Source organism: Massilia sp. W12 (genome assembly GCF_037300705.1).
Classification (GTDB): Bacteria; Pseudomonadota; Gammaproteobacteria; order Burkholderiales; family Burkholderiaceae_D; genus JACPVY01.
Window position 1 is genome coordinate 3,398,834 of the sequence record NZ_CP147776.1, and the last position, 115,343, is coordinate 3,514,176.

Annotated in this window: 96 protein-coding genes and 2 CRISPR repeat arrays (2 of these 98 running past the window's edge); of the genes, 54 read left to right on the forward strand and 42 right to left on the reverse strand. The window is 58.0% G+C overall.

What is annotated here, in order from left to right:
* Positions 1 to 549: the beginning of a glycine C-acetyltransferase gene (kbl, locus tag V8J88_RS13580; RefSeq protein ID WP_338844670.1), read on the reverse strand. It extends 672 nt beyond the left edge of the window; the window shows 549 of its 1,221 coding nt (coding positions 1–549); it begins with the start codon at positions 547 to 549; its stop codon lies off the left edge, out of view.
* Between the two features lie 293 nt (positions 550 to 842).
* Between kbl and V8J88_RS13585 the strand changes: the two genes are divergently transcribed.
* Both V8J88_RS13585 and V8J88_RS13590 read left to right on the forward strand, forming a co-directional pair.
* Positions 843 to 1,412 carry an XRE family transcriptional regulator gene (locus V8J88_RS13585; protein WP_338844671.1) on the forward strand — a complete coding sequence of 190 codons (570 nt, stop codon included), beginning with the start codon at positions 843 to 845 and terminating at the stop codon, positions 1,410 to 1,412.
* A gap of 81 nt (positions 1,413 to 1,493) precedes the next feature.
* Positions 1,494 to 3,125, forward strand: a complete 1,632-nt coding sequence (locus tag V8J88_RS13590; protein WP_338844672.1) for an NAD(P)/FAD-dependent oxidoreductase — start codon at positions 1,494 to 1,496, stop codon at positions 3,123 to 3,125.
* A gap of 20 nt (positions 3,126 to 3,145) precedes the next feature.
* On the opposite strand, the gene V8J88_RS13595 is transcribed toward V8J88_RS13590, so the two are convergent.
* From V8J88_RS13595 to V8J88_RS13605, 3 genes are read right to left on the reverse strand one after another with little or no spacing between them, the layout of a single operon-like run.
* Positions 3,146 to 3,574 carry a response regulator gene (locus V8J88_RS13595; RefSeq protein WP_338844673.1) on the reverse strand — a complete coding sequence of 143 codons (429 nt, stop codon included), beginning with the start codon at positions 3,572 to 3,574 and terminating at the stop codon, positions 3,146 to 3,148.
* A 1-nt stretch (position 3,575) separates the two neighbouring features.
* Positions 3,576 to 4,373 (reverse strand): 5'-3' exonuclease H3TH domain-containing protein, encoded by a 798-nt coding sequence (locus V8J88_RS13600; protein WP_338844674.1) that lies wholly within the window; start codon positions 4,371 to 4,373, stop codon positions 3,576 to 3,578.
* Positions 4,374 to 4,379: 6 nt separating this feature from the next.
* Complete coding sequence (locus V8J88_RS13605; protein WP_338844675.1) at positions 4,380 to 4,889, reverse strand: pilin; 510 nt, start codon at positions 4,887 to 4,889, stop codon at positions 4,380 to 4,382.
* A gap of 135 nt (positions 4,890 to 5,024) precedes the next feature.
* On the opposite strand from V8J88_RS13605, the gene yidD reads away from it, so the two are divergent.
* Both yidD and V8J88_RS13615 read left to right on the forward strand, forming a co-directional pair.
* Positions 5,025 to 5,486, forward strand: coding sequence for a membrane protein insertion efficiency factor YidD (gene yidD / locus V8J88_RS13610; protein WP_338844676.1), 462 nt, complete (start codon positions 5,025 to 5,027; stop codon positions 5,484 to 5,486).
* 75 nt (positions 5,487 to 5,561) lie between these two features.
* The gene (locus tag V8J88_RS13615) at positions 5,562 to 6,377 is read left to right on the forward strand and encodes a hypothetical protein (protein WP_338844677.1); all 816 of its coding nucleotides are present in this window, start codon (positions 5,562 to 5,564) and stop codon (positions 6,375 to 6,377) included.
* On the opposite strand, the gene V8J88_RS13620 is transcribed toward V8J88_RS13615, so the two are convergent.
* Together V8J88_RS13620 and V8J88_RS13625 are read right to left on the reverse strand one after the other, a co-directional pair.
* Entirely contained in the window at positions 6,378 to 8,498 is a 2,121-nt protein-coding gene (locus V8J88_RS13620; RefSeq protein WP_338844678.1) for an acetyl-CoA hydrolase/transferase C-terminal domain-containing protein, read from the reverse strand.
* Positions 8,495 to 8,737, reverse strand: a complete 243-nt coding sequence (locus tag V8J88_RS13625; RefSeq protein ID WP_338844679.1) for a hypothetical protein — start codon at positions 8,735 to 8,737, stop codon at positions 8,495 to 8,497. Before V8J88_RS13625 ends, V8J88_RS13620 begins: the two co-directional genes overlap by 4 nt.
* On the opposite strand from V8J88_RS13625, the gene V8J88_RS13630 reads away from it, so the two are divergent.
* From V8J88_RS13630 to V8J88_RS13650, 5 genes are all read left to right on the forward strand, one after another.
* Positions 8,736 to 9,716 (forward strand): GIY-YIG nuclease family protein, encoded by a 981-nt coding sequence (locus V8J88_RS13630; RefSeq protein ID WP_338844680.1) that lies wholly within the window; start codon positions 8,736 to 8,738, stop codon positions 9,714 to 9,716. The two genes, V8J88_RS13625 and V8J88_RS13630, sit on opposite strands and share 2 nt — an antisense overlap.
* Positions 9,694 to 11,235, forward strand: coding sequence for a HAMP domain-containing sensor histidine kinase (locus V8J88_RS13635; protein WP_338844681.1), 1,542 nt, complete (start codon positions 9,694 to 9,696; stop codon positions 11,233 to 11,235). The genes V8J88_RS13630 and V8J88_RS13635 overlap by 23 nt, the downstream gene beginning before the upstream one ends.
* 206 nt (positions 11,236 to 11,441) lie before the next feature.
* Complete coding sequence (locus V8J88_RS13640) at positions 11,442 to 11,780, forward strand: hypothetical protein (RefSeq protein WP_338844682.1); 339 nt, start codon at positions 11,442 to 11,444, stop codon at positions 11,778 to 11,780.
* 47 nt (positions 11,781 to 11,827) lie between these two features.
* A complete protein-coding gene (locus V8J88_RS13645) occupies positions 11,828 to 12,742 on the forward strand; it encodes an EamA family transporter (protein ID WP_338844683.1) in 915 nt (304 codons plus the stop codon).
* Positions 12,743 to 12,765: 23 nt separating this feature from the next.
* Positions 12,766 to 13,248: a GNAT family N-acetyltransferase gene (locus V8J88_RS13650; protein ID WP_338844685.1), complete on the forward strand. Its 483-nt coding sequence runs from the start codon at positions 12,766 to 12,768 to the stop codon at positions 13,246 to 13,248.
* 14 nt (positions 13,249 to 13,262) lie between these two features.
* Here V8J88_RS13650 and V8J88_RS13655 read toward each other — a convergent pair whose 3' ends face one another.
* Both V8J88_RS13655 and V8J88_RS13660 read right to left on the reverse strand, forming a co-directional pair.
* The gene (locus V8J88_RS13655) at positions 13,263 to 13,427 is read right to left on the reverse strand and encodes a hypothetical protein (protein WP_338844686.1); all 165 of its coding nucleotides are present in this window, start codon (positions 13,425 to 13,427) and stop codon (positions 13,263 to 13,265) included.
* 234 nt (positions 13,428 to 13,661) lie between these two features.
* A complete protein-coding gene (locus V8J88_RS13660; protein ID WP_338849989.1) occupies positions 13,662 to 13,919 on the reverse strand; it encodes a hypothetical protein in 258 nt (85 codons plus the stop codon).
* Here V8J88_RS13660 and folD point away from each other — a divergent pair.
* The 6 genes from folD to V8J88_RS13690 all read left to right on the forward strand — a co-directional run bounded on the left by folD (position 13,824) and on the right by V8J88_RS13690 (position 19,928).
* On the forward strand, positions 13,824 to 14,684 hold the full coding sequence (gene folD, locus V8J88_RS13665) for a bifunctional methylenetetrahydrofolate dehydrogenase/methenyltetrahydrofolate cyclohydrolase FolD (protein WP_338844687.1): 861 nt from the start codon (positions 13,824 to 13,826) through the stop codon (positions 14,682 to 14,684). The genes V8J88_RS13660 and folD overlap by 96 nt on opposite strands.
* Positions 14,685 to 14,722: 38 nt before the next feature.
* A complete protein-coding gene (locus V8J88_RS13670) occupies positions 14,723 to 16,807 on the forward strand; it encodes a M3 family metallopeptidase (RefSeq protein ID WP_338844688.1) in 2,085 nt (694 codons plus the stop codon).
* Between the two features lie 14 nt (positions 16,808 to 16,821).
* Positions 16,822 to 17,448 carry a glutaredoxin family protein gene (locus tag V8J88_RS13675; RefSeq protein WP_338844689.1) on the forward strand — a complete coding sequence of 209 codons (627 nt, stop codon included), beginning with the start codon at positions 16,822 to 16,824 and terminating at the stop codon, positions 17,446 to 17,448.
* 2 nt (positions 17,449 to 17,450) lie between these two features.
* The gene (locus V8J88_RS13680) at positions 17,451 to 17,885 is read left to right on the forward strand and encodes a DNA polymerase III subunit chi (RefSeq protein WP_338844690.1); all 435 of its coding nucleotides are present in this window, start codon (positions 17,451 to 17,453) and stop codon (positions 17,883 to 17,885) included.
* 21 nt (positions 17,886 to 17,906) lie between these two features.
* Entirely contained in the window at positions 17,907 to 18,449 is a 543-nt protein-coding gene (locus V8J88_RS13685; protein WP_338844691.1) for a hypothetical protein, read from the forward strand.
* Positions 18,450 to 18,620: 171 nt separating this feature from the next.
* A complete protein-coding gene (locus tag V8J88_RS13690; RefSeq protein WP_338844692.1) occupies positions 18,621 to 19,928 on the forward strand; it encodes a D-amino acid dehydrogenase in 1,308 nt (435 codons plus the stop codon).
* Here V8J88_RS13690 and V8J88_RS13695 read toward each other — a convergent pair.
* Positions 19,917 to 20,405, reverse strand: a complete 489-nt coding sequence (locus V8J88_RS13695; protein WP_338844693.1) for a hypothetical protein — start codon at positions 20,403 to 20,405, stop codon at positions 19,917 to 19,919. The genes V8J88_RS13690 and V8J88_RS13695 overlap by 12 nt on opposite strands.
* Before the next feature lie 180 nt (positions 20,406 to 20,585).
* Between V8J88_RS13695 and V8J88_RS13700 the strand changes: the two genes are divergently transcribed.
* Positions 20,586 to 20,951, forward strand: a complete 366-nt coding sequence (locus tag V8J88_RS13700) for a hypothetical protein (protein ID WP_338844694.1) — start codon at positions 20,586 to 20,588, stop codon at positions 20,949 to 20,951.
* On the opposite strand, the gene V8J88_RS13705 is transcribed toward V8J88_RS13700, so the two are convergent.
* Positions 20,952 to 21,830, reverse strand: a complete 879-nt coding sequence (locus V8J88_RS13705; protein WP_338844695.1) for an alpha/beta hydrolase — start codon at positions 21,828 to 21,830, stop codon at positions 20,952 to 20,954.
* A 127-nt stretch (positions 21,831 to 21,957) separates the two neighbouring features.
* Here V8J88_RS13705 and V8J88_RS13710 point away from each other — a divergent pair, with 127 nt between their 5' ends.
* Positions 21,958 to 22,494, forward strand: a complete 537-nt coding sequence (locus V8J88_RS13710; RefSeq protein ID WP_338844696.1) for a gamma carbonic anhydrase family protein — start codon at positions 21,958 to 21,960, stop codon at positions 22,492 to 22,494.
* Between the two features lie 2 nt (positions 22,495 to 22,496).
* Positions 22,497 to 23,459, forward strand: a complete 963-nt coding sequence (locus tag V8J88_RS13715; protein WP_338844697.1) for an Hsp33 family molecular chaperone HslO — start codon at positions 22,497 to 22,499, stop codon at positions 23,457 to 23,459.
* Between the two features lie 365 nt (positions 23,460 to 23,824).
* Here the strand turns inward: V8J88_RS13715 and ftsB are convergent, their stop codons facing one another.
* The 4 genes from ftsB to V8J88_RS13735 are packed head-to-tail and all read right to left on the reverse strand — an operon-like array spanning position 23,825 to position 28,062.
* Positions 23,825 to 24,190: a cell division protein FtsB gene (gene ftsB / locus V8J88_RS13720; protein ID WP_338844698.1), complete on the reverse strand. Its 366-nt coding sequence runs from the start codon at positions 24,188 to 24,190 to the stop codon at positions 23,825 to 23,827.
* A 36-nt stretch (positions 24,191 to 24,226) separates the two neighbouring features.
* A complete protein-coding gene (gene eno, locus V8J88_RS13725; RefSeq protein WP_338844699.1) occupies positions 24,227 to 25,510 on the reverse strand; it encodes a phosphopyruvate hydratase in 1,284 nt (427 codons plus the stop codon).
* A 48-nt stretch (positions 25,511 to 25,558) separates the two neighbouring features.
* Entirely contained in the window at positions 25,559 to 26,413 is an 855-nt protein-coding gene (kdsA, locus tag V8J88_RS13730; RefSeq protein ID WP_338844700.1) for a 3-deoxy-8-phosphooctulonate synthase, read from the reverse strand.
* Entirely contained in the window at positions 26,410 to 28,062 is a 1,653-nt protein-coding gene (locus V8J88_RS13735; protein WP_338844701.1) for a CTP synthase, read from the reverse strand. Before V8J88_RS13735 ends, kdsA begins: the two co-directional genes overlap by 4 nt.
* Positions 28,063 to 28,223: 161 nt before the next feature.
* Between V8J88_RS13735 and V8J88_RS13740 the strand changes: the two genes are divergently transcribed.
* The 4 genes from V8J88_RS13740 to V8J88_RS13755 all read left to right on the forward strand — a co-directional run bounded on the left by V8J88_RS13740 (position 28,224) and on the right by V8J88_RS13755 (position 31,129).
* Positions 28,224 to 28,646 (forward strand): GtrA family protein, encoded by a 423-nt coding sequence (locus tag V8J88_RS13740; protein ID WP_338844702.1) that lies wholly within the window; start codon positions 28,224 to 28,226, stop codon positions 28,644 to 28,646.
* Between the two features lie 99 nt (positions 28,647 to 28,745).
* A complete protein-coding gene (locus tag V8J88_RS13745; protein ID WP_338844703.1) occupies positions 28,746 to 29,276 on the forward strand; it encodes an FKBP-type peptidyl-prolyl cis-trans isomerase in 531 nt (176 codons plus the stop codon).
* A 24-nt stretch (positions 29,277 to 29,300) separates the two neighbouring features.
* A complete protein-coding gene (gene cysK / locus V8J88_RS13750; protein ID WP_338844704.1) occupies positions 29,301 to 30,233 on the forward strand; it encodes a cysteine synthase A in 933 nt (310 codons plus the stop codon).
* Between the two features lie 161 nt (positions 30,234 to 30,394).
* Complete coding sequence (locus V8J88_RS13755) at positions 30,395 to 31,129, forward strand: DJ-1/PfpI family protein (RefSeq protein WP_338844705.1); 735 nt, start codon at positions 30,395 to 30,397, stop codon at positions 31,127 to 31,129.
* Between the two features lie 412 nt (positions 31,130 to 31,541).
* Here V8J88_RS13755 and V8J88_RS13760 read toward each other — a convergent pair whose 3' ends face one another.
* Positions 31,542 to 31,916: a hypothetical protein gene (locus tag V8J88_RS13760; RefSeq protein ID WP_338844706.1), complete on the reverse strand. Its 375-nt coding sequence runs from the start codon at positions 31,914 to 31,916 to the stop codon at positions 31,542 to 31,544.
* 13 nt (positions 31,917 to 31,929) lie between these two features.
* Here V8J88_RS13760 and V8J88_RS13765 point away from each other — a divergent pair, with 13 nt between their 5' ends.
* The 7 genes from V8J88_RS13765 to V8J88_RS13795 all read left to right on the forward strand — a co-directional run bounded on the left by V8J88_RS13765 (position 31,930) and on the right by V8J88_RS13795 (position 39,118).
* Entirely contained in the window at positions 31,930 to 32,079 is a 150-nt protein-coding gene (locus V8J88_RS13765) for a hypothetical protein (RefSeq protein WP_338844707.1), read from the forward strand.
* A 67-nt stretch (positions 32,080 to 32,146) separates the two neighbouring features.
* Complete coding sequence (locus V8J88_RS13770; RefSeq protein WP_338844708.1) at positions 32,147 to 33,448, forward strand: hypothetical protein; 1,302 nt, start codon at positions 32,147 to 32,149, stop codon at positions 33,446 to 33,448.
* Complete coding sequence (locus V8J88_RS13775) at positions 33,445 to 34,596, forward strand: hypothetical protein (protein ID WP_338844709.1); 1,152 nt, start codon at positions 33,445 to 33,447, stop codon at positions 34,594 to 34,596. Before V8J88_RS13770 ends, V8J88_RS13775 begins: the two co-directional genes overlap by 4 nt.
* On the forward strand, positions 34,583 to 36,433 hold the full coding sequence (locus tag V8J88_RS13780) for an ABC transporter ATP-binding protein (RefSeq protein WP_338844710.1): 1,851 nt from the start codon (positions 34,583 to 34,585) through the stop codon (positions 36,431 to 36,433). The genes V8J88_RS13775 and V8J88_RS13780 overlap by 14 nt, the downstream gene beginning before the upstream one ends.
* A gap of 73 nt (positions 36,434 to 36,506) precedes the next feature.
* The gene (locus V8J88_RS13785; protein ID WP_338844711.1) at positions 36,507 to 37,160 is read left to right on the forward strand and encodes a cupin domain-containing protein; all 654 of its coding nucleotides are present in this window, start codon (positions 36,507 to 36,509) and stop codon (positions 37,158 to 37,160) included.
* Positions 37,157 to 38,434 (forward strand): arginase family protein, encoded by a 1,278-nt coding sequence (locus V8J88_RS13790; protein WP_338844712.1) that lies wholly within the window; start codon positions 37,157 to 37,159, stop codon positions 38,432 to 38,434. The genes V8J88_RS13785 and V8J88_RS13790 overlap by 4 nt, the downstream gene beginning before the upstream one ends.
* 12 nt (positions 38,435 to 38,446) lie before the next feature.
* Positions 38,447 to 39,118, forward strand: a complete 672-nt coding sequence (locus V8J88_RS13795) for a 2OG-Fe(II) oxygenase (RefSeq protein WP_338844713.1) — start codon at positions 38,447 to 38,449, stop codon at positions 39,116 to 39,118.
* An 11-nt stretch (positions 39,119 to 39,129) separates the two neighbouring features.
* Here V8J88_RS13795 and V8J88_RS13800 read toward each other — a convergent pair whose 3' ends face one another.
* The 3 genes from V8J88_RS13800 to V8J88_RS13810 all read right to left on the reverse strand — a co-directional run bounded on the left by V8J88_RS13800 (position 39,130) and on the right by V8J88_RS13810 (position 41,366).
* Positions 39,130 to 40,212 carry a cation diffusion facilitator family transporter gene (locus V8J88_RS13800; RefSeq protein WP_338844714.1) on the reverse strand — a complete coding sequence of 361 codons (1,083 nt, stop codon included), beginning with the start codon at positions 40,210 to 40,212 and terminating at the stop codon, positions 39,130 to 39,132.
* Positions 40,209 to 40,577, reverse strand: coding sequence for a metalloregulator ArsR/SmtB family transcription factor (locus V8J88_RS13805; protein WP_338844715.1), 369 nt, complete (start codon positions 40,575 to 40,577; stop codon positions 40,209 to 40,211). Before V8J88_RS13805 ends, V8J88_RS13800 begins: the two co-directional genes overlap by 4 nt.
* A gap of 75 nt (positions 40,578 to 40,652) precedes the next feature.
* The gene (locus tag V8J88_RS13810) at positions 40,653 to 41,366 is read right to left on the reverse strand and encodes a helix-turn-helix domain-containing protein (RefSeq protein WP_338844716.1); all 714 of its coding nucleotides are present in this window, start codon (positions 41,364 to 41,366) and stop codon (positions 40,653 to 40,655) included.
* Positions 41,367 to 41,856: 490 nt separating this feature from the next.
* On the opposite strand from V8J88_RS13810, the gene V8J88_RS13815 reads away from it, so the two are divergent.
* The gene (locus V8J88_RS13815; protein ID WP_338844717.1) at positions 41,857 to 42,792 is read left to right on the forward strand and encodes a triacylglycerol lipase; all 936 of its coding nucleotides are present in this window, start codon (positions 41,857 to 41,859) and stop codon (positions 42,790 to 42,792) included.
* A gap of 106 nt (positions 42,793 to 42,898) precedes the next feature.
* The gene (locus V8J88_RS13820; RefSeq protein WP_338844718.1) at positions 42,899 to 43,474 is read left to right on the forward strand and encodes a phasin family protein; all 576 of its coding nucleotides are present in this window, start codon (positions 42,899 to 42,901) and stop codon (positions 43,472 to 43,474) included.
* Between the two features lie 2 nt (positions 43,475 to 43,476).
* Here the strand turns inward: V8J88_RS13820 and V8J88_RS13825 are convergent, their stop codons facing one another.
* From V8J88_RS13825 to V8J88_RS13835, 3 genes are read right to left on the reverse strand one after another with little or no spacing between them, the layout of a single operon-like run.
* Positions 43,477 to 44,013, reverse strand: coding sequence for a TIGR00730 family Rossman fold protein (locus V8J88_RS13825; protein WP_338844719.1), 537 nt, complete (start codon positions 44,011 to 44,013; stop codon positions 43,477 to 43,479).
* Positions 44,013 to 44,786: a hypothetical protein gene (locus tag V8J88_RS13830; protein WP_338844720.1), complete on the reverse strand. Its 774-nt coding sequence runs from the start codon at positions 44,784 to 44,786 to the stop codon at positions 44,013 to 44,015. The genes V8J88_RS13825 and V8J88_RS13830 overlap by 1 nt, the downstream gene beginning before the upstream one ends.
* 9 nt (positions 44,787 to 44,795) lie before the next feature.
* Complete coding sequence (locus V8J88_RS13835) at positions 44,796 to 45,461, reverse strand: TetR/AcrR family transcriptional regulator (protein ID WP_338844721.1); 666 nt, start codon at positions 45,459 to 45,461, stop codon at positions 44,796 to 44,798.
* 527 nt (positions 45,462 to 45,988) lie between these two features.
* Between V8J88_RS13835 and V8J88_RS13840 the strand changes: the two genes are divergently transcribed.
* Complete coding sequence (locus tag V8J88_RS13840) at positions 45,989 to 47,257, forward strand: alkaline phosphatase PhoX (protein ID WP_338844722.1); 1,269 nt, start codon at positions 45,989 to 45,991, stop codon at positions 47,255 to 47,257.
* Positions 47,258 to 47,273: 16 nt separating this feature from the next.
* Here the strand turns inward: V8J88_RS13840 and V8J88_RS13845 are convergent, their stop codons facing one another.
* The 3 genes from V8J88_RS13845 to V8J88_RS13855 all read right to left on the reverse strand — a co-directional run bounded on the left by V8J88_RS13845 (position 47,274) and on the right by V8J88_RS13855 (position 49,846).
* A complete protein-coding gene (locus V8J88_RS13845; protein ID WP_338844723.1) occupies positions 47,274 to 47,747 on the reverse strand; it encodes a hypothetical protein in 474 nt (157 codons plus the stop codon).
* Between the two features lie 130 nt (positions 47,748 to 47,877).
* Positions 47,878 to 49,134, reverse strand: a complete 1,257-nt coding sequence (locus V8J88_RS13850) for a patatin-like phospholipase family protein (protein WP_338844724.1) — start codon at positions 49,132 to 49,134, stop codon at positions 47,878 to 47,880.
* A gap of 79 nt (positions 49,135 to 49,213) precedes the next feature.
* On the reverse strand, positions 49,214 to 49,846 hold the full coding sequence (locus V8J88_RS13855) for a phasin family protein (RefSeq protein WP_338844725.1): 633 nt from the start codon (positions 49,844 to 49,846) through the stop codon (positions 49,214 to 49,216).
* Positions 49,847 to 50,287: 441 nt separating this feature from the next.
* Between V8J88_RS13855 and V8J88_RS13860 the strand changes: the two genes are divergently transcribed.
* On the forward strand, positions 50,288 to 52,273 hold the full coding sequence (locus V8J88_RS13860) for an SDR family oxidoreductase (RefSeq protein WP_338844726.1): 1,986 nt from the start codon (positions 50,288 to 50,290) through the stop codon (positions 52,271 to 52,273).
* 147 nt (positions 52,274 to 52,420) lie between these two features.
* A complete protein-coding gene (locus V8J88_RS13865; RefSeq protein WP_338844727.1) occupies positions 52,421 to 54,697 on the forward strand; it encodes a TonB-dependent receptor in 2,277 nt (758 codons plus the stop codon).
* Positions 54,698 to 54,778: 81 nt separating this feature from the next.
* Here the strand turns inward: V8J88_RS13865 and V8J88_RS13870 are convergent, their stop codons facing one another.
* Together V8J88_RS13870 and V8J88_RS13875 are read right to left on the reverse strand one after the other, a co-directional pair.
* Positions 54,779 to 55,918, reverse strand: coding sequence for a hypothetical protein (locus V8J88_RS13870; RefSeq protein WP_338844728.1), 1,140 nt, complete (start codon positions 55,916 to 55,918; stop codon positions 54,779 to 54,781).
* Positions 55,919 to 56,223: 305 nt separating this feature from the next.
* The gene (locus V8J88_RS13875; RefSeq protein WP_338844729.1) at positions 56,224 to 57,582 is read right to left on the reverse strand and encodes an IS4 family transposase; all 1,359 of its coding nucleotides are present in this window, start codon (positions 57,580 to 57,582) and stop codon (positions 56,224 to 56,226) included.
* Positions 57,583 to 58,297: 715 nt separating this feature from the next.
* Positions 58,298 to 59,326: a CRISPR direct-repeat array (repeat unit 37 nt; unit sequence GTTTCAATCCTCGCCCGAGCCGAAGCCCGGGCGCTGC).
* A 513-nt stretch (positions 59,327 to 59,839) separates the two neighbouring features.
* On the opposite strand from V8J88_RS13875, the gene V8J88_RS13880 reads away from it, so the two are divergent.
* The 13 genes from V8J88_RS13880 to V8J88_RS13940 all read left to right on the forward strand — a co-directional run bounded on the left by V8J88_RS13880 (position 59,840) and on the right by V8J88_RS13940 (position 83,807).
* Entirely contained in the window at positions 59,840 to 62,116 is a 2,277-nt protein-coding gene (locus V8J88_RS13880) for a CRISPR-associated endonuclease Cas3'' (RefSeq protein WP_338844730.1), read from the forward strand.
* Between the two features lie 39 nt (positions 62,117 to 62,155).
* Positions 62,156 to 62,839, forward strand: a complete 684-nt coding sequence (gene cas5c / locus V8J88_RS13885) for a type I-C CRISPR-associated protein Cas5c (protein WP_338844731.1) — start codon at positions 62,156 to 62,158, stop codon at positions 62,837 to 62,839.
* Positions 62,836 to 64,644, forward strand: a complete 1,809-nt coding sequence (cas8c, locus tag V8J88_RS13890) for a type I-C CRISPR-associated protein Cas8c/Csd1 (protein ID WP_338844732.1) — start codon at positions 62,836 to 62,838, stop codon at positions 64,642 to 64,644. The genes cas5c and cas8c overlap by 4 nt, the downstream gene beginning before the upstream one ends.
* Positions 64,645 to 64,705: 61 nt before the next feature.
* Positions 64,706 to 65,602: a type I-C CRISPR-associated protein Cas7/Csd2 gene (gene cas7c, locus V8J88_RS13895; RefSeq protein ID WP_338844733.1), complete on the forward strand. Its 897-nt coding sequence runs from the start codon at positions 64,706 to 64,708 to the stop codon at positions 65,600 to 65,602.
* A gap of 12 nt (positions 65,603 to 65,614) precedes the next feature.
* Complete coding sequence (cas4, locus tag V8J88_RS13900) at positions 65,615 to 66,274, forward strand: CRISPR-associated protein Cas4 (protein WP_338844734.1); 660 nt, start codon at positions 65,615 to 65,617, stop codon at positions 66,272 to 66,274.
* Positions 66,275 to 66,276: 2 nt separating this feature from the next.
* Positions 66,277 to 67,311 (forward strand): type I-C CRISPR-associated endonuclease Cas1c, encoded by a 1,035-nt coding sequence (gene cas1c, locus V8J88_RS13905; protein WP_338844735.1) that lies wholly within the window; start codon positions 66,277 to 66,279, stop codon positions 67,309 to 67,311.
* Between the two features lie 4 nt (positions 67,312 to 67,315).
* The gene (gene cas2 / locus V8J88_RS13910) at positions 67,316 to 67,606 is read left to right on the forward strand and encodes a CRISPR-associated endonuclease Cas2 (RefSeq protein ID WP_338844737.1); all 291 of its coding nucleotides are present in this window, start codon (positions 67,316 to 67,318) and stop codon (positions 67,604 to 67,606) included.
* A 205-nt stretch (positions 67,607 to 67,811) separates the two neighbouring features.
* Positions 67,812 to 72,196: a CRISPR direct-repeat array (repeat unit 37 nt; unit sequence GCAGCGCCCGGGCTTCGGCTCGGGCGAGGATTGAAAC).
* 158 nt (positions 72,197 to 72,354) lie between these two features.
* Complete coding sequence (locus V8J88_RS13915; RefSeq protein WP_338844738.1) at positions 72,355 to 73,767, forward strand: FAD-linked oxidase C-terminal domain-containing protein; 1,413 nt, start codon at positions 72,355 to 72,357, stop codon at positions 73,765 to 73,767.
* 135 nt (positions 73,768 to 73,902) lie between these two features.
* Positions 73,903 to 74,382, forward strand: coding sequence for a cache domain-containing protein (locus tag V8J88_RS13920; protein ID WP_338844740.1), 480 nt, complete (start codon positions 73,903 to 73,905; stop codon positions 74,380 to 74,382).
* Between the two features lie 288 nt (positions 74,383 to 74,670).
* Positions 74,671 to 75,534 carry a hypothetical protein gene (locus V8J88_RS13925; RefSeq protein ID WP_338844742.1) on the forward strand — a complete coding sequence of 288 codons (864 nt, stop codon included), beginning with the start codon at positions 74,671 to 74,673 and terminating at the stop codon, positions 75,532 to 75,534.
* A gap of 108 nt (positions 75,535 to 75,642) precedes the next feature.
* Entirely contained in the window at positions 75,643 to 79,410 is a 3,768-nt protein-coding gene (locus V8J88_RS13930) for a CHASE domain-containing protein (protein ID WP_338844743.1), read from the forward strand.
* A 99-nt stretch (positions 79,411 to 79,509) separates the two neighbouring features.
* The gene (locus tag V8J88_RS13935) at positions 79,510 to 80,730 is read left to right on the forward strand and encodes an efflux RND transporter periplasmic adaptor subunit (protein WP_338844744.1); all 1,221 of its coding nucleotides are present in this window, start codon (positions 79,510 to 79,512) and stop codon (positions 80,728 to 80,730) included.
* Positions 80,727 to 83,807, forward strand: a complete 3,081-nt coding sequence (locus V8J88_RS13940; protein WP_338844745.1) for an efflux RND transporter permease subunit — start codon at positions 80,727 to 80,729, stop codon at positions 83,805 to 83,807. The genes V8J88_RS13935 and V8J88_RS13940 overlap by 4 nt, the downstream gene beginning before the upstream one ends.
* Before the next feature lie 134 nt (positions 83,808 to 83,941).
* Here V8J88_RS13940 and V8J88_RS13945 read toward each other — a convergent pair whose 3' ends face one another.
* Genes V8J88_RS13945 through mdcA form a run of 8 tightly spaced genes read right to left on the reverse strand, consistent with a single transcriptional unit; the run spans position 83,942 to position 90,517 of the window.
* Positions 83,942 to 84,412 carry an OsmC family protein gene (locus V8J88_RS13945; RefSeq protein WP_338844746.1) on the reverse strand — a complete coding sequence of 157 codons (471 nt, stop codon included), beginning with the start codon at positions 84,410 to 84,412 and terminating at the stop codon, positions 83,942 to 83,944.
* A 12-nt stretch (positions 84,413 to 84,424) separates the two neighbouring features.
* On the reverse strand, positions 84,425 to 85,363 hold the full coding sequence (locus tag V8J88_RS13950; RefSeq protein WP_338844747.1) for an acyltransferase domain-containing protein: 939 nt from the start codon (positions 85,361 to 85,363) through the stop codon (positions 84,425 to 84,427).
* Complete coding sequence (gene mdcB / locus V8J88_RS13955) at positions 85,360 to 86,253, reverse strand: triphosphoribosyl-dephospho-CoA synthase MdcB (RefSeq protein WP_338844748.1); 894 nt, start codon at positions 86,251 to 86,253, stop codon at positions 85,360 to 85,362. Before mdcB ends, V8J88_RS13950 begins: the two co-directional genes overlap by 4 nt.
* Positions 86,241 to 86,918, reverse strand: coding sequence for a malonate decarboxylase holo-[acyl-carrier-protein] synthase (mdcG, locus tag V8J88_RS13960; protein WP_338844749.1), 678 nt, complete (start codon positions 86,916 to 86,918; stop codon positions 86,241 to 86,243). The genes mdcB and mdcG overlap by 13 nt, the downstream gene beginning before the upstream one ends.
* Complete coding sequence (mdcE, locus tag V8J88_RS13965; RefSeq protein ID WP_338844750.1) at positions 86,902 to 87,645, reverse strand: biotin-independent malonate decarboxylase subunit gamma; 744 nt, start codon at positions 87,643 to 87,645, stop codon at positions 86,902 to 86,904. The genes mdcG and mdcE overlap by 17 nt, the downstream gene beginning before the upstream one ends.
* Complete coding sequence (locus V8J88_RS13970) at positions 87,642 to 88,547, reverse strand: biotin-independent malonate decarboxylase subunit beta (RefSeq protein WP_338844751.1); 906 nt, start codon at positions 88,545 to 88,547, stop codon at positions 87,642 to 87,644. The genes mdcE and V8J88_RS13970 overlap by 4 nt, the downstream gene beginning before the upstream one ends.
* On the reverse strand, positions 88,544 to 88,855 hold the full coding sequence (mdcC, locus tag V8J88_RS13975; RefSeq protein ID WP_338844752.1) for a malonate decarboxylase acyl carrier protein: 312 nt from the start codon (positions 88,853 to 88,855) through the stop codon (positions 88,544 to 88,546). The genes V8J88_RS13970 and mdcC overlap by 4 nt, the downstream gene beginning before the upstream one ends.
* A gap of 15 nt (positions 88,856 to 88,870) precedes the next feature.
* Positions 88,871 to 90,517 carry a malonate decarboxylase subunit alpha gene (gene mdcA, locus V8J88_RS13980; protein WP_338844753.1) on the reverse strand — a complete coding sequence of 549 codons (1,647 nt, stop codon included), beginning with the start codon at positions 90,515 to 90,517 and terminating at the stop codon, positions 88,871 to 88,873.
* A 316-nt stretch (positions 90,518 to 90,833) separates the two neighbouring features.
* Here mdcA and V8J88_RS13985 point away from each other — a divergent pair, with 316 nt between their 5' ends.
* Positions 90,834 to 94,208, forward strand: coding sequence for a metallophosphoesterase (locus V8J88_RS13985; RefSeq protein WP_338844754.1), 3,375 nt, complete (start codon positions 90,834 to 90,836; stop codon positions 94,206 to 94,208).
* Positions 94,209 to 94,595: 387 nt separating this feature from the next.
* On the opposite strand, the gene V8J88_RS13990 is transcribed toward V8J88_RS13985, so the two are convergent.
* Entirely contained in the window at positions 94,596 to 94,757 is a 162-nt protein-coding gene (locus V8J88_RS13990; RefSeq protein ID WP_338844755.1) for a hypothetical protein, read from the reverse strand.
* 209 nt (positions 94,758 to 94,966) lie between these two features.
* Between V8J88_RS13990 and V8J88_RS13995 the strand changes: the two genes are divergently transcribed.
* Positions 94,967 to 97,063 (forward strand): TonB-dependent receptor, encoded by a 2,097-nt coding sequence (locus tag V8J88_RS13995; protein WP_338844756.1) that lies wholly within the window; start codon positions 94,967 to 94,969, stop codon positions 97,061 to 97,063.
* 264 nt (positions 97,064 to 97,327) lie between these two features.
* Here the strand turns inward: V8J88_RS13995 and V8J88_RS14000 are convergent, their stop codons facing one another.
* Positions 97,328 to 98,320 carry a TerC family protein gene (locus tag V8J88_RS14000; protein WP_338844757.1) on the reverse strand — a complete coding sequence of 331 codons (993 nt, stop codon included), beginning with the start codon at positions 98,318 to 98,320 and terminating at the stop codon, positions 97,328 to 97,330.
* 97 nt (positions 98,321 to 98,417) lie between these two features.
* Between V8J88_RS14000 and V8J88_RS14005 the strand changes: the two genes are divergently transcribed.
* Complete coding sequence (locus V8J88_RS14005) at positions 98,418 to 99,329, forward strand: LysR family transcriptional regulator (RefSeq protein WP_338844758.1); 912 nt, start codon at positions 98,418 to 98,420, stop codon at positions 99,327 to 99,329.
* Between the two features lie 27 nt (positions 99,330 to 99,356).
* Positions 99,357 to 99,641 carry a hypothetical protein gene (locus tag V8J88_RS14010; protein WP_338844759.1) on the forward strand — a complete coding sequence of 95 codons (285 nt, stop codon included), beginning with the start codon at positions 99,357 to 99,359 and terminating at the stop codon, positions 99,639 to 99,641.
* A gap of 22 nt (positions 99,642 to 99,663) precedes the next feature.
* Here V8J88_RS14010 and V8J88_RS14015 read toward each other — a convergent pair whose 3' ends face one another.
* Complete coding sequence (locus tag V8J88_RS14015; protein WP_338844760.1) at positions 99,664 to 100,890, reverse strand: Xaa-Pro peptidase family protein; 1,227 nt, start codon at positions 100,888 to 100,890, stop codon at positions 99,664 to 99,666.
* Positions 100,891 to 100,904: 14 nt separating this feature from the next.
* Positions 100,905 to 103,205, reverse strand: a complete 2,301-nt coding sequence (locus V8J88_RS14020) for a prolyl oligopeptidase family serine peptidase (RefSeq protein ID WP_338844761.1) — start codon at positions 103,203 to 103,205, stop codon at positions 100,905 to 100,907.
* Positions 103,206 to 103,557: 352 nt separating this feature from the next.
* Here V8J88_RS14020 and V8J88_RS14025 point away from each other — a divergent pair, with 352 nt between their 5' ends.
* On the forward strand, positions 103,558 to 104,370 hold the full coding sequence (locus V8J88_RS14025) for a mechanosensitive ion channel family protein (RefSeq protein WP_338844762.1): 813 nt from the start codon (positions 103,558 to 103,560) through the stop codon (positions 104,368 to 104,370).
* 5 nt (positions 104,371 to 104,375) lie between these two features.
* Here the strand turns inward: V8J88_RS14025 and V8J88_RS14030 are convergent, their stop codons facing one another.
* From V8J88_RS14030 to aroC, 3 genes are read right to left on the reverse strand one after another with little or no spacing between them, the layout of a single operon-like run.
* Positions 104,376 to 105,287 (reverse strand): M48 family metallopeptidase, encoded by a 912-nt coding sequence (locus V8J88_RS14030; protein WP_338844763.1) that lies wholly within the window; start codon positions 105,285 to 105,287, stop codon positions 104,376 to 104,378.
* Positions 105,288 to 105,297: 10 nt separating this feature from the next.
* Positions 105,298 to 106,476 carry an MFS transporter gene (locus V8J88_RS14035; protein WP_338844764.1) on the reverse strand — a complete coding sequence of 393 codons (1,179 nt, stop codon included), beginning with the start codon at positions 106,474 to 106,476 and terminating at the stop codon, positions 105,298 to 105,300.
* A 25-nt stretch (positions 106,477 to 106,501) separates the two neighbouring features.
* A complete protein-coding gene (gene aroC, locus V8J88_RS14040; protein ID WP_338849886.1) occupies positions 106,502 to 107,608 on the reverse strand; it encodes a chorismate synthase in 1,107 nt (368 codons plus the stop codon).
* Between the two features lie 344 nt (positions 107,609 to 107,952).
* On the opposite strand from aroC, the gene V8J88_RS14045 reads away from it, so the two are divergent.
* A complete protein-coding gene (locus V8J88_RS14045; RefSeq protein WP_338844765.1) occupies positions 107,953 to 110,229 on the forward strand; it encodes an EAL domain-containing protein in 2,277 nt (758 codons plus the stop codon).
* A gap of 120 nt (positions 110,230 to 110,349) precedes the next feature.
* Complete coding sequence (locus V8J88_RS14050) at positions 110,350 to 113,610, forward strand: PAS domain S-box protein (RefSeq protein ID WP_338844766.1); 3,261 nt, start codon at positions 110,350 to 110,352, stop codon at positions 113,608 to 113,610.
* Between the two features lie 391 nt (positions 113,611 to 114,001).
* On the opposite strand, the gene V8J88_RS14055 is transcribed toward V8J88_RS14050, so the two are convergent.
* Positions 114,002 to 115,343: the 3' portion of a methyl-accepting chemotaxis protein gene (locus V8J88_RS14055; RefSeq protein WP_338844767.1), read on the reverse strand. It continues 1,067 nt past the right edge of the window; the window shows 1,342 of its 2,409 coding nt (coding positions 1,068–2,409); the start codon falls outside the window, past its right edge — the gene reads right to left on this strand; it ends in the stop codon at positions 114,002 to 114,004.

Consider the following 115,343-nt stretch of genomic DNA (forward strand, 5'->3'; position numbering starts at 1 on the left):
GACGATGATTTTGTTGCGTTTGCCGGCGGCGGCTTGCAATTGCACTTCCAGGTCAGCCATATTGTTGTGCTGATAACGGAAACGCTCGGCTTTGCACAGGCGCACGCCATCGATGATGGAGGCATGGTTCAAGGCGTCGGAGATGATGGCGTCGTTTTCATCGAACAGCGGTTCAAACACGCCGCCATTGGCGTCAAACGCGGCGGCGTACAAAATGCAGTCTTCCGTGCCGAGGAATTTGGCCAGCGCCGCTTCGAGTTGTTTGTGAATGGTTTGGGTGCCGCAAATAAAGCGCACCGAAGACAGGCCGTAGCCGTATTGATCCAGCGCTTTGGCGGCGGCTTGCGCGACCCAGGCTTCACCGGCCAGGCCAAGATAATTATTGGCGCACATATTGACCAGTTTGCGGCCATCTTCTGACAGGACTTCAGCGCCCTGGCGGGTCGCCAGCACACGCTCGGGTTTAAACAAACCCTGTTCGCGCAGGCCTTCCAGGCCTTGTTGCAAACCTGCATAGAAGTTTTGTCGCGAATCATTCACTGCATTCATGTTTTCCTCCGGCTGAACTCTCAATTTAAATGGTGAAAAATGCGATTGCCACCGTTTTCCATACTGTTTTTTGGCGGCAAAGTGCGTTAGACCGCAATACTATATGCGAAGCGGGCGTCATTGTCTCTTGACTTTGTATTTCCCGTTTTACCCCTGCGCTTGCAAGGCTGTCTGCCGCACTGCACAATTCCACCAATTTTGCGCATTTTCATTATTTTGCACGCAAGTTCAATATAATGAATTCTATATGCTTCTGTTAAACTATGCAAGCACCATCAAACACGGGGATGAAGATGAAAAGCAATGAGAATGCGCCGCCGGAAGTCGGTTTGGCGCTGCAAAGGCTGCGTCAGGCGCGCGGTTTGACGCTGGAAGATTTATCGCGCATTGCCGGGGTTTCCAAGTCCATGCTGTCGCAAATCGAGCGGGAAAAAGCCAATCCGACGATTGCCATCACCTGGCGCCTGGCGAATGCGCTGGGGGTGGGGATTGGCGAGTTGTTGAGCGCGCCCAGCACGCCGGAAGAACATATCCGTCTGCTTGAAGCGCATGAAACCCCTACCCTGCCCGGCAGCCATGCCGGCTACAATCTGCGCATTTTGGGGCCGATGGAGTTGGCGGGCCGCTTTGAGTGGTATGAGTTGCAATTGGCGCCAAAAGGGGAATTGCTGTCTTCCGCGCACGATCCCGGCACGCAGGAACACCTGACGGTGTTGAGCGGCAGTCTGGAAGTGGAAGCCGGCGGCAGCAGCAAAAAATTGAAAACCGGGGCCAGCGCGCGTTACAGCGCAGACGTGGCGCATGCGATCCGCAATCCCGGCAAGACCGAGGCGCGCGCCCTGTTGGTGGTGGTGCACCGATAGACAGGGTTGGTGAATTGCCGGCTTTTTCCAAATCCGGCAGGCTGCTACAATATCGGGTTTGCCTTTTCATAAAGAGCTGCCATGTTACGCATCACAGAATTAAAACTGCCACTGGACCACGCGCCGCAAGAGTTGGAATTGGCCGTCGCCGCGCGCTTACAAGTGGCCGCCCACGCCATTCGCCGCATTGATGTCTTCAGGCGCGGCTATGATGCGCGCAAGCGCAGTCAGATTTTTTTAATCTACACCCTGGATCTGGAAGTCGATGATGAAGCCGCCGTGCTGGCGCGCTTTGCCAATGATCCGCATATTATTCCCAGCCCGGATGTGGGCTACCATTTTGTTTCGGACGCCAGCAAGATGGCGCCAGGCTGGCAACGTCCGCTGGTGATCGGCATGGGGCCGTGCGGGCTGTTTGCCGCGCTGGTGTTAGCGCAGATGGGCTTGCGCCCTATCGTGTTTGAGCGCGGCAAGCAAGTGCGTGAGCGCACCCAGGATACCTGGGGCTTGTGGCGCAAGCGCAAACTGGATCCGACTTCCAATGTGCAATTCGGCGAAGGCGGGGCCGGCACGTTTTCGGATGGCAAGTTGTACAGCCAGATCAAAGATCCCAAGCATTACGGACGCAAGGTTTTGACTGAATTCGTCAAGGCCGGCGCGCCGGAAGAGATTTTATATGTCAGCAAGCCGCATATCGGCACCTTCCGTCTGGTTAAGATGGTGCAGGAAATGCGCGCCGAAATCTTGCGTCTGGGCGGCGAGATCCGTTTTGAAACCCAGGTCACACGATTGCTGCTGGAAGACGCCGGCGATGGCCGTCAGCAATTATGCGGGGTGGAATTAAACACTGGCGAGCAAATCGCCAGCCGCCATCTGGTGTTGGCCCCGGGCCACAGCGCGCGCGATACTTTCCAGATGCTGTATGAACAAGGCGTGTATATGGAGGCCAAGCCGTTTTCGGTCGGTTTTCGTATTGAGCATCCGCAATCCCTGATCGACCGCGCGCGTTTTGGCAAATTCGCCGGCCATCCGATTCTGGGCGCAGCTGACTATAAACTGGTGCATCACTGTAAAAACGGGCGTTCGGTGTACAGCTTTTGCATGTGCCCGGGCGGTACAGTGGTGGCCGCCACCTCGGAAGAAGGACGGGTGGTGACGAATGGCATGAGCCAATATTCGCGCAATGAGCGCAACGCGAATGCCGCGATTGTGGTCGGCATCACGCCGGAAGAAGATTATCCGGGCCATGTGCTGGCCGGAATTGATTTGCAGCGTGAATTGGAGTCGCGCGCCTTTGTGCTGGGCGGCGGCAATTATGATGCGCCGGGTCAGCTGGCAGGCGATTTTGTCGCTGGCCGCGCCTCGACCGAATTCGGGGCCGTGCAACCGTCTTACAAGCCGGGCGTGAAATTGGTGGATTTAAGCAGTGTCTTGCCGGCCTATGCAATTGAGGCGATCCGCGAAGCGCTGCCCGCGTTTGAAAAACAGGTGCCGGGCTATTTTATGCATGACGCCGTGCTGACCGGAGTCGAAACGCGCACCTCGTCGCCGGTGCGCATCAAGCGCGATGACCACAGCTTGCAAAGTTTGAATACGCGCGGCCTGTTTCCTGCCGGGGAAGGCGCTGGCTACGCCGGCGGCATTTTATCCGCCGGGGTGGATGGCATCAGAGTGGCGGAGGCGCTCGCGCTGGCGATGCAGGCGCAGCGATAAGCCCTGGCGCAGACCGGCGCTTAACCGGTCTGCCCTTCTTCCTGCACCGTCTTGGCGGCGGCTGCGGCCTGCTGTTTTTTAATGAACGCCAGCACCGCATTCTTGATCGTGGCCGCCACTTTGACTGAATTGAAGGGCTTGATAATCACCGCCTGCACGCCGCGCTGCAGCGCGTCTTGCAAGGTGTCGCGCTTTAATTCATTGGACATCATGAACACCAGCGTCTTTGGCAAGGCACGCCGGACTTCCGCCATGAAATCCATGCCCTCTTCATACACCACGGACATATCCACGCAAATAATTTGCGGCTTGTGCTTTTGCGCCAGCGCCAGCGCCTGGCGCCCCTGACTGGCGTGCGCCACCACTTCATAACTTTCATTGAGCAAAATCGCGTTGAGCAAATCGCGCGAAATTGCGCTGGGGTCAATGATCATCGCTTTCAAACCCATATCACTCTCCATAGCCGGGGACGGTTGCGCCGTGCGCGAACTGCGCCAGTCGCAACTGGTTCCAGGTCAAGCCCAGCACCAGATCCGTTTTGAGTTGCATCAATCGGCATGATAATTCCAATTCGGCGCGCGCGCGGCGCAATGCCTGTCCGGTGGCGTCAGGCAAAATGCCGGCCCCGTTCAACACGCCGTCGATATCGCCATATGCTTGCAATAAGCGGGCGGCGGTTTTCGCGCCGATTTTCGGCACGCCCGGCACCCCTTCGCCGCTGTCGCCGACCAAGGCCAGCCAGGCTGGAACCTGCTCCGGACGCACACCCCATTTTTGTTCGACCCAGGCGGCGTCGCGCATCTGCTGGCCGAAATGATCCCATACCAGGGCGCCGCTGGCAATCAAGCTGTGCAAGATGCGCTGATTGGTGGCCAGCACGGCTTCGCCGCGCGCGCTGCCCAGCCAGCGCGTGACCACGGTGGCGGCCAGATCCATCACTTCAGCGTCGTCCTGGCGGCAATACATCAAGCCTTCATCCTGCAACATCAAGAGTAATTCCGGCAGCGCGCTGTGCATCTCAGGGGCCAGGGTGTGGCGGCCATACGCAGGATGGATTTGCGCGCGCCAGCCGCCCGCCGCGCCGTCAAACAGCACCAGGGCATGACTGGGGTTGTGCGCGTGCAGGATTTTGCGAAAGGATTGCAGGCAGTGGCGCAGCACAGTATGGCTGCGCCCCGGCCCGTCTTCGGAGGAGGCTTCCCATACCCGGCGCACAATCGCCGGGCCATCAATGACCAACAACTTCATGCGTATTTACGTCCCTTTTGACTTGGGTTGGCAAATCAAAGGTAAAAATCCCGCTTCCACATTGGTGTTGTCCGTGCCGTGCACCGTCATATTCGCCGGCGCTTCGGCTTTGCCGCAAACCCAGGTGACAGGCACTTGCGGCGTATCCGGCACCACCGCCGCGCGCAATGTGAGTTTTTTGCCCTTGATCGCGCCGCCGGCGCGATTGCCAAAGGTGATCGTCACCGCGCCATTCGAGACCTCGACCGCGCTGACAAAATTATTCACGATTTTATCTGCTGCCGGCGCGCCGGCGCTTTCGTTATCTGACGGCAGCTGCCCCTTGGTGGCCCAATGCACCGCGACCCGCTGTTTGGCCACTTCGGATAGCACCATGGCCTCATCCACTTGCTGACGAAGAATGCGTGCATGGTATGATGGCAAAGCCATTGCCCCCAGGATGGCAATCACGGCAATCACCGCCATCAGTTCGATCAGGGTAAACCCGGCTCTGCTGTTATTGAATGAAGTAGGCATATTCTCCGCCGATTCCGGTTGAACTTTCAGCTAGGATAGACGAAAGCGGCGCATATGGTAAATGATTTCAAGTGTTTGCTCCCGTCTGCGTCCCTGTTTTCGGATCAGCCGGACGGGACGATAAATGGAAGAAATATGAAACGGCTCTTATTGATGGCAATCAAGCTGTACCAGGCATATATTTCGCCGCGCAAAGGCTTCCGTTGCGCCTGTCACGCCTGGCAGGCGCAGCGCCCGAGCTGCTCCAACTTTGGCTACCGCGTGATTGCGCGCTATGGCGCTTTGCGCGGTCTGGCCTTGCTGCGCCTGCGCCTGCAGGACTGCAGCCGGATTTACCGCACGCATTTCCTGCCTGCGGCGCCGCGCCCGCGCTTGCATCCGCAAGCCGGTCTGGTGGATTGTGATTGCGGCGGCGCGGATTGCACGCCCGGCGACAAATCTTCCTGCGCCTGCGATTGCTTGAGCAGCGTGGGGGACTGTTTCGATTTCCGGCGCGACAAAAAACGGCAAAAGCACGGCACGATAGACTTCACCCCGCCCCCGGTGGACAAGCGCAAGCGCAAAGCGGCAGGCAAAGCAGAGCCGGGCAAGGAATAAAGTCCAGGCAATAAAGTTTCAAGTTTTGCCAGAATGCGCCGTAATCAGGGCAAACAGCCCTTTGTGGAGCGCATCATGTCAGTTTCCGCCTTAGCCAATCTGCCTGCCGCCATCCCCGGCGCATATGCAGGCGCACTGCCCGCCGCACGCAACGCGGCGCCCCCGGCGCCGGCGGGCAATGCCGACAGCGCATCTGCCGGCGGCGTGCGGATTTCTCCGCAAGCCTTGCAAAAACTCAAAGATGACGCCAATGGCGCGCTGGATCAATCCGGCGCCATGCTGCAAGACTTGACGCGGCAAGCTTTAAGCAGTCTTGGCATCGCCTCCAAAGCCGAGGCCATGGGCGCCAGAATTGAATTCGATTCCCTCAAATTCCAGAGTAAAACCACCAGCAGTGCGAGCTTTGCCCGCTTTGGCGCAGCGCCTGAGGCGCCACCGCCGCCGCCCAACCGCTTTGCGCGCACCCCGCCGCAAAACGGAATCGCCGCTTTTTCTGTGCAGCAATCGCAGGAAACCCAGATCAGCGGGGCTGGCCGCATCATCCTGGCGGACGGGCGCGAATTCGCTTTTGAATCGACGCTGGAAGTCTCCAGCAGCTTCGCCGCCAGCGGCGTGCTGGCGCAAGAGCAGGCTGAGGGGCTGGCGTTTGACGCCGAGTCGCCGCTGTTTAAAGTGCTGCACGATATGCTGGACAAACTCGCACAAGGCCAGCCCGGCGCCAAAGCGGCGGATGCGCCGCGCGGGGTGGCGGTGGGCGAGCCTGACCCGGGCCGGCGCAATCCGCCGCTGTTTGATTTCCAGCCCGGCTTGCAACAGCTGCAGCAAGGCGCGCAGCGTCTGGCGCAATTACTGGAAGATTTCCAGGCGCCGACGCTGCAAGCCCAGGCTTGATCAACTCAAATTGCCGACAAACAGGCGGCGCAATAAGCGCTGCTTGAGGCTGTCCATTTCCTCCATTTGCATACGCTCCAGATAGCGTTCGACATGCTCATGCTCTTCCACAAAGCTGGCCACAAAGGTATGCAGCAAGTCGAGCGGATGGCCGACCGAGGCTTTGAGTTTTTTCAGCGCTTTGACGATTTGAATTTCATCTTCGCTGAAATCTGTGCCAAAGGGGAAGTCCGGCAATAGCGCGCGATGGCGGCTTAAGCGCGCGGCCAAATCCTGCGGGGTATTGCGGCGCCAGGCGGCTGGCGGCTGGAAATCGTGCGCCAGCTTGCCATGGCGCTTGGCGGCGTCCAGCAATTCATCCTGAAACCTGGCGTCGCTCACGGCCAGCAAGGCGCGCACGCATTCGCCATCGGTCTTGCTGCGCAAATCGGCAATCCCGTATTCCGTGATGACAATATCGCGCAAATGGCGCGGAATCGAGGTCTGCCCGACTGACCAGACGATGTTTGACCACACCTGATCGGCGCGTGCATGGGTGGCGCGCAACATCAAGATCGAGCGCGCATCGGGTAAGGCATCGGCCATCGCGACAAAATTGTATTGCCCGCCCACGCCGGACACCACACGCCCGGAATCGAGCGAATCCGAGGCCGCCGCGCCCAGCAGCGACACCATCATGGTGGTGTTGATAAAGCGCGCTTTGCAGCGTTGCATGCGCGCCAAGCTTTCATGCCCGCTCAGGCTGTTGATAAAACTGATGCGGCGCATGCTGACTTTGGCCTTGAGTTCGGGCGGCAGCAAATGCAAGCTGCTGTAAAAGTCGCGCGGGCCGATGAAAAAGCCGCCATGCATAAAAACCCCGCCCTGCAAGCGCTCGCCTTGCCAGGCTTGCAGCGCCTGCCAGTCTGGCGCGTCTGCGCTGCCAAGCGCCTGGCCGCCGGCCGACAATTGCCCGTCTTGCAAACGCACTTGCGGGGCCAGAATGCCCCAGCGTTGCAACCAATCCAGCGTGGCTTGATCCAGCCCCTGGCCCAGCACGCCCGCATGGCGCAGGCGTTGCAGACTATCCGCCGCCAGCTCGACTTGCAGCACGCCTTGTTGCAGCAGGCTGTGCAAACGCTCATCCGCAAACACTTCGCGCTTGATCACGCCATGCCGGATCAGATGCATAAAGCCATTCACAAACATTTCCGAACAGCCGTACAAGCCTTGCGTAAATTCGCCCTGCTCCGGCCCGGCGGCGCCCAAGTCCTGCATCAGGGTGCGGTATGCTGAATTGTTATGCTGGCGCATGATCAGGCTGTGCGCAATCGCGTCGCCCAGCGAGCCGATGCCGATCTGCAGCGTCCCGCCATCCGCCACCAGGCTGCTGGCGTATAAGCCGATGGCGTAGTCCTGCAGGCTGACTTTCATATTCGGCGGCGCAAATAAATCATGAGTGCTGGCGGCATCTTCCAAAATATAGTCAAAGCATGCTGGCGCGACTTGCGCCTCGCCGGTCATGAATGGCAGTTTGCGGTTGATTGCGGCCACCGTCAGCACACGCCGCCCCTGCGCGGCTAACTGCGGCAGGCGCGCCAAAATATCCAGCGTGGTGTCGGGATTGCTGGAGAGCGACAATTCCATATCCGCGCCCTCGCCTTGCGCGCCGACCGCCTGCGCCAGCACATTCACGCCCAGGGCCAGCATATCGCGCGCGGCATTGGTGTAGTTGCTGCAAATGAAATCTTGCTGCGCCACATCGTTTTCCAGGTAATCGCCGGTTTTCAGGAAAAATTCAATCACCCGCACATTCTGCGGCAGCGCGCCGGCGCGGCGCGCCTTGACATATTCCAGATCGGGATAGTCGCCAAACACGCGCTCGACAAAGGGATCAATAAAACGCCGCTCCAGCTCGCTGGCTCCATGCGGTTTTTCCAGCGACAATGCAGTCAGGATGGTCAAGGACAGTGCGGAATCAGCGGCCACCCGCCGGTACAGCGCATTCACCAGAGGATTGGGTTTGCCGATGCCCAGCGGAATGCCCAATACGATATGCGGGCCGGCTTCTTGCAACAGCTTTTCCACCAGCGCCTGGCAGTCCTGGAAGGTGTTGCCGGGGCGTGCTGTGATATGACTCATCTTTTTCCTCTTTGATTTTGCATGACGCGCTGTGCGCCGCTCAGCCGGCAGACAGCCTGAATGGCAAGAATTTGCACAATCAGACATCCGGCCCTTATTTTCTTCGGTAAAATCAAACATGCTTTCGCCTGTTTCCGGACAATTCTAGCAAGCAAGTGCGGGCGCATAAGGCAGAATAGATAGAAAGGCGGATAGGGATAAGCCGTGAGAATGAGGACCATTTCCAGAAGCACTTTCATGCTCGATGTCCTGGCGTCAGAGGAATTGCCGGCGCCGGCAAGCACTGACAAACTGCCGCCCGCCCCTGCGCTGCAGGCCTGCGCACGCGCAGCGCCGGCGCAAACCGGGGTCTATCTGTTCCGCGACGCGGCGGCGCGCCCGCTTTACATCGGCAAAAGCGTGAATCTGCGCAGCCGCATCCAAGCCCATTTACGCAATCCTGACGAAGCGCGCATGCTGCATGCAGCGCAGGATGTGGTGTGGCAATTGTGCGCTGGCGAAACCGCCGCCCTGTTGCTGGAGGCGGATTTGATCAAGCGCTGGCAACCTGAACACAATATTTTGCTGCGCAGCGCGCGCAGTTTATGCAGCCTGCAACTGGATCAGGATGGCGCCAGACTGGTCAGCGCACGCGAATATGATTTCGCCAGCAGCCCGGATTTGTACGGTTTGTTTTCCGGCAAAACCCGCGCCTTCGCCGCGCTGCGCGAATTGCTGGAAGCGCATGCTTTATGCCCGCAGTTGTGCGGGCTGGAGCCAAGAATTCATGGCCGGCCCTGTTTTTCGCATCAGATCGGGCGCTGTCGCGGGGCCTGCGCCGGAGTTGAGAGCAGCGCTGAACATCAGGCCAGGCTGCGCGCCGCGCTGCACGATATGCGCCTGCTGGTGTGGCCGTTTGAGGGGCCGATTTTGATCAGCGAAGGCGATGCCGCCTGGCGTCAGCATCAAGTGGTGGATAAATGGTGCTGGCTGGGCTGGATTGATGAGGGCGCACGCCCGGCGCCGCCGCTGGCGCAATGCCTGGAACACAAAAAAAGCCGGCGGGCGGGTTTTGACGCCGATATTTACCGGATTCTGCTCAAGCCCCTGCTAAGCGGAAAGCTGGATATCCGCGCCGCGCCGCCAGACTGGCGCACACAGTTGGCGCACCCTGCGCCGGCTGCCGCCGCGCCCCGTCCGCGCAAGGAGAAAGCGCATGAAGCCAGCCGGGCAGGATAAACCAGTCAAGCCGGCTTTCCTGCCGCTCAGCGTCAAGCTGGTGGCTTGGGTGTTTATTTTCTCCTCGCTGTTTACGGTGCTCATGACCTTGATCTTGATCGGCATGCGCTACACCGAAGAACGCGACCATGCGCGCGCGCAACTCGAATTCGCAATCAACAGCTACAGCAAAAGCCTGGCCAACAGCTTGTGGGAAATGGATATGGTCAGCACAGAGCTGCAAATCGAGGCGCTGTCGCGCTTTCCGCTGGTCGGCCACCTGGTCTTGACCACCGGGGTCGGGCCGCAGTTTCATTACCGCGACGGCAAACCCGATCCTTCGCCACCGCCGGACGCGGATAAAGGCGGGCAGTTTTTCCGTGAAAACCTGGCCAGCCCGGCTGACTCTTCGCGCGTGGTGGGGCAGCTATGGCTGTTTGTCGATGAGCAGGCGCTGCTCAAACGTATGGGGGCGGACGCCTTGCGCATCCTGGTGCTGGAGGCAATCAAGGGCGCGCTGCTGGGGCTGCTGGTGATCTGGCTGGTGTCGCGCCTGATCACGCGCCACCTTGAACAAATGGCGCATGACACCGCCGCGCTGCATCCGGATACCCTGGGGCAACCGATCCAGATCACCCGCCGCCATCATGCGCGCCGCGATGAACTGGACATGTTGTGCGATGCGTTTAATAAATTGCACCATGATCTGGTGCATTACCATCGCCGCCGCCAACTCGAAGCGCGCATGCGCGGTCAGGAAAAGCTGGCCGCCTTGAGCGCGCTGGTGGCGGGGGTGGCGCATGAAATGAACACCCCGCTTGGCAACAGCCTGATCATGGCCAGCGCCCTGCATGACAAAACCCGTGAATTATTGGACAAGGTGGAGCAAAAGAAACTGCGCCAAAGCGAATTGCAGCATTATTTGCACGAAGCGCGCGACGGCGCCGATTTACTCTTGGGCAGCCTGTCAAAAGCCGCCGACATGGTGCAAAGCTTCAAACAAGTGGCGATAGACCGCAGCACTGCTTATTGCGAAAATTTTGAGCTGGCGCAAGTCTGCCGCGAACTGGCCGCCACCATGGCCGCGCAGATCCGGCAGAACAAGCATCAAATCATTCTCGATGTGCCAGCCGGCATTATGCTCAACAGCTACCCCCTGCCCTTGTCCCAGGTTCTGGCAGCCCTGATTGAAAACGCCCTGGTGCATGCTTATGCGCCCGGCGTGTGCGGCGTGATGCAGATCCAGGCCAGCGCGCGTCCGGATGGCGTGACGATTATTTTTGCTGACGATGGCAAGGGAATCGCCCCTGAACACATTGAACGCGTGTTTGATCCCTTCTTCACCACCCGCATGGGGCAAGGCCGGAATGGATTAGGCTTGCATATTTGTTATAATATTGTCACTTCGTTATTACGCGGACAAATCCGGGTTGAGAGCAGCCCCGGTCAAGGCGCACGTTTCATTCTCGATCTGCCGCTTGACTGGCGCCAGACTGGCGAACAAGATACGGCTGAAGCCCCCAATACCGAACTTCCATGAAGTTTTTCATAATAAAACAAAAGAAAATCATTCCTCACGGGATTATTGTTATCTTTGCATTTCAAGTTTTTCAAGACCAATCCGCAACAAATGCTGGGAAAACATCAATTTATTACGAAGATTGATGCATTCATGTCCAGTGAATGTGTAACAATATGCAAGCAGCATACATCCGGAAAATCATTACCCCAACAAAAAATATCACAATGCCAATAATTGACACCTTTCGCACCCTCGCGGGCATCAGAAAAGAACGCCGCTTACCCCCTCCCGGCGAACGTCCGCAAACCGGCAGCAATATCGCCCTTGGCAATCTGCGCATGCAACTCAAACTCCCGATCACGCCAGAACAATGGCGCTGGTTGGTCAGCATGGGCTGGCGCAAAGTCGATTTACGCACTGACCGCCGGCAATATCAGAAAGTGGATGAACAATTGGCGCTGCGGCTCTTAATGCTCGACGATGAAGCCGAGCGCGAACAACTGCATGCCCGCATCATCCAGCTGCAAGCAAAAAGCCCGGCCCCGCGCCGCAATGCCAGTTAAGCCCGGCAGGGAGCGGATTTACCCGGCAGAAAAGGTATACTGACAGAATGTCCTCTTCCATCATTCTGTTCGTCCTGTCGTCCCTGATCTGGGGTTCGACCTTCTGGGCCATTACCTTGCAACTCGGGCATGTCGCGCCCACGGTTTCGGTTGCCTGGCGCTTCATGTTGGCGGCTGCCACCTTGTTTGCTTTCTGCGCCTTGCGCCGGCAAAAACTTTGGCTGCCCTGGGCCACGCAGCGCTGGATCATGGCGCAAGGCGGCATGTCCTTCGGGCTGTCCTATGTCTGCACCTATCTGTCTGAGCAATATCTGGTCTCAGCCCTGGTGTCGGTCTTGTTTTCGCTGATGGTGATCTGGAATCCGCTGGGTGAGAAGCTGGCTTTTGGACGTCCGCTGCCGCGCAGCATCTGGTACGGCGCGGCGCTCTCGATGCCGGGCATCCTGATGCTGTTTGCGCAGCCGCTGACGGAAACCTGGCGCAATTTGCAAGCCGGCGCGCTGATGCAGCAATCCACATTCTGGCTTGGTCTGGGTTTGGCTTTGCTGGCCACATTCGCCAGCACCGCCGGCAATATTCTGGTGGTGCAGGTGCGCAAACATCATGCGGATGTGTTTCTGACCACGGCCTGGGGCATGGCCTGGGGCAGTCTGATGGTGGCGGCCTACAGCGTGCTCAATGGCGACAGCTGGACTTTGCCATCTTCCCCGACTTACTGGGCTTCGCTGATCTACTTGTCACTGTTTGGCTCGGTGATCGCGTTTTCCGCGTATTTCATCTTGATCCACCGCTGGGGCGGGCATAAAGCGGTGTATGTGGGTGTCATCACGCCTATCATTTCGGTATTATTGTCGATGCGCTTCGAGCATTTCCAACCCGGCTGGATTGAGCTTGCCGGCATGTTGCTGTGCCTGGCCGGAGTGGTTTTAGTGCTGCGCGCAGAAAATAAGGCCGCCGCATAACACACAACACATCAGGAAATATCATGACTGCAGAATTTCAGATCCGCGCCGCCACCCCGCAGGATATTCCGGCGATTTTAGGCATGATCCGCGAATTGGCGGAGTTTGAACAGTTATCGCATCTGGTCAAAGCCGATGAAGCCGGCTTGCATGACGCCCTGTTTGGCGAGCGCCCGGTATGTGAGGCCCTGGTCGGCATAGCGGAAAAAGAAACCGCCGCCTTTGCCCTCTACTATCACAATTTTTCCACCTTTGTCGGCAAGCGCGGCTTGTATCTGGAAGATCTGTATGTGAAGCCGGCTTTTCGCAGCTTCGGGCTGGGCCGGGATTTGCTGGTGGAATTGGCGCGCATTGCTGTGGCGCGCGGCTGTGGCCGTTTTGACTGGTCAGTGCTGGACTGGAATCAAAACGCAATCGACTTCTATCAGGGCTTAGGAGCGCAAGTGCTGCCCGACTGGCGCATCTGCCGCCTGACCGGCGCTGAACTGGAACATCTGGCGCGCTGACAGCGCAGCCCTGTTTAACGCAAGCTCAGCAAACCCCAACCCAGTTCGCGCCGCATGCGTTGCTCCACACTTTCACGCACTTCCGTCCAAGGCTGCGGCGCCGCCTGATGCGCCCGGCCCGGCTCTGCTTGCGCCTCATTGAGCGCCCTGCTCTGCGTTTGCTTCTGCTGCTGTTCCATGATGCCCTCCCGCTGGCAACGTCCTGCTGCTGCCTGCTATAGCGTCAGTTTTTCGCAAGGATTGAGTTTCCACAAGGAAAACTTACAAATGCTGGCAAAAAAAAGCCCGCGCGGCGGTGTGCGGCGCGGGCATAACCCAATGTAATCTGGGAGGAGGGAACAAACAATGAAAACGTGTTCACTATACCGAGCACCGGGAGTGTTCCATGTCAAAATTACAAATCCTTACCCGCGTCACGAATTCACGCTAAAAAACAACATCTTGCGCAAAGCAGCAACAAATTGCCCCAAATTAAGCGGGAACTTCTTTACGCCGGCGGCGTCCTTGCGATCTGTGCGCCGTGCCAATGCGGCGAACGATTTATAATGCTGGATTTTCAGCCTGCGAGTTTTGCCATGCCCGCCCAATTGATCAACGGAACCCAGCTCTCCCAACAACTGCGCGCCGATTGCGCGCGCCGCGCCGCTGCGCTCACCGCGCAAGGCATGCAACCAGGTCTTGCCGTGATTCTGGTCGGCGAAGATCCCGCCAGCCATGTGTATGTGCGCAATAAAGTCAAAGCCTGCGGCGAAGCCGGCATTCATTCCGTGCTGGAAAAATATGAGGCGGATATGAGCGAGGCAGCCTTGCTGGCGCGCATCGCTGAACTCAACGCCGATCCTGCCATCCACGGCATTCTGGTGCAAATGCCGCTGCCCAAACATATTGATCCGCATAAAGTGATTGAGGCGATTGCGGTGGCCAAGGATGTGGACGGTTATTCCGTGTTGAGCGCGGGTGAAACCATGACCGGACTGCCCGGTTTTCGCCCCTGCACCCCGTTTGGCTGCATGAAAATGATTGAAAGCACCGGCGTCGATCTGCGCGGCAAGCACGCAGTGGTGATTGGGCGCAGCAATACCGTCGGCAAGCCGATGGCGCTGCTGCTCTTGCAAGCCAACGCCACCGTCACCATCTGCCACAGCGGCACGCCGGATCTGGCTTATCACACGCGCCAGGCTGATATCGTGGTGGCGGCGGTAGGCCGGCGCAACACCCTGACGGCGGACATGGTCAAGCCGGGCGCGATGGTGATTGACGTTGGCATTAATCGCGATGAAGAAGGCAAGCTGTGCGGCGATGTCGATTTCGCCGGCGTGCAGCAAGTGGCCGGCTATATCTCGCCGGTGCCGGGCGGCGTGGGGCCGATGACCATCGCCATGTTGCTGGAAAACACCCTGCTCTCGGCAGAACGCGCTTTCGCCAAACGTGCTTAAAACATCCCTGACCTGATATTGACGAACCTGAAACAGATATGGATTTGACTGACAACCCTTTGCTGCAAACCGGCCCCGCAGTGCATTATCAGGCCATCAACCCTGAACACATCACACCGGCCCTTGAACATCTGCTGCAGCAATGCCGCACCTGTGTCGAGCATATCAGCTCTTCAGCATGCGGCTATGGCTGGGATGAGGTGGCGGCGCCTTTGAGTCTCTGCACTGAAGCGCTGTCGCGCGCCTGGGGCGTGGTGAATCATTTGCAAACCGTGGTCAACACCCCGGAATTACGCGCCGCCTTCAATGAAAACCAGCCCAAAGTCACCTCCTTCTACAGTGACCTGGGGCAAAATCTGGCGCTGTACGGCAAATACAAAGCGCTCGCCGCCAGCAGCGAATTCGCCAGTCTGAGCCCGGCGCGGCAACGCATTGTCGAGCGCCAGTTGCGTGACTTCCGCTTGGGCGGGGCCGAGCTGGATGATGCGCACAAGCCGCGCTTTGCCGCCATCCAGGAAGAAATGGCCGCCCTCTCCACCCGCTTCTCGGAAAATGTGCTCGACGCCACCAATGATTTCACGCACCACGAAAGCAGCGAAGAGGCAGTGACGGGGCTGCCGCCGGACGCCCTGCTGGCGGCGCGCAGCGCGGCCCAGGCCAAGGGTTTGAATGGCTATCTGTTCTCACTGCACCAGCCGTCCCTGATTCCGGTGCTGCAATATTGCGCCAACCGCAATTTGCGCGAGTTGATGTACCGCGCCAATTGCACGCGCGCCTCAGACCAGGCGCAAGTGTTTTCCAATAACGCCGGCTGGGACAATACCGCCAATATTCTGCAGCTGTTGCGCTTGCGCCATGAAGAAGCGCAGATGCTGGGTTACGCCAGCTACGCAGAATTGTCGCTGGCGCCGAAAATGGCGCAAAGCCCGCAGCAGGTGATTGATTTCCTGCTCGATATGGCGCGCCGCGCCCGCCCTTATGCAGAACGCGACTTTGCCCAATTGCGCGCCTTTGCCGCCGCTGAACTCGGGATCAGCGATTTGCAAGCCTGGGATCTGGCTTATGCGTCAGAAAAAATGCGCGAGAAAAATTACGCGTTCTCGGCGCAGGAAGTAAAGCAATATTTTCCGCTGGATAAAGTGCTGCAGGGCCTGTTTGGCGCATTGCGCGAACTGTTTGATGTCCAGATTGAAGCCGCCAGCGCACCGGTATGGCATCCGGATGTGCAATTTTTCCGCATCACGCGCGGTCAGCAGCTGCTGGGCGAATTCTGGCTCGACCTGTACGCCCGCGCGCACAAACGCGCCGGGGCCTGGATGGACAACCCGCGCAGCCGGCGCCGCCTGCATGATGGCGTGCAAACTCCGCAGGCATATCTGGTGTGCAACTTCACCCCGCCGCTGGAAGAAAACGGGGTGCGCCAGATGGTGTATTTAAACCATTCGGAAATGATCACCCTGTTCCATGAATTCGGCCATGGCATACACCATCTGCTCACGCAGGTGGATGAGCTGGAATTAGCCGGCATCAATGGGGTTGAATGGGATGCGGTCGAACTGCCTTCGCAAATGATGGAAAACTTTTGCTGGCGCTGGGAAGTATTGCAGGAAATGAGCGAACACCAGCACAGCAAAGCCCAGCTGCCGCGCGCCCTCTACGACAAAATGCTGGCGGCGAAAAACTTCCAATCCGGCTTGGCCACTTTGCGCCAGGTTGAATTCGCGCTGATCGATATGCGTTTGCACCATGGCTTCGAGCCGCATGACGGCGCCGCCCTGCAAAACCTGATTGATCGGGTGCGCCAGGAAGTCGCTGTGCTCATCCCTCCCGCCTGGAATCGTTTTTGCCACGCCTTTGCACATATCTTTGCGGGCGGCTATGCAGCCGGCTACTATAGCTACAAATGGGCGGAAGTCCTGTCTGCTGACGCGTTTGCCGCTTTTGAGGAAGAATGCGGCGAAGGCGGCAATGTCTTGCAAACCAAGGCCGGCCTGCGCTTTTTGCAGGAAGTGCTGGCGGTCGGTTCAAGTCGCGATGCGCTGGATTCCTTCATCGCCTTCCGTGGCCGCGCCCCCAGCATTGAGGCACTGTTGCGCCATGGCGGCATGAGTTCGCCACTTTAAACACCGGAGTAAGTATGAAATCGATCGCCCGCCTGTGTCTGCCCCTGGCAATCCTGCTGTGCGCCGTTCCGGCTGCCGCCCAAATGTATAAATGGGTCGGACCGGATGGCAAAGTGCATTACTCTGACACCCCGCCGCCCAAAGATGCGGCCAAGTCGGTGGAGCGCAAAACGGTCAGCGGCGGCAACCCGGAAGCCAATTTGCCGTATGAGCTGGCGCAGGTGGTGCGCAATCAACCGGTCACCCTGTACAGCGCCAGCGATTGCGCGCCGTGTGAAGCGGCGCGCAGCCAGCTCAAGCAACGCGGTGTGCCATTTGTGGAAAAAACCATTAACACGGCAGAAGATCAGCAAAAATTCCGCAGCATTGCACCAACTCTGGAATTACCGCTGATCATGGTCGGGCGCACCCGTCTGAAAGGGTTTGAAAGCGGCCAGCTGAATGAAAGTCTGAGCGCTGCCGGCTATCCGGAAAAGAGCATCCTGCCGCGCAACTACCAGTTCCGCGCAGCAGAAGCGCTGGCGCCCAAGCAAGCAGCCAAAGAAACCGCCGCCGCAAGCCCCAGTCCGACGCCGACGCCAACGCCGGTGGAAGTCATCCGCGCGCCCAACGACAATACCCCGCCCGGCTTCCAATTCTGACCATGCCGACCCGGATCGACTTTCACAGCAACGTGCCGGACAAGCTGCAATACTGCTGCCGTCTGGTGCGCAAAGCGCGCGCGCGTCCTGATACGCCGCGCATTTTGCTGTTAAACAGCGACGCCGGGCAATTGGCGCGTCTGGATGAAGCCTTGTGGACTTTTTCCGATCTCGATTTTCTGCCGCATGTGACGGTTGAACATCCGCTCGCGCCGCACACCCCGATTCTGCTGAGCACGCGGGAAATCGACCCGCCGCAAGGCGAGCCGCTGCTGCTGATCAATCTCACCACGCGGCTGGTGCAAGACCCTGCGCGCTTTGTCCGCATCATTGAAATCGTACCGGCAGATGAGCACGAACTGCTGCTTGGCCGCCAGCGTTATCGCGATTACAACGGCATGGGGGCGCAACTGAGCCACCACGTCGCCACGCCCTGAATCTGAGCGCCCCCCCTGAACATGAACAGTCATACGCCACCATTTGACGCCTCGATTCCGGTCTTGACCGAAATCATTCCCATCGCCCCTGCGAACGCACCGGCTGGCGCGCCGCCCGCGCCCGCGCCGGCCCCTGCAGTCACACACGCGGCGCAGGCCGCCAGCCCGACCATGCCGCCCGCCAAAGCGCCGCTTGCGCCGGCGCAACGCATCGCCGATCCCATCACACGCCTGCAGGAAGGGGCTGATGAACTCAAGGTCAGCGCCGGCGCAGTGCAAAATCTGACCCTGCAATCCCTGGAAAGCCAAGCGGCGCACAGCTTGAGCGCCCAAGACCTGGAACAACTCGAACACCGCCTGGCGGAAAAAGTCTTAAAACAGCTGCAAGGCCGGATTGAATTCGTGCTTGAGCAAAGAGTGCGCGACAGTCTGGCTGATGTGCTGCAACTGGCTTTAATCGGCTTGACAAATGAATTACGCCAGGGTTTGCAGCAGACTTTAGAGGAAGTGATCGCGCGCGCGGTGACGCAAGAAATTTCCCGTCTGAAAGCTTTGAAAAAATAAAGGAAATGGCAAAAAACTTTCAAAAAACAAAGCCATTTGCAATGATGCTTTGAAAAATAAAAATCCAGACCACTCCTTTGTTTCCCCAAGGCGGAAATCAACGCCTACAATTTCCCTATAGCAAGCACACATCGCGGGCTGAGCGCCGCAGCAACGCACGAAAGGGATTATATGAAAGTCATCGTACTGGGAGCAGGCATCATCGGCACAGCATCCGCCTGGTATTTGCGGCAAGCCGGACATGATGTGCAAGTGATTGAGCGCGCCGCCGGCCCGGCCTTGGAAACCAGCTTTGCCAACGGCGGACAAATCTCGGTGTCGCATGCAGAACCCTGGGCCACGCCGAGCGCCCCGCTGAAAGTCTTGAAGTGGCTGGGCCAGGAAGACGCGCCCTTGCTGTATCGCTTCCGCCCTGAAATTTTGCAATGGAAATGGGCCTTGTCCTTCCTGCGCGAATGCACGCCGGCGCGCACCGCCGCCAACATCCGCCAAATCGTCGCAATCGCCGAATACAGCCGCCAGGCCTTGATCGCACTGCGCCAGGAAATCGGGATTGATTATCAGCATCTGTCACGCGGCATCCTGCACTTTTACACCGATGCCAAAGAATATGAAAACTCGCTGCCGATGGCGGCGCTGATGCGCGACCTGGGCTGCCCGCGCGAGAATATCAGCGCGGAGGAAGTGGTGCGGCTGGAGCCGGCGCTGGCCGGGATCCGCAGCAAAATTGTGGGCGGCGATTTCACCGCCACCGATGAGTCCGGCGATGTGTATCTGTTCACCTCAGCGCTGGCGCAAAAAGCTGCGCAAAAAGGCGTGGACTTCCGCTACCAGACCAGCATTACCCGCCTGCTGGTGGAAGGCAGCGGCGCGGCCGCCAAAGTGACGGGGGTGGAAGTGATCGACGCCGCCGGGCGGCACCAGGTCTTGCGCGCCGACGCCTTTGTGGTGGCGCTGGGCAGTTTTTCGCAAAGCCTGCTGGCCCCGCACGGTATTTCATTAATGATTTACCCCGGCAAAGGCTATTCCGCCACCTACCCTGTGATCAATCCGGAGGCTGCGCCAACGGTCTCGCTGACAGATGACGGCTATAAAATCGTGATTTCGCGCTTCGGCGACCGCCTGCGCGTAGCCGGCACCTGCGAATTGAACGGCTATTCGCGCGAACTCAACAACACCCGCTGCGAGGCGCTGACACGACGCACGCGCGAACTCTTTCCAACCGCCTGCGACTATGACAGTCCGGTGTACTGGACCGGTCTGCGCCCGCTCACGCCATCCAATGTGCCATATATCGGCAAGAGCAAAATCAGCAATCTGTTCTTGAACACCGGGCATGGCACCTTGGGCTGGACCATGGGCTGCGGCTCAGGCAAGGCGATTGCCGAGATTGTCAGCCAGCGCGCGCCGGAAGTTGATTTCGCATTTTACGGCATGCCGCCGCGCGCCAAAGCCGCACTGGCGGTGTCAGCGGCGTGATTTCTTTTTCGGCGCAGCCATCTGCGCCTCCACCTCTTTGAAGCATTCGTTCATGGCGACTTTGAGCAAAGGCGTATGCGCTTCGCCCATTTCAAAGGATTTGAGCACATCATCTTCCCACTGCTGGAGGCTGATTTTGCTCTCTTTCTGATCTAAACACCCGCAAAGCGGTTTCTTATATTCAGGCGCCAAAGGCGGCATGGGAATTCTTCCATCGCAAATTGCGCGCATGCCGGTCCGCATTACCGGCGCCATGCATTCTGCCACCGCGCGCAGAATGCGCGGCGTCATATCCTGCTCCCCCTCTTGCGGTGTAAGCGCATCGAATTTTGCCGTCGTACACTCACATTGCGCTTTCCTGAGTTCTTCCTGGTAAAATTCCTTGACAGGATTGTTACTTAAACTCTCGCACTTCGTCTTCAGATTATTCCTCGCCCGCTCCAATTCAGGCGGAACCGGACTTTGCGCCGCCGCCATCAGGCAAAAAGCTGACAAACAAGCGCTGCTGATGATTTTCTTCATAATATGCACTCTTAGTGAGAATCAGATCATTGTATGCGCAATGCCAGACATCAGTACGGGGCAGCGTAAAATAATCCGCTGGCCGCGCCTTGCGGCAGACCTTACCTTGGCCGCGATAACTCAGGAGAAAACAGCATGCAAAACCCCGCCTTCACCGTAAAATGCTTCGGCGCTTACGCCATGGCCACCGGCTTGATTCTGTTATTCGTCCCCAATCTGCTGCTCGGCTTATTCGGCATCGCCACGACGCAGGAAATCTGGGTGCATGTATTGGGCGTGATTGCCTTTATTTTGGGGTTTTACTATTGGGCTTGCGCCAGCGCGGGAGTGCATGCTTTTTTCCGCGCCAGCGTTGTGGGGCGCACCTTGTTTTTTGTGATGTGCGGCCTGCTGATCACCTTCTGGCAGGCCCCGTGGCAATTGATTTTATTTGGCGCGGTCGATTTGGCGGGCGCCCTGTGGACCGCCCGGGCATTGCGGCGGCAAGAAGCCCGCAGCTGATCAGCGCGGCATAAAATCTTCCAGCAACTGCGCCAGCAATTCCGGTTGATCATGGTGCAGCATATGGCCGGCGTCCGGCAGGACATGGCGTTGCACCTGCTGCAAATGGCCGATGCGGCGCTCGATTTCCGTGCGGAAAGCCGGCTCCGGCCCGAACCATTTCGAGACATCCGTCTGCGCCCCTTCAATCCATAAAACCGGGGCGCTGATCTGACGCCAGGCCGCCATGATCTGCTCCACCTGATATAGCAGCGGCCCATTGCGCTTATGCGCCACATCGCCCAGAATCTGCCACTTGCCATCACGACCCTGGCGCGCCCAATGTTGCGCCAAAAACGCGGCACGCGCATCAGATAAGCGTGGATTATTCTTTTGCAAACGCTTTTGCACCTGCTGCAAATCATCATAGGGACGCATCGAGAGGTCCAGCTTGATTTCATCCAGCCAATGACGCATCCTGCGCGGCGCCTGCGCCGGGTCGGTGGCCGGTAAGCCAAACCCTTCCAGATTTGCCAGCGCAGCCACCCGCTCCGGCTTGACGCCGGCATACAACATCGCCACATTGCCGCCCATGCTGTGCCCCACCAGGCGGACTGCCTCCGCAGGCTGATAATGATCAAAGATCGCATCCAGATCCGCCAGATAATCGGCGAACCAATAGGTATCGGAAGCGCTGTTCTCGGTCAGCCCGAAACCGCGCCAGTCCGGCGCGATGCAATGCCATTCTTGCTGCAGCGCATCAATCATAAACTGGAATGATGCGCTGACATCCATCCAGCCATGCAACAGAAACAAGCGGGGCGCCTGCGGGTCTCCCCACTGCCTGATGTGATAACGCAAACCACGGATTTGCAAAAATTCTGAACGGGATGCTTGCATGGCGCTTCTCCATAAAATAGAACGACCGTTCGCATAGTATATGCGAGCTTGGCCTAAGCTGCAGGCGTTCTCATTGCGTCGTTCTGCACAAGGTACAATACCGTTTTTGTACGCGAGAGGAATGCACATGCCTGTATATGAATTGGGCGCACGCCAGCCGGAAATCGCCGCCGACGCCTGGGTCGCCGATAACGCCACCATCATCGGCAAGGTTAAGCTGGGTGCGCAAAGCTCGGTCTGGTTTGGCGCCACGCTGCGCGGCGACAATGAATGGATAGAGATTGGCGCCGGCAGCAATGTGCAGGAAAACACGGTGATGCACACCGACCCCGGTTATCCGCTCACGATCGGCGCGCGCGTCACCATCGGACATCAAGCGATGCTGCATGGCTGCACGGTAGGCGCAGGCAGCCTGATCGGAATTCAAGCGGTGGTCTTGAATGGCGCGGTGATCGGCCAAAACTGCCTGGTCGGGGCCGGCGCCCTGGTGACTGAGGGTAAGCAATTCCCGGATAACAGCCTGATCATCGGCAGTCCGGCGCGCGTGGCGCGCACGCTGACCGAAGAAGAAATCGTCACCATGCACAAGGCGGCGGATATTTACATTCAACGGGCGGTGGAATACGCCAGCCAATTGCAGCCCGTAACAGCAGAAAAGAAATAAAGATGGATAAGGAAAGTATGCTGCAAGCGGTGGCCAGCCACGACAGCTTGCAAAGATTCATGTTTGACGACTTGGCGGTGCGCGGCAGCGTGGCCGCCTTGAGTGAAAGCTGGCGCCAATCGCAGGGCGAGCACAATTATCCGACGGTGGTGCAAAGCCTGCTGGGCGAATTATTGGCGGCGGCCTGTTTGCTGTCAGCTTCGCTGAAATTTGACGGCAGCATTATTTTGCAAATTCACGGCGATGGCCCGGTCAAGCTCTTGGTGGCGGAATGTGAAAGCGGGCAACAGGTGCGCGCCACCGCCACCCTGGCCCCGGATGCCGGCGCCCTGGCCGCCGACGCCAGCTTTCAAAGCCTGGTCAACCGTGAAGGACGCGGCCGCTTTATGTTGACCTTGGCCGGCAAAAATCAGCAACAACCGTATAAAGGCATTGTGCCGCTGGATGGCGACAATATCGCACAAGCCTTGCAGCACTATATGCTGCGCTCGGAGCAAGTCGATACGGAATTGATGTTGGCGGCGAACGGCGAATATGCGCGCGGCCTGTTGCTGCAAAAAATGCCCTCGCACGGCGGCGTGATGAGTCCGGAGCAAGCGGCGGAAGTGGCCGAGCGGCAAAGCCAGGGCTGGCTGCAATTGCAAGCGCTGTGCAACACCGTGAAAAGTGCAGAAATGCTGGCGGTGGATGTGGGGGTGTTATTGCACCGCTTATTCTGGGAACAGGATATGCGCTTATTTGACGCCCAGGAACTGCGCTTTTTCTGCCCCTGCTCGCGCGAGAAAGTGGGCAATATGCTGAAAATGATGGGGCGCGATGAAATCGAATCCGCCTTGGCCGATGTCGGCAAGCTGGAAGTCGCCTGCCAATTCTGTGGCCGCAATTATCTGTTTGATGCGGTGGATTGCGCGCAGTTGTTTATTGGCGACGGCGGCAGCGGAGAGGCGCAGGGAACCAGGCATTAAAACCTGCCGTGAGAGGCTGCAGAATGAAACCGGTCAGCCGCGCAGTTTGTGTGCCGCAAATACGCTCAATGCGATGCGCGACTGAAATCACTCCCGCAAACAGCGCCGGCGCCGCAGCCAACACAATGTGCTCCGACAAGCCCGGCAGGAACGGTATCACGGACACCCGCAACAAGACCTCCAGCTTTTCGGGAGCCGTTCGCCCTGAGCCTGTCGAAGGGCATGGTTGCGAAAGGAAAATCCGTGCTTCGACAAGCTCAGCACGAACGGCAAAAAACAATGTGCTCCGACAAGCCCCGCAGGAACAGTATCACGGACACCCGCAACAAGACCCCCAGCTTTTCGGGGGTGGCGTTCGCCCTGACTTAGTGGCGCAGCCGCGCTGCAATTGGCGCTGCGGTGGCTTTGTGTTGTGCTGCCGGCGCATCCGGTGAACGGGGAATGCGGCTCGGTTCATCGCCGCCATCCACCACTTGCACAAAAACTTCGTCGTCTTTGATCATACCCAGCTCAAAGCGGGCGCGTTCTTCTATCGACTCGGTGCCCTGCTTTAAATCGGCGACTTCAGATTCCAGCGTGGCGTTGCGGGCCTTGAGTTCATCGTTTTTTTTATGCGCCTGCGCCACCTGCTTTTCCATTTCCCACACGCGCAGCCAGCCGCCCTTGCCCAACCACAAAGGGTATTGGATCAAGATCAGCAGGCCGGCTAAGCACAGGGCAATAATGCGCATGAGGAAAAACGCCGGGTTGCCCCGGCGTTGCTTTGCTTACTTCAGATTGTAGAAAGCGTCGCGGCCGGGGTAGCTGGCGATGTCGCCCAGATCTTCCTCGATACGCAGCAGTTGGTTGTATTTGGCCATACGGTCAGAACGCGACATCGAGCCGGTTTTGATCTGCAGAGCGTTCAACCCCACTGCGATATCCGCAATCGTCGAATCTTCGGTTTCGCCGGAGCGGTGCGAAATCACGGCGGTGTAGCCGGCGCGTTTCGCCATTTCGATGGCGGCAAAGGTTTCGGTCAGGGTGCCGATTTGATTGATTTTGATCAGGATCGAGTTGGCGATATCGCGCTGGATGCCTTCTTTCAAAATCTTGGTGTTGGTGACAAACAGATCGTCGCCCACCAATTGCACGCGCTTGCCGAGTTTGGCGGTCAGCTTGGCCCAACCTTCCCAGTCGCCTTCAGCCATCGCGTCTTCAATCGAGATAATCGGGTATTTATCGCACCAGGTGTCAAGCAGATTGGTGAAATCTTCCGCCGACAACACCAAACCCTCGCCTTCCAGATGGTATTTACCGTCTTTGTAGAATTCGCTGGCGGCGCAATCCAGGCCCAGGGCGATTTGGCGGCCCGGCTCGTAGCCGGCTTGTTCAATCGCGGAGATGATCAGCTTGATCGCTTCTTCGTGATTCGCCACCGAAGGCGCAAAACCGCCTTCATCGCCCACCGCTGTGGTCAAACCCTTGTCGTGCAGGATTTTCTTGAGCGTGTGGAACACTTCCGCGCCATAGCGGATGGCTTCTTTGAAAGAAGGCGCGCCGACCGGGATGATCATGAATTCCTGGATATCCAGGTTGTTGTCGGCATGTGCGCCGCCATTGATCACGTTCATCATCGGCACCGGCATTTGCATACGGCCCGAACCGCCGAAATAACGGTACAGCGGCAGACCGGCTTCTTCAGCTGCAGCCTTGGCCACCGCCATCGAAACCGCCAGCATGGCGTTGGCGCCTAAGCGCGATTTGTTTTCTGTGCCATCCAGATCGATCAGGGTCTGATCCAGAAATGCCTGTTCGTTGGCGTCCAAACCCATGATGGCTTCTGAGATTTCCGTGTTGATGTGCTCGCAAGCCTTCAATACACCCTTGCCGAAATAGCGGCTTTTGTCGCCATCGCGCAATTCAATCGCTTCACGCGAGCCGGTCGAAGCGCCGGACGGCACTGCGGCGCGTCCCATCACGCCAGACTCCAGCAAGACATCGCATTCGACGGTCGGATTGCCGCGCGAGTCGATGATTTCACGCCCGATAATGTCAACGATTGCACTCATTTGCATCTCCAGTCAGAAGTAAAAATCCCATTCGCAGCCGTCACGCAATCAGGCAAAATCCTGCTCTAAAAAGCCCATGCGTTTGACCACTAAATCAATTTGTTGCAGATTGGCCAGCAATTCTTTCATGCGTCCCAGCGGCACGGCGTTGGGGCCGTCGGAGAGCGCCTTGGCCGGATCGGGATGGGTTTCCATGAACAGGCCGCAGATGCCAGCGGCCACCGCCGCACGCGCCAAAACCGGCACGAATTCGCGCTGCCCGCCCGAGGATGCGCCCTGCCCGCCCGGCAATTGCACCGAATGCGTGGCGTCAAACACCACCGGACAACCGGTTTCGCGCATGATCGCCAGCGAACGCATATCCGACACCAGGTTGTTATAGCCAAACGATACGCCGCGCTCGCACGCCATGAACTGATCATCCGGCAAACCTGCGCTGCGCGCCGCCATTTTCGCCTTGTCCATCACGTTTTTCATATCGTGCGGGGCTAAGAACTGGCCTTTTTTGATATTCACCGGCTTGCCGGAACGCGCGCATGCGCTGATGAAATCGGTTTGACGGCACAGAAAAGCCGGGGTCTGCAGCACATCGACCACCGCAGCCACCGGCGCGATTTCATCAATTTCATGCACATCGGTCAACACCGGCACACCGATTTGCTGTTTGACTTTGGCTAAAATCTGCAGCCCTTTTTCCATGCCCAAACCACGGAAAGACGTACCGGACGAGCGGTTTGCCTTGTCAAACGATGATTTGTAGATAAATGGAATGCCCAAGGCGGCAGTGATGTCTTTCAAAGCGCCGGCAGTGTCCAGGGCCATTTGTTCGGACTCAATGACGCAGGGGCCGGCGATCAGGAAAAACGGTTGATGCAAGCCGACTTCAAATCCGCACAGCTTCATGCTGCTTCTCCTTGCGCCTTGGCATGCGCCAGCGCAGCTTTGATGTAAGAGATAAACAGCGGATGGCCATTGCGCGGCGTGGATTTGAATTCAGGATGGAATTGCACGCCCAAAAACCAGGGATGGGCGTTTTCGCCTTCACGCGGCAATTCCATGATTTCCAGCAGATTTTCATTCGGCGTGCGGGCCGACACCACCAAGCCGGCGGCTTCAATGCGCGGCAGATAATGGTTATTGCCTTCGTAACGGTGGCGATGACGCTCGGTCACCACGCTGCCATAGATTTCCGCCGCCAGCGTGCCCGGCTTCACGGCGCAGGTCTGCGCGCCTAAGCGCATGGTGCCGCCGAGGTCGGAATTTTCATCGCGGCGCTCGATTTTGCCATCGCGGTTTTGCCATTCAGTGATCAAGGCCACCACCGGCTGTTCGGTGTCGAGATCGAATTCGCTGGAATTGGCGTGCGACATGCCGGCTTTGTGGCGGGCAAATTCAATCAGGGCCACTTGCATGCCTAAGCAAATGCCAAGGTAAGGAATCTTGTTTTCGCGCGCAAAACGGGCGGCTTTGATCTTGCCCTCCACGCCGCGCTTGCCAAACCCGCCCGGCACTAAAATCGCGTCGAATTTTTGCAGCGAGGCGCAGCCTTGCGCGTCGATTTCTTCCGAATCAATGTACTCAATATTGACGCGGCATTCGGTATGGATGCCGGCGTGGCGCAAGGCTTCGGTGAGTGATTTATAAGATTCAGTCAGATCGACATATTTGCCGACCATGCCGATAGTGACTTCATGCTTGGGATGCTCCAGCGCATGCACTAAGCGCGTCCACATTTCCAGATTGGCGGCCGGCGCTTCGATGCCCAGCCGCTCGCAGACGATGGCGTCCAAACCCTGGTCATGCAGCATTTGCGGAATCTTGTAGATGGTGTCCACGTCCCACACCGAAATCACGGCGGCTTCTTCGATGTTGGAGAAGAGCGAGATTTTGGCGCGTTCATCGTCGGGAATGCGGCGGTCGGCGCGGCACAACAGGGCGTCCGGCGAAATACCGATTTCACGCAGCTTTTGCACGCTGTGCTGGGTCGGCTTGGTTTTCAGCTCGCCGGCGGAAACCAGATAAGGCACCAGGGTCAGGTGCACAAAGGCGGAAGATTTGCGCCCGGCGCGCAGCGATAACTGGCGCGCGGCTTCCAAGAACGGCAGCGATTCGATATCGCCCACCGTGCCGCCGATTTCCACCAGCGCCACATCCGAACCTTCCGCGCCACGGTGAATGAAATCCTGGATTTCATTGGTGATGTGCGGAATCACTTGCACCGTTTTGCCCAGGTATTCGCCACGGCGTTCCTTGCGGATCACCGATTCGTAAATCTGGCCGGTGGTGAAATTATTCACCTTGCGCATGCGCGCGGTGATAAAGCGCTCATAGTGGCCCAGATCGAGATCGGTTTCAGCGCCGTCATCGGTGACGAACACCTCGCCGTGCTGGAAGGGACTCATGGTGCCCGGATCGACGTTGATGTACGGATCGAGCTTGAGCATGGTGACTTTGAGGCCGCGCGATTCGAGGATGGCGGCGAGGGAAGCAGCGGCGATCCCTTTACCAAGGGAAGACACGACACCACCCGTGATGAATACGAACTTGGTCATTGCAGAAGGCGCCAAAGGCGCAAGCGGGAAATCGGAATTATAACCGCTTTTGCGCAAAACTTGATGCTGCGCCGCAAAATCCCGGCTGTGCCGGGGCAAGTTATAATGGCCGCCCTGCTGTGTTTATGCGCACTGTTCTTGCGCAGTGTTGACTACGATTCATGATGAGCGAATTCACAAGCCGCGCCCGCCGCCTGCTGCAACAACAGCATTGGCGCTTCGCCGCCGCCGGCGTAGTCGGTCTGCTGGTGGATATGGCGCTGTTGGGCTTGCTGCTGCAGCTGGCGTGCAATCCTTATCTTGCGCGACTGGCGGCGTTTTTGGGCGCAGTGTGCGCCACCTGGCTGCTCAACCGCCATTTCACCTTTGCCGCCGTCCCCCATGGCAAGCCGCTGTGGCTGGAATGGCTGCAATATCTGTTAGCCATGAGCGGCGGCGGTCTCTTGAACCTGGCCGCCTCCGGGGCCGTGCTGTATTTCTGCCGGCCTGCCTGGTGGCTGGCGCCGGCAGCTGTTGTGGCCGGCTCCTTAGCCGGCATGCTGTTTAATTTCTGCGCCGCCAAATGGTGGGTGTTTCGGGCATAAGGATAGAACGAAGAAATCTTGAAATGCCGCAGGCGGCCAGGCGCAGTCTTGTTATGATGGCGTTTTCATTTTTTCGCGCATGCGCCCCTGGATGCCTGTATGAACACCCGCCCGCTCACCGCCCTTTCCCTATCTATTTCCCTGTCCCTGTTGTGCGCATTTGGCGCCCGGGCTGAACAAGCGCCGGCATCCGCGCCGGCAGAGGCCACCGCCAGCGCCACGGCAGCCGCCTCCGCCACAGACAGCGGCGCGCCGGCGGCAGCCCCGGAAACGCCGCCCGCGCCGCAATTGGGCATCAAAGAAGTCAAACCCGGCAAGGGCCGCGAAGCCACCCCGGGACATGATGTGGAAGTGCATTACACCGGCTGGCTGCAAGACTTGAAAGTGCGCGATGGGCGCGGCAAGAAATTTGACTCTTCGCTCGGACGCGGCTTGTTCCGCTTCCCGCTCGGCGGCGGGCGCGTCATCAAAGGCTGGGAACTGGGGGTGGCCGGCATGAAGGAAGGCGGCAAGCGCACCCTGACCATCCCGCCCGAATTGGCGTATGGCAAGCGAAATATCGGCAATGGTTTGATTCCGCCCGACTCCACATTGATTTTCGATGTGGAGCTGGTCAAAGTACATGATTGATGCTCAAGGCAAGAGGAGAAAGTAATGCGTATCGCAAATGATGTCACTGAACTGATCGGCAATACACCACTGGTGCGCCTGCGCCGTCTGCCGGGCGCAGACAAGGCCGCCGTGCTGGGCAAGCTGGAATTTTTCAATCCTGCACACAGCGTCAAAGACCGCATCGGCCTGGCCATGATCAGCGCGGCTGAAGAAGCCGGCTTGATCAAAGCCGACACCATCATCGTCGAGCCGACCAGCGGCAATACCGGCATCGCGCTGGCCATGGTGTGTGCGGCGCGCGGCTACCGCTGCACCCTGACCATGCCGGAAACCATGAGCCGTGAGCGGCGCATGCTGTTGCGCGCATATGGCGCGGAACTGGTGTTGACGCCGGGCGCGGAAGGTATGGGCGGGGCGATTAAAAAAGCGGAAGAACTGGCCGCTTCTGACCCGCGTTATCTGATGTTGCAACAGTTTAAAAATCCGGCCAACCCGGCAATCCACCGCCGCACCACCGCAGAAGAAATCTGGCGCGACACGGATGGCCAGGTGGATATCGTGGTGTCCGGCATCGGCACCGGCGGCACCATCACCGGCGTGGGCGAAGTCTTAAAAGAACGCAAGCCCGGCCTGCAAATCATTGCAGTGGAGCCGGATGCGTCCCCGGTGCTGTCCGGCGGGGTGAAAGGGCCGCACCCGATTCAAGGGATTGGGGCCGGCTTTGTGCCGCAGATTCTGAACACCGGGATTTATGATGAAATCATCCGCGTGAAAAACGACGATGCTTTCGAGACTGCGCGCAATGCCGCCAAAGATGAAGGTTTATTGGTCGGCATTTCTTCCGGTGCGGCAATCTGGGCCGCGCTGCAAGTTGCCGCGCGCCCGGAAAACGCCGGCAAAAATATTGTGGTGATCATCCCCTCCTTTGGCGAGCGTTATCTGAGCACTGCGCTGTTTGCCCATCTGGGTGAATAAACTTGGGTTGGCGCGCCACGCGTGCTTGCCATCTGGCAAGGCTGCGCGGCGCAAACACCACAGGCAAGGGCCTGCGCTGACAGCCCTTGCCCACCTCCCGCCGCCGCACTCCTACAATCGCAAGACGGGCGACGCGCCCGTACTTTCAAGGAGGAGCAACCATGTCAAACAGTTTCCCCGCCAACACTTACCCGCGCACCTTGCAAATCGGCATTTTGGTGTTTGAAGATTTCGAGCCGCTTGATGTGTGGGGTTTCATCGAAGCATTTTCGATTGCCCGATTTTTAGGGACAGGGTATGTGAGCGATGCGCCGCGTCCGTTCACCACCCGCCTGATCGCCAATCAAGACCAGCCCGGCAAGCTGACGCCACCGTGCGTGGCAAGCTATAACGCACCACGCGTGTTAAGCGATCTGTGGCGCGATGAAGCACTGAATGAAAATTTTGATCTGATCATGGTTCCCGGCGGTTATGGCGTGAATCGCATCTTTGACGATGCCGCAGAATTGGCCGCAACCCTGGATTGGTTGCGTAAAATCGCAGCCAAAACGCCGCTCACGGCCTCGGTCTGTACCGGCGCTGCGCTGTATGCGGCGGCTGGTCTGCTGGATGGCTTACCCGCCACCAGCAACCAATCCGCCCTGTCCTGGGTCGCTGCGCAAGGGCCGGGGGTGCTGTGGGACAATGTGGCGCGCTGGGTGGACGCCGGGCGCCACGTCTCGTCTGCTGGCGTATCCGCCGGCGCCGATCTGGGCTTTTATCTGGTGCAGCGTCTGGGCGGACGGGCGATGGCGGAAATCGCCGCCCTGACTGCGGAATATCATTGGCAACGCGATCCATTACAGCCGATTCCCTACCCGCAACAAGCCACCATCAGTGTGCCATTACCTAAATAGTTATTTCTACGCCTTGCTTTGCTCCGCAGGAGGGGACAAATGCCTGCCCCCCTGCCTGGCAGCTTGCCGCAAGATTCCGTCCACCAAAATGCTCTGCGCCACACCGCATGGAAGCACAGGCAGGCATTTGCATTCAACCAGGAGCACTGCCGAAGGCGCTGCTCATGGTCCACTGGCATTGCAGATGTTTGCGGCAGCAATTGTCAGCAAAGACAATCGCCACTTTCCATCACTCCCGACTATCCCGTTTTTTAGAATGTTTTCTCTTTTTTTTCTTTATGTTCTATTTATCAACATAAATCACCTGTTCCGCTTGTTTTCCGTGAAAAAAATGAAATAAATTAGCATTTGCAAAAGCATTGACAGAAACTGTTTCACCCCCGCTGCAGTCTGCTGTGGGAAAAGTTCAATTTTATTTTCCGATTTTTCCTTTGATTTCTTCAAAAAAAATCATAGGCTCAAAAAGCATTAAGCGAAGACAAACTAATAGTCGTTGGTATTTTTTGATTTCATGATTCCGCAGTTTAATTTTTACGGCATTATCGTTAGCATTTTGAAAAAAAATATTTGATTCGAGATTTTCAGTAAAAATGCAAAATCCAAGGTGTATGCAAGAAGAATTTTTTCTGCCTATAATTATTTCACTGCATGAGCGGCTATTGCGGAGAATGTAGTTGGCATGTAATACCTGCTGTTTTGCCTTATTCTGTTGTTGCACAACAGCTCCACCACGCATTGTCTTTTTTACCCTCTGCAGCACAACCCATTGCAGTAAACTCAACTTCATAAGGAGATTTATCATGCCTGAAATCATCAATGCACAAACCCAAAAAACCGAACTCGGCGCCAGCTTGGAAAGCCTGGGTCTGGAAGTAGTGGATAATGACGATCTGCAAATTGCATTAGCGCGTCCGGTTCGTCATATCCGCGCAATGGAACCTGGTTTGTAATCAGGCAATGATTAGATGGCGCATATGCGCCATCTAATTCAGCCAGTGGCGTCTGCCACTGGCTTTTATGTCGCAATTTACCTTTATCAGCATTATGCAAAATCTCAATCATCCATTATCAGTGATGGCCGTTGAAAAGCTCGCCAGATTAACCGCCCACTTTCAAGAACATGAGCGCTCGCAGTCTGATAATGAATATGATCCGGTACATGCGCCAGCTTTAATGCAGCCGCTACTATTGCCAGCAGTGTTTGATCCGAAGCTGTTCGGTGATGCCATGTTCTTTGATTTATTAAAGGGAATGGCGCAAGATCCAGAGCATGCGATTAATGGCTTGGTGCGGGTGTATATTGAAGGCATGTTAAGTCCTGAGCATGAAAATGCGGTTCTATATGAAAAACCGCTGGTAGACGAAGGTTTTGCAACTTTTTTAAAACGGGTATGCGACGGGCGTCCTTTTGGTTTGGTCATCAATGGCGCGGAGCAATGGTCTGAACCCTTGGCGCGCCTGGCAGGCAAGCTCTTTGCCCCCATTCTTGATGCGCAGGGGCTGTCCTGCAGCACATTGGAAGTAACGCTGTTTATCGGCGACTATGGCTATACGCCATTCGGCATCCATATAGATGACCCTTATACATCAGTGGTGCATTTTCATGTTGGCCCAGGCATGAAAGAAATGACCTTGTTCGGACGCGAGGAATTTCACAGACTGAATGGAGAGCGGAAAAATTGTTTCCAGCCAAAGCGTATTCTGGCACATGGTAAAACCTGGGCTATTCAAGCTGGCGACGTCTTCGTGTTGCCTCCACATTATTATCATATTGGCGATACCAAAGGTTTTTCAATTGGGGTGGCGATTGCCGTTTCAAAATACACAAAACAGAATATCAGCAAGCAAATAGTAAATAAGGCAAGCAACGCCGAACAATTTGCAAAAAATTTTGAAGAAATCTTGCAGGAACAACGACAACACCAACAAACGGTGCATGATTGGTTGCAGTTGGCTCATCTTGAATTTTATGCCAAGAAGAACAGTCAAGTCAGTTTGAGATATGGGTGGCGGCGCAAACCGGAATATGAACTGAATTGGCAAGAGAATTTTATTACCGACCCGGATTTTCCATTGGCGTGCTTGCATTTGGAGAAGGATATCATATTGTTTGCACGCGGAAATCGCCTGCGTTTAGCGAATAATGAATTGACTACAGAATTGGCGCAAGCACTGCAAGCCAAAGAATTCACGCTGGAGCAATTGCATACAAGCTTACAGGGGAAGATCTCGTATTCTGCGCTGCAAGTCATTCTGAAAAAAATGTACGAATTTGGTTATTTGCATCCACAAACAATCAACGCAGAGGTGGCGTCATGAAATTCAGAGAAAATTGGGCGCAACGACTTTTTGCAGAATCGGAAGGTTTTAAAAAAATTGCTTATCTGCCGCGCAGCCTGCCGGCTTATGCCGAGGTGCTGGCGATGATAACAGCCATGTTTCCGCGCTTTCGTGTGACCGAATTACCACGCGTACGCGCCTGGGTGGATGGCGGGCAACGCTATACAATCACGGATAAACTTGTGCAGTTGGCGCAAGAACCGGATCTGGATGTGGAGTCGCGCTTGGCACAGGCTTGCGAATCGGAACAATTCTGCGTTACCTTCAATGGCCTTAGCGCATGGAGCCAGGAATTTGCGCAAATGATGCAGCAAGAAATGCTGCGCAGTTTATTTCAGGCTATGAACGGCGTTCCGCATGCGGGATGTGATTTTTATGCATTTATCGGCAACTACGGTTTCACCCCATTTGGCGTGCACGATGATCTGGACCATTCTCTGCTCTGGCATCTCGGGCCGGGAGTCAAGCATGCGTATTTATGGCCGCGCGCTGAATATACGCGTCTGACCGGTGGCGTCATGGCAAGCACTTCATATCAAGATTTGCTGCCCCATGCCATCAAAGTTTGCCTGCACCCTGGCGACCTGCTGTTTATTCCTATGGGAGATTTTCACATTCTGGATACGCCGGCATTCTCTGTCATGATGGGATTGACGCTGTTTCCAGAAAATCCAATACAAGAATGCAGCGAGGGGCTGCGCTTGCTTACCGCCGATCGGACCAGCATTACTGAGTATGGCCAGCAAACATTTACCCTCGACGCCTTGCGCCAACTGCGTAAAGCCGCCTTGCAAAGCAATGGTTGGATAAGCTCCATGCCCATGCAAAGCCTCACCCCGGCCATAGCATATGATGCATTGGAGCAGGCAAACATCAGCACTTATCCAGATTGGCCCATGATCGCGCTGCAATTCGGCGCCAGGGAAGCATTGGCGGTGCGTCAACGTATTATCTGGACACGCACCCAGGGTTTACTGGCAGAATTGGCGCAAGCCTTGCATGCAGAGCAGCGCACGCCGGTAAGTAAGCTGTTGCAACAATTCAAAGGGAAATTGCAAGAACAGGCCTTGTTCAGCCTGCTGCTGCGCATTCATCAACTTGGAGGTATATTGATTGAAAAAGATTGACAGCTACTGCAGCCAGATGCTGCACCGTGTCTGGCGCTCCAGCATGATGTGGCTGGCCAAGCCGGGGTTCGCAATGCCCGGACAAATTCCAGTTGCGGCTCCCAACCGCTCCTTGTACGCCTATTTGCAGACTGCCATTCGTCACGCCGCGCCCTGGTCCACTGCTTTGATGGTGTGCGCTACGATAGCCGCCACCTTGTGTCACATCAGCCTGTCATGGGCATTGGGGCAGTTAACCGACGCCGCCATGCATGGCTATAAACAAACCGTGATCCACATGACGCTGTTGCTGCTGGCGCTATGGCTGGCCAGCCCTTTGTTTCAGATTCTGCAAAGCATTGCGCGCCTGTTTTCCACGCAAAATCTGCGCATAGCAATTACCGATCATTTAAGCGCGCGACTGATGCAGGGTCAGGCGAGCGCCCTCCATCATAACAGTGTGGGTAATCTGGTGGAACGGATTGAATTGGCGGCGGGCAATGCACCGGCAGTGGTCAGCAGCATGGCTGATACGATTGTCAAATTGCTGTCTGTCACTATCCTGATGAGTCTGATTCTGGTAAGTGTGTCGCCGCTTCTGGCGCTGGGAGCTGCAGTCTGGATGGTTTCCGCCCTGTTGCTGTCTTCCTACCTGGCCTGGAGTGGCATGAGTATTGTAGAGGACGCCAGCGATGCGCACGCCAGCGTGATCAGCGAACTCAATGAATTGGTCTGCAATATCAGCTTAATCAAAAGCTTTTTAGCGCAAAAAGCAGAGCGCAAACGTTTTGGCGCTTTCTTGCAAAGTGATCTGCTTGCCTGCCGACGGGTGCGCAGCTATTGGGTGTTTGTTTTATTACTTGAAACTGCCTGGAAATGGCTGTTTGGCATTGCATTGATGTTGTATGGCTTGTCCCTGTATTCAAGCGCTGAAATCAGCTTGCCCCAACTGGTCACCTTATGCTCGCTGGTAATTTCACTTTCCTGGCATTTTGAATCGATGGCGTTTCACTTTGTCGATCTGTTCGATGCGGCTGGCGTGTTGCGCGCCAGCCTGCGCGAAGTGTATGCCATACCACTGAGCTTTGATCCTGAGGCCGACACGCCGCCTCTGCCAACTCCCGGCAGCATAGAACTGCGCAATGTCAATTTCAGCCATGAAGGCAAGCCGGTTTTGCAAAATGTCAGCTTGATTATCCCTCCCGGCGGCAAATGTGCGCTGATCGGCCCTTCCGGGGCAGGTAAATCGACCTTACTCGATTTGCTGCGCGGTGAACTCAAACCCGACAGCGGCGAAATTCTGATCCATGGTCTGCCACTGTCTGCATTGCCGCCCGCCACCTTGGCGCACAACCGCAGCGAGTCTTTGCAATCGGCGCTGATGTTTAATCGCAGTCTGCGGGAAAACCTGGCTTACGGTCAGCTCAAAAGCGACACTGAGATAGAACAAGCTTTGCAATATGCTCAAGCAACACAATTAGTGGAGGCGCTGCCCAAGCGGCTTGAAAGCCAGACCGGTGAACGGGGTGGGCGTTTATCCACTGGAGAAAAGCAAAGAATCTCGATTGCGCGCGCCCTGCTCAAGCCGGCGCCTTTGTTGCTGCTGGATGAAGCCACAGCATCTGTTGATGTGATTTCAGAACGCAAGATCCTCGAACACATCTGTACGCATATGCCAAAAACAACGGTGATAACGGTCAGTCACCGGGTTGCCAGTTTGAGTAATTTCGAGCACATCATCCTGCTCGAACAAGGCAGATTGATTGCGCTTGGCTGCCATTCGCAATTGCAAGCAGAACAAGCGCTATACCGCCAGCTTTTGCTTGAATCAGAAGATCAATATTCATTAGCCGCTTGAGTAAGCCAGTCAACACGTCATGTTTCCATACACACCTGAATTACGCCATGCTGCAGCCAGTCGCTGGCCTGCCATGCACACTTGGAGCTGGGAGAATCTGTGCGCCCTGCCGCAATCTCTATTAACCTTGAGCGACCAGGATGGCGAGCCAGCTGGACGAATTCTCCTTTCTGAATATATCCATGCCCTGTTAAACGGGATAGAACATCGTTATGCCGCCGGCTGGCGTTTCTTCCAGCAACACCCGCAAATGTTGCAAGATTTCAGCGAGCCGGAGGTAAGCCGGAATGATATTTTGCAGGCAATTCCAGAGCGTCTGTTTGCACCTTTGCTGTGGGTTTTTATTGGCGGCGCTAAAACCGGCACCGGACTGCATCAGGACGTCTTGCACACCCATGCCTGGCTCGCTGTGCTGCAAGGCGGCAAGCGGGTGGCGCTGCATGCGCCAGCGGATTTTGAGGCTGACTTTGCGCAAAGGCAGCAACAGGCCCGGGCTGTATTGCAAAGCGGGACTGAGCAAGATGGATGGCTGTACTTTTTTTTGCAAGCAGGCGATATTTTACTGATCCCGGCGGGCTGGTGGCATGTTGTGGAAAATACTGCGCCGACATTGGCGCTGACCCGCAACTTTGCTTTACCTGAGCAACGCGCCCAAATTTACGCCAGCGCCCAAGAACAGTCGCTCACCCGGATTTTGCCCTGGCTGGCGAGCGAGGTCTGTGTATGAATGCATCGCCCCTGTATCTGCTGCATCCCCGCTATCAATGTCAGCAGGATGCCCAAGGCCGTTTTCGCATCGGCCTGCCCTATTCCGCTAAATGTTTGCAAGGCAATCAGCAGCTGGCCACGCTGTTGCGAAATCTGGCCGAAAAGGGTTTGCTCTCTTTGGACAGTTTGCGTCAAGAGCTTGGGGCGGATCTATTACATATCCTGCTTTTGCATTGCCTGCTGTTGCGTGCTGACGAGGTCAGCGCTCTGGAACATGGTTTTTGCAGCTTGCCGACACACAGTGCAGGTCAAGCATTGCCATTGCATGATTTCGCCAATTTACAGGCAGCTGACGTTGTGCTGTTTCATACCCCGCTGGAAAGTGGACAGGTCGCAGGTGTCGCAGTTGCAGGTGGCGGGCGCTGGGTGCGCACGCATTTGCACAACAGCTTGCGTACGCCGTGCGCCTCTCAAGAGCAGCAAGATGGCATGTTGATTGATCTGGATTTTGCTCAATGTCTGCCGGCCTCCGCTTTGCGCTTGTTTGACGCGGGAGACATCAGCTACAACCGCATGCAAGACAGTATGCGCGCCATAGGCCAACGCTGTCAGGCGCTATGCCGGCGCATCGCCGAGCGTCACGCCTATCCCTTGATCCTGGGTGGCGATCATACGCAAGCCTATTATACGATTGCAGGCTTGCAGGAACGCTGGCCGCGTTTGGGCATCTTGCATTTTGATGCGCACCCGGATTTGTATGCCATTGGCGCCACTGCTGACGGCCAGCTCAATCATGCCAATGTATTCCATGCCGTGCGCGCTCTGCCGCATGTAAGCTGTATCTGGCAAATCGGCGTGCGTGACATGTATTTTCAGCCTTTGCACAAGGTCAGCAGCGCACAACAAGCAAGCCTGCATACGCTCTCCGCATGGGAAGCAGCCACGCAAGGCTATGAGCGCATGCTCAAGACGCTGGACCCGGAGATTCCATGGTTTATCTCATTTGATGTGGACGTACTGGCGCAAGCTGATGCACCACAAACAGCCACCCCGGTGCTGGGCGGCTTAGCCTGGTATCCCTTGTTGCAATTATTTGAACAGTTATTTTCCCGACTGCAGATTGTGGGAATGGAGTTTGTTGAAATTGGTGAAGGATCGCAGAGCGCGCATGGCCCGGCCGCGATTGCAGCACGCCTCATCAGCCGCTATCTTTTCCATTTACGCGGCGCACAAACCAGTCCTTATCAATTTTTCGCCAATCCACAACAAACCATTCCACATGATCAAAACTGAGACGAGCAAACCATGCCTGATATGTTGAACTTACTCAAAGTTTTTCCTTCCATGCTCAGCGCCCGGGAATGCGAAACCCTGATTGCTGCTTATGAAACGCAAGCCGCTCTGGCTGAGTCCGAAAACTCACAGGACGCCAATAGCGGGAAATACCGGCAAGCCGGTTTCAGCGCAGTCTCTCTACAGCCGGAACATGCCGCATTTGCCCTGGTGCACCAGCGCACGGGACAGGCTATCGATGCCTGGCTCAACAGCTTGCAACAAGAGGGGCGCTATAACATTCATCTGCTGCGTCAGCATTTGCGTTATGCGCATGATTACAGGATATTAAAATATCCGACCGGCAGCAGCATCCACCCGCATACAGATTGGGATGTTTTTACACTGGGCAGTTGCACGCTTGCATTAAATGACGAGTATGAGGGCGGAGAATTTTCTTTTTTCAATGGTGCGCACAATATACGACTCAAGCGCGGCGATATCATGATCTGGCCGGCGGATTGCTTTTGGGTGCACGAAGTAAAACCGATCCAGAGCGGCGTACGCTACAGCGTCAACAGCTTTATCAATGCCATTCCTGAGCCGCTCAAACTCAAAACGATTGCGCAACTCAACGCCTTGCCGGCATCAGATTGGCGCACCGCCTGGCGGCATCGCTTGTCGCCACAAGCCGCATCAGCATAGCGCCGTCCTGATCAATCTTTATGCCCGTGGTCATGGCGGCAAGCCGGGCCATGTTGATGCGCTTTGCGATATGCCAGCGATGCTTTTGCTTGCGGCTGAACATCTTGCGCTGCATGTTCGCCTGTCTGCGCATGATCATGGTCATGATCGTGTTCATGCGCGCAGCTTGCCGGCTGTAACAGGCTGCAGCTGTGCGCGCACGCGCCCAGCTCCACTTGCAAGGTGCAATGCATAATGCCGAATTCTGCTTTCAGCGCTGCGCCGATCTGCTCCAGCGCGGTGTCACCCGGATGGCCGCCCGGCATCACCAGATGCGCGGTCAGCGCATTTTCCGTGGTGGACAGCGCCCAGATGTGCAAATCATGCACATCTGTCACCCCTGCCCGGCTGCGCAACCAGCTTTGCACTGCCTGCGGATCAATGTGCATGGGCACAGCAGCCATCACCAATTGCAGCGCCTCTGTCAACAAGCTCCAGGTGCCCCACAACACAATCGCGACAATAATCAGCGACACAAGGGGGTCCAGCCAATACCAATCGCGCACCATCAACACCAGCCCGGTCAGCAACACGCCAAAGGAAATCGCGGCATCCGCCGCCAGGTGCAAATATGCGCCCTTCAAATTCAAATCATGCTTGGCCCCGGCCATGAACAACCAGGCGGAAAAACCATTCACGGCGATGCCGATTGCCGCCAACAGGGACACAATGCCGCCCTCCACCGGGGTCGGCTGCCACAAGCGGTGCAAGGCTTCCCACACAATCACGCCGCAGGCAAACATCAAGAGCATGGCGTTGAGCAAGGCCACCAGAATCGAACTCTTGCGCCAGCCATAGGTATAGCGCGCGCTCGGCGCACGCTGCGCCAGACGGGCCGCGCCCCAGGCCAGGATCAGGCTTAAAACATCCGATAAATTATGCCCGGCGTCGGCCATCAACGCGGTCGAGTGCGCCAGCCAGCCATACACAAATTCCAGCACCACAAACACGCTGTTCAAACCAATCGCCCACATGAAGGCGCGCCCCTGGCGCAAGGGGTCGCCGTGATGGTGGTGATGTGCGCCATGATCATGGCTGTGTGCATGTCCCATCATGCGCCTCCTTCGCCGTCATCGGTGGCGGGTTCCTGCACATGCGCCAGCATATCGCCCAAGGTATGGCGGATATGTTCATCTTGCAGACTGTAGAAAACTTGCTTGCCGCTGCGCTCGCTTTTGACAATCCGCGCTGCGCGCAACAGCCGTAAATGGTGGCTCACCAGAGAGACGCTGACCGCCATGCGGCTGGCCAATTCAGACACCGCCAGATTGTCGCGGCAATGCAAGACAATCGCCAAGCGGGTTGGATCGCCCAGCAAATGAAACAGATCAGCCAATTGCCGCACCGCAGCCGGATCAGGCGTGGCGCTGATTGGCGCCGCCGGGGCGCAGCAAACCGCAGGGGACTGTGGATCGTGCATAACATCCTCAACATTTGAATAGATGTTCAAATGTTAGCAGCAAAAAAGGCGGCGCACAAGCACCGCCCCGGCAATTCAAGCCGCCAGTTTTTCCTGGCGCTGCACATGGGCGCGCACCAGTCTGACCACACTTTCAGCAAAAGCGTCCGGGGTCAAATTCAAGTTGCGGAATTTCCAGCGTTTCAAGTGCCAGTCCTGCGCCAGCGACATGCAATGCGCGGAGAACAGCCAGGCTTGCTCCTGATTAAAGCCCGGCAGCTGCACCGCCAATCCGGCAATATGGGTTTGGATATTGGATTCAGATGCTTTGGCCACTTCGCGCTGCTCTTGCTGCAAGGCGCGTGATTCGAGGAACATGAAATACAACCAGGGCTGCAAAATCTCGGCCATATAAATATTGGCGCGCACAATGCATTCGATATGGTCGAGCGGGTCGGGCACATGCAAAAACCATTGCTGCAGCAAATCAGTGGCATACAAGACCATATCGGCGATCATGCTGGCCAATTGATCTTTGCTCTGGATATAGCCGTACAATCCGCCCATCGACAAGCCGGTTTCGCGGCATAAATCGCGCAAACTCATTTCGCGAAAACCCACGGTATTGGCCAGACGGAAGGTGGCGCCGAAGATGCGTTCCAGATTTTCCAGCGCCGCCTCGCGCCGTTTGACGCCAATGCGCTCGGCATTGCGTTGCAATAAAAATTCCCAGATATTGTCTTGATTCAGCGGTGTCGCCTGACAAAACTGCGCCAGCGTGAAATGCACTGGCAATTCCTTGATTCCCATGTCTTCCCCTGTCTTCCCAAGCTGTGCGCGGCAAAACGGCGGCATTGTGCTGATGCGCCGGCCTGACGCCATCCCGGATGTTTTCATGCTTTTTGATGCCGCCAGCCCGCTTGGCAGTCACTGGATGCGTACTGCCTCAGCCCATGCTGCCGTCTGACGGAATCAGGATCATGCGTGAGCACCGGCTTTTGCGCAAGCCGCATGCAATTGACGGCGGGTGAAAATGCAACAGCTTGCCGCTATGGCAACAAGCTGGCGCCTCTCTGATCTCTGTGGAAATCACATATTTTTTTCATCATTTTCTGCGCACTTGCTTGCAATAAAATTCAAACAAAGACAGAATTGCTGTAGAGCGAGTGCTCGCTCTACGTTGGATAGCTCGTCTCTGGGCAGGCTTAGGGGTAGGCCTGCCCTCTTTTTCCCCACCCCGGGCGCCTTTTCCGGCGCTGTCTGATATGCATCTGGACAATACTCACAACACGGAGACCTTATGCGTTTTTCAGCTTTTCATTCTGCCATTTTCAGCCTCCTGGGCGCAGTCGCCCTGTGCAGCCCGGCCGCGCACGCGGCAGGCTATACCGAAACCCGTTATCCCCTGGTGCTGGTGCATGGCCTGTTTGGTTTTGACAATATCGGCCCGGTCGATTATTGGTATGGCGTGGCGCCAAGCCTGCGTTCCGGCGGCGCGACGGTATTCACTTCACAAGTCTCAGCCGCCAACAGCACGCAAGTGCGGGGAGAGCAATTGCTGACAGAAGTCAAGCGCATCGTCGCGGTCAGCGGCAAGAGCAAAGTCAATCTGATTGGCCACAGCCATGGCGGCCCGACTATCCGCTATGTGGCCACAGTGCGTCCTGATCTGGTGGCTTCGGTCACCTCGATTGGCGGTGTCAACAAAGGTTCTGCGGCGGCGGATGTGCTGCTGGGCGTGGCCCCGCCGGGCAGTATTTCGCGCGACATCATCAGCAAAGTGGCCGACGGTCTGGCCAAGTTGATTTCCTTCTTATCCGGCGGCGCCGGACTGCCGCAAAATTCACTGGCGGCGGCGCAATCGCTGTCCACCGCCGGCAGCGCCAAATTCAATGCCGCCCATCCGGCGGGCCTGCCGTTCAGCGCCTGCGGCGAAGGCGCTTACCAGGTCAACGGCGTATCCTATTTTTCCTGGAGCGGCGGGCAGAGTTACACCAATGCGCTGGATGCGATTGATCCGGCCTTAGCCTTAACCGGGCTGGTGTTCGGCGGCGCCAAAAATGATGGCCTGGTGTCATCCTGCTCCAGCCACCTGGGGCGCGTGATCCGCGATGACTATGCAATGAACCATATGGATGAGGTGAATCACAGTTTGGGGATTGTGCATTTGTTTGAAACCAATCCGCTGAGCATTTTCCGCAGCCACGCCAACCGCTTGCAAAATCAGGGCTTGTAAGCGCAATGCGCCGGCCAGCGCGATGCGGGCCGGCGCGTGCGTCTGGATTGACAGGCGGGGGGAATCGCCGCACACTTGCAGCACCACAACTTCCCTCTTCTGCGCCATGTTTACCAAACCTGAAACACTGGCCAAAGCCAGCCGCAGCCTGTTTGAGATGCAAATGCAAGCGATGCAAAACATCAGCGCGCAAGCGGTGCAAAGCGTTCAGCATTTGCTGGAATTGAATGCGCAAGCCGCCCAAAACAGCACCGAGGCCACACTCTCGGCGATCCAGCGCCTGGCCGTCACGCGCGATCCGCAAGCCTTTTTGAATTTGAGCGCGGCGCAAGCGCGCGTCAACGCTGAACAGGCTTTGCAATACAGCGTGCGTTTGCGTGAGATTGCGCAGGGTATGCAGCAGGCGTTGCAGCGCAGCAGCCAACAGGAAGCGCAAAAATTGCAGCAGGAATTGAACCGCATGATGAGCGAATTGAGCAAAAACACGCCCGAACATGCCGGCCCTGCGCTGGAGCTGGTGAAAACCATGCTCGATCAGAGCAATGCCGGTCTGGCCGATGTCAGCCGCGCCGGTGAACAGGCCTTGCAACAATTACAGGAACAGGTCGGCAAGGCGGCGCAGCAATTCGTGCAAGCGGTGGAACATGGCCTGCAACACATGGGCGCGCCGCAGAAGAAGTGAAGTTACGCCAGTAATTTTTGCAACAAGACCTCAGGCTGCTGCTCGCACAGCAAGAGGCTGGCGTGCTGCGCACGCACAAAGCCCTGCTCTTGCTGCCGGGCGATAAAGGCCAGCAAACCATCGTAAAAGCCGGCCACATTCAGCAGGCCGATGCGTTTGCCATGCAAACCAAGCTGCAGCCAGGTCAGCATTTCAAATAATTCCTCCAGCGTGCCCAGGCCGCCCGGCAGAGTGATGAAGGCATCCGCCAGATCCGCCATCATGGCTTTGCGCTGGTGCATATTGTCAACCAGGTGCAATTCAGAAAGCTGGGTATGCGCCACTTCACGTTCTTGCAATGCGCGCGGAATCACGCCCAGCACGCGGCCGCCAGCCGCCAGGGCGGCATCGGCCACCGCCCCCATCAAACCTAAGCGCCCGCCGCCATACACCAGCGTATGGCCGCGCTGCGCCAGCAACTGCCCCAGCACTTGCGCAGCCTGCCTGTATGCAGGCAGCGCGCCGTCGCTGGAGCCGCAATACACGCACAATGTGGCCATCAGTCCGGCAGCTCCGCTTTGGCGGCTTCAATATCCAGCCTTTCCATGGCGTCGCGCGCGCTGCAGCCGGCGGCTTCTTCATACAGCGTCACGGCGTCATCCATTTTTTTCTTGCCATCGAGTTTGAGCAAAGCGTTGGCGTATTCGGTGCGCGCAATCGCCGAATCAGGATTTAACTCCAGCGCTTTTTTGAAGTACTTATAACTTTCTTCTTTTTTCACGCCATACGTCATGCTGGCGATCATGCTGCCTACCGCGTCAATGATTTCGGCGTGATAAGCGCCCATTGCGATATGCGCATCCGCATGCTTGGGCGAGAGTTCCAGCGCGCGGTCAAGACTGGCGCGCACTTTTTTAGCGATGCCTTGCGAGAGCGCTTTGACAATTGAAATGCCCTGCGCATAACGGCCCAGCGCAAACGCATGCCAGTAATAAGCGTTGGCGTCATCAGGCCGGGCTTCCTGCTGTTCTTCGCAACGTTTGGCGATTTCCTCAAACATGGCGATTTTTTTCTTCTCATTATCTTCCAGATAAGTGGCGTAAATGCCGGCGGCCTTGTTGGCCACGTTATAGCCGTCAATGCCCTGCTCCAGCCCCAATTGCACCGCTTTTTCAAAGTCGCCGGCGTGGAAAGCAATCCAGGCCTGGATTAATTTGGCGTCTTTGGGCAGCGGCTCGGCGTCGCCGGCGTGCAATTGCGGCCAGGCTTTTTTCAGGCTGGCGGCGGTGTATTGGTAAGCGTCTTCAGGATAGGGGAAGGCTTGAAAGGCCATGGCGGCTCCTTATTTGAGTTTCTTTAAATATTCTTCCGATAATTTTTCAAACAGCAGCCGGGTGTCGCCGCGCAAATACGGGCCGATTTGCGACAAGACCTGATAACAGCCGCGCGCCAGGGCTTCGGACATGGCTTGCTGTTCAGTATATTTGCGCGGATTGCGCACATATTCATACGAGAGCCAATAAGTCGCCACCACCACCATATTGGTGGCCATGGCTTCGATTTCGGTGTCGCTGGCGTCGAGCGATTTTTCGCTGCGCAAGTCCTCGCACAAGCCCTTGGCGACCTTGATCTTGTGCGCCAGGATTTGCTTGAAATGCAGCTCCAGCTTGCGGTTGCGCGACAGCAAATCATTCAGATCGCGGTAAAAAAAGCGATAGCGCCAGATCAACTCAAACATCAGGTGCAGATACAGCCAGACGTCTTCCAGATTCGAGCGCCGCCCTTCAGGAACGGCCAGAATCCTTTCAATTTCACCCTCAAACTGGGAAAAAATTGAGTTGACGATATCGTCTTTGTTGCGGAAATGATAATAGAGATTGCCGGGCGAGATATTCATCTCCTCGGCAATCACGGTGGTCGTAATGTTCGGCTCGCCGAACTCATTGAACAGGCGCAGCGATAGTTCCAGTATCCGCTCGCGCGTGCGTCGTGGCGCTTTTTGTTGCATGGCAGATTCTTTCATGTCCTTAAATCGGAGGACGCGCTGCCCATTCTGCGCACATGCTGCAGAACGGCGGCGCACCCGCGCCAAATGCACACCCGGCATACAGGCCAGCTTGCATCATGGCCGGGCAATACGCCTAGCATACCACCGATATCAGGCAAACTGCAGTGTGACAGAACAAGTTTGCATGATCGCGCATGATAGCGGCACATTGCGCAGATTTTGCAGCAGCAACACGCACTCTGCAACAGTCTTGAAAAAGTGACATGTACCCATGTTGCAGCACAGCATGCGCTTCTTGCAATACCAGTGAAAAATGGCAAAGTACTTGCCACCAAACAAGGCAAACATCCTTTATAATGAATTTACTGTTTGCTCTGCCTCCCGGCAGATTCCCCACGTTTCCCCTTGCGTGGCATACATGTCCCCCACTTCAGATCGCGCTCAATCTCCGGATTGCCCTCCGGATTGCGCGCCCGCCTGCCGCTGGAATTCCCAGCCGGTTTGACCAGAGAATAATGAGGAGCAACATGAGCAGTGAAACAACAACGGCCAATCCGCCTGGCGCCGCTGCGCCCAGGCCGGTATACGCCAAAACCGCCGAAAACCGGGGCGCCAGCCGCCGCCTTGCCCTGCGCACTTCCCTTCTATCCAGTGGCTTATTAGCCCTGGGCAATAAAGCCGGCTTTGCCCATGCCCTGCCGGCGCTGCCGGCCAATCCGCGCGATGAGCGCGGCCTGCGTCCGATTCTTGCGCCGCAAAAAATCGGCGCGCTGCTGGCCCCGGATGAAAACGGGCTGCGCCTGCCGCCCGGCTTTTCTTCCCGCATCATCGCCAGAAGCAGCCAGCCGGTCAGCGGCACGGATTATATCTGGCCGGCGGCGCCGGATGGCGGCGGTTGTTTCCGCGCCGCGCATGGCGGCTGGATTTATGTCTGCAACAGTGAATTGCCGGATGGCGCCGGGAGCGTTTCTGCAATCGCTTTTGACGCGGATGGCGCAATTCAGCGCGCATACGCGATTTGCCGCCACACCAGCCGCAATTGCGTTGGCGGCATCACCCCCTGGGGCACCTGGTTATCAGCGGAAGAAGTGGACCGGGGCCGCGTGTTTGAATGCGACCCGACCGGCAAACAGGCCGCCGTAGCGCGCCATGCGCTGGGCTGGTTTGATCATGAAGCGATTGCCTACGACACCCGCAACGGCTATTTATACATGACGGAAGATCAGCACGATGGCCGTTTTTATCGCTTCCGCCCCACCCGCAAATATGATTTATCCGCCGGGGTGCTGGAAGTGGCGCGCAAAGTGGGCGCCAATGCGCCCTGGAAAATCGAATGGCAACCGGTGCCCACGCCCAACCCGACCGCCAAGGGCGTGCGCACGCGCAAGCAAGTGTCCGGCAGTTCCGCCTTCAATGGCGGCGAAGGGGCCTGGTTTCATGCCGATGTGGTGTATTTCACCACCAAGGGCGATAACCGGGTCTGGGCGCTTGACACCAAGACCGATCTGCTCTCAATCGTGCACGAGCAAAACGCCTCCAAAGTGGACAATATCGCCACCAGCAGCAGCGGTGAATTGTATTTGGCGGAAGACGGCGGCGAGATGCAGGTGCTGGTGCTGGCCTCACATGGGCAAATGGCGCCGATTTTGCAGTTGGTCGGACATGAAGGATCCGAAATCACCGGCATGGCCTTCAGTCCGGATAACACGCGCCTGTATTTCAGCTCGCAACGCGGCAGCAGCAATGATGCGGCGGCTGGCGTGACCTTTGAGGTGCGCGGCCACTTTAACCGTTAAGTGTGCAGCGCTGCCCTTATGCCGCTTTGCGCAAGGGCAGCGCAGCATGCAGGGCCAGTGCGCTGATCGCCACTTCAACCGCACACAAGCCGAGCAAATCCAGCGCCAGACGCAAGCTGTGCGCATAGCGCGCCTGGCTGCCGGCCCCGGCCCCGAACACATGCAAGGCCAGCGTCAGTTTTTGATTGTGCAGACCGGCGCGCAACAGCGCATTCGCCAATTCCGCCGGGGTATGGCTTTTATGTCTGCCGCCTTGATCCAGCATCAAAACGCCGTCGCGCTGACGCAAATCGCGGATCATGATTTGCGGTTCGCCATCGGCCTGGGCATGCGCCAGTATGTGCACACAGCAACCCGCTTCCAGCTGCGGCAGGCGGTCGCCCTGTTCAATCGGCAAATCCGCCTGCGCGTGCTTGCGCACTTGCTGCATCAAACGGGCGTGCGCCTGCAAGGCGATGCTGGCTGCCGGCATGTAAATAATTTCGCGCATGATTGACTCCCTGCTTACCTGGTTGCGATGGAGTCAGTATGGCGGCGGGATGTGGAGCAAAAATGGAGAAATCAGGAAAATGCAAAGCGCGTTTTGACACGCTTTGCGCACCACAGGAACAATCGGCGGCTCAGCCGTTTTCGACTTTCAAATAACGGTCCAGCTCATCCAGCACTTCATTGAGCCAGGTCACGGCCAGCCGGTCGCGCCGGCCGGAAGGCGGCTGTTTTACCAGGGTCAAACTGGTGTCGCGCAACACCGATTCTTTCAGGCGCAAACCATGGCGCGCCAATTTGGCCCCGATTTCCTCACGTTTTTCCCATAAAAACATGCGCGTGTTTTGATATGACATCTCACACATGCGGCGCCGGTTGTTATAGCTGAACATATTGGTGAAAAACATTTCCGAATCCTGCTTGGCGGGTTGAAACAGCAGAATATCGGTGTCGGGATAGGTGCGACGGTAATTGCCCATGCCGACTTCCATGCGCGAATGCAAGATTGCGCGCAAAGCCTGCGACAACACATTCACCAGGCCGCCATTGGCCAGCTTGCTGTCAGCGCCGCCGGCGCCCGCCGCCGCGCCATGCGCATCGTAGGGCACAATCGGGTTTAAACAAAACAGCACATCCACCCCATGTTCCAGCGCAATCGAGGCGTGCATGGTTTTACGCAACGCGCCATCGACAAAATGGCGGCCATTGATCACCACCGGCGGGAACAGGCCCGGCACCGATGCGCTGGCCTGCACCGCGCGCGAAATCGGGATATCGTCATAGCCCTTGGCGCCAAAGCGCACCGCTTCGCCGGTATCCAGATCGGTGGCGACAATCACCAGCTTTTTTTGCAAGCGGCGGAAATCATTGCTGCGCCCCTGTTTGGCGAAGGTGGCGCGCAAAAAGCGTTCAATTTCATCATTTGACAGCAAGCCGGTGGGCAAGGCTTCTTTCAGGCGCTCAAACGCATCCGGCAAACTGGTTTTCCTGCTGCGCAGGTAGCGGTAAAGCGAAGCCGCCACCAGGCCCGGCAACATCAGCGCGCGCTTGACGAACTCCTCCAAGGCAGGTCGCATCAACATTTCCGGTTTGAACAAGGGCAAATCGCTGTCTTGCGGTTCGACATCGCTTTCAATAAAAGCGCGACACATTTCATAGGGCGTAACGCCATTCGCCAGACCGGAAGCAATAATGCCGCCGGCGCTGATGCCGACATAAATCTCGGCGTCGTTCACATCCAAGCCTTCAATTGACTCTTGCAATGCGGCCAGCGCGCCGATTTCATACACCGCGCCCAGAGGGCCGCCGCCGGCAAGGGCAAAGCCGATCGCCGGCTTGCCATGACGGCGAGGACGTTTTGGACGGGGTTCAAATGGCAGCACGGGAGACATGGAATATTTTTACCTTGCGCGGGCGGCGCACGGCCCGCAGGTGAATCAGAAAAAGGCCGGCGTGCGCGCCGGTGCGGCATTATTCGCCTTGTGCGGGTTCGGTCGTGGCCGGCGCGGTTTTTTTACGGCGGCTGGTTTTAGCCTTGGGGGCTGCTTCGGCTGCCGTCTCACTGCTCACGCTGGCGGCGGCGGTTTTACGTTTGGCCACGGGTTTCACTGCCGCTTCAGGCTTGGTTTTTTTTACTGCAGGCTTTTTGACAGCGGCTTTTTTAGGCGCTGCGGCCTCTTCTTCGCGCGCCGCTTTCTTGCCGGAAAGCTCAGCCACCGCTTTGGAGAGTTGTTCGACGCGCCGGGTCAGCAATTGAATATCTTTTTGTGTCGGCACGCCCATGCTGGCCAAGGCGCGCGAGACGCGCTCTTCAAACACCTGTTCCAGTTTGTCCCAGGAGCCGGAAGCCTGGTCGCGCACGCCATCGGCTACGCGGTTGACTTTTTCGGTGACGCCGGAGACTTTTTCCTCGGCCATTTTCTGGGTGCGTTTTTGCAGGCTGCTGCCTTCTTTGACCAGTTTTGAAAACACTTTGCCCCCCTCTTGCTGCGCTTTGGAAAAAGCGCCCAGACCGGCCTGCCAAATCTGCTGCGCTGAATTGCGCACGGCATTCGCCAATTGTTTGTCTTCAGCAGACGACAAGGACTTCAACTTCTTGACCATGCTTTTCGCTCCGTGGAAATGGGGTATCAGGTTGTCGCCGCCACTGTTTGCAAAATTTGCAAGACTTTCAGGCATTGCACTGAATTAACCTTTGTTGCAACGCACAACACAAATTTTCGCGCCAGATGAATGACAGACAACAGTAGCTGGGATTGTAGGGAGCAATTCTAGAGATGGGGTTCTAAAGGCCGGCGCACTGCACGGAAATGGTGCAAGAGCAATGCTAAGGTGGCGCACTTCATGCAGACAAAGTCAGGGTGTGGCGCCGCAGCCGGGACAAAGCGCATAAATCGCCGTGAAAAGTTGCCAAAGCTGCGCGAGGCTGTAATATGAGAGGCTTGATGGCAGGCGCTGCTTGGCCAGTCATGTTCCTGGCGGCGGGGACAACCCGCCAGCACGACGGGAACGCACCCTTGTTTCAATTCAATAACAGGAGGTCACATGCAGTATTTCATTACCGGAGCGACCGGTTTCATCGGCAAGCGTCTGGTCAGGAAGATCCTGGCGCGCAAAGGCAGCGTGGTGTATTTCCTGATGCGCGAGGCGGGGCGCGATAAAGTTCCCGCGCTGCTGGAATACTGGGGCGTATCAAAGACGCGGGCGATTCCGGTATATGGCGATTTGCGCCAAGCCGATTTGGGCGTATCGGACGCCGATTGCGCCACCCTCAAAGGCAATATCGACCACCTGTTCCACTTAGCCGCCATCTACGACATGAAGGCCGGCGATGAAGAGCAGATGCAAACCAATGTCGAAGGCACCCGCAATGTGGTCAATTTCGCCAACAAGATTGGCGCAAAATGCTTTCACCATACCAGCTCGATTGCCGCAGCCGGCATGTATGAAGGGATTTTCCGCGAAGACATGTTCGATGAGGCGGAAGGACTCGACCACCCCTATTTCGCGACCAAGCACGAATCGGAAAAAATCGTGCGCACCGAGTGCAAAACGCCATGGCGCGTGTACCGTCCCGGGATGGTGGTGGGCGACTCCAAGACCGGTGAAATGGACAAGGTTGACGGCCCGTATTATTTCTTCAAACTGATTCAACGCATCCGCCAGATGCTGCCGCCGTGGATGCCGACGATCGGCATCGAAGGGGGACGCATCAATATCGTACCGGTGGATTATGTGGTGAATGCGATGGATCACATCGCCCACAAAGACGGCCTGGATGGGCGCGCCTTCCACCTGACCGACCCCGAGCCGATGCGCGTGGGCGAGGTCTTGAACACCTTCTGCAAAGCGGCGCATGCGCCGACCATGAGCATGCGCGTGAATGCCGCGCTGCTGGGCTTTGTGCCGAAATCGGTGAAAAAAGGCTTGATGTCCTTAACCCCGGTGCGCCGCATCACCGAAGCCATCATGAAAGATCTGGGCCTGCCCTCTGAAGTGATGCAATTTGTGAATTACCCGACCCGCTTTGACAATCGCGAAACCGAGCGCGCCTTGAAAGGCTCCGGCATTTCCTGTCCCTCGCTGGATTCGTATGCAGCGCCGATCTGGGATTATTGGGAACGCAATCTGGACCCGGATCTGTTGATCGACCGCAGCCTGAAAGGCCAGGTCAAGGGCAAGGTGGTGTTGATCACCGGCGGCTCTTCCGGCATCGGCTTAGCCACCGCGCACAAAGTGGCGGAAGCCGGCGCCATCACGATTATCTGCGGCCGCGATGAGGACAAGCTGGCGGCGGCCAAAAAAGAAATCAATGAGCGCGGCTTCGAGGTCATCACATACTCGATGGACGCGGCGGATATGGACGACTGCGACCGCTTCGTGAAACTCCTGATTGAAAACCATGGCGGCGTGGATGTGCTGGTGAATAACGCCGGGCGCTCGATCCGGCGTGCAATTGAAGCCTCGTTCGACCGTTTCCACGACTTTGAGCGCACCATGCAGCTGAATTACTTCGGCTGCCTGCGTCTGACTATGGGCTTGCTGCCGTCCATGATCGCCAAGCGCGGCGGGCATGTGATCAATATCTCCTCCATCGGCGTATTGACCAATGCGCCGCGCTTCTCGGCCTATGTGGCTTCCAAGGCCGCGCTGGAAGCCTGGACCCGCTGCGCCGCCTCGGAAATGTCGGATGTCGGCATCAAGTTCACCACCATCAATATGCCGCTGGTCAGAACGCCGATGATCGCCCCCACCAAGCTGTACCAGAACGTGCCGACCTTGACGCCGGACGAAGCGGCGGATTTGATTGCCGAAGCGATTGTGTACAAACCGGTGCGGATCGCCACCCGCGTCGGTATTTTCGGTCAGGTTTTGCATGCTTTGATGCCGCGTGTGGCGCACACCGTGCTCAACACCACCTTCCGCATGTTCCCGGACTCGGAAGCGGCGCGCGGCGACAGCAAGAAAGCGCCGCAATTGAGCGCCGACCAGATCGCCATGCAACAACTGCTGCGCGGCGTGCACTTCTGAGTTTGCGCACAGCTTTTTGGCATTCATGTATGATTCTTCCGGCAGCGCAAGCTGCCGGATTTTTTTTGCGCAACAATAAACTTTTCACGCGCCATCTGTCCAAGCAGCGCGGGGCGCTTGCCCCTCTGTCCCCCTCTGGAGAATTGCATGTCTGACATGTTTTATCGCAACAGCTTAATCTGGCTGTTGCCCGCCAGCATTGCGCTGGCATGGCCCGCCGCCGTCATGGCGCAAAGCAGCGACGCCGCGCAACAAGACGCCCCCGCCAAAGAAGATGACAAGGGCAAAGCGCAGGAAAAAAAGACAGACAGCAAAAGCGGCAATGTGCAACAAGTCACTGTGACCGGCGGCAAACCGAACGCCATGGAAGAACGCCGCCAGTCGAGCGCAGCAAAAATGGTGTTTGGCCGGGAAGAATTGGAACGCAATGGCGACAGCAATCTGGCTGACGTGTTAAAACGTTTGCCCGGCATCAATCTGGGCGGCCGGCCAGGCGGGCGCGGCGGTGAGATCCGCATGCGCGGCATGGGCAGCGGCTATACCCAGATACTGCTGAATGGCGAGCGCGCCCCGCGCGGCTTTGATATCGGCTCGCTGGCGCCGGATCAGGTGGAGCGCATTGAAATCATCCGGGGCACGGTGGCCGAACATTCGACCCAGGCGATAGCCGGCACCATCAATATCATTTTGCGCGAAGGATTCCGGCAACGCGATATTCAACTCAAAATGGGCAACAGCTTCGACGCCGGGAAAGACAGTCCGAATCTGGGTTTTTCCATTCCCGGCAAACTGGGCCGGCTGGAATACACCATCAATGGCAATCTGAGCCAAAACAATGGCAAAAATAACAGCAGCGGCATCAAGCGTGATATTGACTTGATGCAAAACCGCGAATTGATGCTGCAAGACAGCTTCAACCTGAGCCAGTACCGCAGCGACAGCCTGCATTTTGCCCCGCGCCTGGTGTGGAAAGCGGAAAACGGCGACAGCATCACGCTGCAAACCTTTGCCATGCATTCACGCACCTTCAACCGCAGCCTGGATTTTCTGCGTCAGCAAGGCGGAACCCTGCCCGCCCCCTACGCCAAAGCCGACTCTGCGGGAGAAGATCCGTTTTCGATGGCGCGCCTGATGGGCCAATATGTCAGCAAGCTGGGGAATAGCAGCAAACTGGAATTCAAATTCGGCGCCAGCAGCATGCACTTTTCCGGCGACTCGCTGCGCACCGAGCTTGACAGCGCCGGGCGCCTGATCCGCACGCGGATTGACGGCAATGATTTCCGAGAGCGCGGCGCCAATCTGGGTTTGAAATTTTCCACCCCGATAGGCGAAGGACACCAACTGGCCATGGGCGTGGATGGCGAGTACAGCAAGCGCACCCAGCAAAGGATTTCATTGATCAATGGCGCCCCGGATCTGAATCAAGACGCGTCAGATGAAAATCTGCAAGCGAATAACCGGCGTCTGGCGGCCTTCATCCAGGACGAATGGGATATCAATAAACAATGGGCCTTGAATCTGGGCTTGCGCTGGGAAAGCATACGGGTGCGCAGCGGCGGCCCGATTGGCGGCGCGCCGGTGCAAAACAGCAGCCGCGTGTTAAGCCCGATTGCACATGCGGTTTGGCGCATTCCAGGCAAGGCGCGCGATCAGGTGCGCATGAGCGCCACCCACAGCTATCGCGCCAGCGCATTGTCGAACCTGATCGCCGCCCCCTATTTTTCCAATAACAATACAGCCACCAGCCCAGACCGCTTCGGCAATCCAGCCTTGAAGCCAGAGCAGGCGCTGGGCCTGGAATTGGCGTATGAGCATTATTTAAGCGAAGGCGGGATTCTCTCGGCCAATCTGTTTGCGCGCAATATCCGCGATATGGTGCGCAGTCAAACCAGCTTGCAAAACACCCCGCTGGGCCTGCGCTGGGTCAGCCAGCCGACCAATATTGGCCGCGCGCAAACCCGGGGCGTCGAGCTGGAAGCCAAATTCCGCTTGCCGCAACTGATCGAAAATGCGCCGGAACTGGATGTGCGCCTGAATTACACCTGGGCCTGGTCGATGGTGGAAGGCATACCCGGGCCGGATAACCGGATTGATTCGCAGCCCAAGCACAGCGGCAATATCGGCCTGGACTACCGCATTCCGCAAAGCAGCGTGACCCTGGGCGGCAGCCTGAACTATACCCCGGCGTATGTGCTGCAAATCTCACCGGAGCAACGCAATTACAATCCGGTCAAGCGCCAGCTGGATGTGTATGGACTGTGGAAGATCAATTCCTGGGCGCAATTGCGCGTTTCCGCCGCCAACCTGCTGGCGCGTGACTTTGTGAATGCAAGCAGTTTGCTGGAAAAGCATATCCTGCATGAGAATCGCAATATCAACGGCAGCAACACCGTGTGGAGCTTGCGCCTGGAGCTGCAAATCTGAAGCATGGTTTTTGCGTATGGCGCAGCCCTTGGCTGCGCCATATTCGCCCCGGCAAAAGCCTGTGGCGAAAGGTGGGCTTGATCAATTATTGGTGAAACTGCCGGCGCAACGTTTCACGCCATTGCGCACCAGATAAAAGCGTGAGCAATTGGTGTCATAACTGCTGCCGGTGGCGCTGATTTGCCAGCCGGAGATATTCACTCCATTCAAATGATAATATGCGCCATTATATTTCAGGCTGTAATGCTGATGCGGCCCGGTTGAATGTCCGCCATTGCATAATGCCTGCCCCTTGGTATTGGCCGGATTGGCGAAACGCACATTCTTATTAATATTCGCACCGGTATTATATTGCTGATTCATCAAATGATAATATGTGGTGGACCAGCCGCCGCTATGCACAATTTCAGCAAAACAGGAAGAATGGCGCTTATATTGACCGCCGGCGCTGCTGGTGACCCAGATATTCGATTGATTACTGCCCCAACCGCCGCCCTGGCTCATATCCAGCGATGACATGGGATAATTGCCGCTGCCGGTATTGGTGTGCGCGCCGCCGACATACCAGGTCTGCCCGATTGGAAACGGGAATTGCAAGAAGCCGACGGCGGGACCGGCGCGCGGCGCCAGGCTTTGCCCATGCACATCCGCCAAACTCTTATTCGCAGCTTGCGCATCAAATGGCTGGCCGAACAGGCGGCTGTAGGTGGCGGCGAAATCCTGTTCCGCATTCTCGGCCTTCAGACTGCGGCCCTTAGCCAGCATCTTTTGCAACACCGATGTGCCGGACTGCTGGAATTCTGCAGCGCCGGGATGGGCCAGCGGCGCATACAACTGCTGCGCAATCTGATCCGCCACATCGCGCACCTGCTGCGCAAAACCCTTTTCATTCGACAAGGCGGCAAAAGGCTGTTCGCTGTTGGCGGCAAACCCGGCCTGACGGCTGACCATCCCGGTTTGATGTTCCATCAAAGCAATTAAAACACGCGGGCTGACCGAGGTATAACCGGCCCAATGGGAAATCACTTCGGCATGCTGTTTTAAATGCGGCGCATTATTTTGCAGCCAGCCGGCAATATCGAATTGAAACATTTCCTGATGGCTATAAATCAGGGGATTATCGTGCTTTGCCAAACCATTATCAGCATGCGCAATACCGGCGCTCATCGCGCACAGTGAAAATATGGCGGAAATAATTTTGCTGCGAGGAATGTTTTTCATGATGGTCTCTCTCTGTTTTCTCTGTGGAAATACATGCCGGGCCTGCCGGATTGCAAAAATCGCGGGCAGCGACGGGCGTGACTTGTTTATACATCAGGCAACAAGTGAAATGAGTTTGCCGCTGATTTGCAAAATCGTCAATGTCTTTTTTATAACATAAGCAAAGGCGCCGATGTTACAATTTATTTCCCATCCCGGATATATGCCGAATTACGCATTTATTCCACGCCATCCATTCAAGCGGATTTGGCGCAAAAACGCAGGCCGGATTGCGCACAGCAATAACCCATTCCATTACACACAACTCAGTCTTGCAATGCGCCCATCTCGCGTAGAGTCCTGATTGTCTGAGCCGAAACTTGAACATCCTGTAGACCTCGCCAGATTGTTTTCACGCCAGGCTCCCCGTCATGTTTTCGTGCGAGAAAACCGCCGACACGGGCTACCATGCGCAACACCTCGTTCAAGCCCGGCATAGCGGGCGCCTTCTTTTTATTGAGCAGATAAGCCGCTCGGATTTCGTCGGGATCGAAGAACAAAGTGGCGTCGAGATCCGGACAGGTACGTCCCTTACGCATCAGGTACGCGATACGCCAGGCCACCACCATAAACAGCGCCAGCGCCCGCTCCAGCCGGGCCATGGTGGACAGTTGCAGTTCTTCGACTTCACAGCCATTCTTGAGCACATTGAAAAAGATCTCAATTTCCCAGCGCGCGCGATACCAGTCGATCAGTTCGCTGGCGTCGGCCAAGGTTTCCGCGCGGCGGTTGGTCAGCAAGCGCCATTCCACCGGTTTGATGCCCGTCGGCGGCTGCACTTCGGATGCTACGATGCAGGTCGCCTCGATCTTGCCGCGCTTGCCATCACGCAGCAGAACGCGCTTGGCCCACACCTGCTGACGTACCTGGCGCGCCCTTTGCTTGCCGCGCCCGGCCATGATGAAGCTGATCTCGCCCAGCGGCATACCGGCCGTGGTTTCAGGCCACAGGCGTTTGCTTTCGCCGTCAGCCAGACAGCGATCATGCTTGGCGCGCACCAGCCAATCGGCAGGCGTGCCCAATTCGGCTGCGCGCCGCAGCATTCCCATCATGTCCGCTTCGCGGTCAGCCACATACACCAGACGGGTATTGGGCAACTGGGTCGCCTGCTCGGCGACCCGCTCGTAGCCCTCTATCCAGCGTTCACTCTCTTTTACGCTGGCGGGGCGCTTGCCGTCAGCGCCACGCTCTTCACGCGCCCACATCCAGCCATCGAGCAGGCCCAGCGGCTCACGCTCTGGCGACACCGCGTAGGTCGGATGCACATACATGCCGCGCCGCGCTTCGTAGTTGAGCGGGCCGAGGCCGTCGATGTTTTGGCCGCTGAAGTCCAGTTCGGTGGTGTCCTGAATGCACAGAATAACCTTCTGCGTCGCCATGCGTTCCATGGTGCGCGCCCAATGTGGCGCCAGAATGCCATCCCATGTCACCTCCGGATTGGCCATAAAGCGGTAGGCCGCTTGCGTCTCCGTCCAGTTGTCGCATGCTTCGGGAATGCTGGCCTTCGGTTTGGTCGCGAATGTTTCCATCAATTTTCTCGCCCTGTTGTTAAGGCGGGCATCGCCAAGATCGAGTCCGCCAAACTCATCGTCGGTCCAACTCTGTGCTGCTTGCTTTCTGCTCACGTGCGCCGCCCAAAAGATGTGAGTAAACGCGAAATCCGGTAAGTTTACAAGCGGGCGTGCAACTCATTGAATGTAAACGGATTTCTGGCCGCGTTCAGGGCGTCCTGCGGAGATGTGTGTAATGGAATGGCAATAACCCGGCCGCCGACAGCGCCTGCCCCCCCGCCAAGTCGCATTCTTGCAAGCGTTTTTCCAGATGGCTATTCAATTGCACTTGCGCAAGCTGGCTTCCCGCACGGCGCAAACCGTCATCTAAGCTTTGCAGGACGGCTGGGCGGTCTTTGCTATACAGGATTGTGACTGTTCAGCCTTCATAAGGATGGACGAAGCAGATTCCGTTCGCCCTGAGCCAGTCGTTGGGCATGGTTGATCATGGAAAACCGTGGTTCGACAAGCTCGGCACAATGAAGCTGCAACCCGCTTGGCATATAAACCGACTTGTCAGCGCAGTGGCTGAATAGATACACAGGATTTTTGTCGCTGCCCTATATTGGCGTGTAGCTGCCGGCCAATTCCATCCAATACATCTCGCCCTCCTGCGCTGCCCGCTGCGCGTAAAACGGCGCCTGTGACAGCAGCTCTTTTAAGCGTTGCGCTTCCAATCGTCGCAGACCTTGTAATTCCTGCTCAATTTAACGCGCTGGCAATCATGTTTTACAGGCTGCCAGCAGCACATGTAATTGATACACCGGGGGGCTGCTGACAGCCTGAAAGTGTTTCAATCCTCGCCCGAGCCGGAGCACGGGCGCTGCCTGTCAGCGCAGTGCCGTAAAGCTCTGCCAGTCCGTTTCAATCCTCGCCCGAGCCGAAGCCCGGGCGCTGCCGTCATCATCGGCTTGCCCCTGTATTTCTTTGTTGTTTCAATCCTCGTCCGAGCCGAAGCCCGGGCGCTGCCGCCAACATCCAGCAGATTGCCGCCGGCACGCATGTTTCAATCCTCGCCCGAGCCGAAGCCCGGGCGCTGCATCGCTGTGGTTTCGGTTGGCTGCACCCGGCCAGTTTCAATCCTCGCCCGAGCCGAAGCCCGGGCGCTGCCCGTTTTCAATCACTGGCCGCGCTTGGTTGATTTGTTTCAATCCTCGCCCGAGCCGAAGCCCGGGCGCTGCTTCAGATCCGTTTAAAGGGGCGCTTGGACTTGGGTTTCAATCCTCGCCCGAGCCGAAGCCCGGGCGCTGCGCAGGTTCACGCCGTAGGGAGCGAGTTCCGAGCGGTTTCAATCCTCGCCCGAGCCGAAGCCCGGGCGCTGCTCCCGGAATTTGCATCAGACAACAGCCCCAGGCTGTTTCAATCCTCGCCCGAGCCGAAGCCCGGGCGCTGCACCATCCGCATGCAAGCAGCATCGGCGCAAGACCTGTTTCAATCCTCGCCCGAGCCGAAGCCCGGGCGCTGCTTGAGCAGCATCATTCCCTCACAGTTTTGGAAAGTTTCAATCCTCGCCCGAGCCGAAGCCCGGGCGCTGCCAGACCGTGAATATATGGCTAACCGTAGGAAGGGTTTCAATCCTCGCCCGAGCCGAAGCCCGGGCGCTGCCTACCAGACTTTCCAGTTCTTCGGGCAACCAGTTGTTTCAATCCTCGCCCGAGCCGAAGCCCGGGCGCTGCTGTCCATCCGTGGTAAAATTACCACACCATCATTTGTTTCAATCCTCGCCCGAGCCGAAGCCCGGGCGCTGCCGGCGAGTTCGCCGTTCATTATGAGTCTTTGGACGTTTCAATCCTCGCCCGAGCCGAAGCCCGGGCGCTGCTCTTCAAACGCAAAGGCTTGAATTGCCGAGCATTCTAGCCCGGTTTGCGCGAACCCGCCGCATGGATGGCGTAGCATCGGGGATTTTTGGTGGTGCAAAAAATTTTCTCTTTCAGATCAAATGCTTGAGTTAGCGCGAAAGGGTGCGGTGAGTGATGTGCGCTGTAGTTTCGCGTTATTTCGCGAGGGGCGAATAGCCTGAGCAATATTAACATTCGCCATCAAAAAGTTGTGTCTGGTCATGCATCAGGGTGTACGGCTGAATCAGAATTGGCAGCGACTTCATGCACCGGGATGTATAAACGCTCACAAAAGCCAGTTCCGGCTTTCCATTTCCACATCCCACCCATTCAGGCTGTTGCATTTCCACCCCAACTAATAGATAGTTTGCGCTCACCTGCAATCATGCAGCAGCAAGTGTGATTTAATAGCTGCCGCACAGAAGCAGTGCAGTTGGGTTTCTTAAAGCTGTATTGAATTGCAATTTTGCTACCGCCCCAAACCGGAGTTTTGCATGTCAGTCATACCAGCAGACCTGATCATCGCCCGCATCAGTCCAGATGGACAGCCCCAACATTTGCAAGACCATTTGCAAGGCGTGGCCGACAAAGCGCGCGGCTTTGCGGCGCAGTTCGGGGCGGCGGAGTTGGCGGGGCTGGCGGGCCTGCTGCATGATCTGGGCAAGTACCGTCCCGGTTTTCAGGAATACATCCGGCAAGATCCCGACGCCCATTGCGAACGCATGAGCAATCAGGACAAAGGCCATTCCGGCGCCGGCGCGCTGTGGCTTTTGCAACGCATCAAGCAGGAATTCCCGAATCGCGCCTGGTATGGCGAAGTGCTGGCGATGCTGATCGCCAGCCATCACGCCGGCTTGTATGACTGGGAAGATTTGCTGGCGCGCATGGAAGGCGCAGATGCGCAGCGCGAAATGGCCGAAAGCGTGGCGCGTGCGCCGCAAGCGCTGCTGCAAGCCGATTTGCAAATAGCGCTGCAAACCCGTCCCCTGGGTGGGCGTGATGCCTGCCATCTCTGGTTGCGCATGCTGTTTTCCGCCTTGGTGGATGCCGATTTTTTAGATACCGAAGCGTTCATGCAGCCGGCCCAATTCGCCGCGCGGCAAAGTTTTCCCTCGCTGGCGAGCATGCAAGACACGCTGCAAAACCATATGCAACAACTGCAAGCCCGCGCCAGTGACACGCCAGTTAACCGGCGCCGCGCTGAAATCTTGCAAGCCTGCCGCGCCAAGGCTGCGCTGGCGCCTGGCGTGTTTCAATTGACCGTGCCCACCGGCGGCGGCAAAACCCTGTCATCGCTGGCGTTTGCCTTGGAACATGCGCTGCGCCACGGCAAGCGCCGCATCATCTATGCGATTCCCTATACCAGCATCATCGAACAAACCGCGAATGTGTTCGCCGCCATTTTTGGCCGCGATGCTTTTATCGAACATCATAGCAATGCCGACAGCACGCCCGCGCAGGAAAACGCCGCCACCCGTTTGGCCTGTGAAAACTGGGACGCGCCGCTGGTCTTGAGCACCAATGTGCAGTTGTTTGAATCACTGTTCGCCGCGCGCACTTCGCGTTGCCGTAAATTGCACAATCTGGCCAATAGCGTGATTGTGCTGGATGAAGCGCAAATGTTGCCGCCGGCGTTTTTACAGCCCATCGTCGAAGTCATCCACCTCTTGCAACAGCATTACGGCGTCAGCTTTGTGATGTGCACCGCAACCCAACCAGCTTTGGGCGCGCAAGACAATCCGGCGCTGCGCGGTTTTGCCGGGCTGCAGATGCAGGCGATTATTGATGATCCGGATGCGCTCTATCGCGCTTTTGCGCGTGTGCGCGTACACCTGCCGCCCGCACTCGACATCGCGCAAAGCTGGGATGAGATCGCCGACCAGGCCGCCGCGCATGACTGCCTGCTGGCGATAGTCAACAAGAAAAAAGATGCGCTGGAACTCGCGCAGAGACTGGGGCCGGAAACGATTTATTTATCCACCAATTTATGCGGTCAGCATCGCAGCGCGCTGTTGGATGAAATCCGCAGCCGGCTGGCGGCGCGGCGCGCCGGGACGGACATGCGGCCCTTGCGCGTGGTCAGCACGCAATTGATCGAAGCCGGGGTGGATGTCGATTTTCCGGTGGTGATGCGGGCGCTGGCCGGGCTGGATTCCATCGCGCAAGCCGCCGGGCGCTGTAATCGCGAAGGCTTATTGCCGGCTGGCGATGTGTATGTGTTTATCGCGCCGGATGAAATCAAACGCGGCCCCATCGCCGCCGCCATCAGCGCCTGCCGCAGCGTGTTGCCGCAGGCACAGGGGGATGTTTTGCAGCCCTCATTATTCGAGCAATATTTTCAGCATTGGTATGGCGATTTAAAGCTGGACGCCAAGCAAATTACGGCAGACTGCCGCGCCACTTCCGCCCACAGCGGCGCGCCGGCCCCGCAACTGGCGCGCGTAGCGCAACAATTTCAGTTGATTGAGCAAGAAAACATGGTGCAAGTGATTGTGCTGTGGCGCGCCGCCGATGAGACGGACGAAAAAAACGCAATTGATATGCTGCTGGCCATGCTCAAGCAAGAGGGGCCAAGCCGCTGGCTGATGCGCAAAATTCAACGCTACATCGTCGCCGTGCGCAGCGCAGATGCGCTCAAACTCGAAGCGCGCGGCGATATTGCGCCGCTGCTACCGGGTTTGTATCTGCAAACCCACCGCACCTTGTACCACCAACGATTTGGTTTGACGCCGGATGTCACACCCGGCGCCGTCAGCGACTTCACGCTGTGAAGCGCAGCCCCGATTCCAGCACAGGAGGACAGATAATTGATGGATACCACCGAACCCGCCCGCCGCAGCCGCGAATATTGCCTGCATGTGCGCGGTGATTTTGCCTGCTTCACGCGCCCGGAAATGAAGGTCGAGCGCATGAGCTATGACGTCATCACACCATCTGCCGCGCGGGCGATTTTTGAAGCGATTTTATGGAAACCGGCCTTGCGCTGGCGCATCTTGCGCATTGAAGTCTTGAATGAAATCGCCTGGATGAGCTTGCGCCGCAATGAAGTGGCGAATGTGATTCCCATGCGCAATGTGCAAAGCGCCATGAAAGCCGGGACCGGCAATCTCGGCTTGTATATTGAAGACGACCGCCAGCAGCGCGCCGGCTTGTTTTTGCGTGATGTGGCTTACCGCTTGCATGCCCAATTCACCCTGCAGCCAGACTGCGGCGAGAACAACAGCGTGGAAAAATTTCACGAAATGTTTGTCCGGCGCGCACAAAAGGGACAATGCGTAAACCAACCTTATCTGGGTTGCCGTGAATTCGCCTGTGATTTCCGGCTGGTGGATAACCCCGCCAGCGAAGCGCCCGCACTGGATAAAACACAAGATTTGGGGTGGATGCTGTATGACATGGATTTTGGCAAGGGCGAGATCGCCAAACCGCATTTCTTTCATGCCAAATTGCAAAACGGCGTGCTGGATGTGAGCGGCATAGGGAGCGCCAAATGATATTGCAAAGCTTGCTCGAACTTTATCAGCGCCGCATGAATGATCCCGACCCGGCGCAACGCTTGCCGGCCTATGGTTTTGAAGAAAAGCCGCTGCCTTATCTGATTGTGATTGATCAAAGCGGCGCGCTGGTGACAGTGAAATGCACCCTGTCGGACGATAAAAAACCGGTGGCGCAAAGCTATCTTGTCCCGCAGGGCGTGAAAAAAACCTCAGGCGTGGCGGCGAATTTATTATGGGACAGTGTGGAATATGCGCTCGGCATCGATACGCGCGGCAAGCCGGAGCGGGTGCAGGAAATGCATGCCGCCTTCCGCGCCCGCATCCATGCTTTAAGCGCGGATGCGCAAGCCGATCCCGGCCTGCAAGCGCTGCAAAGTTTTTTAGACCGCTTGCCGCAAGAGGGACGCGCCGCGATTCAACAAAGCCAGTATTGGCCTGCCATGCTGGAAGGCAATCCGAATCTGAGTTTTCAGCTCAATACAGATCCCGGCCTCCTGATTTGCCAGCGCCCCGCCGTGCAGGCGGCTTGCCTGCCAAAAGAGGAAGATGCGGCGGAAGGTGCGACGGAAACCGGCTTGTGTCTGGTGACAGGACAAGAGCAGGAGATTCAGGAATTGCACACCGCCATCAAAGGCGTGTGGGGCGCACAAACCGCAGGCGCGAATATCGTCTCTTTCAATGCGCCGGCGTATTGCTCGTATGGCAATAGCGGACGGCAAGGCTGGAATGCGCCCACCGGCAAACTGGCTGCATTCGGCTACACCACCGCCCTGAACGATTTGCTTAAATCCGGCTCGCGCCAGCGCTTGCAGATTGGCGACGCTTCGACAGTTTTCTGGACTGAAAAAAGCGAAGGCGATGCGATGGCGCAAGACCTGGCCGATATTTTTGGCGATGATCCGAAAGACGAACCGGGCCGGGGTGCGGCAGCAGTGAAAAAAGTCTATACCTGGGTGCACAGCGGCAAAGCGGCCACGCTTGAAGGCGATGGACGTTTTTATGTGTTGGGGCTGGGGCCGAATGCGGCGCGGATTGCAATCCGCTTCTGGCATTGCCTGAGCTTGCGTGAGATGGCGGAAAATACGGCGCAGCATTTCGATGATTTGGAAATCAGCATTCCTGAATTTGAGAAAAATCGACATCTGCCGATGAACCGCCTGTTTGGCGCATGTGTCGCACAGAAGAAAAAGGAAAATTTTCCTGCCAACTTGGCGCCTGCCGTTATGCACGCGGCTTTGCATAAGCAGGCGTATCCGCTGACTTTCTATCGCGCTGCGCTGTTACGTTGCAGCATAGAAAGGCAAGTTACCTGGGTGCGTGCTGCAATCATAAAAGCATGCTTATTGCGCCAATGGCGCGAAAACAACTCTCAATCATTTGCAAAGGATTACCTCGTGAGCTTGAATAGCAATCTTCCTGAGCAGCAAAAGCCTGCTTACAGCTTAGGCCGCCTGTTTGCTGTATATGAAAAAATCCAAAAGGATGCAGTAGATCCCAACTCAGGGATACGTGAACGCTGGTTTGCAACTGCAATGCATACGCCTGTCAGAGCTTTTCCCAATCTGGAGGCTTTGAGCGTGTTTCACTTGGCCAAGCTGAGAAAACAAAGCAAATCCTATGGAAATTTTGTTACTTATGGGAATTTGATTGATGAAATCATGGGCGATATACCAGATGGTTTTCCTGACAAATTAGACCTTGAAAAACAGGGCTTGTTTTGCGTCGGTTATCACCATCAGCGTCAAATGCTTTACAAGAGCAAGAGCAAGGAGGCTGCAACAGATGTCGCAGTGACAGCATAAATCCTTCGATCAGCTACAAAACAGTATTGAAAATCCCATTACCCAAAAACAGGAATACACGATGAGCAATCTGATCACCCGCCGCTACGACTTTGTTTTTTTATTTGACGTGAAAGATGGCAACCCGAACGGAGACCCGGATGCAGATAATCATCCGCGCACAGATCCGCAGACTGGCGAAGGTTTGGTCACAGATGTGTCACTCAAGCGCAAGATCCGCAACTTTGTCGGCCTGCTCAAAGGATGTAATGCGCCACACGATATCTATGTCAAAGAAAAAGCCGTCTTGAATCAAATTCATGAGCGCGCATATGCCGCAATCGGCGTCAAAGATGATGCAAAAGAAGACGTGAAAGAGAAAAAGCGCAAAGGTGGCGGAGACGATGTGGATAATGCCCGCAAATGGATGTGCCAGAATTTTTATGATGTGCGTACTTTCGGCGCGGTGATGTCCACCGGTGTGAATGCAGGTCAAGTGCGAGGCCCGGTACAACTCACCTTTGCACGCTCCATTGACCCTATCGAATGCCTGGATCACTCAATCACACGTATGGCCATCGCGAGTGAGAAAGAAGCAGAGAAACAAGAGGGAGAAAACCGGACGATGGGCCGAAAAAGCACTGTCTCTTATGGACTTTACCGCTCACATGGCTTTGTTTCCAGCTTCCTTGCGCGTCAAACCGGTTTTTCGCAAGACGACCTCGATTTGCTTTGGCAATCTTTGCAATATATGTTCGAGCATGATCGTTCTGCCGCACGCGGTGAAATGAATACGCGTGGTTTATATGTGTTCGAGCATGAATCTGAACTTGGCAATGCGCATGCGCATCGTTTGTTTGAGCGCATCAAGATCGAATTGGCTGAAGGCAAGCATGAAGCGCGCAACTTCGCTGATTATGTCGTCAGCGTGAATGAGGCAGATCTGCCGCCGGGTGTGCGCTTAATCCGGTTTGAGTAAGTCAGGCAGGCGATGTCAGACAATTTATTCCCCGCGCCGCCGCTTCCGCCTGAAGCAGCCGAGCCGCTCATGCTCAGCGCCTTGCAGCACTACGCCTACTGCCCGCGTCAATGCGCCTTGATCCATATCGAACAGGCGTTCGCTGAAAACGTGCACACCTTGCGCGGCCAGGCGGCGCACCGGCTGGCCGATATTCCCGGCGCCGAGAAGCGTCCCGGGGTGCGGATTGAACGCGCCCTGCCGGTGTGGAGTGAGACGCTGGGCATCAGCGGGCGTTGCGATGTGGTGGAATTTCTGGCCGACGGCACGCCTTATCCGGTCGAATACAAACACGGCGCGCGGCGGGACAAATTGCATGACGACATCCAGCTTGCCGCGCAAGCGCTGTGTTTGGAAGAAATGTTTGGCAAGCCTGTCCCGCAAGGCGCGATTTATCACGCCAGTTCAAAGCGGCGGCGCGTGGTGGAAATCAGCCCGGACTTACGCGCCCAGACCCGCGACACGATAGAGGCAGTGCGCGCGATGTTGCAAGCAGGCGTGATTCCAGCGCCGCAATATGATGCGCGCTGTAAAGAATGTTCGCTGCAACACATCTGCCAACCGCAGATGCAGAGCGCGTCAGCGCGCCGGCAAAGTTTGCGCGCCGCCTTATTCGATGTGGAAAAGGAATAAGCATGCAAACCCTGCTCAATACCCTGTATGTCACCAGTCCGGAAGCGTATTTGAAACTGGAAAATGACACGGTGCGGATTGAAATTGAACGTGAAAAGCGCCTGCAAGTGCCGCTGCATCATTTGAGCGGCGTGGTCTGTTTTGGCCACACCATGTTAAGCCCGGCGCTGATGCACCGCTTGGCGCAAGAGGGCAAAAGCCTGGTCTTGCTGGATGAAGCCGGGCGTTTTCAGGCGCGCCTGGAAGGCCCATGCAGCGGCAATATATTGCTGCGCCAGGCGCAATTTACGCGCGCGCAAGATGCTGCGGTTTGCCTGCAACTGGCGCAAGCGATGATCGCCGGCAAAATCCGCAATGCGCGCCAGGTGCTGCTGCGCGCCGCGCGTGAAAACCCCGACAGCCAGGAGCGCGCCGATCTGGAGCGCGCCGCCGCCGATTTGGCGGCTTCCCTGCGCGCGCTGGCGGCTGCGCAAGAGGTGGAGCAAGTACGCGGCATTGAGGGGGAAGCGGCGCGCCAGTATTTTGCCTGTATGAATCTGCTGATCAAGCCGGCCATGCGCACCCAATTCCAATTTGCCGGACGCAATCGCCGCCCGCCGCGCGATGCGCTGAATGCCTTGCTGTCTTTTTTGTACAGTATGTTGATGAATGATTGCCGTTCCGCCTTGGAAGCCGTGGGTTTGGATGTGCAGCAGGGATTTTTACATGCTGTGCGCCCGGGCCGCGCCGCGCTGGCGCTGGATTTGATGGAAGAATTCCGCGCCGTGCTGGCGGATCGCTTAGCGTTGACCTTGATTAACCGGGGCCAGCTCAAGGGGACGGATTTTATTCAGCGTGAAGGTGGCGCAGTGAGTCTTGAAGGCGATGCGCGCCGCCTGGTGGTGACAGCCTATCAGGAGCGCAAGCAGGAGATGTTGCAGCATCCTGTACTGGAGCAACAAACCGCAATCGGTTTATTGCCGATGCTGCAGGCGCGCTTGCTGGCGCGCGCGGTGCGCGGCGAAGCGCTGGATTATGTGCCGTTTTTATGGAAATAAGCGCATGCTGACCCTGGTGACTTATGACGTCAACACCGAGACCAAAGAAGGCCGGCGCCGCTTGCGCCGCGTGGCCAAGGTGTGTGAAAGCGTGGGCCAGCGCGTGCAATTATCGGTCTTTGAATGTCAGGTGGATCAGGCCGGTTTTGAAGAATTGGAACGCCGCCTGCTGGCCGAAGTGGATTTGCAGCAGGATAATTTACGCCTCTATCGCCTGCCTGCCGGGCGCGGTTTTGCGGTGCGCGAACACGGCCAATTCCGCGCCACCGATTTTCAGGCGCCGCTGGTAATATAATACGTGAACCGACTTCCCCAGCCTGCCGGCGCGCGAACCGGCAGCGCCCATCCCTCCCCGCACCCTTTCGCGCACAGCCAAGTGATTGATTTGCAATGGAATTTTTAACCACCGCCAACACCAATGCGATTTTCTGCCGGACAAGCGGGAGGTTCGCGCAAACGGGGCTAAAATGCCAGGTAATTCAAGCGCTTGCGCTTGAAGAGCAGCGCCCGGGCTTCGGCTCGGGCGAGGATTGAAACGGCGACCCTGTAGCGCCAGTTGCGGCCGCCCAGTGGCAGCGCCCGGGCTTCGGCTCGGGCGAGGATTGAAACGGCTTGGGCGCCATGATTCGCGCGCGGCTTGACGCAGCGCCCGGGCTTCGGCTCGGGCGAGGATTGAAACATTGCGGAAGTTGTATAATACCATTGATCAGTGAGCAGCGCCCGGGCTTCGGCTCGGGCGAGGATTGAAACACCGTTTTGTCGTAGGTTCTGAAGATGAATTAAGGCAGCGCCCGGGCTTCGGCTCGGGCGAGGATTGAAACCCCACCTCTGAGATGGTGCAGTAACAGGATAAGGCAGCGCCCGGGCTTCGGCTCGGGCGAGGATTGAAACTCCAGTTATTTCAGCTGGGAATGGACTGACAAAGCAGCGCCCGGGCTTCGGCTCGGGCGAGGATTGAAACTTCGATTTCGAGTTGATAAATATCGCTCAATGTCGCAGCGCCCGGGCTTCGGCTCGGGCGAGGATTGAAACTCAATCAATATGTAACCGGTGCCAGCGCTGCCGGCAGCGCCCGGGCTTCGGCTCGGGCGAGGATTGAAACTTCTCTTCGCTCAGCCGCTCGCTGTCCTCTAGTGCAGCGCCCGGGCTTCGGCTCGGGCGAGGATTGAAACATTTTGCACCTTAAAATAATGCGCCGGCAATATTACGCAGCGCCCGGGCTTCGGCTCGGGCGAGGATTGAAACGTCCGCCGCACTGCGCGGCAGTTTGCCGATTAAGGCAGCGCCCGGGCTTCGGCTCGGGCGAGGATTGAAACCTACACTTTCCCCCCCTGTTAGCAAGGGGGGGGCGCGCAGCGCCCGGGCTTCGGCTCGGGCGAGGATTGAAACATCAGTATAGGAATCAGATTTAGAGCGAGTCATGCAGCGCCCGGGCTTCGGCTCGGGCGAGGATTGAAACATTGATGCTATCCACTTTACTGCCATCCCCCTTTTGCAGCGCCCGGGCTTCGGCTCGGGCGAGGATTGAAACAATTTGGCCACGGGAGACACTGCCAGCACGGCAAGCAGCGCCCGGGCTTCGGCTCGGGCGAGGATTGAAACCAGTGATACCGAACGAGAAATCAATGGCAGATGCGCAGCGCCCGGGCTTCGGCTCGGGCGAGGATTGAAACAACTTGATTCAAGAGCTGTCGCAGAGCTTCGTTGCAGCGCCCGGGCTTCGGCTCGGGCGAGGATTGAAACAGATCCTCTTGCCGCATCATCTGCTGGATGCGCGCAGCGCCCGGGCTTCGGCTCGGGCGAGGATTGAAACAATACGCAGCCGGTTAAAGACTTTGGGGACGCATTGCAGCGCCCGGGCTTCGGCTCGGGCGAGGATTGAAACTGTTGATCATTTACCAATCAACCCCTTGATTTTGCAGCGCCCGGGCTTCGGCTCGGGCGAGGATTGAAACAAATGGGCGGCTTGCTCCATCGCGGTACTGTGGTGCAGCGCCCGGGCTTCGGCTCGGGCGAGGATTGAAACAGGAAAAATGGATAGAACAGAAGTACAACTCCTGCAGCGCCCGGGCTTCGGCTCGGGCGAGGATTGAAACGGCGCTAAAATGCCTGCGGCGCTATCCCCAGAGCAGCGCCCGGGCTTCGGCTCGGGCGAGGATTGAAACCGGATTTAACCTGCGCATTCCAAAAATTCAAGCCTGCAGCGCCCGGGCTTCGGCTCGGGCGAGGATTGAAACAAGAATATTAACTTGCTTACCCATTAAATTTATTTCGCAGCGCCCGGGCTTCGGCTCGGGCGAGGATTGAAACTGCAAAGATGTTCGCATTAGTCCAGCTGCAAGATGCAGCGCCCGGGCTTCGGCTCGGGCGAGGATTGAAACCCCGCTGAAATAACGGGAGAAGGGTTAATGATTTGGCAGCGCCCGGGCTTCGGCTCGGGCGAGGATTGAAACACGCGTGGAATTTGCGGCGCATAATTCTTGCGAGGCAGCGCCCGGGCTTCGGCTCGGGCGAGGATTGAAACATTTTACCGGAGATAAGGCCGCATCAAAAAGCTTGCAGCGCCCGGGCTTCGGCTCGGGCGAGGATTGAAACAGATCAACCAAAATTGCACTGCGCAATGTTGCCAACGCAGCGCCCGGGCTTCGGCTCGGGCGAGGATTGAAACTAAGGCTGTACCGTCTGTAAATCCGTAATTTACAGCAGCGCCCGGGCTTCGGCTCGGGCGAGGATTGAAACACCCCTGATCCCGGCTGGGCGCGTCGCATTGAGCGCAGCGCCCGGGCTTCGGCTCGGGCGAGGATTGAAACTCCGCACAGTTCCAAACCGCGTTTGATGCTGCCCAAGCAGCGCCCGGGCTTCGGCTCGGGCGAGGATTGAAACGAGCAACGCCATTTGCGAACAGCAAATTGCTGGGGCAGCGCCCGGGCTTCGGCTCGGGCGAGGATTGAAACGCCAACGGCAGCACCTGGCAGTTGGTCGGCTCTGGCAGCGCCCGGGCTTCGGCTCGGGCGAGGATTGAAACAATCTGAGCGTAAAAATAAATTCGCTTTCAGTGAGCAGCGCCCGGGCTTCGGCTCGGGCGAGGATTGAAACGGCGTCAACCGTTTTACGGGAAATGAACCTGCTTTGCAGCGCCCGGGCTTCGGCTCGGGCGAGGATTGAAACCGAAACAATTAACATCTTTTTCCAAAGATGCTATGCAGCGCCCGGGCTTCGGCTCGGGCGAGGATTGAAACATCAAATGATATGACGAATCCGCCAATTCTTTTTGCAGCGCCCGGGCTTCGGCTCGGGCGAGGATTGAAACATTGCTGACGTTTTTCAGCATGGCAAATGCAACGTGCAGCGCCCGGGCTTCGGCTCGGGCGAGGATTGAAACCTGAAAACCTAAATATGGAGCGCATCATGGCAGAGCAGCGCCCGGGCTTCGGCTCGGGCGAGGATTGAAACAAAAAAACCGACAATAAAGAGGGTGAAAAACGAGCAGCGCCCGGGCTTCGGCTCGGGCGAGGATTGAAACACGTCTGCATCAGGCGCGGATGTCAGCCGCCTGAGGCAGCGCCCGGGCTTCGGCTCGGGCGAGGATTGAAACTATGTTTCCGTCAAGGCGAAAAACTGAGACCTGATGCAGCGCCCGGGCTTCGGCTCGGGCGAGGATTGAAACAGTGTTTCGTTATGAGAACCGCTTGCGCGGCTGTGGCAGCGCCCGGGCTTCGGCTCGGGCGAGGATTGAAACGTAGTCTGCATATTTCTCGACCAAGTGCGCCACCAGCAGCGCCCGGGCTTCGGCTCGGGCGAGGATTGAAACAGCAAGAGCTTTTTTCAATTGCGCCATGCCCTGCGGCAGCGCCCGGGCTTCGGCTCGGGCGAGGATTGAAACAGGATATTCCGCATATTATGGTTGTCGCAGATACGCAGCGCCCGGGCTTCGGCTCGGGCGAGGATTGAAACGACAAAGACAAGTGCGGGCGCGGCCTGGATGCGCTGCAGCGCCCGGGCTTCGGCTCGGGCGAGGATTGAAACTCGTGACATTCACAGGTGGGGCAGCCGGCGGCGGGCAGCGCCCGGGCTTCGACTCGGGCGAGGATTGAAACACAATCAACAAGGCTTACTCGGCGGTATCGGTGGCAGCGCCCGGGCTTCGGCTCGGGCGAGGATTGAAACAGCGACCTCTCTGATGCTTGGTCGAACGTCATGGCAGCGCCCGGGCTTCGGCTCGGGCGAGGATTGAAACAGCGGCATACTTGCGGAATGCGCCTATCATTGTTGCAGTGCCCGGGCTTCGGCTCGGGCGAGGATTGAAACAGATGTCGAGTGCGCTGTGTGATTTCTTTGGACGGCAGCGCCCGGGCTTCGGTTCGGGCGAGGATTGAAACATCAGTTGAGCTTTTCGCCGCCATTTGCCTCAAGCAGCGCCCGGGCTTCGGCTCGGGCGAGGATTGAAACGTCTCCGGGCCTCCGTATTCGGGTTCCAGTGCGTTGCAGCGCCCGGGCTTCGGCTTGGGCGAGGATTGAAACGTGGACAGCGTAAAAATAGGTGCCTCCATGCTGACGCCGCAGCGCCCGGGCTTCGGCTCGGGCGAGGATTGAAACGCCTGATTTGCCAGTTGATCAAGGCCGCCTGCCAGGCAGCGCCCGGGCTTCGGCTCGGGCGAGGATTGAAACCGATAAATACACTGGCGCTGTATATAATCCGCCGTCGCAGCGCCCGGGCTTCGGCTCGGGCGAGGATTGAAACAAACCATACAATTTGCAGCTGCGCGCCACGCAGGGCAGCGCCCGGGCATCGGCTCGGGCGAGGATTGAAACCCTTTACTGTCGCTCGGCAGGATCGGGGTGTCGGCGGCAGCGCCCGTGCTTCGGTGCTGCTGGATGAGCAAACGTGCTGCGGCAAACGCTGTAAAACGGAACTGCGCCCCACTTCGCATATCAGGCCGGATTGGCGGCGCCAGGGCTGAATAGAGACTTTTTCAGCCAGATCGCGGCAACTGCCGCCGCCCGGGATTATCATGGCGGCTGGCGTCTATTCTTTTTCACACCATGTCCAACAGCTACTCCCAGCAACTGCGTCACGCCAGCTTGCCAACTGATTTCCGCCTGCAGGCGCAAACCTGTTTTGGCGAGGCCATCCGCTTTAGCGCCAGCGCCTGCGCCCAATATGCGCACGACGAATCGCGCATAGGCGTGATGCCGCCGCAAGCGGTGCTCAAGGCGCGCAATAAAGAAGACATCAGCGCCCTGCTCGCCTTATGCCATCAATATCATGTGCCGGTCGTGGCGCGCGGAGCCGGCAGTTCGATTGAAGGCCATATTCTGGCGCTGCAAGGCGGCGTGGCGCTGGATCTGTCGGATATGAACCAGATCCTCGCGATTCATGCCGGGGATTTTTGCGCCACGGTGCAGCCAGGCGTGACGCGCAAGCAATTGAATGAGGCGCTGCGGGATACCGGCTTGTTTTTCCCGGTCGATCCAGGGGCCGACGCCAGCCTGGGCGGCATGTGCGCCACACGCGCCTCCGGCACCACCACGGTGCGTTATGGCGCGATGCGGGAAAATGTGCTGGCGCTGGAAGCTGTGCTGGCGGATGGGCGCATCATGCGCTGCGGCTGTCTGGCGCGCAAAGCCTCAACCGGCTATGACCTGAGCCATTTGCTGATCGGCAGCGAAGGCACGCTGGGCGTGATCAGCGAAATCAGCGTCAAGCTGTGGCCGCAACCGGAGGCGCTGGCGGTGGCGCTGGCGTCCTACGCCGACACCAAGAGCGCGGTGGAAACCGTGGCCAACGCCCTGGCCTGCGGCTTGCAACTGGCGCGCATCGAATTTCTTGACCGCCAAAGCGTGCAAGCCGTCAACCGGCATGCCGGGCTGGGCTTGCCGGAACAGGCCATGCTGATTATGGAGTTGCACGGCAGCCCGGCCAGCTTGCAAGAACAGGTCGATACGCTGCGCCAGCTGTGCGCAGCTCAGGACTGCAGCCACTTTGAAGCCGGCTATGATCTGGCGCAGCGCAACCGGCTGTGGGCGGCGCGCCATCAAGCCTATTTTTCGCTGTTGCAGATGCGTCCCGGCGCACGCGCCATCACCACCGACGCCTGCGTCCCGCTGTCACAGTTAGCGCAGATTATTTGCCAAAGTGAAGCCGACTGTCTGGCCGCCGGCCTGCCGTTCGCCATTTTGGGACATGTCGGCGATGGCAATTTCCACCTTCTGCTGTTAATTGATGAAGCTAATCCGCACGAACTCGCGCTGGCGGAAAGTTTGAATGAAAACATCGTGCAACGCGCGCTGGCCGCCGGCGGCGCCTGCAGCGGCGAGCATGGCATAGGCTTGCACAAGATCCGCTTCATGCAAGCGCAACATGGCGCGGTGGCGCTGGACATCATGCGCAGCATTAAACACAGCCTCGATCCGCACAATATTATGAATCCCGGAAAAATGTTGCCGCCCGCTTGAGACTCCCCCAAATGGAGGATTTACTTGCGGGACATGCAAATTTCCCTGGAAATTGCAATAGTCACAAATAATTTCCCCAAAGAAATCCCTCTCCATATAATAAAAACAGAGAGGTAATGACTTTGGAGGCACATCATGTCACGCAGTATCTTTTCACAACTCTTGCTGGCGCTGCTTTTTTCCGGTACCCAGGCGCAGGCGGCCAGCAATGAGGCGGACGCCAGGAAAATGCTCGAAAAAGCAGTCGAGTACTATCAGCAACATGGCTATGAAAAAGGGCTGGAGGAATGCAACCGGCTCGACGGCCCCTTCAATGCAAAAAGTGAGATCAATCAAGGGGATTTATATCTATTCACTTTGACTTACGACGGCGTATCGCCCTGCCATGGCAAAAATCCGAAATTGCGCGGCAAAAGCATGATCAATCTGAAAGACCAAAACGGGGTCGAATTCATCAAGCTGATGGTGGAGCAATGCAAGGCCAAGGGCGATGGCCATGTGGATTATGTCTGGCCGCACCCGGAAACCAAGGCGCTGATGAAAAAACGTTCCTTCACGATACGTATTCCGGGCAAGGAAGAATGCCTGGGCGCCGGCATCAGCCTGCCCGGCTGATGCGCGAAAAAAAAGCCGCCAGGCTCGCAACTGGCGGCATACACAACTGAAAAAAGAGAGGAACCTGCGCATTCATATTGCGCGCCTGTGCTGAACTCCTGTTCTCCTTTTACAACTCGCAACAAGTTGGCGACACAAGTTTTAAATTTCTGACATCAAGCAAGCCCGCGCTCTTTTTTTCCAGAAAAAACCGGCCAAAGCATGCGCCTGTGCTGCGATTGACATACAATCTGCGCTGCAAAAGCCGGCGTCAGATCTGCCGGCGCTTCACAGAACAATCGGAATGGCATGACAAGTTTGACTGCAGATCAGATGGTTTTCCAGGTGGCAGAATGGCACAAACCGCGCCAGCGGCGCGCCTGGAGCATACTCATGCTGGCCGCTGTCTTCCATGCCGTGGTCTTGCTGGGTTTGCTGAGCCACACCCGGCTGATAGAAAAAGTCAAAGTCAAGGGTGAGCAAAGCATCACCACCCTGTTTTTCCCGCAACAGGGCAAGCCTGAACCACCCGCACCGCCGCCGCCCCCGCCACAAGCCGCGCCGCGCCCGCCCGTCTTGCAAGCCCGCCCCGCCCCCCGCAAACCACAGGAGGAAATTGCGCCGGCTGCGCCATCGCCGCTGCCCTCGCTGCCGCCCAACCCTGCCGCCATCACCCAGCCGCAGGAAGAAGACATGATGGCGCGTGTGGAAGCTGCGCGCAAACGGCGCCAGCAGCAGGCGCCAGCCGAAAGCGCGCCGCCGCCGGCCGCGCTGGAAGATGAAAATCAGCGCCGCCTGCAAACCGCTTACGCCAATCTGGCGCAATTGCAGCGCAATGCCGGACGCGATAAAGAAGACACCGGCGGCGTCTTTCAGATCCGCAACCAAACTTATCAAAGCGCCGAATTCGTGTTCCGTGGCTGGAACAGCACCATGCGCCGCATGTGGCCGCAGCTGTATCAGGTGGAGCGCGGAAATGAGCCTGATATTGAGCTGGCGATCGTCAAAAAAATGATAGAAGTCATCCGCAAGTATAAAGATGGCGACTTCACCTGGGAATCACAGCGTCTCGGGCGCGCCATCACACTCTCTGCGCGGCCTGCGGACAGCGCGCAATTACAGCAATTTCTGCTGCGCGAATTCTTCCCGAATTACCACCAGAGCAATCAGTGAGCCGCGCGCGCATGGCGCGGCAAAGAGCAGGGTTTTTGCATAATCTCCCCCTTTTCTTGCGCATTCCCGCTTAGAATGGCTTGAAAAGTCCGCAAGCCAAAGGGAGAAATGGAAATCGCCAGCCCCGCCACCACGCCCCGCCTGCCGCTTGGCAGACGCCTGCCTTTGCTGTTGACGCCCTGGCTTGTGCTGGCGTTGGCGCTTGGCCTGACCTGGCTGGCCTGGCGCATTGAACGCAATGAAGCCGTCACTTCCCTGCACCACCGCTTTGATATGCAAGTCGCCGCACTGGCCGAAAATATCAACAAGCGCAGCCAAACCTATGAAGATCTGCTGCGCGGGGTGCAAGCGCTGTTTGCGCAACAGGATGTGGATCAGCGCCAGTTTTCCACGTATATCGCCAAACTGGAATTGGCCAAACGCTATCCGGGCGTGCAAAGCATTAACTATGTGCAATATTTACCACAGTCAGCGCGCGCCGCGCACGAAGCGCAGATGCGCCAGAGCCTGCCCGGCTATCGCATCATGCCGCCCGGCGAGCGCCCGGCTTATGCGCCGGCGGTGTACGTGCACCCGGTCAAAGGCGGCGACGCCCCTCCGCCCGGACTGGACAGTCTGACCCTGCCCGCTTTCGCCGCCGCCCGCATGCAAGCGCGCGACAGCGGCGAAGCCGTGATGTCAGCCTCAATCACACTGCACGAGCGGGCCGGCGAAACCGGCTTTATGTTGAATCTGCCGCTGTACCATAAAAACATGCGCAGCGATGACAGCGCCAGCCGCCGCGCCGCCCTCAGCGGCTGGGTCGAAGCCTTCTTCCACATGGAAAGCTTTATGCAAAGCGCACTGGGCGATGGCGATAATGCACTGGCCCTGCGCATTTACGATGGAGAGCAAAACAACCCGCGCCTGATGTATGACAGCCAGAACGGCGCAATGCGTATGCCACAGGCATTCAAACGCAGCCAAAAATTGCAATTAGCCGGGCATAACTGGCAACTGCAAGCCCACGCCACCCCGGCCTTCATGCAGCAACTCGACCACAGCAACAGCGATACGGTTTTATACGCCGGCATCGCGATTTCCGGCATGATGTGGCTGACCACTATGCTGCTGGTGCGCGGCCAGACCCGGGCGCGCTTGGCCACGCTGCGCTTGAAACAGGAATTGCAGGTGCGGCGGGAAATCGAAGCCGGCTTGAAAAACAGCGAAAAAAGGCTGCAGGAAATCATTGATATGCTGCCGATTGCGCTGTTCATCAAAGATCCGCAAAGCCGCCTGCTGTTACTCAACCGCGCCTGTGAAGCGCAATGGGGCATGCCGGCCCAGGCGCTGCTGGGCAATGACGGCAGCCAGATGTTTCCGGTAGAGCAGATGAAAGACTTTTTGCGCAAAGACCGCATGGTGTTTGAACAGGGCCGGCTGCAGGAATTCGATGAGGAAGTGTATAACGCCACCTTGCGTCAAAACCGTTTGGTGCACACCTATAAAAAACCGGTGTTTGATGAGACCGGACAGGCCCTGTACATGATCGGTCTGGCCCTGGACATCACCGAAAAATGGCGCGCGGAACAATGGTCGCAATTGCTGGAAACCTGTATTGCGAATCTGAATGAAATGGTGCTCATCAGCGAGCCGCAAGCCAATAGCGAATGGCCGCGCATTATTTTCGTGAATCACGCTTTTGTGCAAAAGACCGGCTACTTGCGCGAACAAATCATCGGCTGCAGCAGTGAAATCCTGCGCGGGCCGCAAACTTCGCCGGAAGAGCTGTCCAGAATTGCGCGCGCCACCCGCAAAGCCCAACCGATCCGCAGCGAAATCATGATTTACCGCAAAGACGGGCATGCGCTGTGGGTCGAGGTTGAGCTGACCCCTTTATGCGACAAACGCGGCCAGCTCACGCACTGGGTGATGGTGGCGCGCGATATCGCCGAGCGCAAGCAAGCGCAACAGGATTTGATCGCCAGCGAAGCCATGCACCGCGCGATTATTGAACATGCGCCGCTGCCGATGCTGGTGGCCGGGATTGACGATGCGCACATCATCTACGCCAATCAACGCGCGAATCAAATTTTCGGCGATTGCGGGCAAGAGTTGAGTCAGCGCAATCTGCGCGCCTGTTTTGCCGATAGCGCCGCGCTCGGCCCGATTTTAAACAGTGTGCGCCAGCAGGGTTTTGCCAATGATATTGAAATGCAATTGCAGCGCTGCAACGGGCAACCCTTCTGGGCCTTGCTGAGCATGGTGCGCAGCAGGTATCAAAAACGCGATTGCATCATCGCCAGCTTCACCGATATCGACCAGATCAAACATATCCAGCAGGAACTGGAACAGGCGCGCGAAAAAGCCGACAGCGCAAATCGCGCCAAGAGCGCCTTCCTGTCGAATATGAGCCATGAAATCCGCACCCCGATGAACAGCATTCTGGGTATGACTTATCTGGCGCTGGCGACCGGACTGGATGCGCGGCAGCGCGATTATCTGGAAAAAATCCACCTCTCCGGACAACATCTGCTGGGCTTGATTGACGATGTGCTGGATTTATCCAAAATCGAAGCCGGCATGCTGGAAATTGAACACATACCATTCCACATCTCCGAAGTCAGCGGCAAACTGCGCGACTTGCTGGAACAGCGCATTCTGGCCAAGGGCTTGCGCTTCCAATTGCAAATCGGCGCCAACGCTGACGGCTGGTATCTGGGCGATCCCTTGCGCCTGTCCCAGGTGCTGATCAATCTGACCGGCAACGCCCTCAAATTCACGCAAGCAGGACAGATCAGCGTGCACATTGAAGCGGCGGCGGATGGCGGCCTGCATTTTTCAGTGCGCGACAGCGGCATCGGCATGAGCGCAGAACAGATGGCGCGCCTGTTCCAGCCTTTCCAGCAAGCAGAAAGCGCCTCCAGCCGCAAATATGGCGGCACCGGCCTGGGCCTGGCGATCTCGCGCCAGCTGGTGGAATTGATGGGCGGCAGCATCGCCGTCGAAAGCCGGCCGGGACAAGGCTCACGCTTTCATTTTCACCTGCCGCTGGCGCGCCATTGGCAGGCGGCGCAATCCAAGCGCCCCCACCCGGATGTGCAAGAAACCCTGGAGCAGGCGCGCGCGCGCCTGCAGGGCCGGCGCGTCCTGCTGGCCGAGGACAGTCCCTTGAATCAGCAAGTGGCTTGCGAGCTGCTGCAAAAGGCCGGAGTTGAAGTGATGGTGGCGGAAGACGGCCTGCAAGTGCTGCAATTGCTGGAGCAGTTTGAATTTGATTGCATCCTGATGGATTTGCAAATGCCGGGCATGGATGGCGTCAGCGCCACCCGCGCGCTGCGCGCCCAAGCGCGCTGGCAGGATTTGCCGGTGATCGCCATGACTGCGAACGCCAGCGCGCATGACCGCCAGCTGTGCCAGGAAGCCGGCATGCAAGATTTCATCAGCAAGCCGATTCAACCGTCCCTGCTGTACGCCACCATCATTGCCATGCTCGGCCCGGAAGCCGGTCAAAACAGCGTGCGCGAGACCATGCAGATAGATTGGACGCCCTTGACCGATTTGATCGGCGACGACCCCAGCCGCATCCGCAAATTTGTCCTGCTGTTTTTTGATTCCGCCGATGTGCAAATGAGCGCGCTCGAACGCGCCATCGCCACCCGCGATCTGGCCGAAGCGCACCGCCTGCTGCACAGCCTGCGCAGTGAAGCCGCCGCGATGGGCGCGCAAGCCTTGGCGCAACTATGCCGCGAATGCGAATGCGCACTCGATGAAAGCGGGCGCAGCGCGGCCAGCCTGCAGGAATTGAAAAGAATGCTGCAATTGGTGAAAAACATGATGTTGCTTTATTTGCAGGAAAAGGAACAAAACCGTGCCCTGCATGACACAGCGCTATAAAACAATGCCATCAGATGCCGCTGCGCAACATGTCAGGCGGAACTTTGGCGCCGGCGCCCTGTCATCCTCGCTCCTCTGTTGCACTGACTTTAAACGGCTATGAAAACAAAGTTTCGACTGCAAGCCAGCCTGCCGCGCGCCATGCTGTACAGCGCCAGCCTGCTGTTGTGCGCCGCACCGCCGGCCAGCGCCGCCACCCCGGCGCCCGCCTCCAGCTCTGCCACGCCCGCCAGCGCCAAAGCCCCAGCCGGGCCGGGCGCCGCCGCGCCCAATGCGCCGCCGGTCAACGTCTCTGTCACCCGGGTGCAGCGCCAGGATGTGCCGGTGGTGCTGGAAACCCAGGCCACGGTGGCGCCGGTGGCGAATGTCGATGTGCGGGCGCAAATCAGCGCCGTCATCAGCGCCGTACATGTGCAGGAAGGGCAAATGGTGAAAGCCGGGCAGCTGCTGTTCAGCCTCGATGCGCGCAGCGAGCAAGCCGCCCTGGAACGCAATCTTGCGCAATTGCAAAAAGATCAAGCGCAATTGGAAGACTTGCAGCGCCAAGCCAAGCGCAACCAGGAATTGCTGGCGCAAAATTTTGTCTCGCGCGGCGCGGCGGATAATCTGGCGACGCAGGTGGCGGCGCAACAAGCCAGCATCAAGCTGGCGCAAGCCGCCGTCAAAAGCGCGCGCGTGGCGCTGGACTACAGCCAGATCCGCGCCCCCATGGATGGCCGCATCGGCGCCATCAATGTCTATCCCGGCAGCCTGGCGCAACCCGGTCTGAGCCTGCTGCAACTGACCCGCTTAGACCCGATCGACATCAGCTTTAGCGCGCCCGAATCGCGCCTGCGCGAATTGCTGGCGGCGCATAAAGCCGGCCTGGCCCAGGTTGAGGTTTTGCCAAACGGCGCGCCGCCGCTGCGCGGCAAATTGCACTTCATCGATAACAGCGTGGATGGCGCCAGCGGCAATATCCGCGTCAAAGCGCGCTTTGCCAATCCGCAGCAAAGCTTGTGGCCGGGACAAACCGTACAAGCCAGACTGACGGTGGATACGCTCAAAAATGCAGTGGTGGCGCCGCTGGCGGCGGTGGTGATCAACGCCAAGGGACGTGCGGTGTACACCGTGGAAGCCGATCAAAGCGTGAAACTGCAACCGGTCAAATTGCTCTACAGCTTTGGACAAATGGCCGTGCTGGAAGGCTTGAGCGGCAATGAAAAAGTGGTGGTCGAAGGCAAACAGAATCTGCGCCCCGGCGGCAAAATCAAAGAACTGCCTTCCGCCGTGACGCGCAGCGATGAGAAAAGCGCAGTGGCCGGCAAAGGTGGCGCATGAATCTTTCCGCTTTAAGCATCAGCCGCCCGGTCATGGTGGTGCTGTTATCCCTGTCCCTGATTGTGGCCGGGGTGATGGCGTATATGCAGATCCCGGTGGCCGCACTGCCCAGCTACAACACGCCGGTGATCAATGTCAACGCCGACCTGCCCGGGGCCAGCCCGGAAACCATGGCGTCTTCCGTCGCGCTGCCGCTGGAAAAGCAATTTTCCACCATCGGCGGCTTGAATCTGATCACCTCCTCTTCGACCCTGGGCCAGACTTCGCTCACACTCGAATTTGACCCCAGCATCGATGTCAACGCCGCCGCCGTCGATGTGCAAGCCGCGCTGCTGCGCGCGCAACGCTCGCTGCCGGCGGAAATGACCGACCTGCCTTCCTACCGCAAAGTGAATCCGGCGGATGCGCCGATTTTATTCATGGCCATGAATTCGCCCTCCATGAGCCTGCCGGAAATCACCGATTTCGCAGAAAACCTGATCGGCCCCAGCCTCTCCAGCATCAATGGGGTGGCGCAGGTGCTGGTGTTCGGCGCCAAACGCTATGCGGTGCGGGTGCGGGTCAAGCCGGATCTGTTAGCGGCGCGCAATTTAAGCCTGGATGAAGTGGCGCAGGCGATCCGCAACGCCAATCCCAACTCGCCTCTGGGCGTGCTGGAAGGGCCGCAACAAATCCTGACCATTCAAGCCAGCGGGGCCTTGATGAAAGCCGCCGATTTCGCCCCGCTTGTGATCGCCCAGCGCAATGGCCAGCCGGTGCGCCTGTCGGAAATCGCCACGGTGGAAGACTCCAACCTCGGCATCCGCGCCTACGGCAGCTACCGGGGCGAACGCTCCGTCACGCTGGCGGTGCTGCGCCAACCCAACGCCAACACGGTGCAGGTGGTGGACGCGATCAAAAAAATGATGCCGCGCTTTCAGGAGCAAGTTCCGTCCTCGGTCAAAATCACCCTGGTGAATGACCGCTCGCTGTCGATCCGCGAATCAATTCACGATGTCAATCTGACCCTGGGCTTGACAGTGGCGCTGGTGGTGCTGGTGATCTTTTTATTCCTGCACCGCCTCACCGCCACCTTCATCCCCGCCATCACCATGCCGATTTCACTGCTGGGCGCGCTGACGCTGCTGTATTGGATGGGCTACAGCCTCGACAATGTATCCCTGCTCGGGATCACGCTGGCAGTCGGGCTGGTGGTGGATGACGCCATCGTGGTGCTGGAAAACATTGTGCGCCATATCGAGCTGGGGAAAAAACCGATGGCCGCCGCACTCATCGGCGCGCAGGAAATGGGCTTTACCATTGTTTCCATTTCGCTCTCGCTGGTGGCGGTGTTCATCCCGATCTTTTTCATGCCGGGCGTGATCGGCCTGCTGCTGCATGAGTTTGCGGTGGTGGTCGGTTTATCGATTCTGGTCTCCGCAGTGGTGTCCCTGACTCTGGTGCCGATGCTGGCTTCGCGCCTGCTGCGCGCTAACGACGCGCAGCATCAATCATTGCGCGGCCTGGCGCGCTGGTTTGAAGCGTTTTTCCTCTGGATGCAGCGCGGCTACACGCGCGCGCTGGATTGGTCGCTGGCGCATCGCCTGTTTATTTTGGCTGTCGCCTGCGCCACCCTGGGCGGCAGCATCTGGCTCTACATCACCATTCCGAAAGGTTTCTTCCCGGAAGAGGATATCGGCCAGATCCAAGTCAGCACTGAAGCAGCGGAAGACACCTCCTCCGCCGCCATGCAAGCCATGCAAGATCAGGTGGCGGCGCTGTTTTTGAAAAATCCGCATTTGGTGCACATCACCTCATTTACCACCGGCGGCAACAATGGGCGCATGTTCCTGGTGTTAAAACCCAAGAGCGAACGCCCGAAAATGGCGGAAGTGCTGGATGGTTTGCGCAAGCAGGCCAGAAGCGTGCCAGGCATCACCTTGTATTTCCGTCCGGTGCAAAATCTGCAAATCGGCGGCCGCCCGAGTAAAAGCCGCTATCAATACACCCTGCAAAGCGTGAGTTCTGACGCCTTGAGCGACTGGGCCAACCGCTTCCAGGAAAAAATGCGCGCCGACCCGGTGTTTCGCGATGTCACCAGCGACGCACAGCAAAAAGGCTTGCAAGCCAGCATCAAAATCGACCGTGAAAAAGCGGCTGCGCTCGGCGTGGCGATGAATGACATCCGCACTGCGCTGTATGCCGCGCATGGCGAACGCCAGGTGTCCACCATCTACACCCCGGCGGCCAGTTATGCGGTGATCATGGAGGCGGTGGAAGAAGAGCGCCAGTTTGAATCCAGTCTGGGCAAGCTGACGGTGCGCGCGAAAAACGGCAATCTGGTGCAGCTCTCGGCCTTCACCACGGTAGAACGCACGGTCGGCCCGACCGTGGTCAACCACCAGGGCCAGTTGCCGGCCATCACCATCGCTTTCAACCTGGCCCCGGATGTGCCGCTGGGAGTGGCGACGGCAAAAATCAGCAAAATCGGGCAGGAAATCAAACTGCCCGCGTCCATCATCACCAAATATGGCGGCGATGCGGCGGTCTTCCAGGATTCGCAATCCTCGCAAATGATGCTGATCATCGCCGCGCTGCTGGTGATTTATGTGATGCTGGGGGTGCTGTATGAAAGCTATATCCACCCGCTGACGATTTTAGCCGGCCTGCCCTCCGCCGCGCTGGGCGCACTGCTGACGCTGAAACTGTTCGGCATGGATTTAACCATCATCGCCACGATTGGCATTTTGATGTTAATCGGCATCGTCAAGAAAAACGCCATCATGATGATTGACTTCGCCTTGCACGCGCAGCGTGAGCAGGGCATGGCGCCGGCGCAGGCGATCCGCGAAGCCTGCATACTGCGCTTCCGCCCGATCATGATGACCACGCTGGCGGCGGCCATGGGCGCCCTGCCTCTGGCATTTGGCTGGGGCGCCGGGGCCGAACTGCGCCAGCCGCTCGGCCTCACCGTAGTCGGCGGTTTGCTGCTGTCGCAAGTGGTGACACTGTTTATCACGCCGGTGATTTATCTGTATCTGGATAAATTTTCCGGCAAAGGCCCGCTTGATCTGAGCAAGCTGGCGCAAACAGCATAAGCGCCAAGCTATTTCCCCGGCATAGCGAGGCGCCATGCCGGGGGATTGTTCAGCCTTGCGCAAGCTTGCCAGGCGATGCGGAAAAAACGCTCCCCCTGAGCACACGGGGGAATGCGCCTTGTTTCAGGCGCGCCTCACACAAAGCGCATCGTCCCCTCGCACACCACCTCCGCGCGCACTGAATGGGCGATATTGCATTCCTCATGCGCGGCGTGGTGCAAGTGCTGCAAATCTTCTTGCGTCGGCAGTTTGCCCCCGGAAAACTGCACATCTGGACGCAAAGTGATGTGGGAGACGAATAATTTGCCTTTTTCATTCTTGCTCATGGCCGCCGTCGGCGCATCCTGGTAGGCGTCAACGCAAAAGCCCTGTTTTGCCGCCAGCGCTAAAAACCACAGCATGTGGCAACTGGCCACCGCCGCCAGTAAGGATTCTTCCGGATCGACTGCCGAGGGGTCAGACAAGGGCGCGCGCACCAGTTGCGGCGAGGAGGAATACGCCACTTGCGCACCGCCGTCAAAGCGCAATTGATGCCGGCGGCTGTATTTATTGTCAGTGAAAACCTGCTCACCACGCTGCCATTCGAGTGCCACGCTGACTTCCATATTGACTTCCTTTCATTGTGAAAGCGTTTTTTGCAGCCAGGCTGCGGCCCCGGCTGCGCTCTGAAATTGGGACAGGGCGCGCACGCTCAATTGCGCACCCTGCGCTGGCTGACTGTCCACCGGCTGACTGAATTGCGCGCCGGGGCCGATCTCCAACACCGCGCGCACGCCGCTTTCCTGCAATACCGCCAAAGCGCCGGCCCAGTCCAGGCAATGTTCAATCTGCCCGGCCAGACTTTCCCGCACAGCACGCGCCTGCATCAGCTTGCGCACGCGCCAGGCGCACAGCCAGTCGGCATCGCCCGCCTGCCAGGCGACTTGTTCCAAATCGGCAGCGAAAGCGCGCGCCGCCTCATGCTGCCAGGCGGTGTGCGCCGCCACGCTCACCGGCAAGGCGCGTGCGCTCACGCCCAGGGCTTGCCAATGCGCTTGCAGCGGCGGCAATGCCGCCAGCGGCCCGGCCACGATCAGGTGCAGGGGCGCGCAGAGAATCGCCAGCCGCCAACCCGCATCCGCCGGCAACAAGTCCGGCAAGGCGATCTGCTGCGGCAAGCGCAACGATTGCATCCCCTGCGCCTGAGTGGCGGCGGCATCCATGCGCGCGGCGCGTTGCATGGCCAGTTGCAGGCAATCTGCATCGCGCAAAAAACCGCCCAGCGCGCAACTGCTCAAGGCGCCCAGGCTGTACCCCAGCACCAGAGAAGGATGCTGGCATGCGGGCGGCAAAGCCGCTTGCAGCGCGCGCCAATTCGCCAGACTGGCGGCGGCCACCAGCGGCTGCGCATAGCGGTTGGCGAACATGGCTTCGCTGTGCAGCAAATCTGACCAGGGCGGCAAGCTGGCCGGCCAGATGCTGTCCAGATAATCGCGCTGACCATGCGCCAGGGCGAAAGCAAACATCTGCGCGCTCTGGCTCGCCTGTCCGGGACAGATAATCGCATACGCGCTCATGCCGCCTCGTGCAAAACCTGGTGCGCAAAGCACGCTGCCGCCAGCATATCCGCCGCTCCGCCGGGGGACAGGCGACGGGCGATAAACGCATGGTGCAAGGCCAGTGCGCGGGCTTGCCAATCCGGCGCCTGGCAAGCGCCAGCCTGCAACCAGTCTTGCGCTGCATTGCGCGCAAAGGCGGCGCCAGGCACGCCGCCCCGGTACAGTAAATTACTGTCGGGCAGGGTGGCGATCAGAGCAAACAGGGTGTGCAGACGCGCCTCTTGCACAGGTCTGCCTTGTTGCAATTCGGCTTGCATCAGCGGCAAGGCATATTCAAATAAGAGCGGAAAAGCCTGCGCCGCTTGCGCCCTGGCGCCGCCGCAAGCATAGCGTTGCGCCATGCGCGCGCCGTGTGAATCATCAAACTGACGGCTTTGATGCGCCAGCAAGTCGCCCCCCCAATGCTGGCGCAACGCGGCGCGCCAATTCTGCGCATCGATAGCCAGGCCCTGTCCCTGCACCCGGGCGGCGGCGGCGCACAAAAGGCCCAAACTGAAAATCGCGCCGCGATGGGTGTTCACCCCGCCGGTGGCGCGCAGCATGGCGTGTTCGGCCTGCATGCCAAGCTGGCGCAATTCGGCAAAAGCGGCGCCGCGCCAGCCGGCCAGGGCGATGGCGCGGAAATAGTGGCGGATAGCAAACAGGCTGCGCAAGAAGCTGCTGGCGTCCATATCACTGTGGCTGCCGCTATCCACCAGGGACACCAGGCCGGGTTTCGGAAAAAGCGCCAGTTCCTGATACAGACTGCGCAACGCCAGACGCGCCAGATGGGCGGCGCAGGCTTGCGCGCGAGATTGCGCTTGCAGTTCTGCAGAGGCAGTAAATGGGGCCGGGTTTAGGCTGCGCATGGGGCATCCTGGCGCGGCAATTGGGCGCAAACCTGCCCCCAGTCTTGCAGTTGCACGCTGTGCAAGCGCTTGAGCAACACCTGGCCGCCGCTGTGCATGGCTTGCCAGCATTCGCGCCAGGCCAGCCCGGCGCCATCCGGCAAAATCACTTCGCCATCCAGGCGCAAACCCTGTTGCGCACAATCTTGCGCGCAGGCATGCCAGCGCCGCAGCGCAGCTTGCAAATCATCCAAGCTGCGCGCGTAATACAAAAGATCCAGATCAGAACCGGCATGCAGATAGGGTAAGCCGGTTTGCCATTGCCAGGCATGGGCGCCATACACCCGCAGCTGCCAGGCATGCAAACGGTGCGCGCAATGTTGCAGCGCTGGCGGCGCATCCGGGCTGCGCGTCAATTCGCTTAACAAGGGCGGCGCGCTGCTGCGCAGCAGCGCATCCGGGGCCAGCTGCAGGGACAGACGGCGCTTGCCGCCATCAGGGGCCGGCGGCAGACTGAGGCCGGCGCTCAAGACGCCAGGCCGGGTCTGGCGCGCACACACCAGCGGCCAAGCCTGTTGCGGCCATAAAGCCAGCTCGGGCCAATCCGCGCCCGCCTGCGCCGCCTGCGCCAGCACGCCATGCCAGGCGGCGGGCTGCAGCCAGAGCCAATCATGGCGTTGCATCATCACGATCCTGCAAAATCAAGTCAATCACTTGCTGCGCCATCAGCCGTCCGCCGCGCGCCGCGCCCAGGGCCGGGCGCTGATCTTGCGCTGAATCTTGCGCTGAATCTTGCGCCGCGTCGCCAGCCTGCAGCGCCTGGCGCAAAGCTGACGCCAGATCGCCTGACCAAATCGCTTGCAAGCCGCCCATTTGCCAATAATTCGCGGCCCCCGGCGCAAACACCGGATTATGCCGCGCCAATTCTTGCAACTCGGCCAGCGGCAGTTTGGTGATGCGCGCCATGGCTTGCAAATCCATCACGCGGATGCTGACATCCGGCAGCGCATAGCAGGCTTGCGCCATCAGGCCGCTGCTTAAAAAACCGCCGGACAGGGCCTGGCTGTACACCAGGGCCAACACCAGGTGTCCCTGTTCGCGGGCGTATTGCACGCACTTGGCCAGATGCGCCATATAGCCATTGATGGCTAACATTTCATCGCGCAGACGCAGGCGCTGCCCCACCGTATCGACCAGCAATAAAATCGGCGCGCGCGGCGCGTTTTGCACCACTTGCAACACGGCTTGTGCTTGACGCAAAGCCAGTTCAACGCCGATTTCCGCCCCCTCGCAAGTGCCGATCACATACAGGGTTTGGCCATCGACTTGCGCGCTTCCCTGCAAAAACTCAGCTTGCGCGCTGATCTGATGCCCGTCTGGAAACAGGGCCGCGCACAGGGTTTGCCAATTCATACGCCCTCCCTTGCCGGCAAGGCGGCGCGCCAGGCGCAGATCTGCGCGGCATCCGCCAAAGCCACTTGTTCGCGCAAATTGTCTTGTTGCAGGCCGAGCGCGCGCCAGATCTGCTCCGGATCGCTGCAAGCCGCAAAATCCTGCAAACGCTGTTGCAATTGCGCCTGTTCGCGCTGCAACCGGGACAGATCAAGCGCAGCGCTGGCGCTGCTGGCCAAGCCGGCGCAGGCAGCGGCGCGAAAGGCATGCATATCGTCTTCCACCAGAGCCTCGGCTTCGCCCAGCAAATAGCGATGCTTGCCGCCCGCCACCCGCCACACCAGGGCGCGGTCGCGCGCATCGAATTCTTCCACCCCGCGCACGCTTTCAATCACTTCCGGCCCGCTCATGGCCAGGCGCGCCTGTTCTGACATCACGATCCAATTCGCGCAGCGTGCGATGATGCCGGCCCCGCCATAGCAACCATTCGCGCCGCCCAGCAAGACCAGCACCGGCACGCCGGCTGCGCGCGCATCCAGCAAGGCGCGCAAAACTTCGGCCACCGCCAGCAAACCGGCATTCGCTTCATGCAGGCGCACGCCGCCGGATTCGAGCAAGAGCAAGACCGCCTGCGGCTTATCGCGCGCGGCTAAGCGCAGCAAGCCGGTGAGTTTGGCCCCGTGCACCTCGCCAATCGCGCCGCCCATGAAGCCGCCTTCCTGTGCGGCGATCAGGATTTTCTGTCCCTCAAGGCGGGCGCGGCCGATCACGCAGCCGTCGTCAAACGCCAGCGGCGCGCCCAATTGCGGCAAATGGGGACTGGTCAGGCGCGCACTGGGCGGCGCAATTTCGCGCCAGGAACCGCAGTCGCACAAGGCGGCGATGCGTTCGCGCGCAGTGGCTTCCAGAAAGCTGCGCATCACGCCTCCCCGCTCGCGGCTTGCAAAGCTTGATCCAGACGCAGGCTGACCACCGCCGGCGTGGCGCCGACATCGTTGATGGCGATGCGCAGATTGGCCGGCTGCCAGCGCTGGCAACAGTCTTCCAACACCGCGTCCCAAATCGCATCAAAGCCGCGCGCCGGGGTCGCCACTTCGATTTCACACATGCCGTTCAAGTCAGCGGCTTCGAGCAGAATTTCCAGATTGCCGGAACCGGCGACACCGACAATTTGCGGCAAATGCGGCAATTGCCGGGCGCCCGGGCCGAATGCAAATGCGAGTTTTTCCATTTCTCCCTCACGCCTTTACCAATTACGGAAACGCGCCGGCGGCTGATACAAACCGCCCGAGCAGCGCACCAAATCTTTCATCGAGCGCGCCGCCAGCAAATCGCGGCTGGCCTCTCGCGCGCGAATGCCCAGGTCTTCGGCGCGCAAAATCACGCCACGGTCGCGCAGGTTTTCCACCATGCGTTTATCGCGCGCCAAGCCGACCTTGGTGAAGCCTGCCACGCCGCGAATCGCCTGTTCGCGCTCTTCTTCGGTGCGGCACATGAGCAGATTCGCAATTCCTTCTTCGGTCAGGATGTGTGTCACATCTTCGCCATAAATCATGACCGGCGGCAAGGGCATGCCGGCCTGCTCGGCAACCTTCCAGGCGTCGAGTTTTTCAACAAAGGCCGGCTGCATATGCTCGCGAAAAGTTTCCACCATTTGCACCACCAGTTTTTGTCCGCGCGGCATCAGATTGCGCCCGGCGCGCGCCTCGGCTCCGGCTTGCAACCAGGCCGGGCTGGCGTGGCGCCGCCCGCGCGCATCCGAACCCATATTCGGCGCGCCGCCAAAGCCGGCGATGCGGCCCAGGGTGGCGGTGGAGGAATTGCCCTGCAAATCAATTTGCAAGGTGGAGCCGATGAACATATCGCAGGCGTACATGCCGGCCATTTGCGACAGCGCGCGATTGCTGCGCAGCGAGCCGTCATGGCCGACAAAGAAGATATCGGGACGGGCGCGGATGTATTCTTCCATCCCCAATTCCGAGCCGAAACAGTGAATCGAATCAACCAGACCAGCTTCAATCGCCGGAATCATGGCCGGGTGCGGGTTCAAAGCCCAGTGCCGCGCCACATGCGGCGTAATGCCCTGCTCTTTGGCCCAGGTCGGCAAGAGTAATTCAATGGCGGCGGTGTCAAAGCCGATGCCGTGGTTTAAGCGCTGCACGCCATAGCGCGCATAAATGCCTTTCAAGGCCAGCATGGCCATCAGAATCTGGATTTCCGAGATTTGCGCCGGATCGCGCGTAAACAGCGGTTCGATGTAATGCGGCTGCGGGGCCGGCACCACAAAATCAACCCAATCCGCCGGAATATCGATGCGCGGCAGCCTATCCAGCACCTGATTGACTTGCGCCACCACAATGCCGCCGGAAAAGGCGGTGGCTTCGACGATCACCGGGGTATCTTCGGTATTCGGCCCGGTGTAGAGATTGCCATGACGGTCGGCGGCCTGCGCCGCCACCAGCGCGACTTGCGGCGTCAAGTCCATGAAGTAGCGCGCGAACAGTTCGAGATAGGTGTGGATGGCGCCGATTTGCAATTTATGTTGCGCCACCATATTCGCCAGCCGCGCCGCCTGTGGCCCGGCGAAAGAGAAATCGACCCGGCTGGCGATGCCCAGTTCAAACACATCCAGATGTTCCGGCAAGGCCAACACCGATTGCAGCATATGCAAGCCGTGCACTTGCTGCGGATCGAGCCGGCACAGCGCTTTGGCCAGAAAGTCGGCCTGTTTCTGGTTATTGCCTTCCACACATACCCGGTCGCCCGGTTGGAGCAGCGCAGCCAGCAGTGCGCTGCATTGTTTCGCGTCGCTCAATAATGTGCCCTGCAAACTCACGGCTTGCGCCGCGCGCGCCAGTCTTTGCTTGCGCGCATGCATACGCTGCTGCGTCATGCTGCCTCCCGCAATGATGAACCGCGCCAAGTGTAGCATTTCCCTTGCCGGGCAATTGCATGAATCCGCGCAGGGCGGGCAGGGCTGTATTGTGTCCAGGCGGGATAAGGGGAATGATTGCGCCAGGCGCCATGCGGTGCGGCAGCAATTCAATGCGAAGCGCAGGCTGTGAAAATCGCACCCGTCTGATGGTTTGCGCCCCCTTCTCAAATCTGCACATGGTTTATAGATGGTCTGAATAGACAGGCTTGGTTTTATAGAAGGGGTGAAAAAAAGCCTTATACTTGGCGATATTCCCCATGACCATGGATCAGCGATGCCGACAATTTTGCATTTATCGGATTTGCATTTTGGATTTGATGGCGATCCTACGCAGCAGGCGCAACGCAAGCTGTGTTTGGATGGTTTGCTGGACTGTCTGCGTGATGAACGTTGCTGGAAGCCGGATTACATCTTGATCAGCGGCGATTTGGGCATGCGGGGGGCGGCTTCTGATTATGCGCTGGCCGGGGCGTGGCTGAACAAATTGCTGGCGGTGTGCGGTTTGTCGGCGGATAAGGTGCAAATCTGCGCCGGGAATCATGACAGCAATCGCAATGCCGCCGAACGAATTCCCTATCCTGCAGATAGCAAGGCGGCTGATAAAGCCTTAGCCCCGCCTATCGCAAAAATTTTCAACCAACATAGCTTCACCGATTTCACCCAATTTTGCGCCGACTTCGGCTTGCCCTTGCTGACCATAGGCGCCGAACAAAACCGCCTGGCCGGCATCTGCGAATGGGATGATTTGCGCGTGCTGGTGATGAATTCGGCCTGGTATGCGCAAGGCGATAAAGATAAAGACAATCTCTGGCTGGGCCTGCCGCAATTGCAGGTGCTGGCGGCGGAAAATGGCTTAGCCGATTGCAAAACCGGGGTTAAGCTGACAGTGGGCATACTGCATCATCCTTTTGACTGGCTGCACCCGGAAGAAAACAATGCGCGGGGGCGGGTGGATATTGATGATTTTGTCGCCTCGCGCTGCCATCTGATTTTGAGCGGGCATACGCATGGCAAGATTAAAAAGCCCAGCAAGGTGTGTGACAAAGCCTGGCATTTCCAAGGCGGCGCCACATTTGAGGATGGCGGGCATACAAACAGCTTCAGCTTGATACGGATTGATGGCGCGCGGGTGGCGCGGCAGCCGTGGGAATTTGATCCCGGCAGTGTGGATGAGCCTTGGCGGCTGAGTAAGGAAAGCGCTTGCCAACTCGATCCCGCGCCGCAAGGCGCGGGCATGGAAACCACGTCCAAACCGCCAAGCACACCAAAAAACACACTGCCAGCGCAAGAAGACCTCAGCCACATCAAGCAATATTTGCTGACGGATTTGCTGGGCCGCGAGCCGGAATTAGCCAAGCTGGATGCGCTGCTCAAAAACCCAAACGCAAAAAAAATCGCCACCATCATCGCCCTGGGTGGCGAAGGCAAAACCTCGCTGATGACGAATTGGGCTTTTTCCCTGAAAAAAGCCGGCTGGCCAGGTTTGCAAAAAGTCTTCGCCTGGTCGTTTTACAGCCAGGGTTCCAGCGACCAAAGCCAAGCCAGCTCAGACCTTTTCTTGCGCGCCGCCTTAAAATTTTTCGGCGAAACCGGTTTCGCTGAAAGCCAAGCCAGCCTATGGGAAAAAGGCCAAAAGCTGGCCGAATGCTGCAAAAAAACCAAAGCACTGCTCTTGCTGGATGGCTTGGAGCCGCTACAAATGCCGCCCACCTGCCCTGAACGCGGCAGGTTCAAAGACGCGGGCATTGAAGCCCTGCTCACCTACTGGGACGGCCCCAGCCTGTGCCTCATCACCAGCCGCTACGCGCTGGATGATCGCTTCACCGCCCATCTGGAACAAATCGACCTGCCCGCCCTGCCCTTGCCTGCCGCAGTTGCCCTGCTGCGCAGTCTGGACATCATCGGCTTACCACAGGAACTCGAAGACGCCGCGAATGAACTGCACTGCCACGCCCTGGCCCTGCGCATCCTCGGCCTGTATTTAAAAGAAGCCCACGGCGGCGACATCGCCAAGCGAGATCTGGTCGATTGGCAGATTGCCGACGAAGAAGAACGCCACGGCCACGCTTTCCGCGCGATTCGCGCCTATGCGCGCTGGCTGGAAACTGATGAAAAATACGGCAAAGCGGCGCTGGCGATTTTGCACATGCTCAGCCTATTTGATAAACCCGCCAGCCGCGCCAGCATTGAGTGCCTGTTGCAAGGTGAGCCAATTGCGGGGGTGACGGATGCCTTATTCAATACCCAAAACCAGCAAACCCCGCAAGCCCTGCCGCCAAACACCCTGCAAACCCTGCTCAGCCGCCTGGAACAAGCCAAGCTGATCAGCCAAGGCAAAGACCAGCATGGCGTATGGCGCAACCTGGACGCCCACCCCTTGCTGCGCGAATACTTTGCGCGCGCATTGCAAACGCAAAGCCCGCAAGGCTGGCGCCAGGCGCATCAGCGCGTATTTGAGTTTTTATGCACAAACACCCCGGATCAAGACAACCCGACACTGGAAGATTTATTGCCGCTGTATGAAGCCGTGATGCATGGCTGTGCGGCGGGGGAGTATGAAAAAGCGCGATGGGATGTGTATGACAAACGCATCCTGCGCGGCGCTGCGTTTTACAGCATCCGCAAACTCGGCGCCTATGCCCACGACCTGGCCGCCATCGCCCATTTTTTTGCGCCGGGTTGGCGCGCCCTGCAAGCAGGGGCCGTAGTACAAATCTCTGCTGGCAACCAGGCTTGGCTGTTTAACGTTGCCGCCTTTAACCTGCGCGCCTTGGGGCGTTTGCCGGAAACCCTGCCCTTGATGGAAGCTAATCTTGCCATGCGTGTGCAACAAAAAAATTGGCAAAACGCCGCCCGCACTGCCAGCAACCTCAGCCAAACCCAAGCCCTGCTCGGCCACTTGCCAACCGCGCTTGCCAGCGCCCGGCAGGCGCTGGACTATGCAGAGCAAAGCCAAGACGCCTTTATGAAAATGGCAAATCGCAGCAACCTTGCCTGGCACAGTTTTTTAAGCGGCGACAGCGCCAGCGCAGTGCGCTTGATGCAAGAAGCCGAGCGCTTGCAAGTGGAAATGCAGCCAGCCTACCCGCTGCTGTATTCGCTGCAAGGTTTTCAGTATTGCGAGATCCTATTGGCGCAGCAAAGCAGCGCGGCGGAGGTGGCCAAGTGCGCGCATCAATCTTTAGCATGGGCTCAAGAAAATGGTTATTTGCTAGATCAGGGTTTAGATCAGCACACCTTAGCCAAATGCCAACTGCTGTTGGCGCGCGCCGCGCAGCCGGACGCCGCCGCCAGCCTGCAAGCAGCGCTCACCCACAGCCAAGCAGCCTTGTGCCTGATCCGTCAAGGTGACTCAAGCGGCTACATCATCCCCGCCCTGCTCACCCACGCCCGCATTCAATGCGCTTTGCAAGACCACCCCGCCGCGCTGGCGGCGCTGAACGAAGCCTATGCCATCGCCCGCCGTTGCGGCATGCTGCTGTATGAAACCGACACCCTGCTGGCGCGGCTGGAATTGTTTGGCAAAGCCCAGCCCTACCCCTGGCCAGAGTCCTCCCCCGCGCAAGACCACCAGCGCGCCGGGGAATTGATTGAGGAATGCGGCTATGGCCTGCGCAAAGCGGAATGGCAAAATCTGGCGCAAAAATAGGTCAAAACCCAAAAGTAGAAGGCTGGGTTGATCGAAGCGATAACCCGGCATCCGACACAGGTGGATACACAAAGGAACAGGCGCCAGCCACCAGCCGTAGTTTTATTTGTGGGAAGAAATTCCAACCTTGCGCCCGGCCACCGGCCCTTGCTGGATTTGCGGGAGAGGATTGAAGCCCATAGCCCCGGCCTGCTTTTGGCGTGAGTCCGGGCGAATCTTGAGGCAAAAAAAAGCCCGCAGTCATTGCGACTGCGGGCAGAGCACCTTTGCAACACATTTCAGGAGATGAAACGGTTAACCTCACTCGCACTGAGATCAACACACTTGCTGTTTCCACACATCAAGCTTCAATGCCATGCATTATACATGAAAATTTCCATGCGGCAATTATTTCTTGTGGCTTGGATCACACTTATTTCCACGCGGCAATCCATGCCAATCCAAAGCCTCTCTGATTTGTCCGGGGGAAGGCGGCGGGCAGTGCGCGCGTAATTGGTTTTGCAGCCATTGCCGCACTTGCTGTTTGTCGGGATGGGTGGTGGCGCTCATGATTATTCTCCTTGTGATTGCCGGCGGCGGTTTGGCTTCGGCCGCTGTGTTTTGATTATCGGACAGCGCAGCTGAAAAATTACCCTCTGGAGTGTGTTGCCGACTATGGCGGATATCTGCATAAAATGATGAGGATGCGTCGGGGCTGCTGCCTGCAGGCGCTACACTCAGCATGTTCCGTTCAAAGGGAAAGACTCATGCAGAAAACAATGCTTCTCTGTATCTCTCTCAGCGCGCTGTTTGGCTGCCAGCTTCCAGCCATGGCGCAAAACAGCGATGAGGATGACTTGCAACAACTGTATGGCGCCAAGTCCATGCTCAGTATTGCCAGCGGTTATCTGCAACCGCTTTCGCGTGCGCCGGCCGTAGCCAGCGTATTGCATGCCGAAGATATCCGCGCCATGGGAGCGCGCAATTTGTGTGAGGCAATCGCGGCGATTCCGGGCATGAGCTGCCATGCCGATATGCAGGCGTATGGCGATAAATTTGTGATTCGCGGCCTGGGCCATGGGGCGGCGACCAATCCGCAGGTATTGATTTTGCAAAATGGCGTCAACCGCGCCAGCATCACCTCGGGCGATGGCGGGGTGCCGTTTGTCTTTGTGCCGCTGGAAAATGTGGCGCGCATTGAAGTCATCCGTGGCCCGGCGTCCGCGCTGTATGGGGCGGATGCATATGCCGGGGTAATCAATATCATCAGCAAAAAAGCCGCCGATGCACCGGGCACTGAGGCCGGATTACGCTTTGGCTCGCAAAACACACGTCAATTCTGGTTGCAACACGGCTTGCGCAAGGGTGAGTTGGATCTGGCCCTGTATCTGCATCATCAAAAAACCGATGGGGTGCGCGAGACTGTGCGCAGCGATGCCGCCAGTCTGCTGGACAGCCTCACCGGCACACGCAGCAGCAATGCGCCGGGTTTGACCGACAACCGGCATGAGGATTTGGATCTGAGTATGGATCTCGGCTATCGCAATTGGCGTTTGTATTTTTTACACCGTTTGCGTGACAACATCGGCGCCGGGCCTGGTTATGCCGGCGCGCTGGAAAGCCCTGGCCGGCAGTCGCGTTTGCGCTCTGAGCGCAATCTTTTTTTGCTGCAATACCGCGATGCGGAACTGGCCCCGATGCTGGGCTTGCAAGCCAATCTTTCGTATACCAATTTGCATGACGCAAATCAAAGCGCGAAGCCGATTGAGTTGTTGCCGCCCGGCGTTGCGCTGCCAGGCGGGGCTTTTCCGGAAGGCGTGCTGGCCCTGCCCTGGCGCGCTGAGCACCATCTGCGCCTGTCTGCTGACTTGAGTTATCGCGGCTGGCGCAATCAGCAGTGGCGTCTTGGGGCCGGGATCGAAGACTTGGATTTGTATCGCGCCGGCAATCGCAATAATTTTTTACTGGCGCCGGATGGCAGTTTGATGCCGATTGGCCCGCTTCAGGATGTCAGCGCGCTGCAACCGCATATCCGGCCGCAAAGGCGCAAGCTGCATTATGTTTTTCTGCAAAATGAATGGCGGATTGATCCATTTTGGAGCTTGACCGCCGGCTGGCGGCACGACCGCTATTCGGACTTTGGCAGCGTCAGCAATCCGCGCATGGCGCTGGTCTGGAAAACCGGCAACTTGCATCACAAACTTTTATATGGCAAGGCGTTCCGCGCCCCCACTTTCAATGAATCGTATGGCATCAATCCAACCAATAATGGCAATCCGGCAATCCGGCCGGAGACGATTCAAACCTGGGAATGGTCGAGCGCCTGGCAGGCGCATGCGGATTTGCAGCTGCAGATGAATTTATTCCACTACCGCCGCAATAACATCATCGCCGCCCAGGCCAACCCGGCCCCATCAAGCGGGGCGACGTATGTGAATGGCGGCGCGCAGCGCGGCAAAGGTCTCGAACTGGAAATGGATTGGCGCATCAATCCGGCTTTACGCCTGATTGGGAATATGTCGTGGCAGCGCAATCACGATCAGGTTTTGCAAGCCGAAGCAGGCTTGGCGCCGCAGAGGCAAGCTTATGCGCGACTGGAGTGGCGTATGGCCCCAGGCTGGAATCTGCATACCCAGTTTAAGCAAGTCAGTCAACGCGCGCGCGCGCTGGGCGATCCACGCGCGCCGATTGCGGATGCGCGCACGCTGGATCTGATGCTGCAGTATGCGCGCCGCCCCGGCAATTGGGAATTTCATCTGAATCTGAAAAATCTGCTCAACGCAGATGTGCGCGATCCCTCGCTCACGCCGGCGCTGGCAGACGATATCCCGCTGGCGCGCCGCAGCATCTATGCGCAAGCGGTATATCGTTTTTAAAACAATCCAGGCAATTACTGAACAAGCCCGCCCGGCGCAAACCGGGCGGGCTTTTTGCAGTGCGCAAAGGCTGCAGGCAAGCTGCACAGGCGGGCGCGTCACCGCGCAACACTGTGCAGCGAAGATAGATTCAGCGACTGTACCGTATCAATGGCGGGACGCTTGAAAGCGCTGTGTAAAGCCGCCGGGCAAAAAAAAACCCCGCTTTCGCGGGGTAAATGCGGGAGCCGGGAGAACGACGCACGCAGACACTACACACAATCTTTACTGCAGCTGACTGGCCTCTTGCGTTGCTTGACCGCGTGTTTTGTACATCGAGTACAGCACGCCAGCCGCCAACAAACCGAAGGTCACCGAGAGGGACAGTACTGCCGGCACTTTGCCGCCGAATACGAAGTCACCCAGGAACACCTTGCTGCCGATGAACACCAGCACTGCCGCCAGCGCATATTTCAGGTAATGGAAGCGCGCCAACACCGCAGCCAGAGCAAAGTACAGCGCACGCAAACCCAGGATCGCAAAGATGTTCGAGGTATACACGATGAACGGGTCTTTGGTGATCGAGAAAATCGCCGGCACACTGTCAACCGCGAAAATCACGTCAGAAATTTCGACCATACACAGCGCCAGGAACAGCGGGGTGGCGAACCATTTCAACCCGCCATCTTTATCCGTCTGCTTGACAAAGAATTGTTGCTCATGCAGATCCTTGGTGACACGCATGTGTTTTTTCAGGAAACGCAAGACCGCGTTGTCGGCAAAATCCTTCGCTTCCTCTTTTTCCGGCAACATCATCTTGAAACCGGTGAAGATCAGGAAGGCGGCGAACAGATACAGCGTCCATTCGTATTCTTTGACCACTGCAGCGCCAACGCCGATCATGATTCCGCGCAGCACAATCACACCGATGATGCCCCAGAACAAGACGCGGTGCTGATAAGCGCGCGGGATGGCGAAATAGCTGAAAATCAGCGAGATCACAAAAATATTGTCCAGCGACAGACTTTTCTCAATCAAAAAGCCGGTGTAGTAGTCCATTGCGGAAGTGCCGCCCTTGATATGCCACACCCACAGGCCGAACAGCAAACCGGCAAAAATATAAAAGGCTGATAAGCGCAAACTCTGGCTTACGCTGATTTCCTCATCCTTTTTATGCAAAATTCCAAGGTCGAAACTGACCAACAGGAGCACAACCAGCAGGAAGCTGCCCCACATCCAGAGTGGCGCTCCCAACGCCACTTGATTAAACCATTCCATTTTTATTGTCCTTTCATGTGATCGACCGTGGCATCTTAACCACTTCCATCTTCCAAAAAAATGGAAGATAATCGAAGCATCACTTCGGGAAAACCATATGAAATCGCTCAATATCAATTTTCACCACCTCTATTACTTCTGGGTGGTCGCCAAAGAAGGCGGGGTCACGCGCGCGGCGGAACGGCTGGGCGTGGCGGTGCAGACCATCAGCACCCAGGTCGGTTTGCTGGAGCAATCGCTGGGAAAATCATTGTTGAATTTACAGGGCCGCCGCCTGGTGCTGACCGAAGCGGGACGGGCTGCGCTGACCTATGCAGATCAAATCTTTTTGCTGGGCGAGCAATTGCAAGAGGCGCTGAGCGAAGACGGGATTGATTCGACTTTGCGTCTGACGGTCGGGATTTCCGACGCCCTGCCCAAGATTCTGGCGTATCACATGCTCAAGGCCACGCTGGGCGAGCAGGTGATGAACAAGAAAATCCGCCTCGTTTGTTATGAGGGCAAATTTGAATCGCTGTTAGCCGATCTGGCTTTGCACAAGCTGGATGTGCTGTTGACCGACCGCAGCTATAACGGCAGCGCCAGCGTGCGCGTGTTCAGCCACCGTTTGCATGGCTTCAAACTCGGTTTGTACGGAACTAAAGATCTGTATGAGCAATATCACAGCGATTTTCCGCGCAATCTGGCGGGCGCGCCGCTTTTATTGCCGACCCGCAATACCGCTATCCGTGGTTTGATTGACGGCTGGATGACGGATCAGAAAATCCGTTGTGAATTACGGGGCGAATTTGAAGACGGCGCCTTGCTGAAAACCTTTGGCGGCGCCGGCGTCGGTCTGTTCCCGGCCCCGATGGAGCTGCAAGAGGATATGAAGTCGCAATACAATGCGCTGCCGCTGGGCGAAATGACGGGCGTGACGGAAGAGTGTTATGCGATTTCAAATGATCGCAAAATCCAGCATCCTGCGCTGGAAATCATTCTGTCCCACGCCAATCAGGCGCTGGCCTGAAGCAGTCCGGCCTCAGGAGGGCAAGCCATGCGCGTGCTGGCGGAACTGGCATATTCCTGGATGCTGTTTGAAGAAAATGAAACCCTGTTCCTGGCCGTGCTGTGCGGCGGCAGCGCCATGTTTATGCTGGAGTTTGCGCTCAACGCTGCCGAAACCGGCGCCTATCGGCAGCTGGGCATGGCGGCAATCCAGGCTTTAGCCAATCAGGTGCAACAAGACAGCGCGCCGTTTCAGGCGCGCCATCTGTCATATTTTGGCCGCAGTGAGGCGGTGCAGCAAGCGCAGGCGGAATGGCGCCGGCAGGCGGGCTGACGCCGCCAGCGCTGGCCCTTGATTAAAACGGCTGATCAATCGCCGGCGACGGCCCGGTAAACCAGCGCGGGCCGGCTTCTGTCATATAGAAATGATCCTCCAGCCGTATCCCGCACTCGCCCGGCACAACCAGCATCGGCTCATTTGAGAAACACATGCCCGGCAGCAGCGGCTGTGGATTGTCTTTCACCAGATACGGCCATTCGTGAATATCCAAACCGATGCCATGCCCGGTGCGGTGCGGCAGGCCGGGCAGGCGGTAGTCCGGGCCGAAGCCGGCTTGCTGCAGCACGCGGCGCGCGGCGGCGTCCACGGCGCCGCAGGGCGCGCCGATTTCGGCAGCGGCAAAAGCCGCCGCCTGCGCCTCTTTTTCGACTTGCCACAAGGCGCGCTGGCGCGGCGTGGCTTGGCCGAACACATAGCTGCGCGTGATGTCGGCGTGATAGCCGTGCAAGCGGCAGCCGGTGTCGATCAGCACCATGTCCCCTTCGCGCAGATATTGCTCGCCCTCGACGCCATGCGGCACCGCCGTCGCCGCGCCAAAGCCGACGATGCAAAACGTCGATTTGCCGCCGCCGTGGGCGCGGTGTGCGGCGTCAATGAAATTCGCCACTTCGGATGCGGAAATGCCGGGGCGCAAAATGCGTGCGGCGCGCCTTTGCACATCCAGCGTGATATTTTTGGCGGCTTGCAGCAAGGCTAACTCGGCTGCGCTTTTTTGCATGCGGCAGGCGGCGCTGATGGATTTGCCATTCACAAACTGCGCCTCTGGCATGGCCTGGCGCAAGCCGTCGTAGATAAAAAACGGGGCTTGCTCATCCAGCGCCAGCACGGCCCCGCTGCGCGCAGCGCGTGTGCCTTGCAAAACCTGCGCCACTAAGCGGCAAGGGTCTTCTTCTTCCTGCCACAGATGCAAGGCGCCGCTGACGGTGTCGGGCATGGACAGCAATTCATCGAGTTTGGACTCTTCAAACGCCGGGCTGATGTAATCCAGGCCGCGTTCCGGGGTCAGTACGGCGCCGACCAGGCGCTCACTCAAATACCAGTTCAGGCCAGTGAAATACAGCAGGCTGCTGCCAGCCGGCAGGATCAGGGCGGCCACCTGTTGCTGCGCCATGAATTCCTGCGCGCGCGCAATGCGCTGCTCGCGCTCGGCGCGTGTGATCGGGATTGCCGCTGCGGCGGCTTTGCCTGCGGCAATTTGCGCCAATTCCTGTGCGGCATGCGAGCCGCCGATTTGTTGCTGCATAAAGTTCTCCTGCATCATGCCTGGGCCAGCGTGGAGGCTGGCTGCTTAATCAAATGCTGACGCACATAGCGCCAGACGAATTCCTGCACCTGGTCTTGCATTAAGAGCTGATGATCGCCATCGGGCGAAATCAACATATCAAACTGCCGCCCGGCCGCCAGCAAGGCATTGCTCAATTCCAGGCTCTGTCCGACGCTGACATTATCGTCCAGCATGCCATGCACCAGCAGCAGGCGGCCTTGCAATTGCGGCGCCAGATGGGCATTGCTGTGCGCCGCCAGTTGCGCCTTGTCCAAGGGCCAGCCGCCGTAGTCTTCCGTCCATTCGGCGCCCTCTTTCAATAATTCATGATTGCCCGCCGCTGCGACGCCCAAGGCGAACACGTCTGGCAGGGTGAACATGGCGCGCGCGGCGGTATAGCCGCCGGCGGAAGAGCCGATAATCGCCACCCGCGTCAAATCGATTTGCGGGTGCAGACTGGCGACGTGGCGCAGGGCGGCGACTTGATCCGGCAGCGTCGCGTCATCCAAATGCCGCCAGCAGACATCGTGCCAGGCCTGGCTGCGTCCCGGCCCGCCCATGCCATCCACGCGCAGCACAAAACAGCCGAGTGCGGCCAGGCTTTGCATGAAAAACAATTGCCGGCTGGCCGGCTCCAGGCGTTTCGGCACTGTCGTGGTATGGCAGCCTGGATACACTGTGACGATCAGAGGATAGCTGCGGGCGGGATCGAATTGCGCCGGGAAACACAGCAAACCGTGCAGATCGCCTTGCGCCTGCGGGGCCCAGGCGCGCGGCGCGGCTGGCGTGCGCACAGCGTGCAAGGTCTGCCAGGGCAGACTATCAAACGCGCCCTCTCCCACCAGCTGCAATTGCTGCCCGTTTTGATCAATCCACAGGGTGCGCGGGGCTTGATCAAAACGCGCGCTGGTGACGATAAAGTGGCGGCAATCCGGCCCGGCTTGCACCTGCAAGTCGGCGTCCACGCCATATATACGCTGTTCGGAGCCGGCCAATTGCCATGTCCCGTTTTCCTGGCGTAATTGGAGGCGGTAGAGTTGGCGGTAATACGGATCGCTGACATCGGCTTCGCGCCCGCCGCCGCAAAAATACAGCCAGCCATCGGCAAAGCCGAGAATCTGCCGCACCGCCCATTCGCCGTGTGTGAGTTGTTTCAACTGGCCGTTTTGCAACAGATGCGCATGCGGCCAGCCGCCAGCTTCTGCAATGCAAAACACCTGACCTTGCGCGACCAGCCAATTTTCGCCAAACAAGGGGTAATGCAACAGGCTTGGACTGCTGTGCACATAGCGCGTGTGACAGGCGCCGCTGGCCGGATCGACTTCCAGCAAGGCGCAGGCGCGCCGCCCGCGCGCCCATGGCAGCAGATACAAACGGCCTTGCTCCCAGCAGATCTGCTGCAGGAAAAAGGGGCCGCTGTAATCGGCGTCAAACATGGCGAAGCGGCATTCCTGCGGGCTGGGCAAATCCAATTCGATGGCGCGCTTTTGCTCCAGATCAAACAGACAGAGTCTGGCCAGCGGGACATGTTCATCGCCGCTCATGACTTCCGGCCAGCTCACTGCCTGCGGCCCTTTGTCATCCTGGCGCAGGATCTGGCGCACACTGCAGCCGCGCAAATCAAGGCGATAGCTGAGCAGATAGCGGCCATCCGGCGAAAAACTGGCGTTTAAGCTTTGTTGCGGCACACCCTGCTTGACTTGCAAACCGAAATACATGCCCAGACCGTATTGCGCCTGCTCTGTGCCGTCGCATGTCAGCCAGCAGGCGTTGCCGGTGTGCGCATCATGCAGATATAAATTGTGGTCGCGCGCTTGAATCTGATAACGCTGCTGCGGACATAATAAGGCCATGCCCGGCGTCAATTGCATCAGCGGCATGCCGCCCTGCGCCGGCGGCAGGCTGGCGCTGCCGGCCACTTCCATCTGCGCCTCCGGCTGGTCCAGGCGCAAACGCCAGCAGCGCCCGTCTGCTTGCGCATACAAGCAGCGGCTGGCGGCGTCCAGCCAACATTGCAGATGCAGGCGCGCAAGGCCTGATTCCTCCCACCAGCGCTGCCACGCGGGGCCGCACTCAGGGCCGCTGCGCAAGCGCTGGCGTGTCCCGTCGGCGGCTTGCACAAACAAGGAAAATTGCGGAAAGGTGCAGTAAAACAAAGCTTCTTGCGGCCCCAGCCAGCCGGCCAGGATGGGCGCGCTGCGCCAATGTTGCAGCAGCGTTGGCGGCAGATAGCGGCGCGCCGCCTGCAATCTGTCTGGCCATTCCAAGTCGTCTTCGATCTGATGTGGATTCATATATGTTTTGGCGTGTTTGGTGGGGGAAAGCGCGCCGCAGGGAGCGGTGTGGATGCGGTTTCAAGCATAATATAAAGCTTCCCTTGCGGCTAGGTTTTCACATATGGCCTAAACGCTGAATTGCGCACAATTTCAAGCTTCGCGCCGCACCCTGTATGGCAGTTGTGCCGGCGCCACAGGGCGGCAAAAAAAGCATATGCGGCAGCGCGCCTGCCATGATTCCCGCATACAATCGCCTGCCACCTCTTGCGCAAGCGCGCGCCTGTGTATGGCGTCAGACAAGCTTGCGCCGCGCGCGGATCGCTGCCGTTCGCGTCGCGTTTTTCCCGGCAGCATGCTCGCGGAGAACTACATGGATTTCAGCAAATTACAGCAAAACGCTATTGATGTCGCGACCCAGTTCGGGGTCAAAATTGTCGCCGCCATTTTGTTCTGGCTGCTCGGGCGCTGGCTGATCGGCATGGTTGGCAATCTCTTGCAAAACGCCATGCAAAAACAAAAGGTGGATGCGACCGTGATGCGCTATCTCGGCTCGGTTGTGACTGTCACCTTGAATGTGCTGCTGATCATAGGGATTTTGGGCTATTTCGGGATTCAGACCACCACCTTCGCCGCGCTGCTGGCGGCCGCCGGCGTGGCGATCGGCATGGCCTGGTCGGGCTTGCTGGCGAATTTCGCCGCCGGCGCTTTTTTGATTGTGCTGCGTCCGTATAAAGTGGGCGATATCGTGACTGTCGCCGGGGTCACCGGCACGGTCAAGGAAATCGGTCTGTTCACCACCTCAATTGACACTGCGGACAATATTTTGACCATGATCGGGAATAACAAAATTTTTTCTGACACGATCCAGAATTACTCCAGCAATCCCTTCCGCCGGGTCGATTTGCGTTGCCAGCTGTCCGGCGCCGCAGATCACGCCGCTGCAATGCGCCTGCTGCGTGAAAAAGTGGCGCAAGTGCCGAATGTGCTGAGCACGCCAGCCGTCGAGGTGGATATTCTGGAAGGCAATCTGCTCGGCCCGCTGCTGGCGGTGCGTCCGTATTGCGCGCCTGAGCACTATGGCCAGGTGTTTTTTGACACCAACCGGGTGATCCGCGAAACCATGCTGGAAGCCGGTTTTCCGCCGCCGATGCCGGGACAGATGGTGTTTATGCAGCAGCCGTAATCTGTTTAACGCCAGCCCTGCCCTTGCCCGCGCAGGGGCGGCTGGCCGGGCAGCGGATTTTGCGGCGGGTTGCCGGGGGCCGGCTGCCAGCTCTGATTCTGGTTGCGCGCCGCCTGATACAGCGGCATCACGCGCTGGCCATAGTTTTGCAAATCCTGCGTCCGCTCGCTGCGCGAGGGGTGGGTGGACAGCAGTTTGGCCGGCTCGCCGCCGGATACCCGTCCCATTTTCTGCCACAAGGTGACCGCCGCCAAAGGATAAAAGCCGGCGCGCGCGGCCAGTTCGACGCCAATCCGGTCAGCCTCGGTTTCGTGCGCGCGCGAGTGCGGCAACTCCACCAGCAATTGCATGCCGGCGCCGGCCAGTTTGCCCAGCCCCTCATAGCCGCCGCGCGTGCCCAGCGCGCCCAGAATATTCACCGCCAGCTGCGTGCCCATTTGTTCTGAAATCCGCTCGCGCGCATGTTCGCGCAGGGCGTGTGCGATTTCATGGCCTAACACCGCCGCCAGTTCATCATCGCTGATTTGCAAGCGCTCCAGCAAGCCGGTGTACACCGCCATCTTGCCGCCCGGCATGCACCAGGCATTCACTTCATTGGAGGAAATCACATTCACTTCCCATTGCCAGCGCGGCGCATCGGGACGGAACACAGCAGTATGCGGAATCAATTGCTGCGCAATGCGGTTGACACGCTCGACTTGCGCGCGCTGGGTGTTTAAGCGGCCCCGTCTTTGCTCCTGCGCCAGCAATTGGCGGTATTCGCCGGCGGCGCGCTGTTCGACTTCGCGCTGACTCACCGCCATATATTGCTGGCGCTCAATCCCGACGGCGCCCTGGCGCGTGGTTTGCACGGTTTGGCAGGCGCTGGCCGCCAACCCCAAGACGAGCACTGCGCCGGCTTGCATGATTCGCTTCATCTGTCCCTCCTTACGCACGCTTTTGCAAGCGCAAAGCGCGGTCGCGCTGCGCCTGCCAACGCAATGACAGCCAGGCCAGCGCCAGGCCGGCCCCGGACATGCCGGCGGCGACAAAAAACACCATGTGCGCGCCGCCCGCTTCCCAGCATGGCCCAAGCAGGATGCCGCCCAGCGTGCCACCCAAACCATATGACATGCTGACATACAAAGCCTGTCCGCGCGCTTGCAAAGCGCCGCCGAACCAGCGCTGTAATTGTTGCACACAACTGGAATGGTGTACGCCAAAGGTGGCGGCATGCAGAATTTGCGCAATGATCAACAGCACCAGCCCGACGATGCCGGGTTGCGCCACGCCGATCATGAGAAAACGCAACACCGCCAGCGCCAGACTGCCCAGCATCAAGAGACGCAGACCAAGGCGCGCAAACAGCGGCGCCTGGAAAAAGAAAAACACGATTTCCGCCACCACTCCGAGCGACCACATCAAGCCGATCACCAGTTTGGAAAAGCCGAGCTGTTCCAAAAACAGGGAATAAAACACATACAAAGCGGAATGCGCCATCACCATCAGACAAGCCGAGGCCAGGAAAGCCTGCACTTCACGCAAGCGCAGCAAGCTGGTAAATGATGTTTTATTGCGCGCAACCGGCGGCAACGGGGTTTCACGCAATGTCCAGGCCGACGCCACCACCAGCAGCAGCATCGCGCAGCACAATGCGACAAAGCTTTGAATGCCCCAGACTTCCAGCAATTTGCCGGCAGCGGTGACGGTGACGATAAAGCCGACTGAACCCCACAGGCGCAGGCGGCCAAACTGATTCAGATTTTCTTTCAAAGCTCCCACCAGGGCCGCCTCGGACAAGGGGCCGCTGGCGGATGTGAAGGTATTGATCAACAGCATCAAGAGCAAAAAGGCGAGAAAGCCCTGGGCCCAAAACATGCAGGCAAACGCGGCCAGGGCCAGCACGGCGGTATAGCGCAAGATGCGCACGCGCGCGCCGCGCGCATCGGCCAAGGCCCCCCATACATTCGGGCCGATGATGCGGGTGCCCTGCACCACCGCCATGATGATGCCGATCTGCGCCGGGCTCATGCCCTGGGCGGCAAAATACAAACTGCCGAAAGGCGAGAAAATGCCTACATAACCGTAGTAGGCAAAGAAGAAAAAGGCATACGGAAACAGCTTCAAATCCACTCCTGCAGATACCTGCGGCTTACTGCGCCGCCGCGCCGGGAATGCGCGCGCTGGCCTGCACTTCCGCACACTGGGCGCGCTGGCGCAGGGCGTGATCCATCAAGACCAGCGCCAGCATGGCCTCGGCAATCGGCGCGGCGCGAATGCCGACGCAGGGATCATGCCGGCCAAAGGTTTGCACCTGCAGCGGATTGCCGTGCACATCAATGCTCTGACGCGGCACGCGGATCGATGATGTCGGTTTAATCGCCAGTGAAACGCGCAAATCCTGGCCGCTGGAAATTCCGCCCAACACGCCGCCGGCGTGATTCGACAAAAACCCCTGCGGCGTGAGTTCATCGCCATGCTCCGAACCGCGCTGTGTGACGACGCCAAAACCGTCGCCGATCTCCACCCCCTTGACCGCATTGATGCCCATCATGGCGTGCGCGATATCGGCGTCCAGCCGGTCATACAGCGGTTCGCCCAGGCCCGGCGGCACATTGCTGGCCTCGACTTCAATACGCGCGCCAATCGAGTCGCCATCGCGCCGCAATTGATCCATGAATTCTTCCAGCCGGGCAAACAGGGCCGGGTCAGCGCTGGCGGCGAAAAACGGATTTTCATGCACATGCGCCCAATCGGCAAAGGGCATCTCAATCGGCCCCAGCTGGCTCATACGCGCGCGGATCTCCACCCCGTATTGCTGGCGCAGCCATTTCTTGGCGATGGCGCCGCCGGCCACCGCCGGCGCGGTCAGGCGCGCCGAAGAGCGGCCGCCGCCGCGCGGATCGCGAATGCCGTATTTTTGCCAGTAGGCATAGTCAGCATGGCCGGGGCGGAAGCTGTCCACGATATTGCCGTAGTCTTTGCTGCGCTGATCAGTGTTTTCAATCATCAGCGCAATCGGCGCGCCCGTGCTTTTGCCCTGATACACGCCGGACAGGATGCGCACCAGATCAGCTTCCTGTCTTTGTGTGACGTGGCGCGAGGTGCCGGGCTTGCGCCGGTCAAGCTCAGGCTGGATGTCGGCTTCAGACAAATCCAGGCCGGGCGGGCAGCCATCAACGATGCAGCCGATCGCCGGACCGTGCGATTCGCCAAAAGTGGTAAGGGTGAACAAAGTGCCTAAAGTATTGCCGGACATGGTGGGAATGGGCGTGAGCAAAAAAACACATTCTAACAAAGCGCGCAGCTTTTGCCCGGCCCGCATTCAGCGCCGCAAACGCGCAAAAGTGCAGGCTTGCAACCGCTTTGAGAAAATTTCATGTTATATTGCCCGAAAGCAATAAAAACAGCTGTGCCTCAAACCGTTTGGCGCATCCCGATGTGACGATGGTTTGCATTTTGCGGTGGCAAATCGCGCAAGCTGCCGGCAATTGGGGATATACTCTTTGCAGGCAGGAACATAACAAGAACAAGTCAGTAGGGAAACCGGGCGCTGCGCCACGCCGCACCAGGTTTCGTTGTTAATTCTTGGAGATGCGACCGATGTCCCAGAGCAGCCCGCCGCCAGCCGATACACTTACGGACGACGATTCCGATGATCTCGTCTTTTTGGACGAGATCCAGCCTGCGCCAGGCAGCGCTGCGCTCGTCCACAAGGTATGGCGCGTGATGATCATCGATGATGATGAAGATGTCCATTCCGCGACCACGTTTGCGCTGGGCAACCTGGAAATGCAAAACCGGCCCCTGGAATTCGTGCATGCGTTTTCCGCCGCCCAGGCGCGGGAAATGCTGGCGGTGGAGCAGGATATCGCCGTCATCCTGCTCGATGTGGTGATGGAGCAGGAAGACGCCGGCCTGCAGCTGGTTAAATTTATCCGCCAGGATATCGGCTTAAACGATGTGCGCATTATTCTGCGCACCGGCCAGCCCGGCTACGCGCCGGAAATCGACGCCATCCGCGATTACGATATCAACGACTACAAAACCAAGTCTGAACTCACGCGCATCAAGCTGTTTACCACCGTGACTGCCGCCATCCGTTCGTATGAGCAGATCCGCGCCATCAGCGCCAGCCGGCGCGGGCTGGATTTGATTGTGCACGCCAGCACCGAATTAATGGCCTTGCACGGCTTACAGGATTTCGCCGCCGGCGTCATCATCCAGATTGCCGGTTTGCTGGGTTTAAAGCCGGAAGGTTTGATTTGCGTGCGCGATGATCAGCATGACCGCCACCAGTTGGTGGTGATCGCAGGCGGCGGCAACTACCGCGCGATGGTCAACCAGCCGGTGCAGCAGCTGGGCAATGCGCATATTGAGCAAGCCCTGCAACACACCATGCAAACGCGGGAAAACACCTATCACAGCGACTACACCACCCTGTATTTTGATGGCAAATCAGGGCGTGATTTCGCCGCCTATCTGGATACCGGCAGCCCGCTGTCGGAAATCGACCAGCGCCTGCTCGAAGTGTTCTGCAGCAATATCTCGGTCGGCCTGGACAATGTGATGCTGGTTTCGCATCTGCATGATTTCGCCTTTTATGATCAACTCTGCAAGCTGCCCAACCGCACCCGTCTGGTGGAAATTCTGGATGAACTGTTAGGCGGCCAGGACATGCCGGGCGATCCCACCCTGGCCTTGGTCGATATCGATCATTTCGCCGAGACCAATGATGCGCTCGGCCATCAATTTGGCGACCAGCTGCTGATTGCCGTCGCCAACCGGCTGCAATCACAACTGGGCGATGTGCTGGCGGTGGCGCGCGTGGGCGGCGATATTTTCTCTGTGCTGGGCGATGGCAGCCGCGTCAATCCGGAACAGATTCTGGCCTTATTCAATCAGGCTTTCCATATCGACGGCCAGGATGTGCAACTCTCGGCCACGGTCGGCCTGGTGCGCTTGAGCGAATATGAAGGCGGCGGCGCGGATGCGCTGAAAGACGCCGATATCGCCTTAAAGCGCGCCAAGATGCAGCAGCGCGCCGGACATTTCTATTTCTCGCGCTCGATGGGGGTGGAAATCCGCGAACGCGTGCGCATGATGCATGCTTTGCGCAGCGCATTTGAAAAAACCCAGCTGTATGTGTATTACCAGCCGCAAATCGACTTTCAAACGCGCAGAGTGGCCGGGGCCGAGGCGCTGCTGCGCTGGCAAACCGAAGACGGCAAGTTCATTTCCCCCGACCGCTTTATTCCGATTGCCGAATATTCCGGCATGATCATCGATCTGGGCGAATGGGTGATGCGCACCGCCTGCACCGAACTGGTGCGTTTGCACGCCGCCGGCTTTTCCGATTTCACCATGGCCATCAATGTGTCGCAGGCGCAATTCCGCCACCCCGATTTCCTCGATTCGCTGCGGCGCGCACTGGCTGACACCAATGCCCCGCCGCATTTTGTCGAATTGGAAATCACCGAATCGATGGCGATGGAAAAACCCGACATGCTGATCCGCATGTTGGAGCACATCAAGCAAATCGGCGTCTCGATTGCGATTGACGATTTCGGCACCGGTTTCTCCTCGCTCAGTTATTTGCAAAGGCTGAAGGTGGACAAGCTCAAGATTGACCGCGCCTTCGTCACGGAAATCACGAGTTCAGCGCGCGGCTCCAGCATTGCCGAGATGATCATTCAATTGGGCCGCAATCTGGGTCTGAAGGTGATTGCGGAAGGGGTGGAAGATGAAAGACAGGCCAAGATTTTGACCGATCTGGGCTGCCCGCTGGCGCAAGGCTTTTTATTTGCGCGCCCCATGCCTGCGCATGAGTTGCAAGGCTGGCTCAGCGCCCGCCTTGCCAGCGGGACCGGGGCAAACTGATAAAAAGAACAAGGGCTTGCAGCGGCGTCGCCAAACGCCCGCAGGCCGGCCAGAAATCCAAGCCGGAGGCGCCAGATGAGGGGCTTTACATCAGGCAACCTGACAATTCGGCGGGCTGTGATGCTTGCTGTGATTGCCGGTTTGCTCTTGCCTGCGATACTGGTGACAGGGTATTCCTGGCTCAAACGCTACGATGAGGATGTGCATAAGCGCACCCGCGAATTGCTGCAACAGCATGCCGAAGTGCTGGCCAGCAGCATGCAAGAAGCGCTGTGGAATGTTGACCGCGAAAGCGGCAATACCCTGGTGGACTCGATGATGCGCAATGAAGACATTGTGATGATCGAGGTGCGCGACAATAATCTGGGCTTGTTTGTCAAACGCGACATCCCGGCGCGCCGCCAGGGCTTGAGTTTGAGCCTTGAGCGCAAGGTGCAATATCGCAAGACCGATATCGGCTGGCTGCGTCTTGAAGTGTCCTCCAGCCGGCAGCGTCAAATCATCCAGGAAAACCTGCGCGAATATCTGATTGCGCTGGCGGCGCAAGTCACGCTGGCGCTGATTCTGATTCTGGTCTTGCTGGATCAACGTCTGGTGCGCCCCTTGCGCCGGCTGGCGAAAAACGCCGAAACCCTGGCTTCCGGCCAGCTTGACGCCTCCTTCACCTGGAAACGGCTGGATGAAATCGGCCACCTCGGGCAACAGCTGGAACACACCCGGATTGCCTTGCAAAACCTGTTTGGCGTGCTGGAACAGAAAAACGCCCAGCTCGAAGACGATCTGGAAAAGCGCAAACAGGTTGAACTCGAATTGCGTGAGCGTGAAGCGCGCATCCGCGCCCTGGTCGAACAGTCGCCCATCGCCATCATTGAATGGGATATGGATTTTTGCGTGGTGGAATGGAATGCCGCCGCCGAACGTATTTTCGGCCATACCCGGCAACAGGCGCTGGGCCGGCACGCCAGCTTCATCGTGCCCAAGGCTTCGCGCGCCGCCGGCGACACCATTTTCCAGGAAGCCAGCACCAGCACGAATGTGGTCTCGGGCGTGAACCAAAACCTGCGCGCCGACGGCAAAATCATTTATTGCCTGTGGAATAACAGCCATATCGCCAACGCCAGCGGCCGCACTGGCCGCCTGCTATCGATGGCGCAGGACATCACCGAACAGCGCCGCGCGGAAGAGGCGCGCCATTGGTCTGAAGCGAAATTCGCCGGGGCCTTCCAGTGCTACCCGGATCCGGTGGCGATTTTGCGCCTGCACGATGGTTTGCTGCTGGACATGAATCAGGCTTTTGTTAAAGTCTGCGGCCTGGAGCGGGCTGAATTATTGGAACGCGATCCGCGCAGCCTGGGCTTATGGCCGGCCAGCCAGCAAAGCGCATTGGTGGAGAAGGTGCAGACCTACAGCGGGGTGCATGATCTGCCCTGGGAATTGCAAACCGCCACGGGCGAAAAACGCAGCTGCCTGCTCAACGCCACCCTGTTCCATGTCGGCGCTGAAGCGTTTTTGCTGGCGGTGATCCGCGATGTCACCGTGCAGCTGCGCTTTGAAGCGCAAAAAGCCGAGGCAGACCGCGCCTTGCTGCGCTTAGCGCAAGGCACGCAAGGGGCCGGCGCGCAGTTTTTCCAATCGCTGTTGGAAGATCTGGCCGCCGCACTGGGCGTGGCGTATGCCGAATTGCGTCTGCTCGATGACAGCGGCGCCGTCTTGCACAGCATGGCGCGGCATGGCTTAGAGGAAGCGCCGGCATCGCATGATTGGCGCGGCGCGCCGGCGCAAGAAGTCTTGCAACGCGGTTTGTGCGTGTATGCCGATCAGGTTCAGGCCCTGTTCCCGGACGACGCCAGTTTGTGCGCGCTGCAGGTCAAGAGCTATGCCGGCGCGCCGCTGAAAAACGCGCAGGGACAGGTCATCGGCCTGCTCGCAATCAGCCATACGGCGGCCTTGCACCATGCCGCGCTGGTGCGCTCCTTATTGCCGGTATTTGCTGAGCGCGCCGCCGCCGAAATCGAGCGCATGCGCAGCGAAGAAGCCTTGCGCGAGCGGGAGCGCAGCTTCTCCACGATTTTCCATTCCTCGCCGGTGGCGATGAGCGTGATTGCGGTCAACAATGGTTTCTTCATCCGCGATATCAATGGCGCGTTTGAAAAATTATTGGGCCTGGCGCGCGAACACACCGTCAGCCATGAAATTTTGGCCTTGCCGATCTTCAGCACACCCGCCGACCGCCAGGCGCTGGAAGCCATGCTGCAGGCGCAAGACAGCGAGCCGCAACACGAAATCTGGCTGCAGCGCGCCAGCGGCGAAGCGATTTTCGTGCAGATCTCACAAAATTCCTTCAGCCTGAATAATGATCAGTATGTGACGGTGGCGTTTGAAGACATTACTGAAAACTTTAACAATGAGCTGGCGATTCATGATTTGAATGTAAATCTGGAACACCGCGTGGTGGAGCGCACCGATGAATTGCAGCGCGCCAACCGCGAGCTGGCCAGCACCCTGGAAACCTTGAGCCGCGCGCAGGAAGACTTGGTGCGCAGTGAAAAACTGGCCGCGCTGGGTTCCCTGGTGGCCGGGATTGCGCATGAATTGAATACGCCGATTGGCAACAGCCTGATGGTGGCTTCGACGCTGGTGGACCAGACACGCGATTTCCGCAGCGCCAGCGCGCAAGGTTTGAAACGCTCGATTCTGGAAGCTTATGTGCAAGACGCCAGCAAAGCCGGCGACATCCTGGTGCGCAATCTGCACCGCGCGGCGGATTTGGTGACCAGCTTTAAACAGGTGGCGATTGATCAAACCAGTTCCAAGCGGCGTCCCTTTGTGCTGTCGGAAGTGGTGGGGGAAATTCTGCTGACCCTGTATCCGGCCATCAAAAAAACCGCGTATGTGGTGGAACAGGAATTTGAAGACAATCTGGCGATGGATTCCTACCCCGGCCCCTTGGGACAGGTGCTGACCAATTTGATCAATAACGCCTTGATTCACGGCTTTGACGGGCGCGAAAACGGCAAGATCGTGATTCGCGGACGCGCCCTGCCGGAAGACTGGATCGAACTCAGTCTGACCGATGATGGCGTCGGCATCCCGCAGGAAAACTTAAAGCGCATCTACGACCCGTTTTTCACCACCAAACTGGGGGCGGGCGGCTCCGGGCTTGGCTTGAATATCACACATAATATTGTCACCGGCCTGCTGGGCGGCAAAATCGCGGTGCACAGTGAAGTCGGCGTCGGCACTGTGTTCACACTCAGCCTGCCGTGCAATGCGCCGCATAGTCAGCATGATGAAAAACCCTTGCACCCGGAAGACGTGGCAAGGGCGCGCGCGGCGCATGCGGCAGCTGTAGAATCATCGAATCCTGCTGAGGCTGAGTGAAACAACGCGCAGCCCCCTCCCCTGCGGCCCTGCGGCCCTGCGGCGGCGTATTTACAGCACAACCTGGTCTTTCAAGCAGCGCAAATGCTTGCGCCGGCAGCCGCTAAGACATGTGGAAAACGGCATGGGAGAAACGGCATGAAAGCGCAATCTGCCTTCATAGGCAAGGGCAGTCTGGCCGGAATCAGTCATACAAGCCGGCCCATGGTTTTATCGGAGAAATTTAAGCGCATGCGGGATCGCGGGAATGTGCTTGCGGCTTTGCAGTCACAATCGATCCGGCTGACACAGCTCAGCCCGTATTTTCCTCTGCATAGCGTAAGTCCGCCTGCAGCGGCGCCGTTTGGCGCGCCACACAAGGCAGGCGCAATTGCTGTCGCACTGAATAAACTTAATAGCGGCTCAGCCTCGGTGCTTGCGCCGCGCCTTGCCAAGTGCTTTTGAAGAAAGCAATATTCTCCAGCAATTGCCTGGACTGACTGAGCAATTCTTCACTGGTGGACGCCAGCTGTTCCGAAGCGGCGGCATTTTGCTGGGCGGTGTTGCTGAGCTGATCCAAGGTGCGGTTAATTTGCCCGACCGAGCTGTTTTGGGTGTTGCCGACATCTGCGATTTCTTTCACCAGCGCTGAAGTTTCGTGCACGCCGGGCACAATCAGCTTGAGCAAATTGCCTGCGCTGACGGCGGTATTGACGCTGTTTTGCGCCAGCTTGCCAATTTCCTGGGCCGCCATCTGGCTGCGTTCGGCCAATTTGCGCACCTCGCTGGCCACCACGGCAAAGCCCTTGCCGTATTCACCGGCGCGCGCGGCTTCAATCGCGGCATTCAAGGCCAGTAAATTGGTCTGATAGGCAATATCATCGACAAAGGAAATTTTGGCGGCGACTTGCTGCATCGCGCTGAGCGTCTCTGTCACCGCCTTGCCGCCTTCCACCGCATTATTGCTGGCGGTGGTTGCAATCGAAAAGGTGATATTGGCGTTTTCATTATTTTTATCAATCGATTCTGAGATAACCCCGATAGAGGTCAAGGTATCGACCACCGCCCTGGCCTGCTGATTGGCGGCTTCGGACAAAGCGCTGGAGGTGGCGTTGACCTGACTCGCGGCATCATTGAGCGCATCCGCCGTCATGCGCACGTCGGCAAGCACGCGGGCTAAATTTTCAGCGGTGCTGTTGGCGCTGTCCCGCACCTGGCCAAACGAACCGCCATAACGATACGTGATGCGCTGACTTAAATCGCCATCGGCAAAAGCGCGCAATACGGTTTCAATCGCCAGCAAACCCTGTTCGCTGGTTTGCAGTAATTGATTCATGGCGGTGGCCAGATTCAGGAAAAAGCCGGACTTGCCTTGCAAAGCCAAACGCTGGGTGAATTCGCCGGCTGCGGCGGCGGCCACAATCGCGGCGATTTCCTCTTCGACCCCGACCTCTGCAGTGCGGTTATTGAGTTCGAGCACGCTGCCCACCCGCACGCCCAGGGAATTGACGATAGGCGTCAAAATCATCGAAAAATGCAAGCTGCCGATTTGCAAACTGCTGCTGACAGACTGCGTGATTTCTTTCAAGAGCGCGGCCTGCTGCCGGGGTTCAGGATGGAAGCGGCTGATATCCTGTCCCTCTGCCCGGGCCGGATCAAAGCCTGGCAGATACTGGCGCAGCTCGGCCAGATTTTGCCGCAACATTTCCTGCGCGGCTTGATTCGCATACACAATTTGATTGTCCGCATCCGCG

What these genes read in the sequence shown, in the direction of transcription:
- V8J88_RS13695 (WP_338844693.1), bottom strand. Translation starts at nt 20,405, where the DNA reads ATGGCGGCGGCGCAAAGTCCGGTTCCGCCTGAATTGGAGCGGGCGAGG.
- V8J88_RS13740 (WP_338844702.1), top strand. Translation starts at nt 28,224, where the DNA reads ATGATGAGCGAATTCACAAGCCGCGCCCGCCGCCTGCTGCAACAACAG.
- V8J88_RS13860 (WP_338844726.1), top strand. Translation starts at nt 50,288, where the DNA reads ATGCAGTATTTCATTACCGGAGCGACCGGTTTCATCGGCAAGCGTCTG.
- V8J88_RS13815 (WP_338844717.1), top strand. Translation starts at nt 41,857, where the DNA reads ATGCGTTTTTCAGCTTTTCATTCTGCCATTTTCAGCCTCCTGGGCGCA.
- V8J88_RS14030 (WP_338844763.1), bottom strand. Translation starts at nt 105,287, where the DNA reads ATGAAGCGAATCATGCAAGCCGGCGCAGTGCTCGTCTTGGGGTTGGCG.
- V8J88_RS14050 (WP_338844766.1), top strand. Translation starts at nt 110,350, where the DNA reads ATGCTTGCTGTGATTGCCGGTTTGCTCTTGCCTGCGATACTGGTGACA.
- V8J88_RS13605 (WP_338844675.1), bottom strand. Translation starts at nt 4,889, where the DNA reads ATGCCTACTTCATTCAATAACAGCAGAGCCGGGTTTACCCTGATCGAA.
- V8J88_RS13615 (WP_338844677.1), top strand. Translation starts at nt 5,562, where the DNA reads ATGTCAGTTTCCGCCTTAGCCAATCTGCCTGCCGCCATCCCCGGCGCA.
- V8J88_RS13680 (WP_338844690.1), top strand. Translation starts at nt 17,451, where the DNA reads ATGCCGACCCGGATCGACTTTCACAGCAACGTGCCGGACAAGCTGCAA.
- V8J88_RS14000 (WP_338844757.1), bottom strand. Translation starts at nt 98,320, where the DNA reads ATGGAATGGTTTAATCAAGTGGCGTTGGGAGCGCCACTCTGGATGTGG.
- V8J88_RS13765 (WP_338844707.1), top strand. Translation starts at nt 31,930, where the DNA reads ATGCCTGAAATCATCAATGCACAAACCCAAAAAACCGAACTCGGCGCC.
- V8J88_RS13915 (WP_338844738.1), top strand. Translation starts at nt 72,355, where the DNA reads ATGTCCAACAGCTACTCCCAGCAACTGCGTCACGCCAGCTTGCCAACT.
- V8J88_RS13805 (WP_338844715.1), bottom strand. Translation starts at nt 40,577, where the DNA reads ATGCACGATCCACAGTCCCCTGCGGTTTGCTGCGCCCCGGCGGCGCCA.
- V8J88_RS13825 (WP_338844719.1), bottom strand. Translation starts at nt 44,013, where the DNA reads ATGGCCACATTGTGCGTGTATTGCGGCTCCAGCGACGGCGCGCTGCCT.
- V8J88_RS13705 (WP_338844695.1), bottom strand. Translation starts at nt 21,830, where the DNA reads ATGCAAGCATCCCGTTCAGAATTTTTGCAAATCCGTGGTTTGCGTTAT.
- V8J88_RS13785 (WP_338844711.1), top strand. Translation starts at nt 36,507, where the DNA reads ATGCACACTTGGAGCTGGGAGAATCTGTGCGCCCTGCCGCAATCTCTA.
- V8J88_RS13710 (WP_338844696.1), top strand. Translation starts at nt 21,958, where the DNA reads ATGCCTGTATATGAATTGGGCGCACGCCAGCCGGAAATCGCCGCCGAC.
- V8J88_RS13820 (WP_338844718.1), top strand. Translation starts at nt 42,899, where the DNA reads ATGTTTACCAAACCTGAAACACTGGCCAAAGCCAGCCGCAGCCTGTTT.
- V8J88_RS13995 (WP_338844756.1), top strand. Translation starts at nt 94,967, where the DNA reads ATGCTTCTCTGTATCTCTCTCAGCGCGCTGTTTGGCTGCCAGCTTCCA.
- cysK (WP_338844704.1), top strand. Translation starts at nt 29,301, where the DNA reads ATGCGTATCGCAAATGATGTCACTGAACTGATCGGCAATACACCACTG.
- cas5c (WP_338844731.1), top strand. Translation starts at nt 62,156, where the DNA reads ATGGATACCACCGAACCCGCCCGCCGCAGCCGCGAATATTGCCTGCAT.
- cas8c (WP_338844732.1), top strand. Translation starts at nt 62,836, where the DNA reads ATGATATTGCAAAGCTTGCTCGAACTTTATCAGCGCCGCATGAATGAT.
- mdcG (WP_338844749.1), bottom strand. Translation starts at nt 86,918, where the DNA reads ATGATGCAACGCCATGATTGGCTCTGGCTGCAGCCCGCCGCCTGGCAT.
- V8J88_RS14015 (WP_338844760.1), bottom strand. Translation starts at nt 100,890, where the DNA reads ATGCAGCAACAAATCGGCGGCTCGCATGCCGCACAGGAATTGGCGCAA.
- V8J88_RS14005 (WP_338844758.1), top strand. Translation starts at nt 98,418, where the DNA reads ATGAAATCGCTCAATATCAATTTTCACCACCTCTATTACTTCTGGGTG.
- V8J88_RS13845 (WP_338844723.1), bottom strand. Translation starts at nt 47,747, where the DNA reads ATGCGCGAAATTATTTACATGCCGGCAGCCAGCATCGCCTTGCAGGCG.
- folD (WP_338844687.1), top strand. Translation starts at nt 13,824, where the DNA reads ATGCCCGCCCAATTGATCAACGGAACCCAGCTCTCCCAACAACTGCGC.
- V8J88_RS13640 (WP_338844682.1), top strand. Translation starts at nt 11,442, where the DNA reads ATGCCAATAATTGACACCTTTCGCACCCTCGCGGGCATCAGAAAAGAA.
- cas1c (WP_338844735.1), top strand. Translation starts at nt 66,277, where the DNA reads ATGCAAACCCTGCTCAATACCCTGTATGTCACCAGTCCGGAAGCGTAT.
- cas2 (WP_338844737.1), top strand. Translation starts at nt 67,316, where the DNA reads ATGCTGACCCTGGTGACTTATGACGTCAACACCGAGACCAAAGAAGGC.
- V8J88_RS14045 (WP_338844765.1), top strand. Translation starts at nt 107,953, where the DNA reads ATGTCCCAGAGCAGCCCGCCGCCAGCCGATACACTTACGGACGACGAT.
- V8J88_RS13585 (WP_338844671.1), top strand. Translation starts at nt 843, where the DNA reads ATGAAAAGCAATGAGAATGCGCCGCCGGAAGTCGGTTTGGCGCTGCAA.
- V8J88_RS13755 (WP_338844705.1), top strand. Translation starts at nt 30,395, where the DNA reads ATGTCAAACAGTTTCCCCGCCAACACTTACCCGCGCACCTTGCAAATC.
- V8J88_RS13810 (WP_338844716.1), bottom strand. Translation starts at nt 41,366, where the DNA reads ATGGGAATCAAGGAATTGCCAGTGCATTTCACGCTGGCGCAGTTTTGT.
- V8J88_RS13735 (WP_338844701.1), bottom strand. Translation starts at nt 28,062, where the DNA reads ATGACCAAGTTCGTATTCATCACGGGTGGTGTCGTGTCTTCCCTTGGT.
- V8J88_RS13775 (WP_338844709.1), top strand. Translation starts at nt 33,445, where the DNA reads ATGAAATTCAGAGAAAATTGGGCGCAACGACTTTTTGCAGAATCGGAA.
- V8J88_RS13930 (WP_338844743.1), top strand. Translation starts at nt 75,643, where the DNA reads ATGGAAATCGCCAGCCCCGCCACCACGCCCCGCCTGCCGCTTGGCAGA.
- V8J88_RS13795 (WP_338844713.1), top strand. Translation starts at nt 38,447, where the DNA reads ATGCCTGATATGTTGAACTTACTCAAAGTTTTTCCTTCCATGCTCAGC.
- V8J88_RS13880 (WP_338844730.1), top strand. Translation starts at nt 59,840, where the DNA reads ATGTCAGTCATACCAGCAGACCTGATCATCGCCCGCATCAGTCCAGAT.
- V8J88_RS13700 (WP_338844694.1), top strand. Translation starts at nt 20,586, where the DNA reads ATGCAAAACCCCGCCTTCACCGTAAAATGCTTCGGCGCTTACGCCATG.
- V8J88_RS13770 (WP_338844708.1), top strand. Translation starts at nt 32,147, where the DNA reads ATGTCGCAATTTACCTTTATCAGCATTATGCAAAATCTCAATCATCCA.
- V8J88_RS13685 (WP_338844691.1), top strand. Translation starts at nt 17,907, where the DNA reads ATGAACAGTCATACGCCACCATTTGACGCCTCGATTCCGGTCTTGACC.
- V8J88_RS13800 (WP_338844714.1), bottom strand. Translation starts at nt 40,212, where the DNA reads ATGATGGGACATGCACACAGCCATGATCATGGCGCACATCACCACCAT.
- V8J88_RS13950 (WP_338844747.1), bottom strand. Translation starts at nt 85,363, where the DNA reads ATGAGCGCGTATGCGATTATCTGTCCCGGACAGGCGAGCCAGAGCGCG.
- V8J88_RS13990 (WP_338844755.1), bottom strand. Translation starts at nt 94,757, where the DNA reads ATGAGCGCCACCACCCATCCCGACAAACAGCAAGTGCGGCAATGGCTG.
- mdcA (WP_338844753.1), bottom strand. Translation starts at nt 90,517, where the DNA reads ATGACGCAGCAGCGTATGCATGCGCGCAAGCAAAGACTGGCGCGCGCG.
- V8J88_RS13850 (WP_338844724.1), bottom strand. Translation starts at nt 49,134, where the DNA reads ATGTCTCCCGTGCTGCCATTTGAACCCCGTCCAAAACGTCCTCGCCGT.
- V8J88_RS13630 (WP_338844680.1), top strand. Translation starts at nt 8,736, where the DNA reads ATGCTCGATGTCCTGGCGTCAGAGGAATTGCCGGCGCCGGCAAGCACT.
- V8J88_RS14025 (WP_338844762.1), top strand. Translation starts at nt 103,558, where the DNA reads ATGGATTTCAGCAAATTACAGCAAAACGCTATTGATGTCGCGACCCAG.
- mdcB (WP_338844748.1), bottom strand. Translation starts at nt 86,253, where the DNA reads ATGCGCAGCCTAAACCCGGCCCCATTTACTGCCTCTGCAGAACTGCAA.
- V8J88_RS13920 (WP_338844740.1), top strand. Translation starts at nt 73,903, where the DNA reads ATGTCACGCAGTATCTTTTCACAACTCTTGCTGGCGCTGCTTTTTTCC.
- V8J88_RS13925 (WP_338844742.1), top strand. Translation starts at nt 74,671, where the DNA reads ATGACAAGTTTGACTGCAGATCAGATGGTTTTCCAGGTGGCAGAATGG.
- V8J88_RS13600 (WP_338844674.1), bottom strand. Translation starts at nt 4,373, where the DNA reads ATGAAGTTGTTGGTCATTGATGGCCCGGCGATTGTGCGCCGGGTATGG.
- V8J88_RS13935 (WP_338844744.1), top strand. Translation starts at nt 79,510, where the DNA reads ATGAAAACAAAGTTTCGACTGCAAGCCAGCCTGCCGCGCGCCATGCTG.
- V8J88_RS13715 (WP_338844697.1), top strand. Translation starts at nt 22,497, where the DNA reads ATGGATAAGGAAAGTATGCTGCAAGCGGTGGCCAGCCACGACAGCTTG.
- mdcC (WP_338844752.1), bottom strand. Translation starts at nt 88,855, where the DNA reads ATGGAAAAACTCGCATTTGCATTCGGCCCGGGCGCCCGGCAATTGCCG.
- V8J88_RS13830 (WP_338844720.1), bottom strand. Translation starts at nt 44,786, where the DNA reads ATGGCCTTTCAAGCCTTCCCCTATCCTGAAGACGCTTACCAATACACC.
- V8J88_RS13870 (WP_338844728.1), bottom strand. Translation starts at nt 55,918, where the DNA reads ATGAAAAACATTCCTCGCAGCAAAATTATTTCCGCCATATTTTCACTG.
- V8J88_RS13645 (WP_338844683.1), top strand. Translation starts at nt 11,828, where the DNA reads ATGTCCTCTTCCATCATTCTGTTCGTCCTGTCGTCCCTGATCTGGGGT.
- V8J88_RS13595 (WP_338844673.1), bottom strand. Translation starts at nt 3,574, where the DNA reads ATGGGTTTGAAAGCGATGATCATTGACCCCAGCGCAATTTCGCGCGAT.
- kdsA (WP_338844700.1), bottom strand. Translation starts at nt 26,413, where the DNA reads ATGAAGCTGTGCGGATTTGAAGTCGGCTTGCATCAACCGTTTTTCCTG.
- V8J88_RS13655 (WP_338844686.1), bottom strand. Translation starts at nt 13,427, where the DNA reads ATGGAACAGCAGCAGAAGCAAACGCAGAGCAGGGCGCTCAATGAGGCG.
- V8J88_RS13635 (WP_338844681.1), top strand. Translation starts at nt 9,694, where the DNA reads ATGAAGCCAGCCGGGCAGGATAAACCAGTCAAGCCGGCTTTCCTGCCG.
- V8J88_RS13835 (WP_338844721.1), bottom strand. Translation starts at nt 45,461, where the DNA reads ATGCAACAAAAAGCGCCACGACGCACGCGCGAGCGGATACTGGAACTA.
- mdcE (WP_338844750.1), bottom strand. Translation starts at nt 87,645, where the DNA reads ATGAATTGGCAAACCCTGTGCGCGGCCCTGTTTCCAGACGGGCATCAG.
- yidD (WP_338844676.1), top strand. Translation starts at nt 5,025, where the DNA reads ATGAAACGGCTCTTATTGATGGCAATCAAGCTGTACCAGGCATATATT.
- V8J88_RS14010 (WP_338844759.1), top strand. Translation starts at nt 99,357, where the DNA reads ATGCGCGTGCTGGCGGAACTGGCATATTCCTGGATGCTGTTTGAAGAA.
- V8J88_RS13840 (WP_338844722.1), top strand. Translation starts at nt 45,989, where the DNA reads ATGAGCAGTGAAACAACAACGGCCAATCCGCCTGGCGCCGCTGCGCCC.
- V8J88_RS13650 (WP_338844685.1), top strand. Translation starts at nt 12,766, where the DNA reads ATGACTGCAGAATTTCAGATCCGCGCCGCCACCCCGCAGGATATTCCG.
- V8J88_RS13855 (WP_338844725.1), bottom strand. Translation starts at nt 49,846, where the DNA reads ATGGTCAAGAAGTTGAAGTCCTTGTCGTCTGCTGAAGACAAACAATTG.
- V8J88_RS13865 (WP_338844727.1), top strand. Translation starts at nt 52,421, where the DNA reads ATGTCTGACATGTTTTATCGCAACAGCTTAATCTGGCTGTTGCCCGCC.
- V8J88_RS13690 (WP_338844692.1), top strand. Translation starts at nt 18,621, where the DNA reads ATGAAAGTCATCGTACTGGGAGCAGGCATCATCGGCACAGCATCCGCC.
- V8J88_RS13745 (WP_338844703.1), top strand. Translation starts at nt 28,746, where the DNA reads ATGAACACCCGCCCGCTCACCGCCCTTTCCCTATCTATTTCCCTGTCC.
- V8J88_RS13760 (WP_338844706.1), bottom strand. Translation starts at nt 31,916, where the DNA reads ATGAAGTTGAGTTTACTGCAATGGGTTGTGCTGCAGAGGGTAAAAAAG.
- cas4 (WP_338844734.1), top strand. Translation starts at nt 65,615, where the DNA reads ATGTCAGACAATTTATTCCCCGCGCCGCCGCTTCCGCCTGAAGCAGCC.
- V8J88_RS13940 (WP_338844745.1), top strand. Translation starts at nt 80,727, where the DNA reads ATGAATCTTTCCGCTTTAAGCATCAGCCGCCCGGTCATGGTGGTGCTG.
- V8J88_RS13620 (WP_338844678.1), bottom strand. Translation starts at nt 8,498, where the DNA reads ATGAGTCATATCACAGCACGCCCCGGCAACACCTTCCAGGACTGCCAG.
- aroC (WP_338849886.1), bottom strand. Translation starts at nt 107,608, where the DNA reads ATGTCCGGCAATACTTTAGGCACTTTGTTCACCCTTACCACTTTTGGC.
- V8J88_RS13675 (WP_338844689.1), top strand. Translation starts at nt 16,822, where the DNA reads ATGAAATCGATCGCCCGCCTGTGTCTGCCCCTGGCAATCCTGCTGTGC.
- ftsB (WP_338844698.1), bottom strand. Translation starts at nt 24,190, where the DNA reads ATGCGCATTATTGCCCTGTGCTTAGCCGGCCTGCTGATCTTGATCCAA.
- V8J88_RS13945 (WP_338844746.1), bottom strand. Translation starts at nt 84,412, where the DNA reads ATGGAAGTCAGCGTGGCACTCGAATGGCAGCGTGGTGAGCAGGTTTTC.
- eno (WP_338844699.1), bottom strand. Translation starts at nt 25,510, where the DNA reads ATGAGTGCAATCGTTGACATTATCGGGCGTGAAATCATCGACTCGCGC.
- V8J88_RS13625 (WP_338844679.1), bottom strand. Translation starts at nt 8,737, where the DNA reads ATGAAAGTGCTTCTGGAAATGGTCCTCATTCTCACGGCTTATCCCTAT.
- V8J88_RS13985 (WP_338844754.1), top strand. Translation starts at nt 90,834, where the DNA reads ATGCCGACAATTTTGCATTTATCGGATTTGCATTTTGGATTTGATGGC.
- V8J88_RS13590 (WP_338844672.1), top strand. Translation starts at nt 1,494, where the DNA reads ATGTTACGCATCACAGAATTAAAACTGCCACTGGACCACGCGCCGCAA.
- V8J88_RS14020 (WP_338844761.1), bottom strand. Translation starts at nt 103,205, where the DNA reads ATGAATCCACATCAGATCGAAGACGACTTGGAATGGCCAGACAGATTG.
- cas7c (WP_338844733.1), top strand. Translation starts at nt 64,706, where the DNA reads ATGAGCAATCTGATCACCCGCCGCTACGACTTTGTTTTTTTATTTGAC.
- V8J88_RS13790 (WP_338844712.1), top strand. Translation starts at nt 37,157, where the DNA reads ATGAATGCATCGCCCCTGTATCTGCTGCATCCCCGCTATCAATGTCAG.
- V8J88_RS13670 (WP_338844688.1), top strand. Translation starts at nt 14,723, where the DNA reads ATGGATTTGACTGACAACCCTTTGCTGCAAACCGGCCCCGCAGTGCAT.